Here is a 115343-nt window from a genome sequence, read left to right as displayed (position 1 = left end):
CAGCGCTCGGCGCCTTCGCCGGAGGGGGCGACCATGTCGTAGCCGTCCGAGGTGGCGCCGTAGCCGATGATCTCGCCGTAGATCTTGGCGCCGCGCGCCTTGGCGTGTTCGAGCTCTTCGAGCACCAGCACGCCAGCGCCGCCGGCGATCACGAAGCCGTCGCGCGACACGTCGTAGGGCCGCGACGCGGTCGCCGGGGTGTCGTTGTATTTCGAGCTCATCGCCCCCATCGCGTCGAACAGCACCGACAGCGACCAGTCGAGTTCCTCGCAGCCGCCGGCGAACATCACGTCCTGCTTGCCCCACTGGATCAGCTCGTAGGCGTTGCCGATGCAGTGGTTGGAGGTCGCGCAGGCCGAGGAGATCGAGTAGTTGACGCCCTTGATCTTGAACCAGGTGGCGAGCGTGGCGGACGCCGTCGACGACATCGCCTTCGGCACCGCGAACGGGCCGACCCGCTTCGGACCCTTGGTCCGCGTGATGTCGGCGGCCTCGACGATGGTGCGCGCCGACGGGCCGCCCGAGCCCATCACGATGCCGGTGCGCGGATTGGAGATGTCTCTTTCCTCGAGCCCGGAATCGGCCAGCGCCTGTTCCATCGCGACGTGGTTCCACGCCGCGCCCTCACCCAGGAAGCGCATCGCGCGGCGATCGACCACGTCGGCCGGGTTCAGCGACGGCAGGCCCTGGACCTGCGAGCGGAACCCCAGCTCGGCGTGCTTCTCGGCGCGCGAGATGCCCGACTTGGCGTCGTGCAGACTCGCCAGCACCTCCTGTGTGTTGTTTCCGATCGATGAGACGATCCCCATCCCCGTGACAACAACCCGTCTCATGCTCGCCTCGTTCATTGCTTGTCGTTGGTCGAACCGTGCCGGCTCGAACGGATTTCGATGCTGTCGTCGTTAACTCAGACGGCAGGCTGAACTGCGGCGTCCTGCTTGAACAGACCGACTTTCAGATCCTTGGCGCGATAGAAAATCTCGCCATCGGCCGCCATCGTTCCGTCGGCGATGCCGAGCCAGAGCTTGGACCGCATCACCCGCTTGACGTCGATGTTGTACACGACCTTTTTGATGTTCGGCTGAACCTGGCCGGAAAATTTCAGTTCGCCGAGGCCGAGCGCGCGGCCGGGGCCGAGGCCGCCGGACCAGCCGAGGAAGAAGCCGACAAGCTGCCACATCGCGTCCAGCCCGAGGCAGCCCGGCATCACCGGATCGCCCTTGAAGTGGCAGGCGAAGAACCAAAGGTCCGGGTTCACATCCAGCTCGGCGCGGATCAGCCCCTTGCCGTGCTCGCCGCCGCTGTCGTTGATCTCGGTGATGCGGTCGAACATCAGCATCGGCGGCAACGGCAATTGCGCGTTGCCGGCGCCGAACAGTTCGCCGCGGCCGCAGGCCAGCAGGTCTTCGTAATCGTAGCTGGAACGACGGTCCTGCATGCGGCTCTGCCTCTATCAGTTTCCCGGAATTCGGCCGCGACAGTCCCGGTCGGGCCTTGTCGTTCGAGCGGCCGGCGCACGCCCGTTCCTTGTGCAACGGGAGTGCGCGGCGGTGTCTAACATAGGCATATGACCCGTCAAAGCGGCACCTCCGTATTCCTCCTTAAGTCAAACGTCCGAGGCGTTCCAGTTGCGAGGCGCTTGCACCCTATTGGAATGCTTCCTATAGTCAGAAGATCGGACATAGAGGATTGCGGACGTGGACATCGGTGAGCGTGCGACATATTCGCGAGAGGAACATGTGACCTCGGCCCATGCTGTCGAGCCGCATCTCAATGGCTGCCCCTGGCACGACGTCAACGAGATGTTGCAGTCGGTCGGCCTGCGTCCGACGCGTCAGCGCATGGCGCTCGGCTGGCTGCTGTTCAGCAAGGGCGACCGGCATCTGACCGCCGAAATGCTGTACGAAGAGGCCAGCCAGGCCAAGGTTCCGGTGTCGCTGGCGACGGTCTACAACACCCTCAACCAGCTCACCGATGTCGGTCTGCTGCGCCAGGTCAGCGTCGACGGCACCAAGACCTATTTCGACACCAACGTGTCGGCGCATCAGCACTTCTATCTCGAGAACAATCACGAGCTGATCGACATCCCGGATCAGCACGTCGCGCTGCGCTCGACCCCGGACGTCCCGGACGGCTACGAAATCGCCCGCGTCGACGTCGTGGTCCGGCTGCGCAAGAAGCTCTGAGCGGCCGGTTTCGAGCTATTCCAGAGTGATTGTGACGTCCTAGTGACTTCGTAGGGGTAGGCAATGGCGCATGGCGCCGTGCCTACGCTTTGTGCAGAATCACGCCGACTCCCACCCCCGTCGCGCCCCCACCCCAACCCTCCCCCGCAAGGGCGGGAGAGGGCTGGGGTGAGGGCGACGCGAGTCGCAGCCTCGCGTCCCCGGCAGCCCGTAGGGTGGGCAAAGGCGTGTAGCGCCGTGCCCACGCGGACCATCAGTGCATTTCTTGAATGCTGATGGTGGGCACGCTTCGCTTTGCCCACCCTACGAAGTCGCTACGGCGTCGCCGGCTCACTTCACCTGCTCGTCCGCATAGACGCCCCACAGCCGCTGCTTCTCGATCCAGCCGTCGAAGCCCTGGCCGGTGATGCGGCACCAGCTCGCGTCGCAGCGCTTGGTCTGCGCCACCACGCCGGCCTGCAGCCGCGCCGCCACCGCGCTGTCGGCCGAGGCGCTTTCATACAGCGTCGCCAGCTCGTCCTTGTCCTTCATGGTGATCACCGCGGTGCGGCGGCCGGACAGCAGCGAGTGATACACCCAGCCCTCGGCGCCTTCCGAATCGCGCACCCGCCGCCAGTTCTCGAACTCGGCGGTGATCTCCACCGGCAGCCCGGCGCGGGTGTAGACCCAGGCGACGTCGTTGTCCTTGGTCGGGCCGATCCGGACGTTGACGTGATCCGACTTGAGACTGACGTAGCGCGGCACCGGCAGGCCGCTGGCCGACAGCGGCGAATCCTTCGCAGCGAATGACGGCGCCGCCGCACCTACCATCGCACCTGCGAACAACAATCCCGCGATCGGTTTCGTCAGCTTCATCGACACGCTCTCCACTCGAATGATGTGCGCGGCCGCTTCGGTGAAGCTCCGAAGGTCCCTGTCCCGGGGTCCGTTTCCCGGGGTCCTTGTCTTGGCGCGGTCTTCTGCTAGAGAAGGCCGGAAGGCATCCGGTAACCCCAAGGTGGTGAAGGGACCGATCGGAAGGGACTTGGCCAAAACAGACTTGGCCACCTGCGGTCGCGCTGCAGCGGGAGTGTCGAACAGCTGGGTTAATGCGGACTAAACAGTCTCGCCAGACTCGTCAGAGAGCGGTTGAATGTCGGTGAAGAAAAAGCCTCTGGTCGTCGTCACCCGCAAGCTTCCGGACTCGATCGAAACCCGGATGCGCGAGCTGTTCGACGCGCGGCTCAATCTCGACGACGAGCCGATGTCGGCCGAACAACTCGCCGACGCCGCGCGCACCGCCGACATCCTGGTGCCGACCGTCACCGATTCGATCACCAGCGAGATGCTGAACCAGCCCGACTGCAAACTGCGGCTGATCGCGAATTTCGGCAACGGCATCGACAATATCGACGTCGCCGCGGCGCATGCCCGCGGCATCACCGTCACCAACACGCCGAAGGTGCTCACCGAAGACACCGCCGACATGACGATGGCGCTGATTCTCGCGGTGCCGCGCCGGCTGATCGAGGGCGCAGCATTGTTGACCGACGGCGGCGAATGGCCCGGCTGGTCGCCGACCTGGATGCTCGGCCGCCGTCTCGGCGGCAAGCGCCTCGGCATCATCGGCATGGGCCGGATCGGTCAGGCGGTGGCGCGCCGCGCCCGCGCCTTCGGGCTGCAGATCCATTATCACAACCGCAAGCCGGTGGCGCCGCGGATCGCCGACGAGCTCGGCGCGACCTATTGGGATTCGCTCGACCAGATGCTGGCGCGGATGGACATCATCTCGGTGAATTGTCCGCACACGCCCGCGACCTTCCATCTCTTGTCGGCGCGCCGCCTCAAGCTGGTCCGCAAGGACGCCTTCATCGTCAACACCGCGCGCGGCGAGGTGATCGACGAGGAGACGCTGACGCGGCTGATCGAAGCCGGCGACATCGCCGGCGCCGGCCTCGACGTCTACGAGCACGAGCCCGCGGTCAATCCGAAGCTGGTGCGCCTCGCCAAGCACGGCAAGGTGGTGCTGCTGCCCCACATGGGCTCGGCCACCATCGAGGGCCGCGTCGAGATGGGCGAGAAGGTCATCATCAACATCCGCACCTTCCTCGACAACCACAAGCCGCCGGATCGCGTGCTGCCGGGGATGCTGTAGGTCCTTCGGTAGTAGGTCCTTCGGTAGGGTGGGCAAAGGCGCGCAGCGCCGTGCCCACGCGCCGTCCGTCGTGGGCAGCACCGCACCGCGTGGGCTTCGCTGCGCTCAGCGCCACCCTACGAGCGAACTACGAGCGCACGTGCCCGCCCAGATCCGTCACCGTCGCCATATCCCCGTTCAACGGATTGGCCGGATCGCGCGCATAGCGCAGCGTTTCGAATCGCATCGCGCGCGCATCGATCATCAGCAGCCTTCCGACCAGCCCCTCGCCGAAGCCGACGATCTCGCGGATCGCCTCCAGCGCCATCATCGAGCCGAGCGTGCCGGCGAGTGCGCCCATCACCCCGGCCTCCTCGCAGGCCGGCACCGTGCCGGGCGGCGGCGCTTCCGGAAACAGGCAGCGATAGGTCGGGTTGAACTCACCGGCGGCGTTCTTCTCGTGCGCCCGGATCGTGGTCAGCGAGCCGTCGAACGGCCCCAGCGCCGCGGTGATCAGCGGCTTCTTCGCGATGAAGCAGGCGTCCGACACCAGATAGCGCGTGGCGAAATTGTCCGAGCCGTCGAGCACCAGGTCGCAATCGCCGATCAGCCCCAGCGCGTTCGCGGCGGTGAGACGCGTCGCATGCGGCACGACTTCGACATGCGGATTGAGCGCATGAATTCGCGCCGCCGCGCTGTCGACCTTGCGCGCGCCGATATCCGGCGTCGCATGGATCACCTGGCGCTGCAGGTTCGACAGCGACACCTCGTCGTCGTCGACGATGTGCAGCGTGCCGACGCCCGCCGCGGCCAGATACATCAGCACCGGCGCGCCGAGCCCGCCGGCGCCGACCACCAGCACCCGCGCGCGCCGCAGCGCCGCCTGCCCCGGCCCGCCGACCTCGCGCAGCACGATATGGCGGGCGTAGCGTTCGAGTTCGTCGGCGCTCAACATGATGCGGGTGTGTCCTTTCGACTCGTCATGGCCGGGCTTGTCCCGGGCATCCACGTCCTCCGGCGAGGTCGTGCGCGTGTCCGTGGATGGCCGGGTCAAGCCCGGCCATGACGGCGGTTTGGTCGGCATCCCCGCCATCGAACCCGGCCGGCGTTGTTTCCGACCAAGCATCTATGGTTATCTGCGCCGAGGCTCAACGAGGCGCGACGCAGGCGGGACATGTCATGAGATCGATGCTGGCCGCAACCGTGATGATCGTCGGCGCCAGCGGCCTCGCCGCGGCGCAGACCGCGCCGAACGCCGCTCCCGCCGTCAAGCCGAAGCCGGTCGCGGCCACGCCGGTCCGCCCGGCGCTGCAGACCCCGGCCGAGACCGCGAAGGCGATGACGCCGGCCGAGCGCCAGGCGATCCAGTCCGATCTCGCCTGGACCGGCGACTACAACGGCGTGATCAACGGCGAAGCCTCCGACCGCATGGTCACGGCCATCAAGGCGTTCCAGACGAATCACGGCGGCAAGCCGACCGGCGTGCTCAATCCGCAGGAGCGCGCCCAGCTCGCGAGCGCCGCGCGAAAACTGCAGGGCAATGTCGGCTGGAAGCTGCTCGCCGATCCGGTCACCGGCGCGCGGGTCGGGATTCCGGCCAAGCTGGCGCCGCAGCACAGCAGCGACGCCAATGGCAGCCGTTGGGCGTCGTCGACCGGCACCATCCAGATCGTGCTGGCGCGGCGCAAGGAAGCCGGCGTCACGACCGCCAAGCTCGCCGATCAGGAGAAGAAGGAGCCGGGCCGCAAGGTCAGCTACAGCGCGGTGAAGCCGGATTTCTTCGTGCTGTCGGGCACCCAGGGCCTGAAGAAGTTCTACATCCGCGGCGCCTTCAAGAACGCCGAGGTCCGCATCCTCACCATCCTGTACGATCAGGCCACCGAAGGCACGATGGAGCCGGTGGTGATCGCGATGTCGAGCGCGTTCGATCCGTTCCCGTCCGGCGCGCTCGCGGGGCCGCCGCCGCGCAAAAAGGTCGAGTACTCGACCGGCACCATCGTCAGCGACGACGGCGCGATTCTCGCCGATCGCGAGTCGGTCGAGGCCTGCCAGTCGATCGTGATCGCCGGCGCCGGCAATGCCGATCTCGCCGCCACCGACAAGGCGCACGATCTGGCGCTGCTGCGAATCTACGGCGCGCGCGGCCTGAAGCCGCTGGCGCTCGGCAGTGGCGCGGCGAAAGCGTCCGTCGATCTGACCGGCATCGCCGATCCGCAGAACCAGGGCGGCGGCGCCGCGGTCAGCGTCGGCAAGGCCGGCGTCACCCCGGTCGGCAGCAATGGCGGCCTCGCTTTGTCGCCGGCGCCCGGCCTCGGCTTCTCCGGCGCCCCCGCCCGCGACGCCGACGGAAGATTCGCCGGCATCGCCCTGCTGCGCCCCTCGGTCATCGCCGGCGCAACCAACGGCGCCGCCACGCCGCAAGCCGCGCTGGTGGATGCCGAGACGGTGCGTAAGTTTCTCGTGAGCAATGCCATCAAGCCCGCCACCGACGCGCCCGGCGACGCCAAGGCCAGCGTCGTGCGCGTGATCTGCGTGCGGAAGTAAGCAGCACGGAGTCACTGCCCGCGAGCCCTCACCCCACCCCTCTCCCGCAAGCGGGAGAGGGAGTCCGCCGCGTCGCGGGGTGACTTATGAGGATGATCTCGATCGCTATGCGTGTTTGATGCAGGGCCTCACCCCAGGCACAACGCGCCCCCTCTCCCGCTTGCGGGAGAGGGTTGGGGTGAGGGCTCGCGGGCACGGCGTTAAAGGCCTTCCCCGTAGGGTGTGCTGAGCGGAGCGAAGCGCACGCTGACACGATACGTCCTCATCGTCCCGTCGTGCGTGGGCACGGCGCTTCGCGCCTCTGCCCACCCTACGAACAACGCTTCGCTGAACCTACTTCTGACACTCCGCACACCAGAACGTCGACCGCCCGTTCTGCACCAAGCGCTTCACCGTGCCGCCGCAGCCGTCGGTGCGGCAGCGTTCGTCCTCGCGGTCGTACACCGCAAACGAGTGCTGGAAGTAACCGAGTTCGCCCGAGGTCTGGCGATGGTCGCGCAGCGACGAGCCGCCGGCCTTGATGGCGTCGCCGAGCACGGCGCGGATCGCATCCGCCAGCCGCAGCGCGCGGTCGGTCGGCGCGGCTTTGCGGTCGGCGAGCGTTGTGGCCTTGCGTTTGGGTGACAGATGCGCGCGCCACAGCGCCTCGCAGACATAGATGTTGCCGAGGCCGGCGACGACGCGCTGGTCGAGCAGCGCCGCCTTCAACGAGGTCTGCTTGCCGGCGCAGGCCCGCGCCAGCATTGCGGCGTCGAAAGAATTGCCCAATGGCTCGGGGCCGAGCCCCTTGAGATGCGGCTCGTCGTCGATCGCGGCGCGCGCAAAGATCTTCATGAAACCGAACCGCCGCGGGTCGTTGAAGATCACCCGCGCGCCGCTCGACATCTCGAACACGACGTGGTCGTGGGTGCGGTCCTCGCTGCGCGGATGGTGGAACTCGCCCGGCGTCGCGGCGGCGGCCCCGTTCACCACCCGGAACGAGCCCGACATGCCGAGATGCATCAAGAGCACGTCGCCAGAGGACAGATCGGCCAACAGATATTTCGCCCGCCGCCCCAGCCCGGTGACGGTCTGTCCGGTCAGCCGCGCGACAAAATCGGTCTGAAACGGAAACCGCAGATTGTCGCGGTTCGCCACCGCGCGGTCGATCCGGAATCCCTCCATGGCCGGCTGCAGCCCGAGGCGGACGGTTTCGACTTCGGGCAGTTCAGGCATGCGAGACAAGCCTGCTGCCAGTTGCCGCGGACCTTTCGACGCGGGGAGCGTCCAGGACCTGCACGCCCCTCACGCCGTCATGGCCGGGCTTGACCCGGCCATCCACGGCCGCGGGCACAGCGCGCGCCTCGAGGCGTGGATGCCCGGGCCTTCGCCGCGCCGAAGCGGCTTCGGCCGCGCAGGCGGGACGAGCCCGGGCATGACGTGGAAGTGGCGTGGCCGATGTCGCTGGCGGCATGTCTCGTCGGTCCCATAAGGCATTCAGGTGATAGCGCCTGCCGCCCCGGCGCGCTATATGGTCCGCCGCGGACCGGGTTTTCGCGTTTCGGGCGGCCAACGGCCTGAATGACCCTCCGCACGCAGGAGTGACCTCATGAACGAGCCGGGCCAGACCACGCATTTCGGCTATCGCGACGTGCCGCTGGACGACAAGCAGACCATGGTCAACGACGTGTTCCACAGCGTCGCCAGCCGCTACGACCTGATGAACGATTTGATGTCGGGCGGCATGCACCGGCTGTGGAAGGACGTGATGATCACGACCTTGAACCCGCCGCGCGACGACCAGCCGTTCCGCCTGCTCGACGTCGCCGGCGGCACCGGCGACATCTCCTTTCGCGCGGCGAAAGCGTCCGGCGCGGGCTTCCAGGCCACCGTCTGCGACATCAACACCGACATGCTCGAAGTCGGCCGCCAGCGCGCCGTCGAGCGCCATCTCGACGGCCAGGTCGAGTTCGTCGAGGGCAATGCCGAGGCGCTGCAGTTCCCCGACAAGAGCTTTGATGCCTATACGATCGCGTTCGGCATCCGCAACGTGCCGCGGATCGATCTGGCGCTGAAGGAAGCCTATCGGGTGCTGAAGCCGGGCAGCCGGTTCCTCTGCCTCGAATTCTCCAGCGTCGATGTGCCGGGCCTGAACAAGATCTACGATCTGTTCTCGTTCAAGGTGATCCCGCAGATCGGCCGCGTCGTCACCGGCGACGCCGAGAGCTATCAATATCTGGTCGAATCGATCCGCAAATTTCCGAAGCCCCACGATTTCGGCGAGATGATGCGCGAGGCCGGCTTCGCGCGCGTCAACTGGCAGGTGCTGAGCGGCGGCATCGTCGCGCTGCATTCGGGCTGGCGTTTGTGATCGCATCACTCACTCATGCGGCGCGGCTCGCCCGCGCCGCCTTCGTGTTCGCGCGCGAGGGCGTGTTCGGTGTGGTCGATCCGTCGCTGATTCCGCCCGCCGGCCAGTTGCCGGTGCGCCTCGCGCGGCTGATCGAACGGCCCGGCGCCAAATCCGGCGCGCGGCTGTCGCGGGCGCTGACCCGGCTCGGCCCGGCCTATCTCAAGCTCGGCCAGTTTCTCGCCACCCGGCCCGACGTGGTCGGCGTGGCGATGGCGCGCGATCTCGAAGCGCTGCAGGACCGGCTGCCGCCGTTCGCCCAGGAGGAAGCCGAAGCGGTGATCGCCGCCTCGCTGGAGCGGCCGATCGCCAAGGCCTTCGTCAGCCTGTCGCCGCCTGTCGCCGCCGCCTCGATCGCGCAGGTGCATCGCGGCGTCGTCGAGGTCGGCGGTGTGCAGAAGCAGGTCGCGGTGAAAGTGCTGCGGCCCAACGTGGCGTCGCGGTTCCGGCGCGATCTGTCGGACTTCTTCTTCGTCGCCGAGAAGGCCGAGATGTACTCGTCCGAGGCGCGGCGGCTGCGGCTGATCGAAGTCATCAACACGATGTCGCGCTCGGTCGCGATGGAGATGGATCTGCGGCTGGAAGCCGCCGCCGCCTCCGAGATGGCCGAGAACACCAAGGACGATCCGGACTTCCGCGTCCCCACCGTCGACTGGGATCGCACCACGCACAACGTGCTGACGATGGAGTGGATCGACGGCATCCCGCTGAACGATCACAAGCGCCTCGCCGAGGCGAATGTCGACACCGTCGAGCTCGGCCGCAAGGTGATCCAGAGCTTCCTGCGGCACGCGCTGCGCGACGGCTTCTTCCACGCCGACATGCATCCGGGCAATCTGTTCCTCGACACCGAGGGACGATTAGTTGCGGTCGACTTCGGCATCATGGGTCGGCTGTTGCCGAAGGAGCGGCGCTTCCTCGCCGAGATCCTGCTCGGCTTCATCACCCGCAACTATCGCCGCGTCGCCGAAGTGCATTTCGAGGCCGGCTACGTGCCGCCGCATCATTCGGTCGAGAATTTCGCGCAAGCCATCCGCGCCATCGGCGAGCCGATCCACAACCGCCTCGCCGAAGAAATCTCGATGGCGAAGCTCTTGACGCTGCTGCTCGAAGTCACCGGCCTGTTCGACATGCGGACCCGGCCGGAGTTGATACTTCTGCAGAAGACCATGGTGGTGGTCGAGGGCGTCGCGCGGAGTTTCGATCCGAAGCTCGACATCTGGAAGGTCGCCGACCCGGTGGTGCGCGAATGGATTCAGCGCAACCTCGGACCCGTAGGCAAGGTCGAAGGCGTGCTCGGCGGCGCCGGCGAGCTCGGCCACACGCTGAGCGGCCTGCCGACCATCGTGTCGCGCGCCGTCACCGTGCTGAACCAGCTCGAAGTGATGACCAAGGACGGCCTGGTTCTCGCGCCCGAAACCATTGCGGCGATCGGCCGCAACGAGCGTGGCCGCACCCGCGGCCGGACCATCGCGCTGTGGGTGATCGCCGCGACCTTCATCGGGGTGCTGATCGCGCTGTCGCGGTTCTGACGGCACTGCAGGCATCTGATGCCTGCAGTGAATGCGCATTGCGATGACCGCATCGCGGTCATGCCTTGCGTGCGTTGCGAGCATCCGTTAATCTGCGAGCTATGGCGAACCTGACGATCCGCAAACTCGACGACGCGCTCAAGGCCGAGCTGCGCCAGCGCGCGGCCGGCAACGGCCGGTCGATGGAAGACGAGGTCCGCGTCATCCTGCGCGACGCGGTTCACCAGCGCCACGGGTTTGCCACCAGTTTGCCGCAAGCCGGCAGCGCCGCCGCCGAGCCCGGTCCGGGCGACGTAAGCCCCGAAAATCAAACGGTTTTTGCCTCCGAGGGGCCGTCGATCGCCCGCATCACGCTGATCGTCGGCGGCGGCATCGCGGCCTACAAGGCGATGGATTTGATCCGCCGCCTGAAAGAGCGCGGCGCCGAGGTTCGCGTCGTGCTCACCAAGGCCGCGCAGCACTTCGTCACGCCGCTGACCGCGAGCGCGCTGTCGCATCAGCGCTGCTACACCGATCTGTTCGACCCGCAGAGCGAGTTCGATGCCGGCCATATCAGGCTGGCGCGCGATTGCGACCTGATCGTCGTCGCGCCCGCCACCGCGGACCTGATGGCGAAGATCGCGAACGGCCACGCCGACGATCTCGCCACCGCGATCCTGCTCGCGACTAATCGCCAGGTCCTGCTCGCGCCTGCGATGAATCCGCTGATGTGGAACAACGCCGCGACCCGCCGCAATGTCGATCAGTTGAAGCGCGACGGCGTCGTCCTGGTCGGTCCCAATGCCGGCGAGATGGCCGAGCGCAATGAGGCCGGCACCGGGCGGATGGCCGAGCCGGTTGAAATCGCCGCTGCCGCACAGGCACTTCTGGCGCCGCCGCCACAGCGTCCGCTGCTCGGCCGGCGCGTGCTGATCACCGCCGGTCCGACCCACGAGCCGATCGATCCGGTGCGCTACATCGCCAACCGCTCCTCCGGCAAGCAGGGCTATGCGATCGCCGCCGCCGCGGCGCAAGCCGGCGCCGAGGTGGCGCTGATCTCCGGCCCGGTCGATCTGCGCGCGCCCGACGGCGTGACGCTGACGCGCGTCGAGTCGGCGCGCGACATGCTCGATGCGGTGCAGGCCGCGCTGCCCGCCGACGTCGCGATCTTCGCCGCCGCGGTCGCCGACTGGCGCGTCGCCAGCGAAGGTGTGCAGAAGATCAAGAAGGGCGAAGGCGGCCCGCCGCCGCTGCAGCTCACCGAGAACCCCGACATCCTGGCGACGATCTCGAAATTCGGCGACGACCGCCCGCCGCTGGTGATCGGCTTCGCCGCCGAGACCGAGAATCTGCTCGACAATGCGAGGTCGAAACTCGCCCGCAAGGGCTGCGACTGGATCGTCGCCAACGACGTTTCGCCCGCCGGCGGGGTCATGGGCGGCGACCGCAACACCGTGCATCTGCTGACGAAATCGGCCGACACCGTCGATGTCGAATCGTGGCCTTTGATGACCAAGGACGACGTCGCGAGCGCGCTGGTCGCGCGCATCGCGCGAGAACTGGAAGTACACCAATCATGAGCGCCGCCATCACCGTCGAGATCAAGCAACTGCCGCACGCCGAAGGCCTGCCGCTGCCCGCGTATCAGACCGCCCACGCCGCCGGCCTCGATCTGTGCGCGGCGAACTCGGCGGACGCGCCGCTGTCGCTCGCGCCGGGCTGCCACATGCTGGTTCCCACCGGGCTGTCGGTCGCGCTGCCGCCGAACTACGAGGCGCAGGTGCGGCCGCGCTCCGGCCTCGCCGCCAGGCACGGCGTCACCGTGCTCAACGCGCCCGGCACCATCGACGCCGACTATCGCGGCGAGATCGGCGTGCTGCTGATCAACCACGGCAAAGAGCCCTTCACCATCCGCCGCGGCGAGCGCATCGCCCAGATGGTGATCGCGCCGGTGGTCCGCGCCGAACTGATCAGCGTCGAGTCGCTGTCGGAGACCGCGCGCGGTGTAGGAGGCTTCGGCTCGACAGGCCGCTAGATTTTGTGTCAAGCACGCGCGGATTCGTCAGCTAAAAATATACTTTCTTCATTTCGGTCCGCGCGCCCGTGCCGTTCACGGTCTGGACTCTTACCCGCGGAGTCGCGAACAGGATAATGTCCAGCGATTCGGCGACGACGCTGGCGATCCGTGATCGCGCCGGATGGTTTGGGGCAATCCATGTCGGACGTATTGGGGTCGATGCGTCGGACCTGCTTGTCGTGCACGTCGCTGGTGCGCGGCCTTGCGGGGGCTGGCCTGGTCACGGCATCGTCGCCGGCTTTCGCGGCTGACGATCCGCTCGCCGCACTGACCTCCTGGATCATCGTCGATCTCAACCGCCACGAGCTGGTGACGCTGGCGATGGCGGTGTCGGTGCTCGGCTTCTCGGTGATGTCGGCGATCCTGCTGATGCGCACGCGGCAGCGCGCTGCCGCGCAGGAGGCGCGGTTGCGCGCCGATGTCCACACGCTGCAGGCCGAGTCCGATCGCTTCCGCGCCCTGCTGTTCGCCGAGCCGCAGGTGCTGATCTCGTGGTCCGCCGGCGACGACCGTCCGCAGATCAGCGGCGACGTCGCGCTGCTGCTGCCGACCGATTCGCATGGCGGACAGCCGCAACGCGTGCTCGCCTTCGGCACGTGGTTGCCGCCCGAGCCGGCGCTGCAGATCGATCACGCCGTCGACGCGCTGCTCGACAAGGGCGAAGCCTTCCTGCTGCATCTGACGACGTCGACCGGACGCTCGATCGAAGCGATGGGCCGCGCCGTCGGCGGCCAGGCGATCCTGCGGATTCGCGAACTCTCAGGTGTCCGCCGTGAACTCGCCGAGATGTCGCGGCGCTTCAAGGCGCTGCAGGACGAGACCGAGATGCTGCGCGGCTTCGCCGATGCGGCGCCGTGGCCGATCTGGACCCGGCGCGCCTCGGGCGAACTGAATTTCGCCAACGCCGCCTATGCGCGGGCGGCCGATGCGAGCAGCCCGGCGGATGCGGTCAGCCGCAATCTCGAACTGCTCGACAGTACCGACCGCGGCCAACTCGCGCGCGCGCTCGCCGACGATGCCGAATTCGCCGCGCGGCTGCCGATCGTGGTCGGCGGCGAGCGCCGTTACTTCGACGTCCGCGCGCTGCGGCTCAAGGGCGGCAGCGCCGGCATGGCGGTGGATTCCAGCGAGGCCGCGGCGCTCGGCGCCGCATTGGTGCGGATGGCGGACGCGCATCGTCGCACGCTCGATCAATTGTCGTCCGGCGTCGCGGTGTTCGACGCGCAGCGAAGGCTCGCCTTCTACAACGATTCCTATCGCAAGCTGTGGGATCTCGACCGCGCCTTCCTCGACGGCCATCCGGACGATTCCAGCGTGCTCGACCGTCTGCGCGCCGCGCGCAAGCTGCCCGAGGAACGCGACTTCCGGGAGTGGAAGAACAGGCTGCACGAGGCCTACCGCGCGGTCGAAGCCGACAAGGCGATCTGGTATCTGCCCGACGGCCGCGCTATCAGCATCGTCACCACGCCCAATCAGGAAGGCGGCGTCACCTATCTGTTCGACGACGTCACCGAAAGCCTCGATCTGCAGCGCCGCTACGGCGGGCTGATCGACGTCCAGCGCGAGACCCTCGACAATCTCAGCGAGGCGGTCGCGGTGTTCGGCAGCAACGGCTGCGCGCAACTGTTCAACCCCGCCTTCACGCGGATGTGGAACCTGACGCCGGAAGCGCTCAACGACCGGCCGCATATCGAAACCGTCGAGGCATGGTGCCGGCCGCTGTACGACGACGAAGCGAGCTGGCAGGCGCTGCGCGGCGCCATCACCGGGATCGACGACCGCAAACAGGTGGTGCTGAAGCTCGAGCGCAAGGACGGCACCGTGCTGGCCTGCAAGACGATGCCGCTGCCCGACGGCGCCACGATGCTGACGTTCCAGGACATCAGCGACACCGAGAACGTCGAGCGCGCGCTACGCGAGCGCAACGAGGCGCTGGAGACCGCCGATCGCATCAAGATCGACTTCGTCCATCACGTCTCCTACGAGCTGCGCTCGCCGCTGACCACGATCATCGGCTTCGCGCATCTGCTCGGCGATCCGAGCACCGGCCCGCTCAACGACAAGCAGTCCGAGTACATCGCCTACATCACCTCGTCGACCAACGCGCTGCTGGCGATCATCAACAACATCCTCGATCTCGCCAGCATCGACGCCGGCGCGATGACGCTCAATCTCGGGCCGATCGAGATCCGCCGCACCATCGCGGCGGCCGCGGAAGGCATTCAGGACCGCCTCGCGCGCGACCAGATAACGCTCGACATCGACACCGATCCGGCGATCGGCGAGTTCGTCGGCGACGAGCGCCGCGTCGTGCAGGTGCTGTACAATCTGCTCGCCAACGCGATCGGCTTTTCGCCCAGCGAGGCGACCGTGAAGCTCGTCGTCCGCAAGAAGGGGACCAGCGTGGTCTTCACCGTGACCGATGCGGGTCCGGGCATCGCGCCGGCGCTGAAGGACAAGGTGTTCGATCTGTTCGAGAGCGATTCCCAGGGCTCGCGGCACCGCGGCCCGGGCCTCGGCCTGGCGCTGGTGCGCTCCTTCGTCGAACTGCACGGCGGCAAGGTCGAGGTCGATTCGGTGGTCGGGCACGGCACCTCGGTGATCTGCGAATTCCCGATCGAGCCGACCGCACAGCGCAACGCCGCCGAATGACGGGTCCGGCGACATTCTCGGTCGCGCTCGCCAACGAGACGGCGACGGCGCGGCTGATGGCGGACATTGCGCTGCTGATAGGCCCGGGCGACGTCGTCACGCTGTCGGGCGATCTCGGCGCCGGCAAGACCGCCGCGGCGCGGGCGATGATCCGCTACCTCGCCGGCGACGACGAGCTCGAAGTGCCGAGCCCGACCTTCACGCTGGTGCAGAGCTACGACCTGCCGCCGTTCCCGCTGCTGCACGCCGATCTGTATCGCGTCGACGATCCCTCCGAACTCGACGAGATCGGGCTGTCGCCGCTGCCGGACGGCGTCGTCGCGCTGATCGAATGGCCGGAGCGCGCGCCCGGCGCGATGCCGGCGGACCGCATCGACATCGCGCTCAGCCATCGGCCGGCGCTCGGCTCGATGGCGCGCGCCGCCGAGATCACCGGTCACGGCAGGGCGGCGGCGCAGGTCGAGCGGCTGGCGGCGCTGCGCAGCTTCATCGAGACCTCCGGCTATGCCGAGGCCGAGCGCCGCCACATGCCGGGCGACGCCTCGACGCGATCCTATGCGCGGCTGGTCAGGGCCGACGAATCGCTGATCCTGATGAACGCGCCGCGGCGGCCGGACGGGCCGGCGCTGTATTCCGGCAAGAGTTACAGCGCAGCCGTCCATCTCGCCGAGGACGTTCGTCCGTTCGTCGCGATCGCCGGCGGTCTGCGCGCGCGCGGCTTCTCGGCGCCGACGATCCATCATGCCGATCTCGATTCCGGCTTTCTGATCACCGAGGATTTCGGTACGGCAGGCTTTGTCGAGGGGACGCCGCCCGAGCCGATCGCCGAGCGCTATCAGGCCGCGGTCGACATGCTGGCGGCGCTGCACGGCCAGACGCTGCCCGAGACGCTGCCGCTGCCGCAGGAGGACTACGCGATCCCGGCGTTCGACACCGACGCGATGCTGATCGAGGTCGGGCTGATGCCGGAATGGTACCTGCCCGACCGCGGCGCGCCGGCCTCCGCGGCGCTGCGCGGCGAATTCGTCGCGATGTGGCGACGGCTGCTCGACGGCATCGCCGGCGAGACGCGGACCTGGGTGCTACGCGACTTCCACTCGCCGAATCTGATCTGGCTCGCCGCGCGCAGCGAGATCGCCCGCGTCGGCGTGATCGATTTCCAGGACGCCGTGCGCGGGCCGGCCGCCTACGACGTGGTGTCGCTGCTGCAGGACGCCCGCATCGACGTGCCCGAAGCGCTCGAACTGGCGCTGCTCGGCCGCTACATCAAGGCCCGGCTCGCCGCCGATCCGGGCTTCGATCCGGCCGGTTTCGCGCGGCTCTATGCGGTGATGTCGGCGCAGCGCAACACAAGGCTGCTCGGCACCTTCGCGCGGCTGAACCGGCGTGACGGCAAGCCGCAATATCTGCGCCATCAGCCGCGGATCTGGACCTATCTGGCCCGTTCGCTGGCGCACCCGTCGCTGGCCGGGTTCCGCGACTGGTATCAGGCAAATGTACCGGCGCCGCGCTGATTTGAACGGTCGGCTTTACGTCTTGTTAGCCGGGCTTTCGCTAGGTTGATTGCCTGCGTAATCTTCCCAGGAATGGCCCCTCGTGGTCGCTGTTCGGGGCGAGGAAAAGAGATGGCTGGCGAACGTAACAAGGATGGGCGCGTCGTATTCGAACGCGGAATCCGGGCGCAGATGATGGCGATCGACGGCACCTGGCGCCGTCCCTGCATGCTCGAGGACGTCTCCGAGTCCGGCGCCAAGCTGACCGTCGAGGGGTCGGTCGAAGGGCTGAACCTCAAGGAGTTCTTTCTGCTGCTGTCGTCCACGGGCCTGGCCTATCGCCGCTGCGAGCTGAGCTGGGTCAATGGCGACCAGATCGGCGTCAGCTTCCTGCGCCACGACAAGAAGAAGAAACAGGTCGCGCGCGCGGCGGCCCCCGCCGCCTGACGGCCGTCGCACGCCGGGCATGATTGCGCCGGATCGCCGCGCGACGCTGTTCGCCCGGCGGATGTCGCATCGGCGTCATGGTTCACGATTACCTCAAGACCGCTGAGATGTGACCGCCAGGCTGGCCGCCGATAGACCGGCCGGTGCTGCGTGATACAATCGATTCGCACGAATCCGGTTCGGTCCCAACAACGAGCGACGATGTCCGTTCAACCTTCAAAAGCGATGGTTCTCGCCGCCGGCTTCGGCGTGCGGATGCGCCCGCTGACCGACCACAAACCCAAGCCGCTGGTGCCGGTCGCCGGCAAGCCGCTGCTCGATCATGTGCTCGACCGGCTCGCCGACGCCGGCGTCGCCGAGGCCGTGATCAACGTGCACTATCTGCCGGACCAGATCATCGATCACACCGCCGCGCGCACCAGCCCGCGCGTGATCATCTCGGACGAGCGCGACGTCGTGCTGGGCACCGGCGGCGCGGTGGTCAAGGCGCTGCCGCTGCTCGGCGAAGCGCCGTTCTATCATCTCAACGCCGATACGCTGTGGATCGACGGCGTACGGCCGAATCTGACGCGGCTCGCGGATGCGTTCGATCCGGCGCGGATGGACATTCTGCTGCTGATGGCGCCGACCGCGGGCAGCATCGGCTATGCCGGCAAGGGCGACTTCGCGATGGCCGCCGACGGCACTCTGCGCAAGCGCAAGGAGAACGAGGTGACGCCGTTCGTCTATGCCGGCGTCGCCATCATGCAGCCCGCGATCTTCAAGGATGCGCCGCAAAGCGAGTTCTCGCTGACGCGGATGTTCGACCGCGCCGCCGAGCGGCAGCGGCTGTTCGGGCTGCGGCTCGACGGCGTCTGGATGCATGTCGGAACCCCGGACGCGGTCGCCGCCGCCGAGCGCGCCTATCTGGCCAGCGTCGCGTGAAGCGCCGCCCGGCACCTCCCGTGCCGGTCCGCGCCATGCCATGATCGCCCGATCGGCGAATCAGGATTTTCATGCGCGTTTTCAGTGTCCCGCCCTCCGCGCCGTTTTTGCGCACGACGATCGAAGCTCTGGTCGACGGCCGATTGATCGAGGGCTTCGACGCGCGCGCCAGGCCCGAGAGCCTCGCCGAGGCGACGCTGTATCTGCCGACCCGCCGCGCCGGTCGCCTCGCGCGCGACGTCTTTCTCGACGTGCTCGGAACCGACGCCGTGCTGCTGCCGCGGATCGTCCCGCTCGGCGACGTCGACGAGGACGAACTGGCGTTCGCGCAGGCCGCGACCGGCGCGGCCGATCTCGACATTCCGCCGGCGCTCGACGGCCTGCCGCGTCGCCTGTTGCTGGCGCAACTGATCGCCGCCTGGGCCAAGGGCCTGCGCCCCGGCGATCCGCTGCAATCGCCGCTGGTGGTCGGCGGCCCGGCCTCGACATTGGCGCTGGCGGACGATCTGGCGCGGCTGATCGACGACATGGCGACGCGCGGCGTCGATTGGGCGGCGCTCGACACGCTGGTGCCGGAGGCGTTCGACCGCTACTGGCGGCTGACGCTGGATTTCCTCAAGATCGCCGGGCAGTGGTGGCCGCAGCATCTGCGCGAGAGCGACCGCATCGAGCCGGCGGCGCGGCGCGATCTGTTGATCGAGGCCGAAGCGGCGCGGCTTGCGGCGCATCGCGGCGGGCCGGTGATCGCGGCGGGCTCGACCGGCTCGATGCCGGCGACCGCGCGCCTCCTGCACGCCATCGCCCAACTGCCGCATGGCGCCGTGGTGCTGCCGGGGCTCGACACCGAACTCGACGAGGCGGCGTGGCAGATGATCGGCCCGGTGCACGACAAGCAGGGCAAGCTCGTCTCGCCGCCGTCGCCGAACCATCCGCAATTCGCCATGCACGCCCTGCTGGCGCGCATGGGATTGGAGCGGCGCGACGTTATCCGCCTCGGCGAAGGCAAGCGCCACGGCCGCGAACTGCTCGCTTCCGAGGCGATGCGGCCGTCGGCGGCGACGGCATCGTGGCACGACCGGCTCGCCGACCCCGCTATCGACCAACTGATTGGCGACGGCACCCATGGCCTGACGCTGATCGAGGCGCCGAACTCGGAGATCGAGGCGCTGACGATTGCCGTCGCGCTGCGCGAGGCACGCGAGCGCGGCCAGTCCGCCGCTTTGGTGACGCCGGATCGCGCGCTGGCGCGCCGCGTCGTCGCGGCACTCGGCCGCTGGAATCTTCCGGTCGACGATTCCGGCGGCGACTCGCTGATGGATACGCAGGCCGGCATCTTCGCCCGGCTCGCCGCCGAGACGGCGTTGCACGGCTGCGAGCCGGCGACGCTGCTGGCGCTGCTGAAACACCCGCTGCTGCGGCTCGGCCGCGACGCGCACGGCTGGCGCTCCGCGGTCGAGACGCTGGAATTGGCGCTGCTGCGCGGCACCCGGCCGGCGGCCGGCAATGAAGGTCTGGCCAAGGAGTTTGCGCACTATCGCGCCGAGTTGACGAAGCTGAGGCGCAACGAGGCGAGCGCGCTGCACAAGTCGGAGCCGCGCGCGCGGCTCGGCGACGACGCGCTCGACGGTGCCGAGACGTTGATCGTGGCGTTGCGCGCCGCGCTGGCGCCGCTCGAAAGCGTCGGCGCCGACCCGCTCGATCTGTGCGCGTTCGGGCAGCGTCATCGCGACGTGCTGATCGCGCTGTCGATCGATCACGACGAAAATGCAGTCGCGTTCGAAGGGCCGCAAGGATCGGCGCTGCTGAAAGCGTTCGACGATCTCGCCGCGGTCGCGCCGCTGAGCGGCGTGATGGTGCCGCCGCATGACTACGCGGACGTGTTCGAGACTGCTTTCGGGGATCGCACCGTGCGCCGGCCCGAACTCGCCGATGCGGCGCTGCGGATCTACGGCCCGCTCGAGGCGCGGCTGACGCAGCACGATCGCGTCGTTCTCGGCGGGCTGGTCGAAGGCGTCTGGCCGCCGGCGCCGCGGATCGATCCGTGGCTGTCGCGGCCGATGCGCCACGAACTCGGGCTCGATCTGCCGGAGCGCCGGATCGGCCTGTCGGCGCACGATTTCGCGCAACTGCTCGGCGCGAATGAAGTGATTCTCACCCACGCCAATAAAGTCGGCGGCGCGCCGGCGGTGGCGTCGCGGTTCCTGCACCGGCTCGAAGCGGTGGCGGGCAAGCCGCGCTGGAGCGACATCAAGGACCGCGGGCAGACGTATTTGGACTACGCGCTGGCGCTGGATCGGCCCGAAAAGGTCGTGCCGATCGCCCAGCCGGCGCCGAAGCCACCGCGCGAGGCCCGGCCGCTGAAGCTGTCGGTCACCGCGATCGAGGACTGGCTGCGCGATCCCTACACGATCTACGCCAAGTTCATTCTCGGCCTGTCGGCGATCGACCCGGTCGACATGCCGCTGTCGGCGGCCGATCGCGGCTCGGCGATCCACGAAGCGCTCGGTGACTTCACCCAGCGCTTCCCCGATGCGTTGCCGGACGATCCGGCGCGGGTGCTGCTCGCCATCGGCGAGAAGCACTTCGCGCCGCTGATGGATCATCCCGAGGCCCGCGCGCTGTGGTGGCCGCGCTTCGCCCGCATCGCAGCCTGGTTCGGCAATTGGGAGCAAGCGCGCCGCGCCGACGGCCCGCGCGTGTTCGCCGAGCGCGACGGCAGCCTGTCGATCGCGCTCGACGGCGGCCGCAACTTCGTGCTGACCGCGCGCGCCGACCGGATCGAGCATCGCGCCGACGGCAGCTACGCGATCCTCGACTACAAGACCGGCAACCCGCCGACCGGCAAGCAGGTGCGGATGGGGCTGTCGCCGCAACTGACGCTCGAAGCCGCGATCCTGCGCGAGGGTGGCTTCGACGGCATCGACGCGGGCGCGTCGGTGAGCGAGCTGACCTACGTCAAGCTCAGCGGCAACTCGCCGCCCGGCGACGAGCGCGTGCTGGAACTGAAGATCGAACGCAAGGACGAGCCGCAGTATCCCGACGATGCCGCAGCCGAGGCCCGCGCCAAGCTCGAAGCGCTGGTCCGACGTTTCGACGACGAGGCGCAGCCTTATCACGCGCTGGTGCTGTCGATGTGGGCGCAGCGCTACGGCCGCTACGACGATCTGGCGCGGATCAAGGAATGGTCGGCCGCTGGCGGCGTCGGGGAGGCGCAGCGATGAGCGGCCCGCGCAGCATTCCGGATCAGGCCCGCGAGCGCCAGATCCTCGCCTCCGATCCGTCCGCCTCGGTGTTCGTCTCGGCCAATGCCGGCTCCGGCAAGACGCATGTTCTGGTGCAGCGCGTCATCCGGCTGCTGCTCGATGGCGTGCCGCCGGAGCGCATCCTGTGTATCACCTTCACCAAGGCCGCCGCCGCCAACATGGCCGAGCGCGTCTTCACCACGCTCGGCCGCTGGGTGACGCTCGACGACGACGCGCTGACGGCCGCGATCCGCGCCACCGGCATCAATTCGGTCGCTCCGTCCCTGTTGGCGCAGGCGCGAAAACTGTTCGCCTGCGCGCTGGAGACGCCGGGCGGGCTGAAAGTGCAGACCATCCACGCGCTGTGCACCCGGCTGCTGCAGCAGTTTCCGTTCGAGGCCAATGTGCCGGCGCGGTTCAGCGTGCTGGACGATCGCGATCAGGCCGAATTGATGCAGCGCGCCAGTCTCGCGGTGCTGCTGCAGGCAGCCGCCGCGCCGGACAGCGCCGCCGGACGCGCGCTGGCGCTGGCGATGACCAGCGCGGCGGATATCACCTTCCGCGAGGTGGTGCAGGAAGCCTGCATGAGCCGCGACCGCTTCCTCGGATGGATCGCCCAGGCCGGCGGTGTCGACGGCGCGATGGCGCAACTCTCAGTGACGCTCGGCGTCGCGGCGGAGGACAGTTGCGACAATGTCGAGCGCGACATCGTCGACGGCCCGCATCTGCCGCGGTCGCAATGGCCCACGGCAGCGGCGATGTTCGAACAGGGCAGCGCCAACGATCAGGCGCAGGCCAAGCGGCTGCGGGCGGCGATCGCGCTGTCGGGCACCGCACAGCTCGACAAATATTGCGAGGTGTTCTTCACCAAGGACAACGGCCTGCGAAAAAGCTTCGCGACCAAGAAGATCGCCGATGCCGCGCCCGGTCTGGTCGAGGACCTCAAGCGCGAGGGCGCGCGGCTCGAGGATCTGCTGGAGCGCCGCCGCGCGTTGCTGATGCGCGAGCGCACCCGCGCGCTGCTGGTGATCGCCTTCGACGTCGCCGAGCGCATCCGCCGCGAAAAGCAGGAGCGCGGGCTGCTCGATTATGATGATCTGATCGACCGGACGCTGCAGATGCTCGACAGCGGCGCGTCGAGCTGGGTGCATTTCAAGCTCGATCGCGGCGTCGATCATGTGCTGATCGACGAGGCGCAGGACACCAGCCCGAAGCAATGGGACATCGTCGCGCATCTGATCGCCGAATTCACCGCCGGCGAGGGCGCGCGCGAGGGCGTGCGGCGCACGGTGTTCGCGGTCGGCGACGAGAAGCAGTCGATCTTCTCGTTTCAGGGCGCGGTGCCGAAGGAATTCGCCGAGCGGCGCGATCTGCTGCAGCGGCGCTTCCACGGCGCCGGGCTCGCCTTCGAGAAGGTCAGCTTCAACTACTCGTTCCGCTCCGGCGCCACCATCCTGCAGTCGGTCGATCACGTGTTTCGCGATCGCGACATCTACCGCAGCATTCACGCCGACGACGCCTATCCGCTGCATCAGGCGCTGACCGATGCAGGCCCCAGCCTGATCGATCTGTGGCCGCTCGAAGTGCCCGACGACAAGCAGGACATCGAAGGCTGGCGCGCGCCGTTCGATGCGGTGTCGGAAACCAGCCCCGAAGTGCGGCTGGCGCACAAGGTGCAGGCCGAGATCGCGTCGCTGATCGGCAGCGGCACCATGACGGGGTCGCAAGGCGACCGGCGTCGGCTGCGCTATGGCGACGTGCTGGTGCTGGTGCGTCGCCGCGGCTCGGCGTTCGATGCGGTGATCCAGGCCTTGAAGCGCGGCGGCATTCCGGTCGCCGGCGCCGACCGGCTGAAGCTGACCGAACACATCGCGATCATCGACCTGATGAATCTGGCGGACGCGCTGCTGCTGCCGCAGGACGATCTGGCGCTCGCGGTGGCGCTGAAGAGTCCGCTGTTCGGGCTCGACGACGACGATCTGTTCCGGCTGGCGTGGCGGCGCAAGGGCTCGCTGCGCGCCGCGCTGCGCGAACACGCGGCGGGCGATCCGAAACTATCAGCCGCGCTGCATCGCCTCGACACCTGCGCATCCCGCGCCCAGGCCGAGACGCCGTTCGGCTTCTACGCCTGGCTGCTCGGCGGCGATGGCGGCCGCGCCCGCATGCTGCGCCGGCTCGGGCCGGAAGCCAATGACGCGCTCGACGAGTTTCTCGAACTGGCGCTGAGCTTCGAGCAGAAGCAGCCGCCGTCGCTGCAGGGCTTCGTCGCGTGGCTGCGCGCCGCCGATACCGAGATCAAGCGCGACATGGAAATCTCGCGCGACGAGGTCCGCGTCATGACCGTGCACGGCGCCAAGGGGCTGGAAGCGCCGGTGGTGTTCCTGGTCGATACCACATCGTCGCCGGCCGATAGCCAGCGGCTCAATCTGATCCGGCTGCCCGGCGGCAATGCGCAGCCCGGCGCGCCGTCCGCGATGGTGTGGGCCGGCCGCAAGGCCAACGATCCCCGCGTCGTCGAGCAGGCCCGCGCCGCGATGATCAGGGAGACCGAGGACGAATATCGCCGGCTGCTTTACGTCGCGATGACGCGCGCCGCGGATCGGCTGATCGTCGGCGGCTGCATGCCGGGCAATCGCAACGATGTCCGCGCGCTGTCCTGGTACGATCTGATCAGCAAGGGTCTGGAGAGTTCGGGTTTGGCGATGCGCGCGGTGCCGCCGCCGGATGGCGCGGTGAAGCGTTATTGCCGTCCCGAGGACGAGACCGTCGAAGCCGCCGCGCCCGAAGCACCGCCCGCCGCGTCGCCGCTGATCGTGCCGGATTGGTTGCGCCAGGCCGCGCCGGCGCAACGCGCGTCCGACGACGTGCTGCGGCCATCCGATTCCGACGAGTCCGATGCCCGCCGCCTGCGCCGCGGCGAGTCGGAGGCGCAACGCCAGCGCGCCTTGCAGCGCGGCACGCTGGTGCACCGGCTGCTGCAGTCGCTGCCCGATCTGCCGGCGGATGTTCGCGCCGACGCAGCCGCGCGCTATCTCGCCCGCAATGCGAAGGATTGGAACGACGAGGACCGCGCCGCGCTCGCCGCGCGGGTGCTGCAGGTGATTGCTGACCCCCGCTTCGCCGCTGTCTTCGCGCCCGGCAGCCGGGCCGAGGTGCCGGTCGTCGGCCGGGTGCAGCGCCATGGCCAACCGGTACTGGTGTCCGGCCAGATCGACCGGCTGGTGGTGACCGACGCCGAGGTTCTGATCGTGGATTTCAAGACCAACCAGTCCCCGCCGGCGACGCTGGCCGAAACGCCGCCGGCCTATCTGCGCCAGCTTGCGCTGTACCGGGCCGTGCTGGCGCTGCTGTATCCACAGCGGATCGTCAGGGCCGCCCTGCTGTGGACGGAAACGCCTGAAATCATGGAGATTTCAGCCTCTGCGCTGGACGCGGAGCAGGCCGTGCCGCCGATCGCGTGAGCGCGCTTGACCCCGCCCCGGCGCGTTCATACTTTGAATTCAGCTCCCCGGCGCGATTCCCGCTGCGCCATCATCCGCTTTCACGAGGTATTCCATGGCCGTAGGCAAGGTGTCAGACGCCGATTTCGAAGCTGAAGTTCTCAAGGCGGAGGGGCCGGTCGTGGTGGATTTCTGGGCCGAGTGGTGCGGCCCCTGCCGCATGATCGCGCCGGCGCTGGACGAGATCTCCGGCGCGATGGGCGACACGGTCAAGATCGTGAAGCTCAATGTCGACGAGAGCCCGGTCACCGCGTCGAAATACGGCGTGATGTCGATCCCGACGCTGATGATCTTCAAGGGCGGCGAGATGGCCTCCCGCCAGGTCGGCGCCGCGCCGAAGGCCAAGCTGCAGCAGTGGATCAGCTCGGCGGTCTGAGCCGCGCCACTGAACGTTCTGCAACGGCCGGCATCCGCCGGCCGTTTGCGTTTCAGAGGGCAAGCACACCACGCGAACGCCGCGCCCGCGTCGCCCCCACCCTAGCCCTCCCCCGCAAGCGGGAGAGGGACCGACCGTGCCCGGTGATAGACCTTGTCTCGGATCGCTTCGTCAGCGGACGCGGGGGCACCAGCACTGCCCCTCCCCACGCACGACGCGCCCCCTCTCCCGCACTTGCGGGGGAGGGCTGGGGTGGGGGCGACACGGGCAGAGCGCGGGCGACTCCTGCCCTCGAGCTCGCGCAGAAGCAGTCGATCCGTTCAGGCTGCTGGCCTGACCCATCCGCTCGCCAGCGTGTCGGCATAGGCCGCCATGCCGTTCCGTCGGGCGAGTGCGGCCATCGCGGCGTGGTCGTAGGGGATCAGGCGAAGCGAGACCCGCCATTCGCCGTTGGCGCGATCGAGGATCGCGTAGCTCGCGTCCGGCGTGCCGGTCTGCATCAGATGCGGATACGGCACGCGATCACGATAGCCGGGACAGCCGGCGCTACCGGGATTGACGATCAGCCGGCCGTCGCGCAGGCGCACCGCGCGGGGGATGTGGGTGTGGGCGCACAGGATCAGCGATTGCGCGATGCCGTCGGCATGGGTCTCGATCGCGGCGAGATCCGACATCCGGATCGCGCCGTCCGGGTTGACGGTTTCGAGCCAGTAGGTCTCGTCGTTGCCGGGCGTGGCGTGGCAGAGAAACACCGCGCCGTCGAGCACGTGCGTCGCCGGGATACTGCGCAGCCAGTCGAGATGATGGGCGTCGAGCTGATCGAACGCGATCTTGTCCCACGCGCCCATGTCGTCGCGCGGGCGATCGAGCAGATAGCGGTCGTGATTGCCGAGCACCACCGTGATGTCGAGCGCCATCAGCATGTCCAGCGTCCGCCGCGCGTCGAGCGGGCCGCTCGCCATGTCGCCGAGGCAGACGAGGTGGTCGACGCCCTGCCTGCCGATATCGGCCAGCACCGCCTCCAGCGCCGCGTAGTTGCTGTGCATGTCGGCGATGGCGGCGATCCGCATGGCGGGTCTCGTTCGGTTGGGGTCAGTTCGGCGGCGTGCCGTTGAGGCTCAGCACGTGGCCGGCGAGATACAGCGAGCCGGTGATCAGGATACGCGGCGGCAGCTCGTAGGCAAGGCCGGCGATCCGCCGCAGCGCGGCGTCGACGCCGTCGGCGAGTTCGACCCGCAGGCCGAGCGCACGTCCGGAATCGGCGAGCGCTTCCGGCGCCATCGCGCCGGCGCGGTCGGGGATCGGTACCGCGATGACGTGGCGCGTCAGTCCGGTGAAATTGGTCAGGAACGCGCCGGCGTCCTTGTTGGCCATCATGCCGGTAATGATCACCAGCGGTCGCGACACCCGCTCTTCCAGATCGCCGAGAGCGGCCGCCGCGACACGTCCGCCGTCGGCATTGTGGCCGCCGTCGAGCCAGAGTTCGCAGCCTTGCGGCGCGTCATCGAGTAGTTTCCCCGTCGTCAGCCGCTGCATCCGCGCCGGCCACTCCGCCGCGAGCAGTCCGGTCTGATACGCGTCCTGATCGATGGTGAAGCGCTGCTGCGCCCGCAGCGTCGCGATCGCCAGCCCGGCATTGTCGATCTGATGCCGGCCGAACAGTTTTGGCGCGGTGAGGTCCATGAGGCCGCGGTCGTCCTGATAAGCGAGCCGGCCGTGCTCGACGTCGACATGCCAATGCTGGCCGCGCGCGTGCAGCGGCGCGCGCAGACGCTTCGCCTCGCGTTCGATCACGTCCATCGCGTCGTCGGCTTGCTCGGCGACGATCACCGGCGCGCCGCGGCGCAGGATGCCGGCCTTCTCGGCGGCGATGTCGGCGAGCGTCGGCCCGAGAAATTCAGTGTGGTCGATGCCGATCGGCGTCAGCACGCAGGCGAGCGGATGGTCGATGACGTTGGTGGCGTCGAGTCTTCCGCCGAGGCCGACTTCGAGCAGCACGACGTCGGCGGGATGCTGCGCGAACAGATGCAGCGCCGCCGCGGTCTCGATCTCGAACAGCGTGATCGGCGCGCCGGCGTTGACGCGCTCGCAATGCGAAAGCGCCTCGGCCAGCTCCTCGTCACTCACCAGCACGCCGCCGCCCGGCTTCCCGAGGCGAATCGTCTCGTTGACGCGCACCAGATGCGGCGAGGTGTAGGCGTGGACGCAGAGGCCCGCGGCTTCGAGAATGGCGCGGAGAAAGGCGAGGGTGGAGCCTTTGCCGTTGGTGCCGGCGATGTGGATCACCGGGGGCAACCGGCGTTCGGGGTGACCCAGCGCCGCCAGCAGCCGCTCGATACGGTCGAGCGTCAGGTCGATCTGCGCGGGGTGAAGCTGCGCGAGGCGCGCGCGGAGTTCGCCGACCGTCGCAGGCGGGTTCGGGGCGGAGGTCGCTGCGCTCACGCCTGCGGCGCGGCCGGCGGCGGCGCCGGCTCGGGCGGCGTCGCCACGATTTCGGTCGCGGCCGCGGCTTCCGTGTCCTGGGCTGCGTCGTCGACCGCGACCAGTTCTTCGGCCGCGGGCAGCGGCGTCTTGGTCAGGATCCGGCACAGCCGCGCCAGCGTCGGGCGCAGCTCGTGGCGGTGCACCACCATGTCGACCATGCCGTGGTCGCGCAGATATTCGGCGCGCTGGAAGCCGTCCGGCAGCTTCTCGCGGATGGTCTGTTCGATCACGCGGGCGCCGGCGAAGCCGATCAGCGCGCCGGGCTCGGCGAGCTGGATATCGCCCAGCATCGCGTAGGAGGCGGTGACGCCGCCGGTGGTCGGGTTGGTCAGCACCACGATGTAGGGCAGCCCGGCCTCGCGCAGCATCTGCACCGCGACGGTGGTGCGCGGCATCTGCATCAGCGACAGGATGCCTTCCTGCATCCGCGCGCCGCCGGAGGCCGCGAACATGATGAAGGGCGCGTGTTTCTCGACCGCGAGCTCCAGCCCGCGGATGATCGCCTCGCCGGCCGCCATGCCGAGCGAGCCGCCCATGAAGTCGAAATCCTGCACCGCGGCGACGACGCCGAGGCCTTCGAGCTTGCCGAAGCCGACCTTCACCGCGTCATGGGCGCCGGTCTTGGCGCGGGCGTCCTTGATGCGGTCGACATATTTGCGCTCGTCGCGGAATTTCAGCGGGTCGGCGGTCACTTCCGGCAGCGCGACGTCGTACCAGGTCTCGTTGTCGAACACCGACCGCAGCCGCGCCAGCGCGCCCATGCGCATGTGATAGTTCGAGCCCGGGATCACGAACTGGTTCTGTTCGACGTCCTTGTAGAACACCAATTGCCCGGTATCCGGACATTTGATCCAGAGATTCTCCGGCGTTTCGCGCCGCAGGATGTTGCGGATCTTGGGACGGACGACGTTGGTCAGCCAGTTCATGATGGTCTCCGCGTCGCCCCCGGAAGGGCGTCGCCAGGTTCATTGCACTGTCGGGATATGGCGGCGGAGGTCGGCTCCGTCCAGACCATGCCCCGAATTGATGACTGCCTATTCCGCAGCCTGTTTGGCGCCGCGCACGCCGGCCGCAAGCGCCGCGACCAGGTCCGCCACCGCCCCGACGGTCGCCTTGGTGGCGCGGTTGTCGGCGTCGAGGCTGTTCTGCAGCGCGTCGATCAGCGCCGAGCCGACCACCGCGCCGTCGGCCTGTGCGGCGATCGCGCGCGCGCCCTCGGGGGTGCGGATGCCGAAGCCGACGCAGACCGGCAGGTCGGTGTGGCGCTTGATCCGGGCCACCGCGTCGCCGACCGCGGCCGAATCCGCCGAAGCCGAGCCGGTGATGCCGGTGATCGAGACGTAATAGACGAAGCCCGAGGTGTTGGCGAGCACCGCCGGCAACCGCTTTTCGTCGGTGGTGGGCGTCGCCAGCCGAATGAAATTCAGCCCGGCCTTCATCGCCGGCAGGCACAATTCGGAATCTTCCTCCGGCGGCAGATCGACGATGATCAGCCCGTCGACGCCGGCCTTCCTGGCGTCGGCGAGAAACGCGTCGACGCCGTAGATGTAGATCGGATTGTAGTAGCCCATCAGCACCACGGGCGTGGCGTCGTCGTGCTTGCGGAAGTCGCCGACCAGGTCGAGCGTCTTGTGCAGCGTCGCGCCGGCGTGCAGCGCACGCAGCCCCGCCGCCTGGATCGCCGGCCCGTCGGCCATCGGGTCGGTGAACGGCATGCCGATCTCGATGATGTCGGCGCCGGCGGCCGGCAGCGCCTCGAGGATCTGCAGCGAGGTCGCGAGGTCGGGATCGCCCGCCATCACGAAGGTGACGAAAGCCGGGCGGCCTTCACGCTTAAGCTGGGCGAAGCGGGTGTCGATACGCGTGGTCATCAGAACTGGCCCCCGAGATGCTCGGCGACCGAGGCGAGGTCCTTGTCGCCGCGGCCCGACATGTTGAGCACCATCAGATGATCCTTCGGCAGGATCGGCGCGAGCTCGGCGACCTTGGCCAGGGCGTGCGCCGGCTCCAGCGCCGGGATGATGCCCTCGAGCCGGCAGCACAGCTTGAAAGCGTCGAGCGCCTCGGTGTCGGTGGCGGACAGGAAGTTGACGCGGCCGACGTCGTGCAGCCAGGCGTGCTCGGGGCCGATGCCCGGATAGTCGAGGCCGGCCGAGATCGAATGCGCTTCCTGGATCTGGCCGTCGGTGTCCATCAGCAGATAGGTGCGGTTGCCGTGCAGCACGCCGGGCTTGCCGCCGGCGATCGACGCCGCATGCAGCTTGCCGAGGCCGTGGCCCGCGGCCTCGACGCCGTAGATCGCGACGCCGGCATCGTCGAGGAAGGGGTGGAACAGTCCCATCGCGTTGGAGCCGCCGCCGATGCAGGCGATCAGCGAATCCGGCAGCCGGCCTTCGGCTTCCATGATCTGCCCGCGCACTTCCTGGCCGATCACCGCCTGGAAGTCGCGCACCATCATCGGATAGGGATGCGGGCCGGCGACGGTGCCGATGCAGTAGAAGGTGTCGTGGACGTTGGTGACCCAGTCGCGCAGCGCCTCGTTCATGGCGTCCTTCAGCGTGTTGGCGCCGGAGGTGACGGGGCGGACTTCGGCGCCGAGCGCCTTCATCCGCAGCACGTTGGGCTGCTGGCGTTCGACGTCGACCGCGCCCATGAACACCACGCATTCGAGACCGAATTTGGCGCACATCGTCGCGGTGGCGACGCCGTGCATCCCGGCGCCGGTCTCGGCGATCACCCGCGGCTTGCCCATGCGCTTGGCCAGCATGATCTGGCCGAGCACGTTGTTCACCTTGTGGGCGCCGGTGTGGTTGAGGTCCTCGCGCTTGAAGTAGATCTTGGCGCCGCCGAAATGCTCGGTCAGCCGTTCGGCGAAATACAGCGGCGAGGGCCGGCCGACATAATGCTTGAGATAGCCGTCCATCTCGGCGCGAAACGCCGGATCGTCCTTGGCTTCGGCGTAGGCCTTCTCCAGATCGAGGATCAGCGGCATCAGCGTCTCGGCGACGAAGCGGCCGCCGAAGATGCCGAAATGCCCGCGCTCGTCGGGTCCGGATCGGAACGAGTTCGGCAAAATCTGATTCATGTCAGGCCATCGTCTCTTCGCTGGCGCGCGCGGCGCGGATGAAGCTTCGGATCAATTCGGGGTCCTTGACGCCCGGCGTCGTCTCGACGCCGGACGACACGTCGACGCCGCCGGCGCGGGTCACCCGCAACGCCTCGGCGACATTGCCGGGCGTAATGCCGCCGGACACCATGAACGGCACGGGCAGCGCCAGGCCGCTCAGCAGCGCCCAGTCGAACGGCACGCCGAGACCGCCGGGGCGGAGCGCGTCCTTCGGCGGCCGCGCGTCGAACAGGATGCGGTCGCTTGCTGCGGCGTAAGCGGGCAGCGCCGCGAGATCGTCGGCGGTCGCCACCGCGACGGCCTTCATCACCGGCAGCCCGAAAGTGTGTTTGATCGCGCGGATCCGCTCCGGGCTTTCCTTGCCGTGGAGCTGCAGCAGGTCCGGCGCGAGGGCGTCGACGACGTCGCGGATCAGCGCGTCGCTGGCGTCGACCGTCAGCGCGACCTTGGCGGCGCGGCTGCCGATCTGGTCGCCGAGCTGGCGCGCGAGGTCGAGCCCGACATGACGCGGCGAGGCGGGAAAGAACACGAAGCCGAGCATATCGGCGCCGGCCGCGACCGCCGCTTCGAGCGTGTCGCAGGTCGACAGGCCGCAGATTTTGACGACGACGGACATGGATTCGCGATCGGGTTTCGGCCGGCGGCAGGAAGGCCGGCTACTCGACGGTGTTCTACAGCGCCGCGCCGGCCTTGTCGCGCCTGCCGGTCGCGGAACCCTGTTCCAGCAGCAGCCGCTTCGGTTCGCTCTGCGCCGGGCTGACGATGCTGGCGCGCAAATTCGCCAGCTCCGCCCTGGCCTCGATCGCCTCGGCCTGATGCCGCCGTGCCGCGCGTCGCCAATGCCGCTGCCGGAACCAGGTAGCGATGCCGCCGGCGATCACGCCGAGGATCGCGACGCCGATGATCAGCACGAACAACGGCATCTGCACGGTGCCGATCGGATCGCTGACATCCAGCGGATCGAACGACACCGTGACGAGATGGCGGTTGGCGACCGCGAAGACGATGAAAATCAGTCCGAGCGGAATCAGCACCACGGCTGTCAGAAATTTCTGCATGTCGTTCTCGCTCGCCTTGCCCAGCAAACGGGCGTCGCGTCACGCGCCGGTATCGGTATTTCCGGTCTCGCGGTTCAGCCGTTCGCGCATTTCCTTGCCGGTCTTGAAAAACGGCACGCTCTTCTGGTCGACCGGAACATGCGCGCCGGTGCGCGGATTGCGGCCGGCACGCGCGGGCCGGTGCTTCACCGAAAACGCGCCGAAGCCGCGCAGCTCCACCCGATCGCCACGCGCCAGCGCATCGACGATCTCGTCGAGGATCGCGTTGACGATATTCTCGACGTCCCGCTGGTAGAGGTGCGGGTTATGCTCGGCGATACGCTGAACGAGTTCGGATTTGATCATCGAGGATGTGGTCCGTGCGTGCGGACCGCCATTTCCTTGAAAATACTGTGAACTGTCAAGACGCTAAATCAAATGAGGCAGGCTGGACAATGCCGTCCGACGGTGCTTGCGAGGCGCCTTGCGCGTGGTCGGCCGGACGAAACCGGCGCGACGCGGGCCGGCCATCGCCGTCAGCGGCTGCTACCCGGCACCCACAAGGCGAGCATGCCGTCGAGGCCGAGATGCATCGCGCCGGACTGCTCGATCTGTCGCGCGATCGGGCCGAGGCCGAGCGCATCGAGCGTGACCGACGCCGCGGCCCGCAGGAACGTCAGGTCGCCGAACTGCGGCGCCAGCTTGAAGTCGCGCACCGGCAGGCCGCTCTTGACCTTCTTCTCGGTTTCCAGCCACGCCACCGCGGTCTTCTCGTCGCCGAGCTGATCGATCAGTTTCAGTCCGACCGCCTGCCGGCCGGTGAAGACGCGGCCGTCGGCGACGATGCCGAGCTGATTGTCGTCCATGGCGCGGCGCTGCTTCACCAGATCGCGAAACCACGCGTAGGAATCCCGCACCAGCGATTCCAGCGCGGCGCGCGCCTCGGGGCTGGTCGGCTCGAAGCCGTTCGGTGCCGCCTTCAGCGGTGACGACTTCACCTCCTCGACCTTGACGCCGACCGTCTTCATCAGTTCGGAGACGTTCGGATATTGGAACAGCACGCCGATCGAGCCGACCAGCGAACTCTGCTGCGCGATGATGTGATCGGAGGCGATGGCGGCGATGTAGCCGCCCGATGCGGCCAGGCCCTCGACCACCACCACCATCGGCTTCTTGGCCTTGAGCCGCATCAGCGCGGTGTAGAGTTCTTCCGAGCCGGCGGTGGTGCCGCCCGGCGAATTGATGTGGACGATCACCGCGGCGCTGTTCGATTTCGCCAGCCGCTCCAGCGCCTCGACCCGTTCGGAGTTGCTGCGGATCAGGCCGTCGATCTTGATCCGCGCGATCGAGCCCGAGGTCGTGAGCGCGGTGCCCGCCGGCGACACCATCGCGCCGACCGCGATCACTGCGCCGATCGCGACCAGCACCGCAGCGACCCGCCAGAACGTCAACTTGCGGCGAATGCGGCGGCGATCGACGATCACATCGGAATCAAGCGACATGGAATTTCTCCGGCGGAAGACTATTCACGGTTTTCAAATGGGATCGTTGATTTCCCATGACGGGATTACATCAATTGCGCCCCAATATGAAGAAAACAAGGTGCCGGCGGCGGGACGACGCGGCCGCGGCGCGTGACCTTTCCTTCGTCATGGCCGGGCTTGTCCCGGCCATCTACGTCTTTCTGTTGCGAAGTCCGTCAAGGCGTGGATGCCCGGGACGAGCCCGGGCATGACGGCGGTGGTGTTTCGACAACAAAAAGGGCCCCGGCGATGCCGGGGCCCTGATGTTGGTCGGCGTAAGCCTGAGGCTTACTTGTCGCGCTGCTTGAGCGCGGTGCCGAGAATGTCGCCCAGCGTCGCGCCCGAATCGGACGAGCCGTACTGCGCGATGGCTTCCTTCTCTTCCGCGACTTCCAGCGCCTTGATCGACACCTGGACCTTGCGGGCCTTCTTGTCGAACTGGATCACGCGGGCGTCGACCTTCTCACCGACCGCGAAGCGGTCGCTGCGCTGATCGTTGCGGTCGCGCGCCAGTTCCGAGCGCTTGATGAAGGTGGCGAAGTCGGTGCCGACGATCTGCACGTCGATGCCCGATTCCTTCACTTCCAGCACTTCGCAGGTCACGATCGCGCCCTTCTTGACGTCGCCCGGCTCGGCGAAGGGGTCGCCTTCGAGCTGCTTGACGCCGAGCGAGATGCGCTCCTTCTCGACATCGACGTCGAGGACGATGGCCTTGACCATGTCGCCCTTCTTGAAGTTGTCGATCACCTGCTCGCCCGGCTGCTTCCAGTCGAGGTCGGAGAGATGCACCATGCCGTCGACGTCGCCGTCGAGGCCCAAGAACAACCCGAACTCGGTCTTGTTCTTGACTTCGCCTTCGACGGTCGAGCCGACCGGATACTTCTCGACGAACACTTCCCACGGGTTGCGCATCGTCTGCTTGAGGCCGAGCGAAATCCGGCGCTTGACCGAATCCACCTCGAGCACCTGCACTTCGACTTCCTGCGAAGTCGAAACGATCTTGCCGGGGTGCATGTTCTTTTTGGTCCACGACATCTCGGAGACGTGGATCAGGCCTTCGATACCCGGCTCGAGCTCGACGAACGCGCCGTAGTCGGTGATGTTGGTGACGCGGCCGGTGAAGCGCGCGTTCAGCGGGTACTTCGCCTCGATGCCCTGCCACGGATCGTCCAGCAGTTGCTTCATGCCGAGCGAGATGCGGTGGGTCTCGTGGTTGATCTTGATGATCTTGACCTTGACGGTCTGGCCGATCGTCAGCACTTCGGTCGGGTGGTTGACGCGACGCCATGCGATGTCGGTCACGTGCAGCAGGCCGTCGATGCCGCCGAGGTCCACGAACGCACCGTAATCGGTGATGTTCTTGACCACGCCGTCGATCACCTGGCCCTCTTCGAGGTTCTGCACCAGCTCCTGGCGCTGCTCGGCGCGGGTCTCTTCGAGAACCGTGCGGCGCGACACCACGATGTTGCCGCGGCGGCGGTCCATCTTGAGGATCTGGAACGGCTGCGAGTTGTTCATCAGCGGCGCGACGTCGCGGATCGGGCGGATGTCGACCTGCGAGCGCGGCAGGAACGCCACGGCGCCGTCGAGGTCGACCGTGAAGCCGCCCTTGACCTGGTTGAAGATGACGCCGAACACCTTCTCGTTGCCCTGGAAGGCCTTCTCGAGCTTGCCCCAGCTCTCTTCGCGGCGCGCCTTGTCGCGCGACAGCACGGCTTCGCCGAGGGCGTTCTCGATCCGGTCGAGGAACACTTCGACGGTGTCGCCGACCTTCAATTCGCTTTCACGGCCGGGTCCTGCGAATTCGCGCAGCGCCACGCGGCCTTCGGTCTTCAGGCCGACGTCGATGACGGCCATGTCCTTTTCGATCGCGACGACGATGCCCTTGATGACGGAGCTTTCCTGCAGATTGCCGCCGGCGAAGGACTCGTCGAGCATCGCGGCGAAATCGTCGCGGGTCGGGTTGTAAGTATCGGTCGAAGCCATTTGTTCTCCAGATGCGGATGTCGCCGGCAGTTCGGTTGAGGGACGTCTCTCGCGCGCAGTGTCAGGGGTCCGCGAACCTGACGACCGCCCTGCAAATCATTGCGGAGCGGGCCGGCAGCATGCCTGCACGGTCGAGCCGTTGATCCGATGTGATCGGATCGAATATCGGATCGGATAATGTCATTCCAAGAAAGCATTGGGCGCAGAACGAGAACGACAGGCCCGAACGGAACCTGGGCGTTGTGCGTTCGACCATCTGTACAGAACCGTGGAGCGGGCGCTCCTCCAATGACGGCGTCGGTTTAGTCCTCAGACCCGACGCCGGCCCGCTCGAACGGCCTCGACAATAGCGATGGCGGCCCGGACGCCGCCTTCTATATCCAAATTGGAATTATCGAGCAAGACTGCATCTGGCGCTTGTTTCAAGGGGGCGGCGCTGCGGTTTCGGTCGCGCTCGTCGCGCTTGAGGATGTCGGCGAGAATCACCGCCTCATCGGCGGGCTCCCCGCGGGCCTGCGCCTCGAGCGTCCGGCGGCGGGCGCGCACCTCCGGATCGGCGACGACGAAGATCTTCACGTCGGCGTCCGGGCAGATCACGGTTCCGATGTCGCGGCCGTCGAGCACCGCGCCCGGCGGTTCGGCGGCGAATTGCCGCTGGAAGCCGACCAGCACCTCGCGGACCTTCGCATAGGCGGAAATCACCGAGGCGGCGTCGCCGACGGTCTGGCTCTTCAGCGCCGGGTCGCCGAAGATGCCCGGATCGAGCTCGCGCGCGGCCGCGATGGCCTGGGCCTCGTCGCTCAGGTCGGCGCTGCCGTCGAGCAGCACCTTGGCGACGGCACGGTAGATAACGCCGGTATCAAGGTGCCGGAACCCGTAGTGAGCGGCGAGCCGCTTGCCGAGCGTGCCCTTGCCGGAGGCGGCCGGTCCGTCGATGGCGATGATCATGCGGTCTTCAGCTTTCCAGTCGGTCCCGGCGCGGAGCAGCGCGGCTGCTCTTCAACACGGCGGATAGAGGGATTTCAAGCGGCGTGGTTTGCAGCTTGCCGCCGGCCGATATAAACCCGCGAGCCGCGGAAATCAGCCCTGCGCGCCGCGACCCGATTTGCCCGGACAATCCTCGGTATGGCCACTCCTGCTTTCGTCAAACGCATCCTGAGGAGCGACGCATTCCAATGGGCGGCGGTGATTCCGGCCGCGGCCTATTTGCAGGTCGTGATCTGGACCGGCCGGTTCGACCGTGCGGCGTTTCCGATTGCGGAGCCATATATTCTGGCGATGTGGCATGGCCGGCTGAACACGCTGCCGATGCTGCGCAATGGCGGCAAACCGCTGATCGCGCTGATCAGCGGTCATCGCGACGGCCAGATCATCAGCAAAGCCGGCGCTCTGTACGGGATCCAGACCGCGGTCGGGTCGAGCTCCAAGGGCGGCATGCGGGCCGCGCGCGAGATGCTGCGGCTGGCGCGCGACGGCCACAGCCTGTTCGTGACGCCCGACGGCCCGCGCGGTCCGCGCATGCACATCAACAATGACGGCATTCTCGACCTCGCCCGGCTCACCGGCCTGCCGATCCTGCCGGCCGCCGTCAGCCTGCAGCGCGGCAAGCTGCTGCAGAGCTGGGACCGGCTGCTGCTGCCCGGCCTGTTCTCGAAGGTCGCGATCCGGTTCGGCGAACCAGTGATCGTCGATGCGGCCGCCGATCGCGCCGAGATCCGGGCGCGGCTGTCGGCCTCGCTCACCGCCGCGCAGCAGGAGACCGACCGGCTGGTCGGCCGCGTGCCGGTCGAGCCGGCCTGACGCTTCCCGCAGAAGCGTCGTTCAGCCGAATTCGCCGCCGAGCCGCCGCATCATCGGGACGAAGTCCGGGAAGCTGGTGGCGATGAAGGCGGTGTCGTCGACCTTCACGGCCTTGTCGGCCGCGAGCCCCATCACCAGCGCCGACATCGCGATGCGGTGATCCATGTGGGTCGCCACCAGCCCGCCGCCCGGCACTTGGCCGCGGCCTTCGACGATCAGATCGTCGCCCAAAATCTCGACTTTGACGCCGTTGACCCGCAGCATGTCGGCGGTCGCCTCCAGCCGGTCGCTTTCCTTGACCCGCAGCTCGTGCAGGCCGCGCATGATCGTGGTGCCCTCGGCGAAGGCGGCCGCGACCGCCAGCACCAGATATTCGTCGATCATCGACGGCGCGCGCTCCGGCGGCACCTCGACGCCGCGCAATTGCGAACCGCGAATCCGAAATTGCGCCATCGGCTCGCCGCTGTCGCCGCGGGTCTCGCTCTGCTCGATCGCGCCGCCCATCTCCCGCAGCGTGGTGATCAGCCCGGTGCGCAGTGGATTGGTCATCACCTCGGTCAGCACCACGTCCGAACCCGGCACGATCAGCGCCGCGACCATCGGGAACGCCGCCGAGGACGGGTCGGCCGGCACCACCACCGGGGCGCCGCGCAGCTCGGGCTGGCCGGTCAGCGCAATCTTCCGGCCGTGGGCGCCCTCCGGCTCGGTCACCACCGTGGCGCCGAAATGCTGCAGCATCAGCTCGGTATGGTCGCGGCTGGCCTCGGCCTCGATCACGGTGGTGACGCCCGGCGCCGACAGACCGGCCAGCAGCACCGCAGACTTGATCTGCGCCGACGGCACCGGGGTACGGTAGGTGATCGGCAGCGGATCGCGCGCGCCGGCCAGCGTCAGCGGCAGCCGGCCGCCCTCGGCGCTCTGCGTCACCCGCGCGCCCATCTGCTCCAGCGGATCGACGATCCGGCGCATCGGCCGCGAGCGCAGCGAGGCGTCGCCGTCGAAGGTGGCGGTGATCGGCGAGCCCGCCACCGCGCCCATCGCCAGCCGGCAGCCGGTGCCGGAATTGCCGAAATCGAGCGGCGCGGCGGGCTCCGCGAAGCCGGCGACGCCGACGCCATGGACGCTCCAGGCGCAATCGCCGGTGCGCTCGACCCGCGCTCCCAGCGCCCGCATCGCCTTGGCGGTATTGAGAACGTCCTCGCCTTCCAGCAGGCCGGAAATCCGGGTCTCGCCGACCGCGAGCGCGCCGAGAATCAGCGCGCGGTGGGAAATCGACTTGTCGCCGGGGACGCGGGCGGTCCCGCTCAGCGCCGCGCTTTTGCGCGCCTCGAGCGGCGAGGTGTGGTCGGAATGGCTCAAGATGGGGTCCCCTGCGCGCCGGGCGCCTGATCGAATTGCGGCCGCGCGCGTCGCACGGCCGCCGCTCCGCATAAACCGCTATTGACAGCAGCGTGGCAACTAGCCAAGTGAAGCACCGTTTTTCAAGAAATCCCAAGGTTGCACAAGTGGCGAAATCCGATCTCGGAACCAAACGTATTTGCCCGGTGACAGGCAAAAAGTTCTACGATCTGAACAAGACTCCGGTGATCTCGCCCTATACCGGCGAAGTCGTGCCGATCGCGCCGGTGGTGGCGTCGCGCAGCCGGGCCGATTCCCGCGCTGCCGCAGCTCCCGCCGCCGCCGAGGCGCCCGAGGCGATGGAGGCCGAAGAGCTGGTGTCGCTCGAGGAGGCCGATGCCGAGGAGAAGACCGGCAAGGTCAAGGCCGTCGTTCCGGAGTCCGAGGACGACATCGAGATCGACGAATCGATCGAGGACGACGACGATTCGACCTTCATTGCCGACGAAGAAGAAGGCGATGAAGACGTCACCGACATCATTGGTGACGTTTCCGGCGATGAGGAGACTTGAGATCGTCGCCGATCTGTGATCAACGAATGCCGCGCGCGGTGATTTGTCCGCGCGCACCCAGGCTTCAGGGGCCATAGCTCAGCTGGGAGAGCGCTTGCATGGCATGCAAGAGGTCGGCGGTTCGATCCCGCCTGGCTCCACCACGCTTCGCCAAGTGGCTTCGCGTGGCGCAGCCGCGCTAAGCCACTTGGCGAAGCGTGGTGCCCGGCGAAGCCGTAGGCGAAGACGGGCTGCAACGCAGCACACTGAGGCTTCGCGTGGCGCAGCCGCGCTAAGCCACTTGGCGAAGCGTGGTGCCCGGCGAAGCCGTAGGCGAAGACGGGCTGCAACGCAGCACACTGAGGCTTCGCGTGGCGCAGCCGCGCTAAGCCACTTGGCGAAGCGTGGTGCCCGGCGAAGCCGTAGGCGAAGACGGGCTGCCCGTTCAATTCCCCCGGATTCTGATCTAATCTCCACGTGCCTGTTCTCCACGTGCCTGTCGTGGATCAGCCCCGCTTGGCGTTTGCGGGGGGCTTTCGAAGCGAGCGCCGTGCTCGAAACTTGCGCGATCATCGCGGAGGTGGGGAATGTGGTACGTCTACATCATCCGCAGCCTCAGCCATCGCGATCAGGTTTACACGGGGGCGACAGCCGATCTAAAAATGCGGATCAAGGATCACAATACCGGAAGGTCGCCGCACACCTCGAAGTTCATGCCTTGGGAACTGTGTTGGTACGGCGCCTTCCCGGACAAATTCCAGGCGCTGGAGTTCGAACACTATCTGAAGTCCCATTCCGGCAGAGCATTCGCCAACAAGCGGCTCTGTCCTCCGCCTCCCGCAAAGCTTCAATAAGAAAGCCCTCATGACTTCTCCCCTGATGCCCGGCGCGATTGCCGGTTTGCGTGTGATCGATCTGTCGCGCGTGCTCGGCGGCCCGTATTGCACCCAGATTCTCGCCGATCACGGCGCCGACGTCATCAAGGTCGAGCCGCCCGCCGGCGACGAGACCCGCGACTGGGGCCCTCCCTTCCACGATGACGACGCGGCATATTTCATCGGCACCAACCGCAACAAGCGCTCGATCGGTCTCGACCTCGCCTCCGAGGGCGGCCGCGCCGTGCTGATGAAGATGCTCGAAGACGCCGACGTCATGATCGAGAACTTCAAGCCGGGCACGCTCGACAAATGGGGCATCGGCAACGACGTGCTGCGGGCGAAATTTCCGCAGCTCGTGCATTGCCGGATTTCGGGCTTCGGCGGCGACGGTCCGCATGGCGGCCACCCCGGCTACGACGCGATCATCCAGTCGATGGTCGGGCTGATGGAATCGACCGGCACGCCGGACAGCGGCCCGACCCGCATCGGCGTGGCATTGGTCGACATGGCGACCGGGCTCTATGCCTGCACGGGCATCCTGATGGCGCTGCTGGAGCGGCAGAAATCGGGAATCGGTCAGTTCGTCGAGGCGACCCTGTTCGAGACTGGACTCGCCATCATGCATCCGCACGCGGCGAACTTCTTCATTCACGGCAAGCCGCCGGCGCGCACCGGCAACGAACATCCGAACCTCTATCCGTATTCGGTGTTCGCGGCGCGCGACGGCAACATCTTCATGGGCGTCGGCAATGACGGCACCTTCCGCAAGCTGTGCCGCGAACTCGGCAGGCCGGAACTGGGGACCGATCCGCGTTTCGCCCGCAACCGCGACCGCGTCGAGAACCGCCTGGCGCTGCGCGCGGAGCTGGAGGCGATCCTGACCCAGCACGACGCCGAGCCGCTGTGCCGCAAGCTGCTCGCCGCCGGGCTGCCGGCCGGCCCGGTGCAGGCGATCGACAAGGCGCTGGCCAGCGAGCACGTCAAGGCCCGCGGCGATATCATCGAGAAGGATTGGTACAAGGGCATCGCCTCGCCGATCCGGTTCGACCGCACCAAGGCCAGCCTGCGCCACATACCGCCGACCTTCAGTCAGCACGCCGGCGAGGTGCTGGGCGAATTCGGCTACACGCCGGACGAGGTCTCGAAGCTCGTGGCCGACGGCATCGTCAGCGGGCCGGAACGCAAGCGCTGAGACGAGACGGTTCTGCTGCGGGCGCCACGGCGCCCGCAGTCACCGCGCGCCAGGTACTGTCCGAACCTGGGACCCGATCACGGCCGTGCTGCAACGCCGAATGGAACAGTCAGCAGCCGCTTCCACCGTTTTACAACTAGTCAGGTGATCCGCTTCCCCCCTACGGTCCGGCCGCTGTATACGGTCATGTGTCTGTCATTCAGCGCTGCTAACGCGCGCCACATTTAGATGACGGTCGAACTGGGAGGTTCACGATGGCATTCCGTTTGAAAGCTCTGACCACCGCGCTGGCGACGACGATCGCCACAACGCTCGCGATCGCCGTGCCGGCGCAGGCGGCGACCGAGATCCAGTGGTGGCATGCGATGACCGGCGGCAACAACGAGGTCGTCGTCAAGCTCGCCAACGAATTCAACGCCGCGCAGAGCGACTACAAGGTCGTCCCGACCTACAAGGGCAGCTACGCCGACACCATGAACGCCGGCATCGCGGCGTTCCGCGCCGGCAACGCGCCGCACATCATGCAGGTGTTCGAGGTCGGCACCGCCACCATGATGGCGGCGACCGGCGCGGTGAAGCCGGTCTACAAGCTGATGCAGGAGACCGGCGAGAAATTCGATCCCAACGCCTACCTCCCGGCGATCACCGGCTACTACTCGACCTCCAAGGGCGAGATGCTGTCGTTCCCGTTCAACTCGTCCTCGACGGTGATGTGGGTCAATCTCGACGCCCTCAAGAAGGCCGGCATCGCCGAAGTCCCGAAGACCTGGCCGCAGGTGTTCGAGGATGCCAAGAAGCTGAAGGCTGCCGGCTACGCCACCTGCGGCTTCTCGACTGCCTGGGTCACCTGGGTCAATCTCGAGCAGCTTTCCGCCTGGCACAATGTGCCGCTGGCCAGCAAGGCCAACGGCCTCGACGGTTTCGACACCAAGCTGGAGTTCAACGGCCCGGTGCAGGTCAAGCATCTCCAGACGCTGATCGAGCTGCAGAAGGACAAGACCTACGATTACTCCGGCCGCACCAACACCGGCGAGGGCCGCTTCACCTCCGGCGAATGCCCGATCTTCCTGACCTCGTCGGGCTTCTTCGGCAACGTCAAGTCGCAGGCCAAGTTCGCCTGGACCAACGCGCCGATGCCCTACTACCCGGACGTCGAAGGCGCGCCGCAGAACTCGATCATCGGCGGCGCCTCGCTGTGGGTGATGGGCGGCAAGACGCCGGACGAATACAAGGGCGTCGCCAGGTTCCTCGCCTTCCTGTCCGACACCGACCGTCAGGTCGCGGTGCACAAGGCGTCGGGCTATCTGCCGATCACCAGGGCCGCCTACGAGAAGGCCAAGGCCGACGGCTTCTACAACGACCAGCCCTATCTCGAGACCCCGATCAAGGAACTGACCAACAAGCCGCCGACCGAAAACTCCCGCGGCCTTCGGCTCGGCAACATGGTGCAGCTCCGCGACGTCTGGGCCGAGGAAATCGAGCAGGCGCTGGCCGGCAAGAAGACCGCCAAGGAAGCCCTCGACGCCGCCGTCACCCGCGGCAACACCATGCTGCGGCAGTTCGAAAAGACCGCGGTGAAGTAAGCGCTCCGCAACCTGCACGTACTGTCATGGGTGGGCTCTTCTCCCCTCCCCCCGCTCTTGCGGCGGGGAGGGGGCGGGGGTGGGGGGGTGAGCCGGGGGCAGGCGTCGATGGCGCGCACAGTCGATCAGCGGATCCAGCGAGCGCGGAGTTTCCGTCGAAATCCGACGGACGCCGAGCGGAAGTTGTGGCAGCGTCTGCGTCGACCGGGCTTTGCCGAGGCTCATTTCCGCCGGCAAGCGACGATCGGCCCCTATTACGCGGATTTCGCCTGCCATGCGCTCCGCCTCGTCATCGAAATCGACGGCGGCCAACACGACGGATCGGCCGCCGATGTCGTTCGAACGGACTATCTCGAGGCGGCGGGCTATCGCGTATTGCGTTTATGGAATAACGATGTCCTCCAGAACATCGACGGCGTTATGCAGACCATCGTAGACGCCGTGCGCGCGGCTCCCCCCACCCCCGACCCCTCCCCGCCGCAAGAGCGGGGGGAGGGGAGCTGATCATGCAGAAGCAGTCCGTCTTCCGGTCGAAATTCCTGCCTTATTGGCTGGTGCTGCCGCAGCTCGCGGTGGTGCTGGTGTTCTTCTATTGGCCGGCCCTGCAGGCGGTGATCCAGTCGTTCCTGCTGCAGGATGCGTTCGGGCTGTCGACCACTTTCGTCTGGTTCGAGAACTACCAGGAACTGCTGAGCGACCCGGACTATTTCAGCGCGATCCTGCGGACCTTCCTGTTTTCGATAGCGATCGCGGTGTCGTCGCTGTCGCTGGCACTGCTGCTCGCCGTGATGGCGGACCGGCCGCTGCGCGGCTCGATGTTCTATCGCACGCTGCTGATCTGGCCCTATGCGGTGGCGCCGCCGGTGGTCGGCGTGTTGTGGATCTTCATGCTCAACCCGTCGCTCGGCGTCATCGCCCATGGCCTCCGCGCGCTCGGCGTCGACTGGAATCCGCTGCTCGACGGCAACCAGGCGGCGACGCTGATCATCCTCGCGGCGGCATGGAAGCAGATCTCCTACAATTTCCTGTTCTTCCTCGCCGGGCTGCAGGCGATTCCGGGCAGCGTGATCGAGGCGGCGGCGATCGACGGCGCGCGGCCGATGCGGCGGTTCTGGACCATCATCTTCCCGCTGCTGTCGCCGACGATCTTCTTCCTGATCGTCGTCAACATCGTCTACGCGTTCTTCGAAACCTTCGGCATCATCGACACCATGACCCGCGGCGGCCCCGCCAAGGCCACCGAAACGCTGGTCTACAAGGTCTACAGCGATGGGCTGCTCGGCGGCAATCTCGGCAGCTCGGCGGCGCAGTCGGTGATCCTGATGGGCATCGTGATCGCACTCACCGCGTTCCAGTTCCGCTTCGTCGAGCGCAAGGTCAACTACTGATGGTCGAGCACCGCAGATTCGGAAACCTGCTGCCGCATCTGATCCTGTGGGCCGGCGTGCTGATCGTGGCGTTCCCGGTCTACATCGCCTTCGTCGCCTCGACCCAGGACAACGCCACCATCGCCAACGGCCAGATGTCGCTGCTGCCGGGCGACCGTTTCCTCGAAACCTACTACCAGACGCTGTTCGTCGGCACCTCGGGCACCACCCGCGAGCCGGTCGGCACCATGCTGTTCAACTCCTTCGTGATGGCGATGCTGATCGCGGTCGGCAAGATCGCGATCTCGCTGATTTCGGCCTATGCGATCGTGTATTTCCGGTTTCCGTTCCGGATGACGATCTTCTGGCTGATCTTCATTACATTGATGCTGCCGGTCGAGGTCCGGATCTATCCGACCTACAAGATCGTCGCCGACCTCAATCTGCTGGACAGCTACGCCGGGTTGACGCTGCCGCTGATCGCGTCCGCCACCGCGACGCTGCTGTTCCGGCAGTTCTTCATGACGGTGCCGGACGAATTGCTGGAGGCGTCGCGGATCGACGGCGCCGGGCCGTTCCGGTTCTTCTGGGATACGCTGCTGCCGCTGTCGCGCACCAACATGGCGGCGCTGTTCGTGATCCTGTTCATTCTCGGCTGGAACCAGTATCTGTGGCCGCTGCTGATCACCACGCGCGACGACATGCAGACCATCCAGATCGGCATCCGCAAGATGATCGTGACGTCGGACGCGCTGACCGAGTGGCCGGTGGTGATGGCGACCGCGATCCTGGCGATGCTGCCGCCGGTCGCCGTGGTGGTGCTGATGCAGAAACTGTTCGTGCGCGGACTGGTCGAGACGGAGAAGTAGCATCGTGGCCAACGTCGTTCTGCGCAACGTCCGCAAGACCTATCCGGGCGGCTTCGAGGCCATCAAGGGCGTCGATTTCGAGGTCGGCGACGGCCAGTTCTGCGTGCTGGTCGGCCCCTCCGGTTGCGGCAAGTCCACGCTGCTGCGGATGGTGGCGGGACTGGAGACCATCACCGCCGGCGAGATCGAGATCGGCGGCCGGATCGTCAACCAGATCGAGCCGGCCGACCGCGACATCGCGATGGTGTTCCAGAACTACGCGCTGTATCCGCATATGAGCGTCTACAACAACATGGCCTACGGCCTGCGCAATCGCGGCATGCCGAAGCCCGAGATCGAGGCGCGGGTGCAGGAGGCGGCGCGGATTCTCGAGATCGGCGCGATGCTCGACCGCAAGCCGCGGCAACTCTCCGGCGGCCAGCGCCAGCGCGTCGCGATGGGCCGCGCCATCGTGCGCCAGCCCAAAGTGTTCCTGTTCGACGAGCCGTTGTCCAATCTCGACGCCAAGCTGCGGGTGGCGATGCGGGTCGAGATCCGCAAGCTGCAGCGCCGGCTCAGCACCACCGCGATCTACGTCACCCACGATCAGCTCGAGGCGATGACGCTGGCCGATATTCTGGTGGTGATGAATGCCGGCGAGGTCGAGCAGATCGGCTCGCCGCTCGACATCTATGCGAAGCCCGCGACCACCTTCGTCGCCTCCTTCATCGGCGCGCCGCCGATGAACCTGATGCCGCTCGACGCCGATGGCGTGCGCGCCCGGTTCGGCAACGCGGCGACCGGGGCCGGCATTCTCGGCGTCCGCCCCGAGGACCTGGTGATCTCACGGGAGCCTGCGGCGTCCGACCGGCTCACGCTCGACCTCACGGTCGAGGCGATCGAGCGGGTCGGGCCGGAGACCTTCATCTACGGGACCCGGTCGCGCGGTGGCGACCCGACCGCGATCAGCAGCAAGCCGGGAGAGCTGCCCCCGGACGACATCATCGTCCGGGTTCCGGGCCAGGATGCGCCGGCGGTCGGCGATCGCATGTTTGCCACGGCTTTGCCGCAACATTTGCACCTGTTCAGCGCCGACGGCCGGCGCCGCATCGAGGTTGGGGTCTAACCCATTGGCCGATTGCATTGTTTCGGCCTTCTTGAAGACTTGTGGTGCATTGCCCATATTGGGTTGGACCGGACGGCGCGGTGCCGGACGGTCAGGGGTGCCGTAAAGGACCCCCTCAAAGTCGCTTCGAGAGGACTTTGTGATGTCTCGTGTTCCTTCGTTATCAAGTCCCTTTCTGCTGGGATTCGACGAGATCGAGCGTGCGCTCGACCGCGTCGTGAAAGGTGCCGACGGGTATCCTCCCTACAACATCGAGCGTTGCGAGCGCGGCAACGGCGATCCGGAAAGACTCCGGATCACGCTCGCGGTGGCGGGTTTTACCCGCGATCAACTCGATGTCACGATTGAGGAAAATCAACTCGTCATCAGGGGCCGGCAGCAGGATGACAAGACCCGGCAATACATCCATCGCGGCATCGCCGCGCGACACTTCCAGCGCACCTTCGTGCTGGCGGAAGGGATGCAGGTGCTGGGCGCGGATTTGAAGAACGGGTTGTTGTCCGTCGATCTGGTCCGGCCGGAGCCGGAGCGGGTCATTAAGACAATCGCCATCACGGAACATGAATAATGGAACGAGTAGCGGACTCGACCGCTTAGTCTGACAGAGGAGTCGAGACCATGACTGGAATGGGCACAAATCACGACAATGCCAGCGTCACGCCGGAAGCGCTGGCGCATCTGGGCGAAGGTCACATCGCCTATGTGAAGCAGATTCGTTCGGAGGATGTCCCCGGGCTGTTCCCGCAAGCGCCGCATATCGCGCCGGGCATCAAGCTGTTCGCGCTGCATTCGGCAGACGGCACGCCGATCATGTTGACCGACAGCCGCGAGGCCGCGGTCGCCAATGCCTGGAGCCAGGAGCTGCAGGCCGTCAGCGTCCACTGAGCGCTGACGTTCGAGCTACGCGGCGCGGGGCGTCCGGTGACGGGCCCCGCGTTCGCCGTGACCGCCACCGATGCACGCACGCAGGTCGCGTTCAAACCCAGCACGTTTCAACAGAATTGCGCGTGGTCGTGGACTACGCAGCGGTTGCGGGCGGCAGCGCCAGCACCGAATAGATCGCCTGCGCGTCGCGCGAGGCACGCAGTTTCTTGGCGACATCCTGATCGCGCAACAGTCGGGCGATCCGCGCCAGCGCCTTGAGGTGGTCGGCGCCGGCCCCTTCGGGCGCCAGCAGCAGGAAGACCAGATCGACCGGCTGGCCGTCCATCGCCTCGAAATCGATCGGGCGCTCGAGCCGCGCGAACAGGCCGAACAGCCGCTCCAGCTTCGGCAACTTGCCGTGCGGAATCGCCACGCCATAGCCCACCGCGGTGGTGCCGAGCTTCTCGCGCTGCAGCAAAACCTCGAACACCGCGCGCTCGTTCTGGCCGGTGAGTTCCGCGGCGCGCGCCGAGAGTTCCTGCAGCGCCTGCTTCTTGCTGATGACCTTCAACGCCGGGATAACGGCCTCGGGCGCGACCAGATCGGTAATCGTCATGCGGCGTTCCGAGGATGAGCTGTGCGGTCAGTGTGAAATAGGACAGGGGGAGGCTGCGTCAAGCGGGAATTCCAGAGGTCCGCCGAGCCATTCCGCGGCTTGGGGAAAACATCCCTGAAATCATCAACCTAACTAATCTACCATCCCTGCCGGCGGTCGCAAATTCCGGCCGTTCCGGACCGGCGTCGGAAGGCGGCGGACCATAGGCAGAGGCGTCGACGGGCGTCAATGCCCGATCTCGCCGCAACCGCCGGCCGGTTCCGCCGCCGCTCCGTCAGGCCGCGGCGCCGTTCAGCGCCGGCGGATCGATCCAGCCGATATTGCCGTCGGCGCGACGGTAGATGATGTTGACGCGGCCGGAGCTGCCATGGAGGAACACCAGCACCGGCGCGCCGGTGAGGTCGAGTTCGACCACGGCTTCGCTCACCGACAGCCGCTTCATCGCGGTGGTGGCCTCGGCGATGATCACGGGGTTGTAGGCGTCCTCGTGGTGCTCCTCGTCGCCCGGCGCTTCGATCACGTAGCTCGGCATGTCGACCGGAGCGGTCAGCTCGGCCAGCGCGCTCGCTTCTGCATGCGCCTTGCGCGCCGAGCGATCCTTCAGCCGGCTCTTGTAGCGGCGCAGACGCTTTTCGATCTGCAGCAGCGCCTGATCGGCGCTCGCATAGGCATCGGCCGCATTCGATTCGGCTTCCAGCGTGATACCCGAATCCAGATGCAGCGCGCAGTCGGTGCGAAAGCCGAAGCCGTCTTTGCTCAGCGTGATGTGGCCCGAATAATTGCCGTCGAAATATTTGCGCAGCACTTCTTCGGTGCGCTCGCTGACGCGACCGCGCAGGGCTTCGCCGACGCTGATGCTTTTGCCGGAGACCCGAAAAGTCATGGGATGCCTCGTTTCGTCCTTGGGGGGAATGACAGTAGTCCTGCCTGCGGCGTAATCAAGCCGGAGCGGTGTCGCGGGACCGATCGGCGGGCGCCGTCAGGGCCGCGCCGAGCATGCTTTGCTTGTCGCGCCGCCGCTGCACCGAGGAGGGGATGCGCATCGCCTCGCGATATTTCGCGACGGTGCGGCGCGCGATCTCGATGCCGGCTTCGCGCAGCCGTTCGACGATGGTGTCGTCGGACAGAATAGCGGTCGGCTCCTCGCCGTCGATCAGTTGCCGGATGTGATGCCGCACGGCTTCGGCCGAGTGCGCCTCGCCGCCATCGGCGGATGCGATCGAAGCGGTAAAGAAATACTTGAGTTCGAACGTGCCACGATTGGTCGCCATGTACTTGTTGGCGGTCACACGCGACACCGTCGACTCGTGCATCTGGATCGCGTCGGCCACCGCTTTCAGATTCAGCGGCCGCAGATGCGCGACGCCGTGGGTGAAGAAGCCGTCCTGCTGGCGCACGATCTCGGTCGCCACTTTCAAAATGGTGCGGGCGCGCTGGTCGAGCGCGCGGACCAGCCATGTGGCGTTCTGCAGGCAGTCGGAGAAGTAGGATTTGTCGCCGTCCTTGCGGATCGTCTTCGACAGCTCGGAATAGTAGGACTGGTTGACCAGCACCTTCGGCAGCGTGTCGCTATTGAGCTCCACCAGCCAGCCGCCGTCCGGACCGGGGCGGACGAACACGTCGGGCACCACCGTCTGCACCCGCGACGATCCGAATTTCAGGCCCGGCTTCGGGTCGAGATGGCGGATCTCGCCGATCATGTCGGCGAGATCTTCGTCGTCGACGCCGCAGAGCTTGCGAAGGCTGGTAATATCCCGCTTGGCCAGCAGGTCGAGATTTTCAATCAGCGCCTGCATCGCCGGATCGAACCGGTCGAGCTCGCGCAACTGGATCGCCAGGCATTCGGCCAGCGACCGCGCGCAGATGCCCGGCGGATCGAACGTCTGCAGCACCGCGACGACGGCCTCGACCTCGGCCTGGGTCGTTCCGAGCCGTTCTGCGGCGTCGCCGAGGTCGGCGGGCAGATAGCCGGCGTCGTCGACGAGGTCGATCAGATATTGGCCGATCATGCGCTGCGACGGCGCGGTCAGCGCCACCGCGAGCTGTTCGGCCAGGCGATCGGCGAGCGAGGTCTCGGCGGCGACGAAGGCTTCGAGATTGTAACCCTCGTCGCTGGAGGCGCCGCCGCCCCATTCGGTATAGGACGCTGGCGCAGCGTCCTGCGCGGCGCGGGCCGCGGCTTCGGCCGGCTCTTCCGGGAACACGTTCTCCATCCCGGTATCGAGCGTCTGTTCGATCTCGCTGCGGCTACCGAGGTCGCGGTGCATCCAGTCCTCGGCGCCCGGCTCGAACGAATCGCCGCTGCCGCCGTCGGCGAAGTCCGAACCCTCTCCGCCGCTTTCGCTTCCGCCGAAATCGTCGCCGCCGCTGTCGCCGCGGTCCGTCGTCGCCTCGCCGGCGACCGGCGGTTCGGCGTTGTCACTGGCGCGGTCCAGCAGGGGGTTCTTCTCGAGCTCGTCCTCGACGAAGGTCGCGAGATCCAGATTGGACAACTGCAGCAGTTTGATCGCCTGCATCAACTGCGGCGTCATTACCAGCGACTGCGATTGTCGGAACTCGAGGCGTTGTGTCAGTGCCATGGTGGCAAGAACGATCCAAGTTGGTCCGTTTCTTGCTTACGCCTTTCCGTGGCCGATGTACACGCCTTGACGAATTGGAAATTCGGAGTAGGGGGCCACCAGCGGGAGCATCGGATGCGGGGGCGAGCAAGGCAGCGCAAGCATGCCGCGCCGGCGCCGAAACTGCAATCGATTACAGGCGGAATTCTTCGCCAAGGTAAAGCCGGCGTACATCCGGATTGTTGACGATCTCTTCCGGGCTGCCCTCGGTCAGAATCTCGCCCGCATAGACGATGTAAGCGCGGTCGGTGAGGCCGAGCGTTTCGCGGACGTTGTGGTCTGTGATCAGTACACCGATACCGCGGTTGGTCAGGTGCCGAACCAGATCCTGGATGTCGCCGACGGCGATCGGATCGATGCCGGCGAACGGCTCGTCGAGCAGCATGTAGTTGGGGCGGCTGGCCAGCGCGCGGGCGATTTCGACGCGGCGGCGCTCGCCGCCCGACAGCGCGATCGAGGGCGACTTGCGCAGCCGCTCGATGTTGAATTCGTGCAGCAGATTGTCGAGCTCGGCCTCGCGCTTGCGCTTGTCCGGCTCGACCGCTTCGAGCACGGCGAGGATGTTCTGCTCGACATTGAGTCCGCGGAAGATCGAGGCCTCCTGCGGCAGATAGCCGATGCCGAGGCGCGCGCGCTGATACATAGGCAGCTTGGTGACGTCGTGGCCGTCGAGTTCGATCGCCCCGCGATCGGCCTTGATCAGGCCGGTGATCATGTAGAACACGGTGGTCTTGCCGGCGCCGTTGGGGCCGAGCAGGCCGACCGCCTCGCCGCGGCGGACATAGATACTGACGCCGCGCACGATCTTGCGCGTGCCGAAACTCTTCTCGATGCGATGCACCGCCAGATAGCCACTGTGGCTCTCGCGGTGCTGGCCCGGCGTGGCGGCTGGCCGGCGTGGACGCGGCTGCGCAGGCGTCGGCGGAGCCAGCGGCGCATCATGCCTGGCCGCACGGGCGACCGGCGGCGCGTCGCGCACCGGCGCCGTCAGCAGATCGCCGACGTCGTCGCGCAGCGCTGTGATGTCGCTGCGCGAGCGCCCGAAGCCCGAAGGTTGTTTCGGGGCGCGCCGACGGAATATGCCGAGAAGATCCACCATGCCGCTACCGATCAGGCCCTGCTGTGCGCCGCGTCGTTGTTCGAAGCCGTTGCGCTGTCATTTCTTCTGGCCCGGCGGTCCGATGCCGAGCGGCCCGCCGGAGCCGCTGCCCGACGATTGAAACAGCCCCTGCACCCGGCCGCTGTTGGATTCCACCCGTGACACGCCGGTGGTCATGTCGACCAGCAGCCGGTCGCCGCGCACCACGTTCTTGCCCTGTGTCAGCACGACGTTGCCGAGCATCGTGACCAGATTGGTCTTGGTGTCGAACACCGCGCTGTCGCCGGTCACCACCTGATCCTTCTGGGTGACGACGACATTGCCCTTGGCTTCGAGCCTGCGGATCGACGAGGCGCCGCCCGGACCGGGAGCCGCCGCCGGCATCGTCTTGCGCTTGGCCTGCTGCTTCGCGGCGGCGTCGGACTGATCCTGATCGTAGAACACCACGAGGCTCTTCGACGTCATGGTGGTGTCGCCCTGGATCACCTTGACGCTGCCGGCGAAGGTCGCCTCCTTCTTCTTGTCGCGGACTTCCAGCGTATCGGATTCGATCTGGATCGGCTGCTCGCGGTTTTGCGAAAAGCCCTGCATCGCGTTCGGCACGCCCTGCACCGCGCTCTGCGCGGCGGCGCTGCCGCAGGCGAGCGCGGCGGTGAGAACGCTGGCGCAGGCGATCGCAAGGATGCGGCGCACGCTGGGATGGCCGGCTGCGGTCATGGGCGGTTCACTTCACGTTGGCGTGGTCCGGCCTGCGACGATTTCGGCCTCGCTGCCGGCTCGGCCTTCGGGCTCGGCTGCGCCGGCGTATCGGTCTCTTCCGTGGACCCGGGCAGCCTGGCGTTGTCCAGGTTCATCACCACTCCGCCCTCGAATCGGATCATGTCGCCTTTCTCGGTAATCCGCAGCCGCTGGCCGCGCAACGTTCCGCCGAGCCATTTGACGTCGACCGGCTCGTCGGACGCCACCGTGCCCTTGCCCATGTCGATGTCGGCCTGGGTCATCCAGGCTTCGCTGCCGGTCGAGGTGCGCAAATAGACGTCCTTCTGCAGGTTCAGGAGCTGAGCCTTGGTGTTGAACTTGCCGTCGCGGGCCTCGATCAGCACGGTCGATTGATCGTCGCTCGTCACCTTGGCCCGCAGCGTGTGCAGGTCGACATGATCCTGACTGGTGAGATCCTGCGTCGCCGATCGCGCCCACATCTCATAGGGCCGGCCGTCATTGGTGAAGCCGGCAAGATGCGGCGATTCCATCGTGATCTTGGTCCCCGACACCACCAGATCGCCGACCTCGAGCGGCAGTTTCGCCAGCAGGCGAAACGGATTGAAGAGCGAGATCGCGATGATAGCGGCCATCGACAGCGCCACCACCAGCGGCACCGCGATCCGCAGCGTTCGCACCAGCCGGCTGTGGCGCGCCGCAGCCGCGAAGCGCACCTCCATGCCGGCCTGATAGGATGCCGCCTGAACCGAAGCCACCGCTGCTCCCGCCTGGTGCCGAGCCCGGCCTGGATCGGCCGGCGTCGAGCCCTGCTGTCTTCCTCTCGCGCTCCGGATCGGGGGACCGGCCGGGGAGAAGTCCGGCGCAGGGAGCAACCCCAGATAGTCGCAAACGCCTCGACAGGCGAGGGATGCCGGGCGACCGGTCGATCAAAAGTTCATCAGGACGAGGAGTTTGACCGAAACGGGGCAGAGCTTTCCACCGAATCTGGCCCCAATTCCTCAAGAATGCGCGAAGATATCCTCTTCGCTCCAGCCGCCGAGGTCGAGCCGGGCGCGGTGCGGGAGGAATCCGAAGCAGGCCTGGGCCAACTCGGTGCGGTTCTCCCGCGCCAGCATGACGTCGAGTCTGTCGCGCAGCGCGTGCAGATGCAGCACGTCGGAGGCGGCGTAAGCGAGCTGGGCGTCGCTCAGCGTGTCCGCGCCCCAGTCGCTGGATTGCTGCTGCTTGGAGAGATCGACATTGAGCAGCTCGCGCACCAGATCCTTCAGGCCATGGCGGTCGGTATAGGTGCGGGTCAGCCGCGAGGCGATCTTGGTGCAGTAGACCGGCTGCGGCATCACTCCGAGCGCGTTGTAGAGCGCGGCGAGGTCGAACCTCGCGAAATGGAAGATCTTCACGATCGCCGGGTCGCCGAGCAGCTTCTTCAGATGCGGCGCGTCGGTGTGCCCCTGCGGGATCTGCACGACGTCGGCGCTGCCGTCGCCGTTCGACAATTGCACCACGCACAATCGGTCGCGATGCGGATGCAGCCCCATCGTCTCGGTGTCGATCGCCACCGAAGTCGTATAGCGCGCGAGATCCGGCAGATCGCCGCGATGCAGACGGATCGTCATGGTCAGGCCAATCCTAAGATTTGAATTCGGACGTTGAAGGAGAAGCCGGAACCGGCCTCGAATCGCCTGCTCAACCTATCGCCGCGACCGGCGCGAGGCGAGCGCGGCGCCGATCCTGCGGTGAGAATCGTCGGGCTCGGCATTAGCTTCAGGGCATTGGGCGAGTGGTGCCCAGGAAAGGATTGTCGACCTGAGTATTAACCCCAAGCAAATTCAATAGCTTATCAGTTTTGCCGCGACTCCTTCTGTACCAGAGGATTGTGCTGCTGTCGACCAGGAAGGATCGCTGAGCCAAATGCGGCTCCGCGGTGCAGTCCGCTGTGAAAGAAGCGGTCATGCCGAACAGCTTATCGGCGGACCGAATCATTTCCTCAGGTGCAGTCCGCTGCGAAAGAAGCGGTCATGCCGAACGTTGCAACTCGAACCCCTGTGGAGAAAGGGTGCAGTCCGCTGCGAAAGAAGCGGTCATGCCGAACTAACAACCATTGAACCCACCTTGCTTACAGGGTGCAGTCCGCTGCGAAAGAAGCGGTCATGCCGAACTTACTGAACGTAACGCCATGAGTACACGAGCGCAAACGCCCTCTGTTTCGGAGCCCGATGCAATCTTCGTCGCTGAAGCCACCGTCGAAGCAGGTGCTTTCTCGCCGTTCGACAAAAAAATAGCAAAATCAATCGGTTGGATCCTTCTGAACCCGATTTAACAATGCAAACCCGGAAATCACATCAGCCAATACGCTCCCTGTGGCTCGATCGGTAACCCGCCACGGGTATCGCAGTGGCGTTCGCTGGTCGTGCTGATGGAATAGACTCGCAGGCTGTCGTCCTTTCCGAGATGGGCTTCAACATCCCGCACAAGCCGAGCCAGAGCAGCCCCGGTCATACGTGTTTCGAAAACGGAAAACTGCACGCGTGACGCTCGATCTTCGAGGATCCGCGCAATCTTGCGACGGCGAACGTCGGATGAAACATCATAGCAAATCACGCGGAGCATGGTGTCGCGGGACATGAAATTCACGGCTCCATGAGGTAGGCGACGAACAGGGCCGGCTGCCCGTTGAGCACGGCATGCGCCAAGCTTCGGGCCTGCAGTTGCATCATCGCGCGCCAGGCAAGCTTGCCCGCGCCGTCGGTACGATTGATCCGTTTCGCGACAGCGGCTTCATAGCCGAGAACGATGGCACGTCGCCCCTCCGCCGAGATTTCGACCGGGTGGTTGCTTCCGTTGCAAAACATGTCGAGCCGCAGGCGTCGGGCATTGAACAGATAGATGGCAAGGCCTTCGGTCAGGGGAGCCCGGAGGGCTCCATCAAATCGTAAACCAGACCGTCGTGACGGTCGCGGCTGCCGTGCAGGAAGGCGAAGCCGGAGTGCAGTCCAGCGCACTGGATGGCCGCGCGCATATCCCGTTCCAGGATCGCCGTCATGTAGTTGATGGCGGCGTTCACCGGGTCCCGCGCCGGGCGGCTACGACGGAAAACTGCCTGTTTGTCGCCCTGCAGCAGAAAGCCGAGTGCTGGCCAATACGTCGCCGTCGTCGACCCTTCAATCCCCCGTAGCGCTTCGGCGCTGGCCTGCAAATCGACCTTGCGCAGCGCGCGGCCCATTTCAACGAGCGCTTCGCTCACGGCGTCAATCTCCTGCCCCCGATTCAGACGCATCAACTGTGTCCGCTGGTTGCGAATGCGGGCCGTGACCAGCCGCCGGCAAATTGCGGTGCGGAAGTCCTGGTCGAGCAGCGCTTTCGCCTGCGCTAATTGCAGTGTAGCTCGCTTGCCTTCGTTGGCGATTACGACGCCCTTGGTCTGGCCGTAACCGTCGATAATCGAAAGGTCGATGGCGCAGTCGATTGCGAGATCCACAACACGTCGATCGAATTCTGGGATGGGACCCACTTCGATTCTGCCAATTCGCTGGTTCGGGATCGAGATCAACTCCGAACCATCCTCTCGCGATACCGAGAAACTGCGATTGCGGACCGTCAGCCGATGGGTTGGATCGAGCACGTAGAGTACCCGACGTCCGGGATCGAAGCGCGATCCCTTGTCTTCCAACTGGATGATGCCTTCGTCGGTCACTTCGGACTTCGCTGGCTTGCCACGGGGCGCCAGGGGCTCGTCCTTCTGTTTGAGCGCGAGCGATTTCAGGAAGAGGTAGCCGACAAAGTCAAATCCCTTGTCAAAATTGACGATGCGGGTCGCCTCTTCGTGGAGGCGCAGGTTGTGAGCCGCGATGACCTCGACGCAGCGCGCCAACGCCTTCTCCGCCTTCTTTTCCGACTTGCAGAGTATGACGAAGTCGTCAGCGTATCGAACGATCTTCACACCGTCCCCATCCATCTCCTCGTCCAGCGCGTCGAGATAAATGTTGGCGAGCAGGGGTGACAATGGAGATCCCTGGACAATGCCCTGACCCGGCGTCCCCAGGGCATTGCCCTGTTCCTTTAGCATGCCGGCGATCAGCCCGAGTATTGCCGCCGCGCCGGGGAAATGACTGATGATAGCCTTGATCTTGTCCTGCAGGATTGCCTGGTCGATGTTGTCGAAATAGCTGACGATGTCGGCTTCGATCACGGTCGAGTAGCCGCGCTGTCGCCAGTTCTCAATCTGCCTCACGGCGTGGATCACGCCGCGATCGGCTCGATAGGCGAACGAACCGTTCTCGAAATGAGGCTCGAAAATAGGCGTCAGCACGTTGCCGATGCTGGTGTGAACGACCCGATCGCGCACGCACGGGATCGTCAGGATTCGATATCCCGGCTTCTTCTTCGGGATGCTCACCTTCCGAAAAGGGCCGCTGCGGTAGGTCCCCCCGAGCAGTTCGGCGCGCAACTGCATGATGTTGGCAAAGAGGTCGGTCTTGAAATCCTGCAGCGTTACGCCGTCGCCGCCCGGGCTGCCATCATTGGCTTGAACCTTGTACCAGGCTTCCTGAAGCCTTTCCTGCGAGGTCACGCTCTCCCAGAGATTTGCAGTTTTGTCGCGCATGTTGAGGCGGCTGGAAATGCCTTCGCGGCACCGGGCTGCGCCCAATCTTGCTTGGGCCAAGAGGAGAGGGATGTGCGGACGGATCGCGGGATCGCACAACTAGTTTGATCCGCTGTGAAAGAAGCGGTCATTCCGAACACTGAACTAAATCGAGCCACCGGCTGAGGGGTGCAGTCCGCTGTGAAAGAAGCGGTCATTCCGAACAAGGACCAAAGGGCCCCTATGGCCCTCCTTGAGGGTGCAGTCCGCTGTGAAAGAAGCGGTCATTCAGAACACTAAAGCCCCATCCCCCCACGCTTGGGTGCAGTCCGCTGTGAAAGAAGCGGTCATTCAGAACCGCGCCCATGTAGCACGCTGACTTCCCTGGTACAAATCCAGGCAAATCTGAACCAGACCAAATGCTGGTGGATCGTGCGGTATCTAAATCCATTACGTCCTATCTCTTCGAAAATAACATCATAGTATCATGTGCTTAGTTATTTCTGAGGCAGAATTGGGTATTCTTGTTCCAGGATAGATCGAGGAATCTCGATCTGCTCGCGCACCAGAAGCTGGAAAAGCGCCTCTGGATACCGAAGCTCGCCTCGGTTCTTCGTTTCTCCGTCGCGTTGAAGGGGCGCGCGGTAGCCGCCAGGATCGAAGTCGAATAGGGCCTTCACCATTGAGGTGAAGCGCACGGAAGCTTGCGGCATGCAGAAGCGAGGATCGAAGTCCTCCCGCGGTTTCACCATTGTCAGGTGGCTTTCGAGAGCCGGCACCACGACCGGTCTCTTCAACCGATCCCCGACGAGGTCCCAACTGATCTCCAGCCCTTCCTCCCGGACGATGTCGGCCACAGCTTTGCTCACCGCATTCTTCATTTTCCGATCGTGCCCCATCAGCGAACGGACAGCATTGACCAGATAGGTCAGGTTCGGACGCCGGCCTCCGCTGATGGCGTTGTAGTGAGCAAGGTCATTTCGGATCTGGCGCTTGCCGAGGTGGAAGCCCGGCGCGCCCCGTCTCTGCGGCGGAAGATTGATGCCGTCTGCAACTCGGCGATTCCGCGCTTCGACATCGCGAATGTTCTGGGCATCCGATCTGCCGAAGTATCGTATAAAGAGCTGCTGCTGCGAGTCGTCGAGCAGACAAAGCTCGATCCCATCGCCCTCCAACGTGTAGCCCTGTTGGGGACTCCAGAGCGTCAGGATGCCTTCACGGACTTGGTCTTCGTTGATGGCGCCGCGTCGGTTACCCTTTCGGCCGGACTGCACGTGCTGTTCGAACGCGGTCGCAAGTTTCTCCTTCATCCGCGGCGGTAAGTTCAGAACGATCGCATCACCGGCTGCGACCTTAAGGGCGAAATGATCCGCGCCGATGGTCTGAAACAGCAGACCGAGAAACACGTATTGGCGGTCGCGCTCCCATATCAGGCTGAAATCCGCGAGCCGTCCGAGGATCCGCATCATCAGTTGATGAAGACGTGCATGTTCGGCAAGCCGAGCGCCGGCAATCCGGAAATTGTACAGCGCAAGGCTTGCCACTGTCTCCCGGTATGCTTCGGAGGCAGGTTTCAATTTCCTGACATCAGGCATCTTCTCCTTTGACATCGCCACGATCTGCTTGGCGAGTTCGTTCTTCGACTCCAGCAGCCGGTGAATATCCTCGGTCTTCAACGCTGCAAAGCCGTCGACTTCCTGGGACGTGACCTTGTGCTTTTCGAAGATGCCCTTCAGCGCCTCGTGGTGATCCATGCGCAGGATCTGTCGCAATCCCCGACGCGTGCCGGGCAATGACAGATGGTGTGTCTCGTTCGCTTCAGAGTAGACCGCCTCGAACTGTTCCGGCTTTTCGTAGAACACCTTGCCGACATCAAGTCCTTCAATATGCTCGCGGCCACTGAACCCAGCTGCGTTGACGGACAGGTACAGGCCCATCAAGCGGTCTAGTTCGGCAAGCGTCCGCGGCACCTCGCTGCTCGTCCTGCTCTGAAGCGCCAGCGTGCGCCTGAATTGGTGGCGGAGCAGGGCCACATCGTCGACCGGCACCAGATAGAGCCAAACATAAAACTGCCCATGCCACGGTTTGATCTCGTCCGGCCATGGGGGGCAGGGAAATTCTTCCAGCTTGTCGGCAGTGTCGCGCTCGTCAGGGGGGAGGGCCTCCCCGATTTCCCAGAGCCAGGTTAGGCCCGAGGTCTCGATATAGCGGCCGAATAGTCGGATGAACAGTTCGAGACGAAACTGCTCGACAATCCGCATCCGCTCGCGCTGTCCTCCCGGCCTAGCCTGGTAGGTACGACGAATGGCATGATCGGCCATCGCCTCGGTCTGCAGTCGCCGCAACAGTTCGGAAAGACCCTCAGCCCCTCGTAGCTCGACGTTAAGTAAACTTTCCGCAATCGCGTAGTGTCGTTGATGGCCAGCCTCCTTGGCATAGAAGGCCTCGAAGCGCTGTCGCTTGAAGGCGATCACCTCCTGCACGGATGCACGCAGCATTTCGGTGTCGCCGGCAATGCTGCCTAGCCATGCTGCGAACCCGGATCCATAGAGCTGCCGAAGCACTCCGACCTTGAAGTGATTGGCACCCTCCGTGATTTTGGACAACCCGCTCAGATCGAGCGCGCCAAACGGGCTTAGCCACGCCGGAGCCCCGACATCATCCGAACGACACAGATCGGAGGCGTGCCTCAAGACCGACATGAACTTGGGTGCCGAAATTTCGGCCGAGACGGGTGTCTGGGCGAACTCGGCGTAGAGATCGTCGATCTTGCTCGGAGCGACAAACTCTCTGACCTTCAACCGCTCGAGATCATCGAGAGCGACTCGGCGGCGGAGAGCAATATCAAACGCCAATAGACTGCCGAAGGCGGCAATAGCGTCGGGATGGACTTCTTCGGCCCTTCTGTTGTGGACGCCTTGGTTGTGATCCCGAAGCTCCCTTACCGGCGCCCCTTCAAGCACGGCGAGCAGGCGATCCTTGGTGTTGAAATGGTTGGTCCGATTCCGAATTTCCCCCGCGATGCGTAGGAGCGCCCAAAGAATTTCGCGGTTTGCGGTGCTGTCTTTCTTCGGGTTGCCTGATTGAGAGAAAAGGACATCTCTGCGAGCCTTCGGATATTCGGCTTGGATCACCTTGTCACCGAAAATGAGGCCTGTCAGATTGCGGTAGCGGCTCGCTTCAAAATCATCGACGGCTGCCCGAGCGTAATGCTTGCCGGCAGGGTCTTCATCGAAGTCGGTGGGACGTGGCTTCTTCCTGTCGATGGGTGCGAGAACCTGGAGCGTGCGAAGTGACAGCGCCACGGATGTTCGCCAAACTCGCGTGAACGCCTCGTTTCGCTTGATCTCGCTCTGTCCATCACTCGTCGCCAGATATTCGAGGCGTTCGGTGAACGCAGTTGCCAAGTCGGGTGCGTCGGGCGGGATGTCGCTCGCGTGAGCGATGAGCTTGCCGAGGCGAATCAAGGCGCTGAAATCGGCGTTCTGCGATTTGGCGCGGATTATGTCGAGAAGGTGAGCCTTGTGATGCGGCAGCAGCTCGCCCACCTTCTTCTGATCGGCCTCGCGGATCGCTCGCGTGAATCGCTCCGATCTGCCAATATCCTGGTAGAAGCCGCGCACCGTGTTATGCAGCTGCCAAACAATCTCTCTCTCCTTGCTGCCCGGGTGAGTCTTGGAGAGCACGTGCCCAAAATGGTCGTACAGGAGTTGGCCGATATCGGTCCGCGAAAATTCCGCGTTAAGTTGAACAGAGGCCGTTGCGGCAGTGAAGATACGAGCTGCAACGTCTGCCTCGAAATAGAGCGGAACGGCTGCATCTAAGTCGAGCGTGTCGGTCTCCTCGTCCCTCTCGCGCGGATCGTTGGTGCTGGACACGATATTCCGTCCGCGGCGTTGGATTAGCCCCTCGCGCGGATCAGCCGTACTCCGCGGCCCACCGGAAATCTTCAGCTCGCATTCGAAGAGGTGTGACCAGATTGCCTCGGCGGTTGCCTCGTAGTCTGCCCCGCCGGCGGGATTGGTTCGCCAAAGAGCCTGATGCCACCGTCCACGAAACGAATCGCTGGTCAGCAGCTTGTCTCCATACTTGATGATGATATCGGCGTTCCTGTCTGCCCTGGGATTGGCCGGGCTGTACGCGTGTTCGGCGTATGGATGGATCTTCCAGTGCCAGCGGGCCTTCAACTCGGCCAACGCCTCCTCGTCTTCCTTTGATCCCGAACCTAGGGGACCGACCTTCTTCTCGATCCGCTTCCACAGCTCCAGAGACAACATCGTCCGATCGACATAGGCATCGATCGTGAAATTTCTCAGATTCTGCCTCCTCGGCTTCCGGATCACCTTGTCGAGTGCCGATACGACTTGCCGTATCAAGAGGTCGGGGTCGCCGGCGACGAATTCCTGCATCCCTTCCGGACGAATTTCGGCCCCGGCAAAGTGCAATGGCCCCGCGCGCGAGACGCGAAGCCCCCTGCCGAAGTCCTTCCCGGAGAATGCTGTGAAACTCTGGCCCTTCGAACGAATGATCTTCATCTGAATATCCGATGCTTGTAAGTCTGACGATGCGAGGTGGAGCACGTCATCGGCTGAGTAATTATGACGTCTTGTTCGTTTCCTGGTCCGGCATTCTCCATTGCCGATTCTGAAATCGTGCGAACAAGAAGATTAGAAGGCCCGCTATGAGCGCAATTGCCGTGTATCCAATGAGTACCGAAAGTGCGATCCCGCCGAACTTCCCGTTATCCAAGATGATCAGCCCGCCAAGCACATTCCCCGCAAGCGAAAATGGCAAGCCGACCATCGCGAGATAATTCAACACGGAATTGGCGCGAACCTCGCTGCTCGAAACGACCATGCGTTCGAGCTCGTCAATTTCAGCCATAGCCGCATCGAAGCGCTCCCGAGCGCGCCAGCGCCTCTCGCAAAGGCTCCGAAGACGGTGTACCAATGGATCCGGTTCGAGGTTCTGCGTCTCCCGCCAGATGCGTCGTGCAATTAGCTTTCGCCCGAACAGCGCTTTGAGCGCTTCTCGCTTCGACGATTCCGACCCCGTTCCGATTGCTGCTTCCACCAGCCCTCGGAGTCGTTGTTCGATTTCACGTTCCATATCGATGGCCGATTTCACCTTCCGGGCAACCCGCTTCGCGGCTGCATCAGCCGCCTCCGCCGGGAAGCCGCCGTCCATCGACATCTGCACGAACATCGCGCCGTGATCAGAGATGATTGCTATGCCTCCTCGCTCTTCAACTAGATCGAAGCTGTCAGCAGGAGCGAGGGAATCGATTGAACTTTCGCCAGTCTGGATGAAGCTTGCGCATGCAGCCGTGAGAGTCGGCGTCCAGAGAGCGATGTCGTCAGGAAGCGAATTGACTCGTTCAGCGAGAACGATATGGAGATCCACCCCATCGACCAGCCGAGCTCTGAGATGCTTAGTCTCCTCCGGCGAGTCGGTCAGTCTCAACCCAGGACCGTCACCACGAAGCGGGCGCAATCTGAAACCAAGGGTTGGAGCGTAAACGCGCCAGATTGCCTCCTTGACGTCCGCCCATGTCAGTTGCGTGCCTGGAACGATCTGCCCATTCCACTCGATGCCACGGGGTGCTGCGAGCAGCGAGCGCCTTCCCATTTCTTCATACCACGGCTGATGACAAGGTTCTGCCCTGCTCCATGGTTCGCTGTGGCTGGGAAGAACTCTATTTCCCGCCCCTAACTGTCCGCGAGGTCGAGCAAAGCCATTCGGCCGCGCAGCAAATTCGCGCCAACGCTCTTCCTCGATCCGCTCAAGTTCAATCCAGAGATCACGGAGGTCGAGGCTCGCGAGGGGATCGGTGGAAACGGTGAAGTCATTGCCGGACATTGAAAGGTCCGGCCTGTATGTCGCCTGAAAAGCGAAACCGTGACCGGTGAATGTGCTGGCGTCGGATCGAGCAAAAATCTTGAGGCTGGAGGTGATAATTCGTTCGCTGAATAGGATGGCGTCGACCACCGTTTTCCTGCGACTTCCGGCCAGATGGACCGCCAGCTGCAATCGCGTTGCGGCTGCTCGGAGGCGTCGATAGACGGCTTCTTCATAAGCCAGTCGTGAATGCGCCCGATCATGAAGCTCGGCTACGATGTGTGATGCGGTTTCCAGAGTCCTTGGCAGCCGCGTTGGTGATAGCCGCAGATCGATCAGGCCTTCTGCATATGTAACGCACGAGCTCAATGCGGCCGCGAAGGCCTCGGAGGAAGCGTCCGCCTTGCGGTTTACGCTCTCCTGCAACTCGACATGGCCAAGGGCACTTAGAAGTGCCCCAAACGACTCGTCTGGCCGGCAACCAGAGTCGATGAATCCGCGCTCCCAGCGTGAAGCGTATTCAATCCACCGAGCATCGAGCCGCTTGCCGTTTAGCCGTCTTGCGAGCGCAATCAGCGTCAAGCAGGTGTCAGGCGATGCATCATCGATGACGATCGATAGGCCGGCAAACGGCCTTTCAAAATCTCGGGTGCCGCCGAGCAGGCTCCGCCATTCCTCGATCGTTTCGTCACTCTGTTCTGCGACAAACTCGGTCGCTGATGCGTACTGCCGGCCGAGGCTTTTGTGACTGAGAGACAGCTTCCCCTCTGCGATCCCAGCGGTATCTAAAACACCAACAAGGATTTGCGTCGAACGAGCTCTCGAATCGTTTCGGTCGAGAATGTTGGCTGAGTCAAGAAGCATGATTGAAACCAATTGTCGTTTAAAACATCAGCGACGGGCGCGCTTGAAGGTGCACTACATCAGAAATCTAGTAGTGCTGGCCGCAACGAGTGGATGGTGGACTGCGCCAATTTTGCCTGCCGATCGAATGGGTGGACTAAGCACCTATTGATGCGTGTTTCTTCCGCGATTGCAACATTTATGGCTGGGATTGCTATTGGCAGAGGCGGCCAATGCGGCGGCCGTCCAAACCACGTTTTCGGTCAGGAGGATGCGAAGCTGCTGCGGCCAGATAGCGCGCCTCGAATGGCCCCGATCGCCTCTTTCGTCTATTTGGCTGACATCGCGGCAGAGCGATTGCTTCAATGTTGCGGATAGGCAGGCGTAGCCAGGAGGTTGATCGTCCGAATGAGGTCAGCCCACCGTTAGCGCTTGGGGAGCGACCGTGAAGCTGCGGAAAGGCGGTTGGAATCTGTCATCAACCAAATCGTGGGAGCGGGCGGATCCGACTACCGGCGGACATGTCAACGAGAAGGCCGAAGCGGGCGCTACCGCGGACTAGCGGTATCGCCGCTGCGCAAGCACCGGCTTGACCCGCCGGACATCCCACTGTTCTCGGCTGCGCCCGGGCGGATGATCCCGTTCATCGACGGCCTTCAGCACGGCCATTAAGACGGCCTACGCACCCAAAATGTGCATGAAGGCAAGTCGGGAAGCCGCGCGGCTACTGATTTATGGCGCCTCCCAGATACATCGTCGTAGCGCTACAACATCGACTACTTCGCCGAACGCCACGATGTGCTGGAGATCGATCTGCCGGGCCATGGCAAGCCGGCCTTTGCGGCAAGATTTACAGTGAATTTCCTGGCGCTGATCGGCTCCGCCACCGACAGGCGCCGCGCCGAGGAGATCGTTGCCGAATCGCGGTGCGGCATTCCTCAGATAGCCCTCGCCGATATCCGCAAGTTCGGCGCCTATCGGCTTACGGAAGATTTGGCTGAAGTTCAGCCGTACTGAGGGCCACAACGTCAATCTATCAGGGGAGATGAGCTATCTTTGATGCGGTCCAACCTTACGGTCAACGAGCATGAAACGACAGATCTCCTCGTTGAGCTGAGTGGCTCGACCAGTGCTGAAAACGCTCCACCCCTGGGCCAATTTTGAGATCAGAAACACTATTGCAATTCTTGTTGGCGCGCTAAATAAGCATCCCCCCCCCCCCTTCCTTAGACAGATAGATTGGTAGTCTGCGCTCCGCAGACTACCACCCCTAGCCACCCGCCCCCCTGGCCGATCCCACTACCACTCCCCCTGAGCAATCCTGGCCGACCAATAGCTAATCAAACCTCCTGCCATCTCGCCTCCGCTCTCCATTCCGGAATCGCCGCCTTCTCTAAGCGGCGATTACTGGACAAGGGGCTCTTGCCCAGCTTAGGGCGTCCGATGAAGCGCGCGGGATCCTTGTATGTGTGACAGCGTCTCAGATCGTGTGATCTGCTCGATTGACGTTTTACGTCTTGCACACCTTGTGTTGTCGCCGGCGTCATGAACACCCTCGCTCCGAGTTTCATGAGGGCGGCGGCGATTTCCGGCTTCTGTAAGATCACCCGCACACCATACCAAGATGGTAGTAGAATCTAGGGCGCAGCTACCTCGCAGCCCCATTTATAGCCGATCGCATGCGCCACGATTGGGGCGCTGGCTCCATCGACACTCTCCGGGATTCACTCCAAGGGCACTAGCACGTTAGCAACTCTTCGACGCCAATTCATCGACCACAATTTGAAAGCTCTAACCTTTCATTTTCGTCTGGCGCTTAATCACGAGCGCGACGGTGCGCTGCTTACACATAGGTCTCCGAGCAAGCCAGACAGGCATTCAACGCTCCTCGTGCTGAACGAGTCATCATTTCACTGGCGACGAAACCGGTCACGACTGGCTGATTGTTACTCACTTGGCGTGATTTGCGTCGCCGCCCTCATGAAACTCGGAGCGAGGGTGTTCATGACGCCGGCGACAGTGTGTCAAATGATAGGTATCGCGCTTCTATGACAACTCTAAGCCCAATAGTCGCTATGATCGTCGACACTCAGCGATGACATCAGTTGCAGGCGATCTCGGTCGAGCAATTCATCGCCGCTGTACATTCGATCAAACTCGCCGCGCGACAACATCGACCTGAAGCGGTATCGTTTCTGTGCCGTCCGACCGATTGAATGCGAGACCGCTGAGATCTTGCCCACCGTCAGGGGAAGCTGGTCGCGAAGATGCCACGGATTGACGACGTCCCGCATTTGATAGCTCGACAATCCGAGCGTCCGATGTTTGACGGCGTGGACAGCCGCGGGATCGAGCTGCTTCGTCATGTAGCGAAACCACGACCAATGCCGAGCGACAGCGGCCGCGCTCGCTGGCGCGTCTCGCCTGATGGTGGACCGAAAGGCGCTATAATCGAAGTTCCTGCCGTTGTACCTCGTGAGACAGGATCGAGACCACGCCTCGAACTCCTTCGCCGATGCAGGCGGCACGTTCATCATGATATGACTGTGGAAACCCCGGGCTTCGTCGATCTCGTGCACCCAGGCATAGTGCGCTTCAACGCCGTTGCGCTGCTTTGCCGAGAGTCGCTGCCGCGGACCCAGACCAACTTTCAACCACTTCTTGGCTTCGTTCAAATAGCAGCCAAGCCGCCGCGACGCTTCCTGTTCGCTTATACCCATCATCGACCAGATGATGACGATATGAGCGTTCATCGCGACACCGTAGCGCCACAGCGCAAACGAAAGACCGTCGTAAAGATTGGCGACTTCGTCACCCGTCAACAAGGAACTGCGAATCGCGGGCGACGGAACGGCAGGGCTCCGGAAGGGATTGATTTGCTTCGTGGGGCCGTGCGGCGTGATGTAGGTGATGTCCCACTTCTGTGTTTCGAAGGAAATGACATCCTTCCAATCACCGCGATGACGATGATCAACGGGTTCGATCAGTGAGGCTGGCCGTTGCGGGCAAAGATGATGAGAATTTTTGGTATCAGTCTCAAGATCAATCTCGGTCGCGGAAGAAGCGTGGAACGCAGAAGGCCGCGTGAGCGGGTTCAGATGCCGGAAGCGCTCGAACTTGCGTACCGCTGCTCGGTGCGCTGCCGTCGTCTTCTTTGACGGCGGCGGCATCATGGCGCGGATCCGTTGAGAATGCTCACACTGTCCAGCGGCAGCACGGGCCATCAGTTGAGCGATAGCCGGGTCATCCGGGTCGAAGCAGCATGCTTCGAATAATTCGCGAGCGAGGTCATCGGGGTCGCTGAAATCGCTAAGGTACTCTGTTAGCTCGTTCATTTCCAAATCGCTCCTAGGGGAGGTCGGCCCAGTCCATTTCGCTGAACGGCGCGGCCGTATCTTATTGAGACTAATCAAGATGTCGGCGAGGCGGGCGCTCGCTGTTCTGAAGGGCGTCCGTTGTGCTTCCAAAAAGCTTCGGTGCGCTTCCAGAAAGCAGCGGACGGTGGTGCGACGGGCTGAAGCCCGTCGCACCATGCCGTTTCTCGGGGGGGGGGCGGCCGATTAAGTCTCGGCGGAAGCCGACTGATTCTCGGATTGAGTATCGATGTCGCTCTCGGCCGCGACTTTGCTCAGCTCCGCTTCGAAGTCAGCCAGAACCATGAAGAGGTTGGGCTGGGTGTCAAAGGGAACGCCGGGCTGTTTGCGACGCCACGGCTTCTTGGAGCCACGGCTCACCATCTCGGCAAGCCGAGCTTGAACATTCGTCCCCCAAGGGGCGGCGGCCGGACAATTGACCTTTGCCGCAAGAAAAACGGCCAAGGAACTCGTCGGCGAGAGGCTGGTGCTGAAAAACAGTGCCAGAGCCATGCTCTTTAGATCCGAGATCTGGGCGATCTCTTCCAAGGGCATGTCGTTGCGAAGGGCAGGTGGAGTTGGTGCATTGACGTTACGCATAGAGCGCTCCTATAAGTTGTAGGGAGCGCCGTCAGTCACAACGACCGACCGAAATCACGTTTCCTACCTTATAATATAGAAAGTTCAGGGCTCATTCCTCACGCAGCCCCGCTATGCAATTTTGCGCGTACTAAATGTTGTAGAGTTCGGCTCGTCTGGCTAGATCTGGACGCCCGCACTTACTGGACTAATTGCCTTAGATGCCGTCGGGCCATATCCACAAATACAATCGGAAGTAGAAAATCTCCGGGCAAGACAGGCCCGCAAGCGTCCGCAGCGCCCGCGATGACGAGTCAGCAAGCCCCGCCGATGTGACTCCGCGGCGTCGTTCGACCAAAGCGCTCAGTCGAGTCAATCGCCGCTCGGAATCTTTCTACGTCGGCGGAGAGGTCATCTCCTCAGCCCTAAAGCTGAATCTCCTGGTGGCATATCGCCGTTAGGAGACCTCAATGAACAAAAAAGCTTCACCGGAAGGCGAGGCCCCATCTCGGCTCTCGTTGCCTCGCTGCCCGCTCGTGCCGGATGCCATCCTCAAGGCGCACAACGTCCACTTCGAAATCGACAGCCGTTTCCGTCGCGCCGCGCGCCTTCTGCAGGCTTTCTGGCTCGCAGATCAGAAGATTCCGACCGGGGTGCACGTCCGCCGCGACTCTGAGGTGGTCACCACATCAGATCTCGGATCTCTCCTGGGCCCCGAGGCTGCCCGTTCGGGAAAGAACTTCATTTCTCCCCAGATCCACAAGCTCGTCCAACATGAGCTGGTGATGCGCGAGGAGGGTGCCGCAATCGACGAAGAGCGCCTCTTCGGCAATGCGCTTAGTTCGATGCCTCTGGTTTTCAACCTGTTTGGGCCCATGGCTCTCGACATTGGTCTCGCGACTGCCGTATTTCGTCGGCTCTTCCCGGATTTCGTGGATCGCGTTGAGCGGATTTCGTTCGAGCATTCGCCTGGCCGCAGGGAGTCGCGCTTTCTGGACGACGGAACAGCGTTCGATGTGGCCATTCACGTGATCATGCCTGACGGTGATCCGGGCTCCATCTTCGTCGAGGTCAAGTACAGCGAGGATATGCTCGGGCCAGCCGCGCGCCATCGAGACCGCTATGACGAAGCATCTCGTCAGAGCCGCCTCTACAGAGACCCGGATTGCATGCTGTTGCGCTCCCTGGGGCTCGAACAGTTGTGGCGCGAGCATATGCTGGCGCAGCTCGCCGTGGACCACGGATCAGTAGGCCGCGCCGTGTTCCTCGCGATCGGACCTCGTCTCAACCGTCGGGTCCAGAGCGCCTTTCGGGTCTACGAGTCGTCATTGATCGATGACGGTGACGAAAGTCGCGTCGCATTCAAGTTTATGACCCTCGAGGCCGTTATTGATGCGCTCAGTGAAGCCGGCGCGACCGATATCGCTCGCACTCTCTGGGCGAGGTACGCCGACTTCGAACGTGTCTACAATGCATCATTGATGATCGCTGATGATGCCACCGTCGGTGGACGCCCGCCGTCTTCGACCGCAAACATGCAAGGCACCGTTCGTCAGCAGCTCACGCTGCCTGCTTCTCAGGCCCTCGGGAGGTCCACCAAACCTGCTCAGAAGGCGAAACGCGTCGGTAAGGTGAAGTCATGAGCGCCGATCGGCTACTAACGGTCGCCGACCGGGTTCAGCTGTTGGTCAATGCCCTCGCCGAGGATAAGGATCATTGTCCAGCCGTCAAGCTGTTCACGCCTGATGGTTCAGCGACTTGGCTAATCAGCGAAGTGGATCCCGACGATCCGGATCGCCTATTCGGCCTCTGTGATCTAGGCCTCGGATCCCCGGAGTTGGGTTACGTCAGCCTCGCTGAACTGACTGCTCTCCGGGGGCCTCTGGGACTTCCGGTCGAGCGTGACCGTCATTTCGTTCCGAACAAGTCGCTTACGGCATACGCGAGAGACGCGAGAACGAAAGGCTTCATTTCAACCTGAAAAGAAGGGGCGGCAGCCCGCGCTGCCGCCCCTTCTGCTGGCGCAGCGCTCGATCAGCGAGTTCTAATCTCCCTCCGAACTCGCGAAGCTCCACACGTAAGCCGATGTCAGCGCGAAGCTGCCGCGAGCAACTGCGCACCGGCCTCCTTGAATTCCTGCAAGATCTTACTTCGGGGGCGGCATGCAAAAACATCTTGGCAAGAAACACCTGATCATCCTGGGAGCCCTCGGAGTAATCGTGTTCTTCGGCTACAAGTTCATTATCGGGCAGTCCGGAGATATCCGCGTGGGCCAAATGCCAAGCTGCGATAGCAGTCCCGTTCGGCGGCTTATCGCGAAGGTCATCGAGGAGTCGCCCCGTGCGCAGCTGACTGGTCTTAAGCTGCTCCGAATCGGCGAAATTGAGGACTACGTCGACCCGCCTGGGCAGCCGAGCAGCCCGAAGGCAAGCGACCCCACTCAGGAATCGCGCTTGTGCAAGGCGGTGGTCTTCACGAGCGCAGGGAAGGGCGATCTTCATTTCGGTCTGAGCTGGGCCGATCCTGGAAAGACCGAGCTTTGGCTGCAGGTGACGGTCGTGACGTTCTAGATTCTGAAAGGACGCGGTAGACCTCTCTTCGATAGCACAGCACTCGATCAAGCGAGCATACGCTCAAGTGCAAGCTTTCGCCTTTCCCAATCGGGCATCATCTGGGTCATTAACTCGAAGAAGGCGCGACCATGATTGGGATGGCGAGCATGGGCGAGTTCATGGACGATGACGTAGTCGATACAGGGCAGTGGAGCGCGGATCAGGTCACGATTGAGCGTGATCCGCCCTCTGGCTGAGTGGCTCCCCCACCGTCGCTTCATGGGGCGAATGACGAGACTGAGCCGCTGAGTTGCCACGTGGGGGAACCTCGCCAGCAGAGTCTCGAATCGCATGCTCAGCTTTTCATCTGCGTGGCGTCGATACCACTGCTCCAGCAGAGACCGAACGCACTCAGGGGAGGGTTGGCCGGCCACCACCACTTCAAAGAAGCCGGCTTTAAGGCGAACGCTGCTCCTCTCAGCTACCCTCACTTTTAGCCGAAACTGTCGGCCGAGATAAAGGTGGGTTTCACCTCCAACGTAGCGCCGGGCCGGCGTTCGAGGGAGAAATTGCTCGAAGTAACGTCGCTGCTGAAGGACCCAGCTGGCGCGCCGGATCAGCCGCTTCTCAATGACCTGCTGGCCGATGCCCGCGGGTGCGACGATCTCGACCGCGCCGTCCGGATGAACTGTAATTTCCAGCGTCTTGCGAGAGGAGTGACGCGCCGAATAGTCGATCCGCTGATTCGCATAGGCAACCGACCCCCGCATCCTCATGCCATCCGCGCGCGGGCGATCTTCAGAACGCCATCGACAAGAGCGTCGATCTGCTCAGGCGAGAGATCGACGCTGTGCTGGTCCCTGACAACGTCGAAGAAATAGTCGTCCATGCGGTTCCGCATTGCGTTCTGGACATCAACGTTCTCGGTCCAGTTGACGACCTTCAGCGCTTTGACGATCGACACCAACTCCAGCGCAGCAGCGGCCAGAACAGGTCGAATACTGCTCCCGTGGAGATCTGCAGGGCCGTTCATCGCGTTCTGAAGGGAGTTGAACACAGCCACGGCATGTTCGTCCGACCGAATCTCAGTAGGCACGTCGTCGTGCTTCGGCCGCCGGACCTGCTCGGCCGCCTCCCTGATCTTATTGAGGTACTCGTTGTCGCTGAGGCGCTTCGCTCGATGCTCTGAAATGGCCTCGGCGATAAGATCGGAGATCTTCTTGAAGAAGACCGGATCTTCTTCCATGCGTTCAGTGATGGTGCGCTTGGTCTGGCTGGCGATAAGGTCAGCTTTCGAGGCTGGCGTCGTCTGCTCGTCCACCGCACGGTCGAAGGCGTCGGTATCGAAGATGTTGACCGGCTCCGTGACGACCTCGACGGCGTCGGCGCTGATATGGGTGTCGAGCAACTTGCGGATACGGGCCTCGTACTGCTCGAAGTCGATCGCCTCTCGGTACCGATTTCGAACCGCCGTGCGGAGCTTCTGAAAGCGGCGAAGATCGTCCTTGTACAGCCGGGCATGAGCTTCGTTCTTCGGATCGTTCACCCAGTCGGATGTGGCGAGAGCTGTCGCCAGTAGCCGGGCGAATTCGGCGAGCAGCGCATAGAACTCCTTGCGCACCGCTTCGTCGGCCAGGAACACCTCATAGGCCTCTTCGTCGCGTCGCTTCCCCACACCCTTGAAATGGTTGATCAGATTTGCGTGTGCCTGCGGCAACCGGGCGATCTGCGCGTGCACGTCGATGATCGCATGGCCGACATCGAGATCATCCGGATCGAAGTCGGCCAGCGCCGAATACGTCCGCATGGCCGTATCCAGCTCACCAAGGACGCCGGCATAGTCGACGATGTAGCCGTATTCCTTGTCTTCCTCGACGCGGTTTACGCGAGCAATGGCCTGGAGGAGATTGTGCCCGGTTAGCGCCTTGTCGATGTAGAGCACGGTGTCCACCGGGGCATCAAAGCCGGTGAGGAGCTTCGAGACCACAATCAGAATCTCGGGCTCCTCCCGCTTCTTGAATCCCTCGGTGATCTGGCGGTTGTACTCCTCCTCGCCGCCGTACTTAGCCATCATCGTCTTCCAGAATCGGACAACCGGCTCGGTGACTTCCTCGGCGGGATCGTCACCGGTGGAACGGTCGTCCGGCGCCGACATGATGACCTCAGCCAAGATGGTCCCCATCTCCCTGAAGATTTCGTAGTACTTGACGGCAGCGGCGCGCGAGCGGACAGCGAACTGCGCCTTCCAGCGCGTGCCTTTCCAGAATTTCGTGAAGTGTTCGGCGATATCGTAAGCGATCGCGGCGAGCGTCTGGTCGCCTTGTGCGATTTCACTGTAGCGCGCGAGCTTCCGCTTCAGGTCGGCGCACTGCTGGTCTGACAAGTTGCGTGTCACCCGCCCGAACCAGGTGTCGATGCCGTCCCGATTGACCTCCTGGACGACTTGTCGGCCCTCGTAGATCAGCGGCAGAACGGCCTTGTCCTTTACAGCCTGGTCGATTGTGTAGGCGTCGATGATGCCGCCGAACCGTGCTGCCGTGCTCTTCTCGTTCTTTGTCAGCGGGGTGCCGGTGAAGCCGATATAGCAGGCCCGTGGGAAAACGCGCTTCATGCGCGTGTGCATCGCGCCGTATTGCCCACGGTGGCTCTCGTCGACCAGCAGGAAGACCTCGGTGGACTCGTCCTTGAAGTCGCCTTTGGCGACCGCTGCTTCGAACTTGTTGATGACCGTTGAGACGATCGCCGCTTTATCGCGGGAAATCAGTTCGAGCAGATGCGTTCCGGTCTTTGCCTGGATCACATCAGTGCCGCAGGCATCGAACGTGTCGCGCAGCTGCACGTCGAGATCAATCCGGTCCGTCACCAGCACGACGCGGCGGTTGGTGATGGTGACGTCGAGGCCGAGCGCCTTCGCGAGCATCACCATAGTGAGCGACTTGCCCGACCCTTGCGTGTGCCAGACGACGCCGCCGCGCCGGGCGCCGTTCGCGTCGCGCTCGGTGGTCACCCGCTTCAGGATCTTGCGAACGGCGAAGAACTGCTGATAGCGCGCGATCTTCTTGATGCCGAGATCGAACAGGGTGAACCGGCGGGCGAGATCGAGCAGGCGATCGGGCCGGCAGAGCGCATGGATGACGCGGTCCTGCTCGCAGATCGTGCGCCCCTCCTCGCGCCGGGCCTCGAAGGGCGCCTGCTCCTCGGCAAATCCGTCGCCGAAGGTGCGCCGGGTCTGCGCTTCGTCGAGCGGGGCATTGACGAGCGGCGCCACCGCCGCGTCGTCGAACTCCTTCTCCTTCCACACGGCCCAGAATTTCGCTGCCGAGCCGACGGTCGCATATTTGGCCTCGGACGGCTTGACGGCGAGAACGAGCTGCACGCTACGGAACAAATGCGGGATCTCGTCGGCGCGCTGATAGGTGATGATCTGGGCGACGGCCGCGCCGAGGTCGACATGCGGCGCCTTGCACTCGATCACGGCGAACGGGATGCCGTTGACGAACAGCACGATGTCGGGCCGGCGCGTCTCGTGGCTGCCGGACTTTTCGACCTCCAGCTCGGCGACGGCATGGAAGGCGTTGTTCGCCGGCGTCTCCCAGTCGATGTAGCGCAGCGAGCGCCCGCGGGTCACGCCCTCGATGGTCTGGTCGAGCGACGTGCCGAGCTGCAGTAGATCGGTGGTCTTCTCGTTCAGCGTCATCAGGCCGAGCGGCTCCGGGCTGCGGAGCCGCTCGATCGCGGTGCGGATATTGGCCTCGGAGAACGGGTGCCGGCGGCCGTCCTGCTCGATGCGGTTGAGCGTCGCGAGCTGTACGGCGAGGATGTCCTCCAGCAGCACGCCGCCGAAGCGGCCGCGGCGCTCGCGGTCGACCTCGGCCTGCGTCAGCAGCGTCCAGCCCGGCGTCATCGCCTGGAGCAGATGGAGCGCCGAGAGCTGAGACGTGTGGACCTCGCCGCCGCGGAACGTGCTCACTCGGCCGCCTCCGACTCGGGCATCTTCACGGTCCACTCGCCCGTCAGCAGCTTCTGCATGAGGCCGCGCTTCTGCTTGGCGAGGGCATCGCGTTGACGTTCGATTATGGCAATCTCTCGGAGACCGGTGTCCAGAACTTCGACGATGCGCTGTTGCTCATCGAGCGGAGGCAGGTCCAAAATGAAGTCTGCGAGATCTTCGTAGTAGATCCGAATGCGGACTCCACCGCTACCCGCGCGTTTGACGAAACGGCTCCACGTCGGAGTTCGTCGGAGATGATCGAAGTACGCCGGCAGCAGTAAATCTGGGCGCGTCTCGAATGCCACATAGTCAGGGCTGACGAGCACATCCTGTCCGTGATCATTCTGCGCGAGGGACCCGATATTGAGGCGCATTGGGTTGTATGCGAACGCTCCGGGGCGGACGACCTTGTAGCGCGACAAATCGGCCGACCGGACATGATCCTTCATTGGAATCATGCCGTGCAGCTTGTTCACGCCCATAACGGCGTCGGCGTCGAGTTGACCCGCTTTATTGCGGGCCGTCGCCTCGCGCGTTACGTCGGTCAGGGCGACAGACGGCCAGTTAGAGCGCTGCCGGCCAACACGGCGCCTTCCGGTCAAGAGTGCGTGCGACAAGTGTTCGTATGCAACTGCTTGGGCAGCGACCAGCCGCTCCGTCTTATCGATAGCCGCGTCCCAGGTGCGCAAAACATCGGCGATGCTGCGCTGCAGAGTTGCCGGAGGAAGCGCGACTTTCAGGTTCTCGAAAAAGCCAAGCCCTATGGTTTTAATGGTCGACCCATTCGCGACCTTCTCAAAGACCGGCTTCATGCTCTGAAGCCAGTAGTACAGGTACTCGTTATGCAACGGACCATTGGAAGCACACTGCCACGAGATGAAATGCTGGCTAACGGCCATTGCCCTTCCGAGAATAGCACTCTTTCCAATCGCAGCGTCGCGACAGACAATCACCGTTCCCGCGGGATGGAGAACGGCGGACGAGTGATGGATTCCGAGATCAGAAATATTCTTCGTAGTCTCAAAGATAGTGTGTCGATCAAGCCTGCTGCTGTCAGCGAGTGAGACCCAGAATATTCCGCCATTCCAATACTCCGGATGACTCTGGCTGGGTGTATGCCCACTACCCCGCTTCGCGACGTCGTCAAGCCGCACAATCGGCCAAGTGGCTCGGCCAGTCGGCGGCTCTAGGTTGGAATCACGCATCCGCCCCGAGCTCCCGCAGATACCCCGCCATCCGTTTCTTGACCTCGACCAGTTCGGCTTCGAGCTGATCGATCTCCGCCTGCACGGCCTTCACGTCGATCTCGGCCTCGGCTTCGAACGTGTCGACGTAGCGCGGGATGTTGAGGTTGAAGCCGTTCTCCTCGATCTCGGCGGCGGGCACCACGCGCGCGTACTTGTCGGCGTCCATGCGGGCCTTGAACGTGTCGATGATCTTCGCCGTGTGCGCGGCTTCCAGAATGTTCTGGGTCTTCGCCTGCTTGAAGTCGCGGCTGGCGTCGATGAACAGCACGTCGGTGCTCTTGGCGCGCGAGCCGCCCTTCTCGCGGCGTCGGTCGAACACCAGCACGGCGACCGGGATCGAGGTCGACTGGAACAGGTTCGACGGCAGGCCGATCACCGCATCGAGCAGGTTCTCGCGGATCATCGCCTCGCGGATCTTGCCCTCGGCGCCGCCGCGGAACAGCACGCCGTGCGGCACCACCACGGCGACGCGGCCGAGCTTCGGCTTCGCCGTCTCGACCATGTGGGTGATGAACGCCCAGTCGCCCGTGCTTTTCGGCGGGATACCGCGCGTCCAGCGCTTGAACCGATCGCTCGGCGCGTTCTCGGCGCCCCACTTGTCGAGGCTGAACGGCGGGTTGGCCACCACGACGTCGAACGCCATCAGGTGGTCGTCCTCGATCAGCAGCGGGTTGTTGAGCGTATCGCCCCACTCGATCCGCGCGCCGTCGATGTCGTGCAGGAACATGTTGAGCTTGGCGAGCGCATGGGTGCCGCCGTTCACCTCCTGCCCGAACAGGGCGAAGTCCTTGCCGCCGACTTCGTACGCCGTCTCGATCAGCAGTGAGCCGGAGCCGCAGGCCGGGTCACAGATGCGGTCGCCGGGCAGCGGCGCCACCAGCTTGGCGAGAACCTGGCTGACCTGCAGCGGCGTGTAGAATTCACCAGCCTTCTTGCCGGCCTCCGAGGCGAAGCGCTCGATCAGATAGATGTAGGCCTCGCCGATCGCCTCGTCCTCGACGACATGGCCGGGCCGGAGGTCGAGCTTGGCAAAATCCTCGAGCAGGTTCTTGATCCGGCGGTTGCGATCCTTGGTCTCGCCCAACTTGGTCTGCGAGTTGAAGGAGACATTTCGAAACACGCCGCCGAGCTTGGCCTTGTTGGTGTTCTCGATCGCCTCCAGCGCGATGTCGACGCGCTCGCCGATGTTGTCCGCATCGCGCGCAGCGTAGAGCTCGTCGAAGGTCGAGCCCTCGGGCATCACGAAGCGCTCGCGCTGCATCCGCCGCTGGACGCGAACGTCGTCGCCCTTCAGCTCGCGCATGTTCTCTTCGAGGTGCTGCTTCCAGACGTCCGAAACGAACTTCAGGAACAGCATGATGAGGATGTAGTCCTTGTACTCGGCCGGGTCGATCAGCCCGCGAAATGTGTTGCAGGCTGCCCAGGCGACACGCTTGATGTCGTCCATGGAGGTCTTCTCTGCTTGAGGAATGTTGTTGGTCACACCAATTCTCTTTTCACTTGTCTTGTGGTCCGACATGTCTCGGCGACCGGTCAGGGGCGAGTTCTTCTTCGCCCCTGGCCATGCTCGTGGCCGTTTCGCCTAGCGGTCCCCGCAGGGCGGATTGTACCGCGTCCGCAGTTCGCGCTCGATCCGCATCCGGGCGACTTCGTCGCAGTAGAGTGCAGCATAGGAGAGCGGCAGCCCCCGCCTCGCCCACGCCGGAGCGCGGTCATGCGCCTGGACGCGAGTGCGGATCCAGCCGGATTCGCCGATGTCGACGACCGTCAAGCCGGTCATCGTGGAACCGAGCACGGCGTAGACGCCGGACCGGTCTGCGAGCTGGCTGGGCGACGCGTGAGTGCCGTCGAACATGTAGTTGCCGATGTTGATGGTCATGGATAGATGTATCCTGTCTTAGCAGTCCTAGGACATGGTCCGGAGGCGCGCCAACGCCTGACCAGACCGGTTAAAGGAACCGGGGACGGGTTAACGTCCTCGGTTCCTCTCCGCCCGCTCCTTCATGAGCGCACGAAGCTGAAGGCGGCGAAGCTCCGCTAGGCGAGCTTCGATCCGCAATTGCACGCGCAGGGCGGCCCCTAGCGCGACGAGTTTTTCCTGATCTCCCAGTGACGGAACCGGCACGAGCAGCTGCTCAAGCTCGCTCTTCTTAAGGTTGGCGATGGTGGCGCCGGTAGCTCTGGCGCGCAGTTCCATCTGCGTAGAGGGGGAGTTGAGGAATTGAGCGAGGTAGGCCGGCAGCAATGCGGGGCCCGGAGTCATGATCAGAACGCTGGCCGCTGCTACCATTGATCCGGCGTGTGGGGGCACTACACCAGCCCTGTAGCTTTGCCCGCGTGACTGAAGCAGAACCTCTCCAGGTGTCAGCGAGCGAGCGTCGCCTTGCGTGGGCACGGAACTGATCCGCAGCAGCTCTTCGAGCCTGATGTTGCCTTCCAAGCCAATGTCGCCCGCCTGGACGACCGCGATAGGAGCGCCCTCGACGTGGCGAACGGCTTCTCGGAACGCAACGCCGTTGCGAACCGTAGCTAGGTTCTTGAGAAATTCAATCACGCAGTAGGGCCTTTCGTTGCACAGATGTATGTGCATCGAATCGGCTTTCTCGTCAAGATTGCCGTAGAGGCTTTCCTGCAGAATTTTTTACGGCAACAGTCAGCCTCTGACGTCCAGCGCTGGGATCTTTGATATCTCCCTGTACAGCGCCTCCACTGGAAACTCTCCGTACGAATCGGCGACCGACTTCGCTCCGTGCCCCGTGATCGCGTTCAGGATGTCCTGAGCCAGCCCAAACTTGCGGCCGGAGGTTTTGATACGGTGGCGCCATGAGTGGCTTGGGGAGAGCCTAGGGTCTTTCAAGCCTAGCTGCCGCACGAAGCGACCGACGACTTTTGTGCCGTTTCCGCCACGTTTGCCGAACTTGTCGGGAGCAAGCTCAGCAAACAATGGTCCTGACTTGACCGTCGCAGCGAACTTCAAGAACCCCGCCTCGATGAGGGCAGGATGAACGGGAATGATTCGTTCAGAGCCGCTCGTCTTCAACGAGCCTGCCTCCGGGGCAAAGGCCATGCACCAGATGCCATCGATCTGCTTGATGTCCTCGGATCGCAGTTGGCAAATCTCGGAAATTCTCGCTCCCGAGTAGGCGCCAATCCAAGGCACCCAACGCCGCACAGGGTCTCTTTCCGCCGCCGCAGCCTTGAGGACGAGTTTTGCTTCCTCGTCGGTGAAGCTGCGTTTCTTTTCCCCCTGCTTGCTCTTGGCGTCGAGCGTAACGCCTTCTGCCGGATTGGACTTGAGCAGCTTGTTCTGTACGGCCCACTGTAAGATGGCCCTGATCGGCGCTAGCTTCGCATCCTGAATCGTTTTCGGCCGCAGTCCGTCGGCTACCATCGCCGACTTCCAGCGGATGAGGTCTTCTTCGGTGATCCGCCGAGCGTCGGTTTGATTCAGAAAATCGCCCAACTGACGAACGACGCGCGACCATTCGTAAAGCGTCTTCTCCGCCGGGCGCCTTTCAGCTGCCCAGCGTTGCACGATGTCGGGCAGCGGCAGAGGCTCCTGGGGCGGCGCAGTGCTGAGCCCGGGTGCCACGGATGCCAGATGATACGATGATGAATCGCTCTCGCCGTTCGCCCAGCGCTGCAACGTCAGGCTGGCTCTTTCGACCGCCCTGGCAAGGGCTCTAGCGACCGTTCGGGTGTTCCCCAGCTCGGTCGAGAGGCCTTTCCACCTTAGGATGCTTTGCGCTTCCTGAAGGCACCAATCCTCCATCTCACGAACCTTGAGGGACCCTTCTTCGATCGTGAAATACGATTTGATGTCTGAAGGACTGCGCGGGGGCCGATCTTCCGGATCGACGAAAAGCCTATCGACGAGACCGACCTGCCAAAAAGTCTTGGCGCTTGGATGTTCTCTGTGTTGCTCAAGCCACTCATCGTAGACGAACGCGACGAGTTTATGGGCTTCTCGTTCGGTGATCGGCTTTGGGCCAGCTCGAAGATTTGCCCAACGGCTTTCGAGATCCGCGAGAGCTGCTGCGTGCCTACGCTTCGCTTCGGCTGGATCCCGCGTCTGCAGGCTGCGCTTCTCCTCGCGCTTGCCGACCAACGCGCGCAAATCCTCCGGTACAGCTCTCCGGAGCCAGTAGACGCCGCTGTTTGGATGCTTCCAGGGACGGGACATTGCAAGGGCCATTGTACCAGCCTTTTGTACCAGGCGGGCAGCTTCAAGCCATTGATTTTGCTTAATCCCTCGCAACTCAAGGAGTTAGAGTGCGAGTGGTGCCCAGGAAAGGACTCGAACCTTCACGGCCGTGAAGCCACTGGCACCTGAAGCCAGCGCGTCTACCAATTCCGCCACCTGGGCCCGGGCGGGTTGATAGGGACCCGATACGGAAATGTCAAATTGCTTCGCGGCTCCAATTCCGCTGTACAGCGAAAGGTTGATGCCGTAACGCGAAACCGCCAGAATGAAGGCGTTCCGGCGCTTCGTTTCTCCACAGGATGACCCTGCATGACTTCCAACATCGACACCCTCGTCACGGTTTTCGGCGGTTCGGGCTTCATCGGCCGCCATGTGGTCAGCGCGCTGGCCCGTCGGGACTACCGAATCAGGGTGGCGGTGCGGCGGCCGGAGCTGGCGGGGCATCTGCAGCCGCTCGGGCGGGTCGGCCAGATTCACGCGGTGCAGGCCAATCTGCGCTATCCGGCCTCGGTCGAGGCGGCGATGCGCGGCTCTCACGTGGCGATCAATCTGGTCGGCATCCTCGCCGAGGGCGGGGCGCAGAAATTCGACGCGGTGCAGTCCGAGGGCGCGGGCGCGATCGCCAGGGCCGCCGCGGCGGTCGGCGCGCGGATGGTGCACGTCTCGGCGATCGGCGCCGACGCCAACTCGCCGGCGCGCTACGCCCGTTCCAAGGCGGCCGGCGAGCAGGCGGTGCTGGCCGCGGTGCCGCAGGCCACGATCCTGAGGCCGTCGGTGGTGTTCGGCCCCGAAGACCAGTTCACCAACCGCTTCGCCGCGCTGGCGCGGATGTCGCCGGTGATGCCGCTGGTCGGCGCCGACACCAGGCTGCAGCCGGTCTATGTCGGCGACGTCGCCACCGCGGTGGCCGAAGCCGTCGACGGCAACACCAGGCCGGGCGCGACCTACGAGCTCGGCGGACCGGAACTACTGACGATGCGCGAGATCATCGAGATCATTCTCGAGACGATCGACCGCAAGCGGCTGATGCTGCCGCTGCCGTTCTGGCTCGCCAGCCTGCAGGCGATGCTGCTGCAATTCGCGCCGGGCGGCCTCAAGCTGACGCCGGATCAGGTCGAACTGCTGAAGGTCGACAATATCGTGTCGGACGCCGCCAAGAGCGCCGGCCTGACGCTGCCGGGGCTCGGCATCACGCCGGATTCGATGCAGGCGATCGTGCCGTCCTATCTGTGGCGGTTCCGCAGGACCGGCGAGTTCGCGCGCAAGAACGCGTAGTCATCAACGCGGAATGATGCCGGGGCATCGGCTCCGGCGTCTGTCGGCAAGCGATCAGCGGCCCATCGCCAGTGCGATCAGGCCGAGCGTGCCGACGATGACGCGCCACCACGCGAACAGCTCGAAACCGTGGCGGGTGACGTAGCCGAGGAAGGTCTTCACCACGATGATCGCGGTGATGAACGACACCACGAAGCCGACCGCCACGATGGTCATATGGTCGGTCGTCAGGTCGCCGCGGCTCTTGTAGAGATCGTAAACGAAGGCGCCCACCATGGTCGGGATCGCCAGGAAGAACGAGAACTCGGCCGCCGCGCGCTTGTCGGCGCCGAACAGCATCGCCGCGACGATGCTCGCGCCGGAGCGCGACACGCCCGGGATCATCGCCACGCATTGCGCGCATCCGATGTAGAAATACATCAACAGCGGAAACGTCGTGGCGTCGTGGTGGCGCGGTTTCAGGTCGAGCTGATCGACCCACAGCAGGATCGCGCCGCCGACGATCAGCGAGAAACACACCACCCACGGATTGAACAGAAACAGCTTGATGTAGGATCCGGCCGCAGCGCCGATCACCGCCGCCGGCAGGAATGCGACCAGCACGCCGATGATGAAACGCTGCGCCGCCGGATCGGAGAACATCCCGAGCGCAATTCGCCACAATTTGGCGAAATAAAGCGCCAGGATCGCGAGGATCGCCCCGAGCTGGATCAGGACGTCGAAGGTCTTCCAGAAATCGCCCTCGCCGAGATTGAAGAATCGCCCCACCAGCAGCAGATGGCCGGTCGACGACACCGGCAGGAACTCGGTGACACCCTCGACCACGCCGAGAATGACGGCTCTGATGATATCGGAAAGCATGGGATTGTCCGCTGGGAGGGATCGGTCTCGCAAGAGGCGCGACCTTGTCGCCTATTCGATTGCATGCCGCAACGTCAAAAATGCGCCGATAGCCGGCGTCCCACGCGGCCGCGCATCGCGCGTCCGGCGCCTCCGCGGGCAGGGTCAAATCGTTGTCCCGGCCACCGTTTGTTAAGCCTGCGAAACTATCAAGGTCGCTATGTACACCCTTTTCCATCATCCGTTCTGCCCGCAGTCCCGGTTCGTCCGGCTCGCGCTCGGCGAACACGGTCTCGATCTGCGGCTGGTGGAAGAACGCTCATGGGAGCGGCGCACGGCTTTCCTCGCACTCAATCCGGCCGGGACCACACCTGTGCTGGTGGGCGAAGGCTATCCGCCGATTCCGGGCGCCGACGTCATCGCCGAGTTCCTCGACGAGACCCACGGCGCGGGCTTGCGTGATCGCCGGCTGCTGCCGCATTCGACCGCCGAGCGGATCGAGGTGCGGCGGCTGATGTCGTGGTTCAACGACAAGTTCTTCGAGGAGGCCAGCGGACCGCTGGTGACGGAGCGGATCTACAAGCGATTCATCAGCGAGGGCGATGGCGGCGGGCCGCCGGCGATGGATGTGATCCGCGCCGCGACCGCCAATGTGCGCTATCATCTCGCCTATATCGGCTGGCTGGCGCGGACCCGGAACTTTCTCGCCGGCGACCGCATGAGCTTCGCCGATCTGGCGGCGGCGGCGCATCTGTCGGCGATCGACTATCTGGGCGACGTGCCATGGATCGAGGACGAAGCGGCAAAGGCCTGGTACGCGCGCATCAAGTCGCGGCCGTCGTTCCGTCCGCTGTTGAGCGAGTGGCTGGCGGGGGTGCCGGCGTCGCGAACCTATGTGGATCTGGACTTCTGAGCGCCGCCTCGGGAGCCGGTTCAGACCCCGCGGAGTCTTGCGGCAAACTGGTGACAAAGCTGAGGCAGCAGGCGCAGGCGCTCGGCTTCGACGCGCTCGGGGTCTGCGCGCCGGATTCCACCCCCCGCGCCCTCGAACGGCTACTGGAATACCTCGACGCTGGCCGCCACGGCGAGATGGCCTGGCTCGCCGACCGGCCGGAGCGCCGGGCCGACCCGCGGGTGATGTGGAGCGAGGTGCGCTCGGTGATCATGCTCGGGGTCAATTACGGTCCCGATGCCGATCCGCGCTCGGTTCATGGCGCGAAGGATCGCGGCGCGATCTCGGTCTATGCGCAGGGTGACGATTATCACGATGTGATCAAGAGCCGGCTGAAGCAGCTCGCGCGCGGGCTGGTCGCGACCGCGGGCGGCGAGGTGAAAGTCTTCGTCGATACCGCGGCGGTGATGGAGAAGCCGCTGGCGCAGGCGGCGGGCATCGGCTGGCAGGGCAAGCACAGCAATCTGGTGTCGCGCGAATTCGGCTCGTGGCTGTTTCTCGGCGCGATCTTCACCACGCTGGAGCTGCCGCGCGACGAGCCTGAGCCCGATCGCTGCGGCTCGTGCCGCGCCTGCCTCGACGCCTGCCCGACCGCGGCGTTCCCGGAGCCGTACCAGCTCGATGCGCGGCGCTGCATCTCGTATCTGACGATCGAGCACAAGGGACCGATCCCGCACGAATTCCGCCGGCCGATCGGTCAGCACATCTATGGCTGCGACGATTGTCTGGCGGCGTGCCCCTGGAACAAGTTCGCCGAGGCCGGGCGCGAGGCGAAGCTCGCCGCGCGCGAGGCGTTGCGGGCGCCGTCGCTGGCAGAGCTCGCGCGGCTCGACGATGCGTCGTTCCGGGCGCTGTTCACCAAGTCCCCGGTGAAGCGCATCGGGCGCGACCGCTTCATCCGCAACGTGCTGATCGCGATCGGCAATTCGGGCGATGCGCGGCTTGCGGCCGAGGCCGAAAGGCTGCTTGGCGATGCCAATCCGGTGGTGCGCGGCGCAGCGGTGTGGGCGCTCGGGCAGTTACGTGCGTACGATCAGTTCGCGGCGCTGCGCGAGAGGCATGTCGTCGGTGAAGCGGACGAGAGTGTGCGGGCGGAGTGGACGGACGCACGTCCTTCTCCCCTTGTGGGAGAAGGTGGCACGGACGCAGTCCGTGCCGGATGAGCGGTTAGCCGCGGACACTGTGCTCGGGACACCCCTCACCCGGCAGCCTTCGGCTGCCACCCTCTCCCACAAGGGGAGAGGGTTCTCCAATCCGAGGAACAGCTCACCCCATCTCCTCCACCGCCGCCAGCATCCTTGCGATGTCCTGGGGCCGCGACAGCCGGTGGTCGCCGTCCTGGATCAGGGTCAGCACGACGTCCTCGCAGGGCAGCCGCTCGGTCAACGCGAAGGCGTGGGTCCAGGGCACGTCGGGGTCCTGCTTGCCCTGCAGGATGCGGACCGGGCAGCCGGTGCTGATCGCGCCGCCGAGCAGCAGGTGGTTGCGGCCGTCCTCGATCAGCGCGCGCGTGATCGGATACGGCTCGCCATACTCGGACGGCCGCATCCACACCCCCTCGGTCTCGATCTGCCGGCGGATATCGGGCGAAAACCCCTTCCACATCAGCGCTTCGGTGAAATCCGGCGCCGGCGCGATCAGCACCAGGCCGGCGAGTGTCGCAGGGCTCGCGCCGCCGCGGCGGCTCAGTTCGCGCGCCAGCAGCAGCGCCATCCAGCCGCCCATCGAGGAGCCGATCACCACCTGCGGGCCTTTGCAGAAATGGTCGAACACCGCGACGCTGTCCTCCAGCCAGCGGCTGATGGTGCCCTCGGCGAACGCGCCGGAGGAGGCGCCGTGGCCGGAATAATCGAACCGGACGCAGGCGCGGCCGCGTTCGGCGGCCCATTGGTCGAGCGCCACCGCCTTGGTGCCGGTCATGTCCGAATTGAAGCCGCCGAGCCAGAACAGCCCGGGGCCGTTGCCGGCCCGCGCCTGCACCGCGATCCGGCGCTGCGCCGGGCCGTCGCCGACGGTGATGAAGTCGGAAGCCGGAGCGGAGGAGGTGTTTGTCATGGATCAAGGGCCTCGTTGCGGAGTTGGTTTGCAGTACGCAGCGTCGCGCCGTCAACGCCGGGCGGGCGTCCGGCGTGGCGGAAATGCCGCGAATCGGCTGGTCCTTGCTCCGCTTAGGCGGAAGTCGGCTTGCCGGGTCGGGGTTCTTCCGTCACACTGCGCGGCGATCAGGAAGGGCATGGCCTCGGCATTTGAGCCGGGGCAATCTCGGTTTTGCGTCCGGCTCCGCTCTGACCTATATGGAGCGTGTGATCTGATCGGCACAGCCGTCGATGTTTCTATGACATGCGTTGATCTGATCGTTCGCCACCAACGTTCACAATTTTGGAGAAGCCACCATTCGCCGTCCCAACAGAGCCCCGCCCCCCGTTGCCAAGGATGGGCCGCGCACCAACGATGAAATTCGCAATCACGAGATCCAGCTGATCGACCAGGCCGGTGTGAACCAGGGCAAGGTCGAGACCATCGTCGCGATCAAGATGGCGATGGAAGCCGGCATGGACCTCGTCGAGATCTCGCCGAACGTCAGTCCGCCGGTCTGCAAGATCATGGACTACGGCAAGTTCAAGTACTCGGCGCAGAAGAAGGCCGCCGAGGCGCGCAAGAAGCAGAAGATCGTCGAGATCAAGGAGATCAAGCTCCGCCCGATGATCGACGATCACGACTACGACGTGAAGATGAAGGCGATGCAGCGCTTCTTCGAGGAAGGCGACAAGGTGAAGATCACTTTGCGCTATCGCGGACGCGAAATGGCCCACCAGGAAATCGGCACCAAGCTGCTGGAAAAGGTGAAGGCCGACGTCGCCGAAATCGCCAAGGTGGAGCAGGACGCCCGCTTCGAAGGCCGTCAGGTGGTCATGGTGCTGGCGCCGCGCTGAGGCGCAGCAAGCTGTTTTGAATTTGAGTATGCGTGAGGCCCGTCAGTCGATCTGGCGGGCCTTTTTCTTTCGGCTGCTTCGGCGCCTCATCGACACGCCGTGCCCGCGTCGCCCTCACCCCAACCCTCTCCCGCAGGCGGGAGAGGGGGCCTTCAGCGGTCGGGGTGAGGTCGTGTCTCTCATCACGCATGGCGGGCTCCCTCTCCCGCTCTTGCGGGGGAGGGTTGGGGTGGGGGCTGCCGCGGGCACGATGCCGGCAGCAGGCCGCCGCTCAGTCGCTGATGCCGTAGCGGTGCAAATCGTTGCCGTGGGTGTCGAGCCAGGTCTTGGCGCGCTCCATATGCGGACAGACCTTGCCGACCACGCGCCAGAACCGGGCCGAGTGGTTCATCTCGACCAGATGCGCGACTTCGTGCGCGGCGAGATAGTCGAGCACGTAAGCCGGCGCCAGGATCAGCCGCCACGAGAACGACAGCGACCCCGCCGAGGTGCACGAGCCCCAGCGGCTCGACTGGTCGCGGATCGACAGCCGCGTCACCTTGACGCCGAGCTCGGGCGCGTAGCGGTCGCAGGCCTTCTGCAGGTCGTGGCGCGCCTCGCGCTTGAGAAAGTCGTGGACGCGGCGGTCGATGTGGTCGAGCTCGCCGGCGACGCAGATGATGCGCTCGCCGCTGTCGCGCACTTCGGTCCACACCGTGCCGCGGCCGGCGCGGTGAACGATCTTGTGGTCGTGGCCGCGCAGCGGCACCAGCGTGCCGGGCTGGAACGGCGCCGCCTTCGGCAGACGGCCGAGACGCGCCGCGATCCACGCGCCGTGACGCTGTGCGAAATCCTTGGCGTCGGCGAGCGTGCCGCGCGGCGGCATCGTCAGGATCGCTTCGCGAGCGCTCGGATGAATGCGCAGCGTGTAGCGCGTCGCGCGGCGATGACGCCTGATGCGAACGGCGAAATACTGCGATCCGTGACGGATGGGGATGGTCGACGGCTCGGTGGGCCGCCGGTAGAGAAGTGCGCGGAAGGCCATTTCTGCAGATCCGGACAACAAGAGGTCGCCTGGAGTCTGCCATATCCGCCGCCATTGGAAGCGCCCGGCGCGAAAACAAATCATTTGCCCAATATACAGGGTGATCGCGCGATGATCCCCCCACAAGATGGGCCCCGGAACCCGAAATTTTCGCGAATTTCGATTCAATTATCAGCTTTGAATCGTGACTCAGTGCTCATTCGTTGAAACGGTGCTGAATCGAGATTCCCACGATGCCCCGGAGGCCCGGGGCATCGCGCTTCCCATTTGATTCCACGATGCAAACCGGGCCTGCCGCGCCGACAATCCCCGATCTTCACGCGGCGCGCGATTACTCCGCCGCGTTGGCGCGTGCGCCGTTCGCGGCCGACAGCATGAAGTCGGAAATACGCGGTACGATTTCGGACCGGAACCGCGAGCCGTTGAACACGCCGTAATGACCGACGCCCTTCTGCACGTAGTGCACGCGGCGCTCGTCCGGAATCGAGCTACACAGCGTGTGCGTCGCTTCGGTCTGGCCGATGCCGGAGATGTCGTCGTTCTCGCCTTCGACGGTCATCAGCGCGACGCGCTTGACCTTCGACGGCTCGACCAGCTTGCCGCGATGGGTCATCTCGCCCTTCGGCAGCGCGTGCTTGACGAACACCACATCGACGGTCTGCAGGTAGAACTCCGCGGTGAGGTCCATCACCGCCAGATATTCGTCGTAGAACTCGCGGTGCTTGTCGGCGAGGTCGCCGTCGCCCTGGACCAGATGGTTGAACAGGTTCTTGTGCGCGTCCATGTGGCGGTCGAGATTCATGCTGATGAAGCCGTTGAGCTGCAGGAATCCCGGATAGACGTCGCGCATCACGCCCGGATGCGGGAACGGCACCTTGGTGATGACGTGGCTGCGGAACCAGTCGATGCCCTTTTCGGCGGCGAGGTTGTTCACAGCGGTCGGATTGCGGCGGGTGTCGATCGGGCCGCCCATCAGCGTCATCGACACCGGCACGAACGGGTCGTCATTGGCTTCCATCACCGACACCGCGGCCAGCACCGGAACCGAGGGCTGGCACACCGCGACGACGTGGACGTTGCCGCCCAGCGTCTGCAGCATCTCGATGACGTAGTCGACGTAGTCGTCGAGATCGAACCGGCCGGCGGCGACCGGCACCATCCGGGCGTCGGTCCAGTCGGTGATGTAGACCTCGTGGGTCGGCAGGAAGGCCTCGACGGTGCCGCGCAGCAGCGTCGCGTAGTGACCCGACATCGGCGCAACGATCAGCACCCGGGGCTGCGGATGGCGCAGCGGGTGTTCCAGCTTGCGTTCGAAATACAACAGCCGGCAGAACGGCTTTTCCCACACATTGTGGATTTCGATCGGCACGCGCATGCCGTTGACCTCGGTGGTGTCGAGGCCCCATTCGGGCTTGCCGTAACGGCGCGTGGTGCGTTCGAATACTTCGCAGGCCGCCGCGATCGACTTGCCGAGGTCGGTGTGACTCCACGGGTTCATCGGGTTCTTGAACATCAGCCGCGTCGCGTCCGACACCGCCCGCGCCGGATTGAGCGAGGCGTGAGCGAGTTCGTAGAACCAGTACATCGGCGTGGTCATCGCCGGACTGACTTCGGCCGGCAGCTCCGGCGGACGGCCAAATTCACCAATCACGGGCATAGTATTTGTTTCCCTGGTCTCTTCTCGCACCGCAGCATAGTGGCCGCTGGGTCAGGGTGCGTCAATCCGTAGATCGAATTATGAGCACAGGCGGCGGCGGAAAGCTGTCCGGAAAGGGCCTATTCGCCGCTTTGAATTAACGATCCGTGCCGCCGTGCTCCGTTCAGCATCACCAGGAAGCTCACGAAGGAGGCTGCGAACAGGACTGCATTCAGCGCCAGCGACCACAGCATCAGGTCGGCGCGGAACTGATGCTGCATCAGCAGCGCCCGCATGCCCTCGAACACGTAGGTCGGCGGCAGCGCCCAGGCGATCGGCTGCAGCCAATGCGGCAGCACCGACACCGGGTAGTACACGCAGGCCAGCGGCATGATGCCGAACATCAGCGACCAGACGATGCTCTCGGCGCCGAGCCCGTTGCGCAGCACCAGGCCCGAGACGAAGATGCCGAGCGCCCAACTGGTGAAGATCAGGTTGCAGAAGAACGCGATCAGCGGCAGGCCGAAGCCGAGCAGGTTGAAGTCGAAGAAGATCATCGCCAGCAACGTCATCGGCACGATGCCGATCGCCAGCCGGATCAGGCTCATGATCATCAGCGAGATCAGAAACTCGATCGGCTTAAGCGGACTCATCATCAGGTTGCCGAGATTGCGCGCCCACATCTCTTCCAGAAACGAGATCGAGAAGCCGAGCTGGCCGCGGAACAGGATGTCCCACAGGATCACCGCGCCGATCAGCGTGCCGCCGGCGCGGGCGAAGAACCCGGCATTCTCCGCGATGTAGCTCTGCAGGAAGCCCCAGGTGATGATCTGCAGCGCCGGCCAGTACACCAGTTCCAGCAGTCGCGGCCACGACGACAGCAGCAGGTACCAATAGCGCAGCACCATGGCTTCGATGCGATGCCAGGCGATGCCGTGGCCGAATTCGAGGCTGTCGATCAGCGAGCGCATGATCGTGCCCTCCTTGGGGCTTCTCTCCAATCCAGCGCCAGCGACCCGCAGCGACTTGACGCGCACTGTTCGCGCACCAACGCCGTCATGGCCGGGCCTGTCCCGGCCATCCACGTCTTTCCCGCGGAGGCCGTGGTTCGTGGATGCCCGGCACAAGGCCGGGCATGACGGAGGGTGACGTCACCGGTTGATGTCATCGGGTGTCTTCCCCGCCCCGCGCGCGGCCGCGGGCGACGTCGAGGAACACCTCTTCGAGCGTGGCGCGGTTGTAGCGCGCCAGGATCGCGGCCGGGGCGTCGTCGTCCTCGATCCGCCCGCGCTTCATGATGATGACGCGGTCGCACAAGCGCTCGACCTCGAGCATGTTGTGCGAGGCGAGCAGGATCGAGGCGCGGTGCTGCCGGCAATAGGTCTCGAGATGCGCCCGGATCCAGTCGGCGGTGTCGGGATCGAGCGAGGCGGTCGGCTCGTCGAGCAGCAGCAGCTCGGGCCGGTTGATCAGCGCTTTCGCCAGCGCGACGCGGGTCTTCTGCCCGGCCGAGAGCTTGCCGCTGGGGCGGTCGAGAAATTCGCCGAGGTCGAGATCGGCGGCGAGTTCGGCGATCCGGCCGGGCAGATCCGGCACGTCGTAGAGCTTGCCGAACACCCGCAGATTCTGCCGCACCGTCAGCCGTGACGGCATGTCGACGTAAGGGCTTTCGAAATTGATCCGGCCGAGCACGTCGGCGCGCCGTTCCGGCATGTCGTAGCCGAGCACCCGGATCCGGCCGGCGGTCGGCAGCACCAGCCCCATGATCATCGCGATCGTGGTGGTCTTGCCGGCGCCGTTGCCGCCGAGCAGCCCGGTGATGCTGCCGCGCGCGACGCTGAACGAGATGTCGTCGACCGCCCGCGTCGCCTTGTAGACCTTGACCAGATGCGCGACCTCGATCGCCGCGGCGGGCGCTTCGGCGACGGGCGATGTCTGTTTCGGAGTGGGCTCGGCGGTCATGACAGCGGCCTGTTTGCCGATTGCGGCCGGACTGCGCAAGCGCCGACGCGCGCCCCCGCGACCTCGGCGCGAATTGTGAACGCGCGCGGCGGCGAGTAGTGTCCGCCCATGTCCGACGATCTGATCTCCGCCGATTTCCGCCATCCGCGCCGCCACGTCCGGCTCGACACCATCCTGCGGCTGCGCTGGCTCGCGGCGCTGGGGCAATTGTCGGCGATCTTCATCGTCGCCCAGGGGCTGGAATTCGACTTCGCGGTGCTGCCCTGCCTGGCCATCATCTTCGCCTCGGCGGTGGTCAATCTCAGCCTGCAGATCGCGTTCAATCCGATGCAGCGGATGGAGCCGATCTATGCGGCGCTGCTGCTGGCGCTGAACATCGCCGAACTCGCCGGCCTGTTGTACTTCACCGGCGGGCTGCAGAACCCGTTCGCGTTCCTGTTCCTCGGGCCGGTGCTGATCGCCGCCACGGCGCTGCCGACACGGATGACGATCGCGCTCGGCATCTTCGCCGCCGGCTGCGCCGCGCTGCTCGGCTACACCCACCAGCCGCTGCCCTGGGCCGGCGACGAGGCGGTGCAGCTTCCGGAGATCTATCTGGTCGGCGTCTGGCTTTCGATCCTGCTCGCGATCGGCGTCACCAGCGTCTACACCTTCCAGGTCACCGAGGAGGCGCGCAAGCTCGCCGACGCGCTGTCGGCGACCGAGCTGGTGCTGGAGCGCGAGCAGCATCTCACCCAGATCGACGGGCTCGCCGCCGCCGCCGCGCACGAACTCGGCACGCCGCTGTCGACGATCTTCCTGATCTCGCGCGAACTGGAGAAATCGGCGCCGCCCGAAATGGCCGGCGATCTGAAGACGCTGCGCGAGCAGGCCCAGCGCTGCCGCGAGATCCTCGCCAAGATCTCGCATCTCAACGCCGCCGGGGCGCCGTTCGACAAGATGCCGCTGTCGACGCTGATCGAGGAAGCGGTGGAGCCGCATCGCGATTTCGGCGTCACCATCAAGATCAGGGTGGCGGTTTCCGGCACCGCCGAGCCGGTGGTGATGCGCAACCCGGCGATTCTCTACGGCATCGGCAACATCCTGGAGAACGCCGTCGATTTCGCCCGCGACACCGTCGAGGTCAACGCCTGGTGGAACGCCGACACCGTCCAGATCATGATTTCGGACGACGGGCCGGGCATCAAGCCGGACCTGTTGAAGCGGATCGGCGAGCCGTATCTGTCGCGCCGCCGCCATGCCGACGACGCCCCGAACGATCGCGCCGGCCTCGGGCTCGGCGTGTTCATCGCCCGCACGCTGCTGGAGCGCACCGGCGCCAAGGTCTCGTTCCGCAACAAGCTGTTCCCGGACCACGGCGCCGTGGTCCAGCTCACCTGGCCGCGCAACCGGTTCGAGAATACCGAGATCGCCGCCTCCGAAGAGGCCTGATCGGAGGGCGCGCGGTCCGGTCGCAGGGCGGGGCCCGGCCGGGGCCTTGGCATTGTCGCACCCCGTCGCCATATCTTTTGCGTCGACGCCGTCGATTCTTGTTTTGACGCGTTTTCCTCTCGCGGAGCGGCCCCGCTTCGCCTGAAAACGCCATAGGAGATCCCGCGCCGTGAATGCCATCCCCGAATTGAACGACCATGCCGATCGCTCGCTGCTGATCGTCGAGGACGACAAGCCGTTCCTCGAGCGGCTGTCACGGGCGATGGAAACCCGCGGCTTCGCCGTGACCTCGTGCGACAGCGTCTCCAGCGGCCTCGCCCAGATCGGCAAGTCGGCGCCGGCCTTCGCGGTGGTCGATCTGCGGCTCGGCGACGGCAACGGCCTCGACGTGGTGTCGGCGCTGAAGAAGGAGCGCCCCGACGCGCGCGCCATCGTGCTCACCGGCTACGGCAACATCGCCACCGCGGTGACCGCGGTGAAGATGGGTGCGGTCGACTATCTGTCGAAGCCGGCCGACGCCGACGACGTCGTCGCGGCGCTGCTGGCGAGCGGCAATGAGAAGTCCGAACTGCCGAACAATCCGATGTCGGCCGATCGCGTCCGCTGGGAGCACATCCAGCGGATCTACGAGATGTGCAACCGCAACGTCTCGGAAACCGCCCGCCGCCTCAACATGCACCGCCGCACTTTGCAGCGCATCCTGGCGAAACGCGCGCCGCGCTGAGCGGACGTAAACCCCCGCCTCCCGTCATTCCGGGGCGCCGCGCAGCGGCGAACCCGGAATCCGAGGCGATTGCGGACTCACTGCTCTGAGATCGCGGCCTCATTGCCCGCGTCGCCCTCACCCCAACCCTCTCCCGCAAGCGGGAGAGGGGGCGCGCTGCGGCGTGGGGGGACGCCTTCCCCATACGCTGCGCGTCGTGCTCCATGCCGACATGCCTGCGGCCGTGGGCATGGCGACCGCGCGCCTTTGTCCACTCTACGTTGTGTCAGCCGGTCATTCCGGGGCGCGCGCCTCGCGCGCGAACCCGGAATCTCGAGGTTCAAGGCACAAGGGGATTCGTCGCAGAGCATCTCCGGATTCCGGGTTCGCGCCTGCGGCGCGCCCCGGAATGACGGTGTATGGAGTTGGTAGCTTGCCCCTGGAATGACTGCGTTCCGGGAACGCGCTCAGCTCTGGAACGGCGGCTTGTCGAGGCCCTTGGGCGACAGCGTGAAGATTTCGCAGCCGTCCTTGGTGACGCCGATCGAGTGCTCGAACTGCGCCGACAGCGAGCGGTCGCGGGTCACCGCGGTCCAGCCGTCGGACAGGATCTTCACATAGGGTTTGCCGAGATTGATCATCGGCTCGATGGTGAAGAACATCCCGGGCTTCAGCACCACGCCCTGGCCGGGGCTGCCGACATGGATGATGTTCGGCTCGTCGTGGAACAGCCGGCCGAGGCCGTGGCCGCAGAAATCCCGCACCACGCTCATCTGCTGCGGCTCGACGAAGCTCTGGATCGCATGCCCGATGTCGCCGGTGGTGGCGCCCGGCTTGACCGCCGCGATGCCGCGCAGCAGCGACTCGTAGGTGACGTCGATCAGCCGCTCGGCTTTGCGGGCGATCGGGCCGATCGGATACATCCGGCTGGAATCGCCATACCAGCCGTCGACGATCATCGTCACGTCGACATTGACGATGTCGCCTTCCTTCAGCGGCCGGTCGCCCGGCATGCCGTGGCACACCACGTGATTGATCGAGGTGCAGGTCGAGTAACGATAGCCGCGATACATCAGCGTCGCCGGGAAGGCGCCGTGGCTGAAGGCGAAATCGCGCACGAAATCGTCGATCACCGAGGTCGGCACCCCGGGTTTGACGATGTCGACCAGCTCGTCGAGGCATCGCGCCACGAGCTGTCCGGCCTTGCGCATGCCGGCGAAACCGGCAGCGCCGTGCAATTTGATCTGCCCGGTCTTGCGCAGGGCGGTGTCGGAGGCGTCCACGTAGCTCATCGGGCCGGTCTGGTTCGGGAAAACGGAGGATGTGAGGCCAATCTAGTCATCGCAGCGGTTCGCGCAAGCAAAAGCCCGTCACGCGGCATGGAACGGCGCGACGCGGCTCTCGAACGCGTCTCCGTGCTCGGCGCGCCCTCACCCCAACCCTCTCCCGCAAGCGGGAGAGGGAGCCGCGCCGTGCCTGGATTGAGCGTCCCCCTCTCCCGCCCTTGCGGGTGGGGGATCGCGGGCAGGGCGTGAACCATCCGGCAAACAACGAGCAGCGAACGCGTCAATTTGATCAATCGGCGAGAATGCAGTTGGCGCTGCAGCAACTGCGGCGTTAAGGATGCGACAGCGGTGATTTGCTCGTCTAAACAGAGGCAATGGACTCTCTCGACACGGTCAGCATAGCCATTCTGCTCGGCGCCGTCCTGGTGATGGCGGGCATTCTGTCGAGCCTGCTGGCGCTGCGGTTCGGCGCGCCGTTGCTGCTGGTCTTTCTCGTGCTCGGCATGCTGGCCGGCGAGGCCGGGCCGGGCGGCCTGAAATTCGACGATCTCTCCACCACCTATCTGGTCGGCTCGGTGGCGCTGGCGCTGATCCTGTTCGACGGCGGGCTGCGGACGCGATTCTCGACCATCAAGGCGGTGCTGGCGCCGTCGATGGGGCTGGCGACGGTCGGCGTGCTGCTGACCGCGCTGCTCACCGCGCCGGTGGCCTATTATGCGCTCGACCTGAACTGGACCGAGGCGCTGCTCGCCGGCGCCGTGATCGCCTCGACCGACGCCGCCGCGGTGTTCCTGCTGGTGCATTCGCAGGGGCTGCGGCTGCGGCCGCGCGTCGGCGCGACGCTGGAGGTCGAGTCCGGCACCAACGATCCGTTCGCGGTGTTCCTGACGCTGATGCTGGTCGGGCTGATCACCCGCGGCGAGGCCTCGACCTGGTACGTGGTGCTGGAATTCCTCTGGGAGGCCACGCTCGGCACCGCGATCGGCGTGATCGGCGGCCGCGCCGTGGTGATGGCGCTGAACCGGGTGGCGTTGCCGCAGGGGCTGCACGCGCCGTTCGTCGCCACCGCGGCGCTGGTGGTGTTCGGCGCCGCGCAGATCTCGCACGCCTCGGGCTTTCTCGCCGTCTATCTCGCCGGCATGATCATCGGCAACCAGCCGACCCGCGCGCATAATTCGGTGGTGGCGTTCCTCGACGCCGCGACCTGGCTGGCGCAGATCGTGATGTTCGTGCTGCTCGGCCTCTTGGTGTCGCCGCAGCGGCTGATGTCGAGCATCGGCCCGGCGGTGCTGGTGGCGCTGGCGCTGATGCTGGTGGCGCGGCCGCTCGCCGTGTTCCTGTGCCTCGCGCCGTTCCGGTTCAACTGGCGGGAGCGGTTGTTCATCGCCTGGGTGGGATTGCGCGGCGCGGTCGCGATCTTCCTGGCCTCGATCCCGATGCTGGTCGGGCTGCCGAAGGCCTATCTGTATTTCGACGTCGCCTTCGTGGTGGTGATCATCTCGCTGCTGCTGCAGGGCTGGACGCTGGGGCCGGCTGCGCGCAAGCTGCACGTCGCCCTGCAGCGCACCGATCGCGGCCCGCGCCGGATCGAGCTCGACCTGCCCGGCCAGCTCGAGCAGCAACTGGTCGGCTACGCGGTGCGGCCGAAGAGCCTGTATCTGAAGCGCGGCCTGATCCCGTCCTGGTCGAAGCCGACGCTGGTGATCCGCGACGAGCGCATCCTGACGCCGGAGGAGGCCGATCCGGTCGCGCCCGGCGACTATCTCTATCTGCTGGCGCCGCCCGAAAAGGCCGAGTCGCTCGACCGCTTCTTCGTCGACATGCCGCCCTCGAGCGCGCCCGACCCGCATCTGCTCGGCGACTTCATCGTGCCGGGCGAGACCACGCTCGGCGATCTCGCAGCCGCCTACGGCGTCAACGTGCCGACCGGCGAGGAGGCGCTGACGCTCGCGGATTATTTCGACATCCATCTCGACACCGCGCCGACCCTCAACGCCACCGTGCAGCTCGATACCATCGTGCTGGTGGCGCGCAGCCTCGGCGGCGGCCGGGTCAACGTCGTCGGCCTGCGGCTGCCCGAAGAGGAAGACGACGCCCCGCCGGCGACGCGGCGGCAGAAGGCCAGACGCAAGCTGTCGAAGATCTGGTCGCAATTGTCGGGGGTGTGATCAATCCGGCTTGCGGTCCGGCGCGTTCAGCACGGCGCGGCATTCCGCCGGCAACTCGGCGAGGGTGAGCTGGCGCTTCGGCTTCGGCGGCACTTTCGGCGGCTTCGGGTGCAGCACCGCGTCGGAGAACCAGTAGTCCAGCTCGGCGCCGCAGCCTTCGCCCTGCGGCGTTTCGGGCTGCGCCTCGCAGCCGATGCTGCCGGGCGGGCATTTGATCCGGATGTGGAAGTGATAATCGTGGCCGTACATCGGCCGCACCTTGTTGAGCCAGCTCCGGTCGCCTTTGGCCTCGCGGCACAGCGCCTTCTTGATCGCCGCGTTGACGAAGATCCGCTCGACCGCCGGCTCCTGCGCGGCGGCGCGGATCACTTTCCAATGCGTCGGCGTCCAGGCGGCGGGATCGATGTCGAGCCGGTCGCGGCGCACCATCATCACCGCCGACATCTCCTCGCGCTCGTTGCGCGAGAGCTGCCGGTTCGGCATCGGCGTCAGCCAGATGTCGGCGTCGAGCCCGACCTGATGGCTGGCATGGCCGGTCAGCATCGGCCCGCCGCGCGGCTGCGACATGTCGCCGACCAGAATGCCCGGCCAGCCGGCCTCGCTGTGCGCCCGCTTCGACAGCCGCGCCACCAGATCGACCATCGCCGGATAGGCGTAGAACCGATTGCGCGACAGCCGCATCACCTGCCAGGTCTTGCCGGTGATCGGCAGTGCCTCGCCGCCGGCGAGGCAGCCGCGGGCGTAGAACCCGACCGGCCGTGGCGGCAGCGCCGCGGGGAGGGTGCGGCGGCCGAACAGCTCGCGCGCGGCGAGCTCGGGATCGTCGGGGTTGGCGAGCTTCGGCAGCGGCTTCGGATCGACCGTGCCCTTGTCCTGCGCCCACGCGAATGTCGCCGAGGCGCTGAGCAGCGCGGCGGCCAACAGCCATCGGGCGGGAATCGATCGGCGTCGCATACTCACCTTATATCCGACTCGCGAAGCCGGTGAAATCGGCGGCGCTGCGACCGGGGCATTGCGGGCGCGATGCTGCGGCCGCGGGTCGCGATGTTAACGCCATACTAACCCTCCGCGTAGTTGGCGCAAATTCGAGCCGACGATTCGTCTCCGCACAAGCCTTGTGCAGATCGCGCCGAAACTGCAACGGGATGCCGTATTCTGGTTCCCGGCGTCGTTTATCGCGCGCTCTGCGCGATTCGCGCGTGCCTCATCGACGTGCACTTCGCCGCGATCCTACCTGCCGGCTGCAAATGCCGCTGAAACCGTTACATATTTTTTTCAGACACATCTTGCACAACCAGTTCGCAGATTGGGTGTGGGGCGTGGAAATGCCGCAGTTTCGGCTGAAGACGAGCAAGACATCGAAAAGATGCACGGTCAAACGCAAGCCGAAGCCGAGCCGCTCCGGAGCGACAGGCCGCAAGCCATCGCCGTGTCCGAAGCTGCCGTCGCGCGGGATCGCCGATCGCGAGCGCGCCGTTGCGGACGCGCTGGCCGAGGCGCGCAAGTCGCACGAGCGGCTGCGCGAGGCGATCGACATTCTGCCGCAGGGCATCGTGTTTCTCGACGCCGATGGCCGCTACATCCTCTGGAACAAGCGCTACGCGGAGATCTACAAGGCCAGCGCCGACCTGTTCAAACCCGGCGCGCGGATGCAGGACACCATCCGGGTCGGCGTCGAGCGCGGCGACTATCCCGAAGCGATCGGCCGCGAGGACGAATGGATCGCCGAGCGGATGCGACGGTTGTTTCATCCCGGCCATAGCCACGAGCAGTTTCTCGCCGACGGCCGCTGCATCCGGATCGAGGAACGCACCACCTCGGACGGCGGCGTGATCGGCCTGCGCGTCGACATCACCGAACTGAAGCAGCGCGAAGCGTCGTTCCGGCTGATGTTCGAAAGCAATCCGGTGCCGATGCTGGTGTGCTCGCTCGCCGACGAGCGCATCGTCGCGGTCAACGACGCCGCGGTCGCGCATTACGGCTATTCGCCGTCGGAATTCGCCGCGCTGACGATCCGCCGGCTGCAGGCGTTCGAGACCGATCTGCCATGGGGCGGCGACGCCACCGACGAGGAACGCGCGGCGCGGACCTGGAAACACGTCCGGGCCGACGGCTCGCTGATCGATCTGGCGATCTACGCCCGGCAGCTCAACTATCAGGGCGAGCCGGCGGTGCTGCTGGCGCTGATGGACATCACCGAGCGCAAACGCGCCGAGATGCGGCTGGCCTTCATGGCGCATCACGACGGGCTGACCGGGCTACCGAACCGCAGCCTACTGCGCAAGAGGCTCGACGATATGCTGAGTCAGACCCGGCGCACCGGCGAGAAGATCGCCGTGCTGTTCGTCGGCGTCGATCACTTCAAGGCGGTCAACGACACGCTGGGGCACGCCGTCGGCGACAAGCTGCTGCGCGGAATCGCGCGCCGGCTGCGCTCGACGCTGCGCGAGGAAGACCCGCTGGCGCGGCTCAATTCCGACGAATTCGCCGTGGTCCAGACCGGGATCAAGCGGCCCGAGGACGTCACGCTGCTGGCCAAGCGGCTGCTCGGCGCGATCGCCGAGCCGTTTCTGCTCGAAGGCCATTCGGTGGTGGCGGGCGCCAGCATCGGCATCGCGGTGGCGCCGGTCGACGGCGACGATTCCGAAAAGCTGCTGATGAACGCCGACATGGCGCTGTCGCGCGCCAAGAAGGATTCGCGCGGCAGCTTCAGCTTCTTCGAGCCGGGGATGGACGCCCGCGCCCAGGCGCGGCGCAAGATCGAGACCGAACTGCGCACGGCGCTTCGCCACGAGGTGCTGCGGCCGTACTACCAGCCGCTGATCGCGCTCGCCGACGGCGGCGTCACCGGCTGCGAGGCGCTGGTGCGCTGGCCGCATCCGGAGCGCGGCATGATCTCGCCGGCGGAGTTCATCCCGGTCGCCGAGGACACCGGCCTGATCAACGCGATCGGCGCGCAGGTGCTGCGCCAGGCCTGCCACGACGCCGCGCGCTGGCCCGGCGACATCCGCGTCGCGGTCAATCTGTCGCCGCTGCAGTTCCGCGTCGGCAATCTGATGGCGACGGTGATGGACGCGCTGAAGCAGTCCGGCCTGCCGGCGCGCCGGCTCGAGCTGGAAATCACCGAGACGCTGCTGCTGGAAAAGAGCAGCCAGGTGATCGCCACGCTGCACGCGCTGCGCGCGCTCGGCGTCCGCATCTCGATGGACGATTTCGGCACCGGCTATTCGAGTCTGAGCTATCTGCGCAGCTTTCCGTTCGACAAGATCAAGATCGACCAGTCGTTCGTGCGCGGCGTCAGCGACAATCGCGAGGCCCAGGCGATCGTCCGCGCCATCATCAGCCTCGGCATGGGACTCGGCGTCACCATCACGGCCGAAGGCGTCGAGACCGAAGCCGAACTGAACTGGCTGCGCGACGAAGGCTGCCACGAGGCGCAGGGCTTCCTGTTCAGCGCGGCGCGGCCGAACGACGAGATCAAGGGGCTGCTGGAATTGCAGGGCGACGCCGATGGCGGCGAGGCCTCCTGCTCGGCTCGATGCGCGTAGCGTAGCAGGCTCCGCGACGAAGCAATCCAGGGGCTCAGTGCTCGGCGCGCTGGATTGCTTCGCTGCGCTCGCAATGACGGGGACAGGGCGTTGATTTGGCGGCCTGCATTTCCGGTCAGGCTCTCAGGATGACGCTTTGCCTGCGGCAAGCTGCGCTGAGGATGATGTCAGTGCATATAACCGACGCGCGTCACTTCTGACTCGCGCGGCGCCGTTTCCGTGTCAGCCGTTTCAGGAACGAGCGACGGCGCCGGGTCGGCAGGGTCGTGAAACGTGCTGAACGGGCCCGCCACCTCCGCGAGCGGCTTCTGCTTGTCGGCCCAGTGCAGCGCGGTGTAGTCGAAGCCGTTGACGATGGTCGGCTTCACCACTTCGAAATACGGCGAGATGTCGAAGTCGCGCGGCATGTACAGCGAGGAGTCGCGGATGTGCAGGATCTCGCGGCGCGCGGCGCGGCTGCCGGCCTTGGTGATCTTCGGCAGGATCGGATAGCGCACCGCGTCGAACGCCTGCGCGATCAGCGCCGAGCAGATGATCTTGGTCGGATCGCCGGAGCCGAGCGCGATCATCCGCCGCCGCCAGCGTTGCGGCACCGGCATCGGCACCAGGTAGCGCATCAGGTCGACGATGTTTTTGGTGTCGTAGCCGAAGCCGATCCGGTTGATGGCGTAGCGGCAGACGGTGTGGCGGTCCTCGTGCGACAGGCCGACCGGGCGGCAGATCCGGGTGTGATAGCCCAGATGCCGCGACAGCGGCGACGAGGTCACGCCCTCGCCGATATTCGCCTCGATCAGGACGTGCGGCTCGCCGTCGGGCTCGGCGGCGCCGTCGATCGGGCCGACATAGAGCGCGGCGTGCGACCAGGTCGACTGCGTCAGGTACTTGATGATGCCGGAGATCCGCGCATTGCCCTCGACCAGCAGCACGTCGCCGGGCTGCATGATGTTGCGCAGATGATCCGGCTCGCTCGGCGTGAACGGCTCGTAGCCCGGCTCTTCCTTCTGCAGATAGCCGGCGATGACCTTGCCGATGGCATCGAACACAATGCCCATCCGTTCACTCCCGCGACGTCGTCACGCTGCTGTTGGCCGGCTCATCATTGGGGAGAGCCGTTGCAATTTAGTTCATCGGTTCAGCCGCCCGGACACCGGACGTTGACCATGACCGTTGCCGCAGTGCAGCGATTGAGGCAGGTTGCGAGCCGAAGATGGGCATTCTGCGGCGTCGCGACGCAACCGGGCGCCGCGCGAAAATCGGGCGGAGTCCGAGGTTTTCGACGGCGTTTGGGTTAGACTGACGATGGCGCCCCGGCGCGGGACAATGCCGGGTTGTTCGGCCCTTGTCGCGGCCCGGCGCGGATATTTTCGGAAACCATGACATGACAATCTCCCGACGCCGCTTTCTCGGAGCCACCGCCGGCCTCGCCGTCGCGCCGATGTTCGGGGCGCGCGCGTCCGCGGCGCTGCCGCGCGAGGTCGATATCGTCGTGGTCGGCGCCGGCGCGGCCGGGATCGCGGCGGCGCGGCGGATCGCGGCGGCCGGCCGCAAGGTGATCGTGGTCGAGGCCGCGGCGCAGATCGGCGGCCGCTGCCTCACCGACACCACCAGCTTCGAGGCGCCGTTCGATCGCGGCGCGCGGTTCCTGCACAATCCGGACAGCAATCCGCTGGTCCGGCTGGCGCGCGGCGAAGGCCTCGACATCGCGGCGGCGCCGCCGGGCCAGAAGATCCGGATCGGCCGCCGCAACGCCCGGGCCCGCGAGACCGAGGATTTCCTCGCCACGCTGGTGCGCGCCAGCCGCGCCATCGGCGAGGCGTCGCGCGGCCGGGTCGACGTCTCCTGCGCGGCGGCGCTGCCGAAGGATCTCGGCGACTGGACCGCGACCACCGAATTCGTGATCGGCCCGGTCGCCACCGGCAAGGACGTCAGGGACCTGTCGGCGGTCGACGGTTTTCGCGCCCAGGACCGCATCGCCATCATCGGCGTGCGTCAGGGATTGGGCGTGCTGCTGACCAGGCTCGCGGCGGCGCTGCCGGTGACGCTGTCGACGCCGGTGACGCGCATCGTCTGGAGCGGCCGCGATATCGGCGTGGAGACGGCGTCAGGCAAGATCGCGGCGCGCGCGATCATTCTCACCGCCTCGACCAATGTGCTGAGTTCGGGCGCGATCGCGTTTTCGCCGGACCTGCCGAAGCGCCAGCTCGACGCCGCATCCAGGCTCGGGCTCGGCAGCTACGACCGGATCGCGCTGCAGTTCAAAGGCAATCCGCTCGGCCTGTCGCGCGACGAGATGATGATCGAGCAAAGTAACAGCGCCCGCACCGCGGTGCTGTCCGCCAACGTCAACGGCTCGTCGCTGTGCACGGTCGATGTCGCCGGCAGCTTCGGCCGCGAATTGTCGGCGCAGGGCGAGGCGGCGATGCAGGCCTTCGCGGTCGAGTGGCTGGGCAAGCTGTTCGGCAGCGATATCGCCGCCGCCGTCGAGCGCAAGGCGGCGACGCGGTGGAACGCCGCGCCTTACGTGCAGGGCGCGATGTCGGCGGCGTCGCCCGGCGGCGCGCCGTCGCGCAAGGTGCTGGCCGAGCCGCTCGGCAATCTGTTCATCGCCGGCGAGGCCACCAGCGAGGTGATGTGGGGCACCGTGCTGGGCGCGTGGGAATCCGGCGAGGCCGCCGCCGACGCCGCGCTGAAGCGGATCGGCCCGGCGAAGCCCGCGGCCGCGGCGGAGAAGCCGCAGCGCAAGCCGAAGAAGCGCCGCAGCCGCGAAGCCACCGGCGCGCCTGAGCGCTGGCCGGGCAGCCGGTAGAGACGCGCAAAGCAGCTCCGTGCACTGAGACCGTAAGCGCGACCCGCCCGCGACGAACTACCCGCGCAGCACGCCGCCGGTCTTCTTGGTGACTTCGGCGACGATCTTCTCTCCGACGGCGTCGATTTCCTGGTCGGTCATGGTCTTGTCGCGCGGCTGCAGCGTCACCGCGATCGCGATCGACTTCTTGTCCGGGTCGATGCCCTTGCCCTCATAGACGTCGAACACCCCGACCGAAGTAATCAGCTTCTTGTCGATGCCCTGGGCGGCGCGGACCAGGTCGGCGGCCGCGACCTTGCGGTCGACGATGAAGGCGAAGTCGCGCGACACCGGCTGGAACGCCGACAATTCCAGCGCCGGCTTGGCGCGGGTCGGGCGCTGCTTGGCGTCGGGGATCCGGTCGAGGATCACTTCGAATGCGACCAGCGGGCCGTCGGCGTGGAGCTGTTCGAGCACGCGCGGATGCAGCTCGCCGAAGTAACCCAGCACGTTCTGCGGCCCGATCTGGATCGCGCCGGAGCGGCCGGGATGCAGCCAGGCAGGCAGCTTGTTGGTTGCGATCTGCAGCCCCGCCATCGGCGCGCCGGCGGCGGCCAGCACCGCGAAGGCATCGGCCTTGGCGTCGAGCGCGGTGGCCGGCGCCGAGCCCGACCAGTGCCGGCCGAGGCCCTGCGACGAGGCGACGCCGCGGCGCACGCCGCTCGCCGCGATGAATTGATCCTGCGGCCGGTCGCCCTTGAAGATCTGCCCGACCTCGAACAGCGCCAGATCCGGCGTGCCGCGATCGGCGTTGGCCTGCGCGGCGGCGATCAGGCCCGGCAGCAGGCTCGGCCGCATGTCGGACAGATCCGACGCGATCGGATTGGCCAGCGCCAGCTCCGGCTGGCCGCCGCCGAAGGCTTCGGCGCTGGGTTTTGAGATGAACGACCAGGTCACCGCCTCGGTCAGGCCGCGTGCGGCGAGTGCGCGCTTGGCGCGGCGGGTGCGGGTCTGGATCTGGGTCAGCACCGGCTTGCGCGGGGCGTCGCCGCGTTCGAACGGCGTCATCGGCACCTTGTCGACGCCGACGATGCGGACGATCTCCTCGACGATGTCGGCCTTGCCGTGGACGTCGCTGCGCCACGACGGCACCGCGACCTTCACCACGGCGCCCGAACCCGCCACCATGAAACCGAGATGCGTCAGGATGCGGCGGACTTCGGTGAACGGCACTTCGATGCCGGCGAGCCGCTTCACTTCACTCAGCGGGAAGTCGATGATGCGGTCCTCGCCGAACGCATTGCCGACCACGACGGCTTCCGACGGCGTGCCGCCGCAGAACTGCATCACCAGATGCGTCGCGAGGTCGAGCCCCGGCATCATGAAGGCGGGATCGACGCCGCGCTCGAAGCGATAGCGCGCGTCGGTGTTGATGCCGAGTCTGCGGCCGGACTGCGCGATATTGATCTCGTTCCACAGCGCGGATTCGATCAGCACGTCGGTGGTGTCGTCCGAGCAGCCGGAGGCCTCGCCGCCCATGATGCCGGCGAGCGATTCGACGCCGTGCGCGTCGGCGATGACGCAGACGTTGCTGTCGAGCGTGTAGCTGCGGCCGTCGAGCGCCAGCAGCGTCTCGCCGTCGTTCGCGCGGCGCACGACCAGATCGCCCTCGACCTTCGCGGCGTCGAACACGTGCAGCGGGCGCGAGCGGTCGAAGGTCAGGAAGTTGGTGATGTCGACCAGCGCGTTGATCGGGCGCAGGCCGATCGCGGTGAGCCGCTGCTGCAGCCAGTCCGGCGACGGCCCGTTCTTGACGCCGCGCACCAGCCGCAGCGCGAAGCCGGGGCAGAGCTTGGCGTCTTCGACGCTGACCTTCACTGGGCAGGGGAATTCGCCCTTGATCGGCTTGATCGACGGGTTCTTGAACTTGCCCATGCCGGCGGCGGCGAGATCGCGCGCGATGCCGGAAATGCCGGCGCAGTCCTGCCGGTTCGGCGTCAGATTGATGTCGAGCACCGGATCGCCGAGCCCGGCCCATTCTGCAAAGCCCTGGCCGACCGGCGCGTCCGCCGGCAGCTCGATGATGCCGTCATGATCCTCGGAGAGCTCCAGCTCGGCGGCCGAGCACAGCATGCCGCGGCTCTCGACGCCGCGGATGTTGCCGATGCCCAGCGTGATGTTCTTCGCCGGGATGTAGGTGCCGGGCGGCGCGAACACGGTGACGAGCCCGGCGCGTGCATTCGGCGCGCCGCACACCACCTGCACCGGCGCGCCCGCGCCGGTGTCGACGCTGCAGACCTGCAGCTTGTCGGCGTTGGGATGCTTCTCGGCGGTCAGCACCAAGGCGATGGTGAACGGCGCCAGCGCCTTGGCCTTGTCCTCGATGCCCTCGACCTCGAGCCCGATCATGGTGAGCTTGTCGGCGAGCGCGTCGAGGGGCTCGTCGGTGTCGAGATGGTCTTTCAGCCAGGAGAGGGTGAGTTTCATCGGGTGTGACTTCCGTCTGGCGCTGTGCGTGTATCGTGCTGAATGGCGAGGCTCGGCCGCGCGTCGCCCTCACCCCAACCCTCTCCCGCAAGCGGGAGAGGGGGCGCGTCGTGCCGGATGGAGGGGCTGCGTGTCATGCTGTTAGTCCGCATCGTCCGTTGCAGGACGCTGCTTTGAATTGGTCTGTTCAGGCCGCTGCTTGGCCTCGCGCGCAGCGCGCTCCCTCTCCCGCTTGCGGGAGAGGGTTGGGGTGGGGGCACTTGCGGCAAGCACATCCGCAATGCTCTGCAGCACCCCGGCCCGATTGCTCATCACGTCGGCATTGCTGAAGCGAACAATCCGGAAGCCGCGCGCCTCGATCGCCGCCGTCCGCGACGCATCGGTGCGTTCGCCGTCGTCGGAAAAATGCTGGCCGCCGTCGATCTCGACCACCAGCTTCACCGAGTGGCAGGCGAAGTCGGCGATGAACGGCCCGATCGGCACCTGGCGGCGAAACGAGAATCCATTGAGCTGCTTGTCGCGCAGCGCCGCCCACATCAGCCGCTCGGCGTCGGTGGATGCCTTCCGCGGCTCGCGCGCATTGCGGCGCAGGCTGGGAGAGACCTTCCAGGTCGGCTGCTTCGGATCGTTCATCGCCAGCTCCGTGCCCGTGTCGCCCTCACCCGACCCTCTCCCGCAAGCGGGAGAGGGAGCGCGTCGTGCCGGGATGCGAGGCTTTCAATCATCTCAATGACAAATCATCTTCAACTAACAACGCCCGCGTTCAGCCGATGAGCTCCCGCAGCCGCGGCCTGCCCCCTCTCCCGCTTGCGGGAGAGGGCTGGGGTGAGGGCGACGCTTGTCGCAGCCTTCTCGTCCAGCGCGACACGCACGGCGACAGCGAAACTGCTCACGAACTCAATCCGCCCGCCAGCGTCGGGATGTCCAGCGGCTTGAAGCCGTAGTGATTGAGCCAGCGCGAATCCGCCTCGAACAATTGCCGCAGATCGCTCATGCCGTATTTCAGCATCGCGATGCGGTCGATGCCCATGCCCCAGGCGAAGCCCTGATACACGTCGGGATCGAGGCCGCAGGCGGTCAGCACGTTGGGGTGCACCATGCCGCAGCCGAGAATCTCCAGCCAGTCCTCGCCTTCGCCGAAGCGGATTTCGTCCTTGCCGCGGCGGCACTGGATGTCGACTTCCAGCGACGGCTCGGTGAACGGGAAGAACGACGGCCGGAACCGCATGTTGACGTTGTCGACCTCGAAGAACGCCTTGCAGAATTCGTGCAGGATCCACTTCAGGTGGCCGAGATGGCTGCCCTTGTCGATGACGAGACCCTCGACCTGATGGAACATCGGCGTGTGGGTCTGGTCAGAATCGCTGCGATAGGTGCGGCCGGGACAGATCACACGGATAGGCGGCTTCTGGCTCAGCATGGTGCGGACCTGCACCGGCGAGGTGTGAGTCCGCAGCAGCAGGCGCGAGCCGTCTTCCTTCGGATTGAAGTAGAAGGTGTCGTGCATCTCGCGGGCCGGATGGCCCTCGGGGAAGTTCAGCTTGGTGAAATTGTAGTCGTCGGTCTCGATGTCCGGACCTTCGGCGATCGCAAAGCCCATGTCGGCGAAGATCGCGGTGAGTTCGTCCCAGACCTGGCTGAGCGGATGGATCCGGCCGGCCTCGGCGAGCGGCTCGCGCAGCGGCAGGGTGACGTCGATCGTCTCGGACGCGAGTCTCGCGTCGAGCGCCGCGGCCTTGAGCACGTCGCGACGCGCGGTCAGCGCTTGCGTGACGGCCTCCTTGGCGAGGTTGATCGCCGCGCCCTCGGTCTTGCGCTGCTCGGGGTCCATCTTGCCGAGCGTGGCGAGCAGCGCCGAGATCGAGCCCTTCTTGCCGAGCGCGCCGACGCGCACCGCTTCGAGCGCGGCCTCGTCGGAGGCGGCGGCGATATCGGCGAGGATCTGGGTTTGTAGGTTTTCGAGATTGGACATGAGCCGCCGTTCCCCTCAAGAAGTCATGCCCGGGCTTGACCCGGGCATCCATCGCTTCTCGAAATGATGGATCGCCGGGTCAAGCCCGGCGATGACGGTCAACCTTGTATCAACCTCAGGCTACTCATGCAGCCTTGCAGCCTCAGGCCGCGAGCGCGGCCTTGGCCTTCTCGGCGATCGCCTGGAACGCCGCCGGTTCGGTGATCGCGAGGTCCGACAGCACCTTGCGGTCGACGATCACGCCCGATTTGGCGAGGCCGTTGATGAACACGCTGTAGGTCATGCCGAGCGGGCGCACCGCGGCGTTGATGCGCTGGATCCACAGCGCGCGGAACGTGCGCTTCTTGCGCTTGCGATCGCGGAAGGCGTATTGGCCGGCCTTGTCGACCGCGGCCTTGGCGGCCCGGATGGTGTTCTTGCGGCGGCCGCGGAAACCCTTGGCGGCCTTGTAGACTTTCTTATGCTTGGCGTGAGCCGTCACACCGCGTTTGACGCGAGCCATGACTGATCTCCTTCATCTGAAATTGGTTTGCTTGGCCGCGCGGACGCGGCCCGATGAGGCTGCCGCGCAAAGGCGCGGCGTGAACGGTCAGGCGTTCGGCAAGAAATACTTCTTGATGTTGTCGCCGTCGGTCTTGAAGATCACGCGGGTGCCGCGAAGCTGACGGATCTGCTTCTTGGTGCGCTTGATCATGCCGTGGCGCTTGCCGCGCTGGGCGGACATCACCTTACCGGTGGCGGTGACTTTGAAGCGCTTTTTGGCGCCCGATTTGGTCTTCAGCTTGGGCATTTGGCTCTCCTATGCCACGCGCAAAACGCGCCGGTGAGGCGCTGCGCAGGCTCAAAATGCTCGTTAGAGCGTTGAAGTTGCTCGGTTTGTTCCCTTGCGGGAAAAACCGGCAGGCTCATCGCCACGGCAGCCCTTGATCAGCCGGGCGACGAAGGTTGCGCTTATGGCAGAGCGCGGCCGGATTGGCAACGGATAACGCCGCGCAGCGCGGGCCCGCCGCCGGCCCGGCCCGGCCCCGGCCGAATGACGAACCTTTCGGCGCCCAGCCTCGTCGCATACTCCGTAGACACATTTTCAGTCGATACTTCGCAGCATATGCGCCGAGGCCGACCGTTCGCATCCCCGCCGGTCGCCGCTTCATTGTCGGAGACTCCCATGACGTGCTCTGTCAGCTCACCTTCCGGACGGTTCGGCGGCCTCGCCCGGACCGGCTTCGTCGCCGCCGCCGCTCTGGGGCTGGGGCTGGTCGCGGCCGCCGGCGACGCCGAGGCGGCGAAACGGCGCGCCGTCGGCCATTTCGACGGCGTCTGGAACGTGGTGTTCGCCACCAGGGCCGGCAATTGCAGCCCGACCTACAACGCGCCGTTCGCCGTGCAGGGCCGCCGGGTCTCCTCGGCCGGCGGCGGCAAGGTCACGGGCGGGATCACCGGCGGCGGCAATGTCGCGGTCAAGATCTCGGTCGGCGCCTCGGTCGCCAGGGGCCGCGGCCGGCTGTCGGGCAATTCCGGCACCGGGATCTGGAGCGGCCTGATCCAGGGCGACCGCTGCCGCGGCGTCTGGCAGGCGACGCGGCGCTGAGTCGGGCGGTCGCCGCGAGGATCAACCCTCCCCTGGAGGGGGAGGGTCGCTCGCGCCAGCGAGCGGGGTGGGGTGGCGAAGAGTTCGTCCGCCGTGCCCGCTTCTCACCCCACCCCGTCACGCATCCCGCTCCGCGGGCTGCGTGCCGACCCTCCCCCTCCAGGGGAGGGTGAAGAGAGCGCCGCCGCAATCCTCGATATCAGGGTGAGGGTGGGGGCGACGCGGGCACGGCTCTTGATCGTGAGCGGAGGCTATCGCCCGAACAGCCGGTCCATCAGCCAGCCGTCGAGGCCGCTGTCGGCTTCGGGGCGGACATTGGCGCGGGCGGGTTGCGGGCGGGCGGCGCCGGCGGCCGGGACGTTGACGATCTGGGTCTCGCCGCGCGGTCCGGCCTGCGCGATGGTGCCGCCGGCCGCGGAGCTGCCTGCGACCAGCGGGCCGCCGCTCCAGCCGCCGCCGGGCAGCGGCTGCGGCGCGGTGCCTTTCAGCGCCTCGCGCATGAAGCGGGTCCAGACGTCGACCGGCAGGCCGCCGCCGGTCGCCTTCCGGGTCGGCGAATTATCGTCATTGCCGAGCCAGACGCCGGTGACCAGCGCCCCGGTGTAGCCGATGAACCAGGCGTCGCGGAAATCCTGGCTGGTGCCGGTCTTGCCGGCGGCAGTCCAGCCCGGCAGGTCGGCCTTCTTGGCGGTGCCGGATTGCAGCGTCTCCCGCATCATGGTGTTCATCATCGCCACCGCGCGCGGATCGACGACGCGGTTCGGCGGATCGTTCGGTCGCGCATAGAGCAGCTTGTTGCCGCTCGCGGTGCGGATCCGGTCGACGACATGCGGCGACGCCGCCAGCCCGCCATTGGCGAACGGCGCGTAGGCGCCGACCAGTTCCAGCACCGACACTTCCGAGGTGCCGAGCGCGATCGAGGCGTTGGCCTCGAGCTTGGAGGCGATGCCGAGCCGGTGCGCGGTTCGCACCACGTTCTTCGGCCCGACCTCGAGCCCGAGCCGCACCGCGACGGTGTTCAGCGACATCGACAGCGCCTGGGTCAGCGTCACCGCGCCGAAATATTCGTGGGTGTAGTTCTCCGGCCGCCAGCCCTTGACGTCGACCGGCGCGTCCTGCCGGATCGTCTCCGGCGTCAGCCCGGCCTCGATCGCGGTGAGATACACGAACGGCTTGAACGCCGAGCCCGGCTGCCGCTTGGCGGTGACGGCGCGGTTGAACTGGCTGTCGGCGTAGTTGCGGCCGCCGATCATCGCCCGCACCGCGCCGTCCGGCGTCATCGCCACCAGCGCGCCCTGCGAGACCTTGAATTTCACGCTCTTGGCGGCGAGCTCGTCGATGATCGCGGCTTCGGCTTCGGCCTGCAGTTTCGGATCGATCGAGGTTTCGACCACGATCGACTGGTCGATCTGCCCGACCAGATCGTCGAGCACCTCGCCGATCCAGTCGGCGACGTAGTTGATGGTGCCGGCGCCGGTCGGCTTGACGGTGTAGACCGGATTGGCGATCGCCGCCTGCGCCTGCTTGTCGGTGATGAAATCGGCGTCGGCCATCGCGGCGAGCACCAGCCGGGCGCGCTTCTCGGCGCCCTCCGGGTTGCGGTTCGGCGCCAGCCGCGACGGCGATTTGACGAGGCCCGCGAGCATCGCCGCCTCGACCAGCGTCACCGCCCTGGCCGATTTGCCGAAATATTTCTGCGACGCCGCCTCGATGCCGTAGGCGCCGGAGCCGAAATACACCCGGTTGAGATAGAGCTCGAGAATCTCGGTCTTGGAGTGCTTGCGCTCCAGCCACAGCGCCAGTTCGACCTCCTGCAGCTTGCGCATCAGGGTGCGGTCCTGGGTCAGGAACAGGTTCTTGGCGAGCTGCTGGGTCAGCGTCGAGCCGCCCTGCGACACGCCGCGATGCAGCACGTTGGCGACCGCGGCGCGCGCGATGCCCATCGGGTCGACGCCGAAATGCTGATAGAAGCGACGGTCCTCGATGGCGATGAACGCCTTCGGCAGATAAGGCGGCAATTCCTTCAGCGCCACATTGGTGCCGGCCATCTCGCCGCGCACCGCGAGCTGGCTGCCGTCGGCGCCGACGATGGTGATGGTCGGCGGCCGCTTCGGAATCTCCAGCGACTGGATCGGCGGCAGATGCGCGCCGACCCACACCATCAGTCCGACCACCCCCAGCACCGCCCAGATGCCGGCGACCGCGGTCCAGTACACGGTGCGGGTGACGAGCCGGCGCAATCCGCCCTTGCGGCGCGATTTGCCGCGGGCCTTGCGTCCGCCGCCGCCGGTTTTGGCGGCCTGCGGTTTGGCCTGAGTTTTGGGCTTCTTCGGACGGTCGTCGTCGGCCACGCTGACCCGATCCTGCGGGCTGAGGCGCAGGCCGGACAGCGATTCGGCCAAGCCGAATTTCGGCTCCCGCCGTTCGCCGGCTTTGTTCTTGCCCACCGCCATTCGCAACGCCCACGCCGACCGATGCGGGACCGTAACGAAGCGGGTTTAAGGCCCGGTAAAGCCATGGTTAAGGTCGGGTTCCAGGGTTCCGGCGATTGCGGCGGAAACCCGCGAAGGTCGGCCTTGAGGCATCTCAATCGGCCTTGCCGGCGGCCTGCGATAGATCGTCCGCCAGCGAGCAACGACGAGAGCCATTGATGACCCGGGTGCTGAAGACCGCCGATGAGATCGAAACCCTGCTGCTGCGCGACGTCCGCCAGCAGCGGCATTGCGACAAGGTCGAGGCGATCCGGATTCGCCCGTGCCCGCCCGACGAGGACAGCAACGGCGCCAACTGGAAGGTCGCCTCGGTCGATCCCGGCCAGGCCAGCCGGGAATTCGCCGGCGCCGCCGTGATGATCGCGATGGACCGGCTGCAGCGCGAGGTCAGCGTCGCTCCCGGCGAATGAGCTCAGCGCGGGAACGAGTTCGCGATCGCGCCGCCGTTGCGGGCCTCAGTGGTAATCGCGCCGGGGCGGGGCGATGCCGATCTCGCCCATCAGCCAGCTCTTCATCTTGGCGCGGCTGGCGAAGCGCTTGGCTTCCTGCAGCAGTTCCTCGCGCTCGTCGCCTTCCGGCGTCAGCGCCGCTTCGATGTACTTGGCGACCGCCAGTTCTTCGAGCTGTTCGACGGTGAAATAGCGATTGGATTCTGCTCTCATCGTGATCTCGCCGCACAAGCGGCGCTCCCGAAGTCGTCCGCATCAGCGTGTCTGTTGCGAAGTCATTCGACGACGATTCGAGCAATCCTGTCTGTCACGTTTTGACCGCAGCGTTGCCCGGCCGGTTTCAACCAACGATCAATATTGCCGACTGAGTTACCGGTTAGTTGTGCGTAGTTCTACGCGCCGGTTCGATCGGTATCCGGTGGTTTCCCGCGCGTCGCCCCGGGCGGCGATCCGCATCGCGCCCGGGGCGAGGTTCGCGTCGCGCCGCCTCACATCGCGGCGTCGTCCTCGAGGATCGGGCCGAACAGTTCCCAGCGCTCGCCGTTGAACTTCATCATCCGCAACTGCTTGTTGACGCGGAAGTCGGTCGGCGAGGTGTTGATCGACATGCCCGGCAGCGACAGGTCGAGCGTGACGTTCTTCAGGTTGGCGGCCTGCTTCATGATGTTGTCGCGGGTGAGGTTGTCGCCGCACTGCTTCAGGATCTGGACCAGCAGCTCCGCGGTGGAATAGCCGTAGGAGTTGACCGTGTTCATCTTGTCGCCCTCGGGATAGTACTTGTCCATGAAGGCGAAGTACTTCTTGACGCCCGGGTCGTCGGCCCATTGCGGGTCGGCGGGGTCTTTACCGTAATTGACGCTGATGATGCCCTTGGAGATGTCGAGGCCGGCGGGCTTCAGCGTCGCCGACACCGGGCTGGCGTTGATGTCGAGGATGTGCACCGGGTTCCAGCCGAGATCGGCGACTTTCTTGATCGCCTGCGCGGCGAAGCGCGGCGTCGAGGCGTCGTACAGCAGCGTGGCGCCGGCGGATTTCAGCTTGACGATCTGCGAGTCGACGGTCGGGTCGGTGAGTTCGTAGGACGTCTCCGCCACGATCATCTTGTCGGCCTTGTCGCCGAGGCCGGCCCTGAGCCCGATGACGTAGTCGCGGCCGAGATCGTCGTTCTGGAACAGCACGCCGATCTTGGCGTCGGGGTGGTTCTTCAGGATGTAGCGCGCGTAGATCCGCCCCTCGGTCTGGTAATTCGGGTTGTAGCCCATCGTCCAGGGGAAGTTCTTGGGATCGGTGAACCGCGTCGCGCCGGTGGCCGCGAGCAGTTGCGGCACCTTCTTGGCGTTGAGATATTTCTGCACCGCGGCGTTGGACGGCGTGCCGATGATCTGGAAGGTCAGCAGCACCTCGTCGCTCTCGACCAGCTTGCGGACCTGCTCGACCGCCTTCGGCGGCGAATAGGCGTCGTCGTACTGGATCAGGTTGACCTTGCGGCCGTTGATGCCGCCCTGGTCGTTGATCATCCGCATATAGGCGGCCTGGGTCTTGCCGATGCCCGCATAGGCCGAGGCCGGACCGGAGAACGGCACGGTCTGGCCGATCTTGATCTCGGTATCGGTGGCGCCGGTATCGTATTTCTTCTGGGCCGCAGCCGGGGCGGCAGTGAGCACAATCGCAGCAACAGCCGCCGTGGCGGCCTGAAACAGGCTCTTCATCGGTCGTCGACTCCCTGTGGCTCGTGACCGGCGGTCTTCTGTGAAGCCGCCGTTAGCAGGGAGTGTGGATCAGCACCGCAACTCTGGCAATGGCGCCGTGGCTTGCGAATCGGGGCGGGCCTCGCGCGTGCGGTGCAACTAAGCCTGGGCCAGCCAGGCCAGGATCAGCGCCAGCGCCGCCGGTGCGGCCTGCACATAGAGGATGCGCCGGCTGACGCTCCAGGCGCCGTACAGGCCGGCGACGATCACGCAGCCGAGGAAGAACGTCTGGAGCTGCAGCGCGACGGCGGGATCGGGATGCAGCAGGCTCCAGATCAGGCCGGCGGCGAGAAAGCCGTTGTAGAGGCCCTGATTGGCGGCGAGCACCGCGGAGGCGGCCGCCTTCTCGGGCGTGTTGCGGAAGGTCTTCAGTCCGAGCGGCCGGGTCCAGAGAAACATCTCCAGCACCAGAAAATAGACGTGCAGCGCCGCGACCAGCGCGACCAGCGTAGCGGCGACGGCGTTCACGACAACCCTCCGGATGCAGACAACAGCGTCGGCCGCATGATAGTAGCACAGCCGATACGGGACAAAGCAACGGGGGGAATGAATGACCGGCCATGTCGACCCGACCAAGGAGGTGTTCGCGCAGTTTCGCGAGAACGATCGCGAAGGCCCGATCCACATGCTCAATCTGGTGCGACTGAAGCCGCGCGCGACCTATCCGGACGGCCACGCCGCGACCGGAGCGGAGGCCTATGCGGCCTATGGCCGGGACTCGCTTCCGGTATTTTCGCGGCTCGGCGGCAAGGTGGTCTGGCAGGGCGGGTTCGAACTGATGCTGATCGGTCCGCAGCAGGAGCACTGGGACCACGTCTTCATCGCCGAATATCCGAGCGTGGCGGCGTTCGTCGAGATGATCCGCGACCCGGTCTATCGCGAGGCGGTCAAGCATCGTCAGGCGGCGGTCGATGATTCCCGCCTGATCCGCCTGAAGCCGATGCCGGTCGGCGACGGATTCGGTCAGATTCCGGAGTAATGGCGAAGCGCGGCGGATGCGCGAGGCGCCGCCGCAGGCCGACATCAGAACATCGGTGGCAGCGGTTCGAGTCGGTGGCGCGCGGTGCGCCCCTCGTATAGCGTGCCGGTGCCGGGCGCCGTTCGAACGGCAGGAGAAGTGACGCGTGCGTTTGTCGGTGCGTCTGACGTTGGCGATGACGGCGCTGGTCCTGTGTGCAGTGGCCGCAGTCGGCGTTCTGGCCTACTACAATATCGGTCGCGCCGTCGTGCCGGCCGAGCTGGCGCGTCTCGCCGGTCAGGCGAAGGCGCGGCTGGGCGCGTTCGATTCGATCCTGCGCGTGCTGCACAGCGAGATTCTGGCCGCGCGGACCTTGCCGGCGCATCAGGGCGTCATCCGCGCCGTCCGCAATGGCGGCGTCGATCCGCAGGACAATCTGACCACCGCGTATTGGCTTCTCCATCTCGGCGAAGCCTATGCGGGCCAGATGCGGGTGAAGTCCAGTATCGCCCAATTCAGCCTGGTCGGCATCGCCGATGGTGGCCGCGAATTGCTGCGGGTCGACCGCGCCGGGCCGGCCGGCGCCATCCGCGTCGTGCCCGCCGCGGAGCTGGATCGCATCGGCGATCACGAAGCGTTCGAGCGGACGATCGCGCTGCCGCCCGGCCAGGACGTCCACGTCTCGCCGATCCGGGCGGGGCCGAGCCAGGGCGGCGACGCGCTGCCGGTGCCGATGATTTCGATCTCGACCCTGCTGCGGACGCCGGCGGGCGAACCGTTCGGCATCCTCGTGCTCGATTTCGATCTGCGTCCGACCTTCGAGCGGATCCGCGCCGCGCTCGACAACAGTACGACAGTGTATTTCGTCGATGCCGGCGGGCGCTATCTGCTCGATCTGCTCGAGGGCCGGGTCAGGCCGTCGGGGCAGACCGGCCGCTGGCAGGATGACTACCCCGATCTGGCGAAGGCGCTGGGCGACAAGCCCGGCACCGCCACGGTGCTGACGGCGCCCGATGGCCGTCGGGTTGCTGCGGCGATCGTGACCGCGAAGCTGGTCGGCGGCCTGGGCGTCGGCGTGATCGAGACCGAGAATTTCAGCAAGATCATCGCGCCGGCGACGGCGCTGGAGAATACCAGCATCACGGTCGCGCTGGTCGCCGCGCTGGTGGCGGTACTGCTGTCGGCGCTGCTGTCGCGTTCGCTCGCCAGGCCGGTGGCGCAGATCACCGCCGCGGTCGACGATTTCACCAGGACCGGACGCATCGCGGTGCCCGAGGGGCTGAGCGGGGAGACCAGGACGCTGGCCGCCGCGTTCGCGCACATGACCGCCGAAATCGACGCCACCACCGCGGCATTGCGCGCCAAATCCGAACAGCTCGACAAGATCATCGCCAGCATGGCCGACGCGCTGGCCGTGATCGATGCCGACGGACAACGGGTGTTCGCCAACCCGCCCTGCATCGCGCTGTTCGGCGAGGCGGCCGAGATCGGTTCGGAGAAGTGGAAGCGCAAATACAAGCGGTTCAAGGCCGACGGCGTGACCCCGATGCCCGACGATGAAAGCCCCTCTTCGCGGGCGCGTCGCGGCGAGAGCTTCGACAATGTCGATCTCGGGATCCGCCACGCCGACGACCAGCCGCTGATCCAGCTCGTCGCCAGCTCCCGCCCGATTGACAATCCCGACGGCAGCTTCGGCGGCGCGGTGATCG

98 protein-coding genes and 2 tRNA genes (2 of these 100 only partly in view) are annotated in these 115343 nt (G+C 65.5%); 43 read left to right on the top strand and 57 right to left on the bottom strand.

Annotated elements, in window-relative coordinates:
• Nucleotides 1–833 carry the 5' portion of a beta-ketoacyl-ACP synthase I gene (gene fabB / locus SR870_RS17280; RefSeq protein WP_322514771.1) on the bottom strand. Its footprint begins 394 nt before the window's first position, so the window shows 833 of its 1227 coding nt (coding positions 1–833); it begins with the start codon at nt 831–833; its stop codon lies beyond the left edge, outside the window.
• A 74-nt stretch (nt 834–907) separates the two neighbouring features.
• Nucleotides 908–1438, bottom strand: coding sequence for a 3-hydroxyacyl-[acyl-carrier-protein] dehydratase FabA (gene fabA / locus SR870_RS17275; RefSeq protein WP_322514770.1), 531 nt, complete (start codon nt 1436–1438; stop codon nt 908–910).
• A gap of 301 nt (nt 1439–1739) precedes the next feature.
• Here fabA and irrA point away from each other — a divergent pair, with 301 nt between their 5' ends.
• Complete coding sequence (gene irrA / locus SR870_RS17270) at nt 1740–2186, top strand: iron response transcriptional regulator IrrA (RefSeq protein WP_322514769.1); 447 nt, start codon at nt 1740–1742, stop codon at nt 2184–2186.
• Nucleotides 2187–2516: 330 nt separating this feature from the next.
• Here irrA and SR870_RS17265 read toward each other — a convergent pair whose 3' ends face one another.
• Entirely contained in the window at nt 2517–2996 is a 480-nt protein-coding gene (locus SR870_RS17265) for an SH3 domain-containing protein (RefSeq protein WP_416221171.1), read from the bottom strand.
• Nucleotides 2997–3318: 322 nt separating this feature from the next.
• On the opposite strand from SR870_RS17265, the gene SR870_RS17260 reads away from it, so the two are divergent.
• Nucleotides 3319–4320 (top strand): D-glycerate dehydrogenase, encoded by a 1002-nt coding sequence (locus SR870_RS17260; protein WP_322514767.1) that lies wholly within the window; start codon nt 3319–3321, stop codon nt 4318–4320.
• A gap of 127 nt (nt 4321–4447) precedes the next feature.
• On the opposite strand, the gene SR870_RS17255 is transcribed toward SR870_RS17260, so the two are convergent.
• A complete protein-coding gene (locus tag SR870_RS17255; RefSeq protein ID WP_322514766.1) occupies nt 4448–5254 on the bottom strand; it encodes a molybdopterin-synthase adenylyltransferase MoeB in 807 nt (268 codons plus the stop codon).
• A 224-nt stretch (nt 5255–5478) separates the two neighbouring features.
• On the opposite strand from SR870_RS17255, the gene SR870_RS17250 reads away from it, so the two are divergent.
• Nucleotides 5479–6843 carry a serine protease gene (locus tag SR870_RS17250; RefSeq protein WP_322514765.1) on the top strand — a complete coding sequence of 455 codons (1365 nt, stop codon included), beginning with the start codon at nt 5479–5481 and terminating at the stop codon, nt 6841–6843.
• 333 nt (nt 6844–7176) lie between these two features.
• Here the strand turns inward: SR870_RS17250 and mutM are convergent, their stop codons facing one another.
• Nucleotides 7177–8058 (bottom strand): bifunctional DNA-formamidopyrimidine glycosylase/DNA-(apurinic or apyrimidinic site) lyase, encoded by an 882-nt coding sequence (gene mutM / locus SR870_RS17245; RefSeq protein ID WP_322514764.1) that lies wholly within the window; start codon nt 8056–8058, stop codon nt 7177–7179.
• Nucleotides 8059–8431: 373 nt separating this feature from the next.
• Between mutM and ubiE the strand changes: the two genes are divergently transcribed.
• The 11 genes from ubiE (at nt 8432) to trxA (ending at nt 25454) form a co-directional block, all read left to right on the top strand.
• On the top strand, nt 8432–9193 hold the full coding sequence (gene ubiE, locus SR870_RS17240) for a bifunctional demethylmenaquinone methyltransferase/2-methoxy-6-polyprenyl-1,4-benzoquinol methylase UbiE (RefSeq protein ID WP_322514763.1): 762 nt from the start codon (nt 8432–8434) through the stop codon (nt 9191–9193).
• Nucleotides 9190–10764, top strand: coding sequence for a 2-polyprenylphenol 6-hydroxylase (gene ubiB, locus SR870_RS17235; RefSeq protein ID WP_322514762.1), 1575 nt, complete (start codon nt 9190–9192; stop codon nt 10762–10764). Before ubiE ends, ubiB begins: the two co-directional genes overlap by 4 nt.
• A gap of 101 nt (nt 10765–10865) precedes the next feature.
• The gene (gene coaBC, locus SR870_RS17230; protein ID WP_322514761.1) at nt 10866–12323 is read left to right on the top strand and encodes a bifunctional phosphopantothenoylcysteine decarboxylase/phosphopantothenate--cysteine ligase CoaBC; all 1458 of its coding nucleotides are present in this window, start codon (nt 10866–10868) and stop codon (nt 12321–12323) included.
• Nucleotides 12320–12778 carry a dUTP diphosphatase gene (dut, locus tag SR870_RS17225; protein ID WP_322514760.1) on the top strand — a complete coding sequence of 153 codons (459 nt, stop codon included), beginning with the start codon at nt 12320–12322 and terminating at the stop codon, nt 12776–12778. Before coaBC ends, dut begins: the two co-directional genes overlap by 4 nt.
• A 180-nt stretch (nt 12779–12958) precedes the next feature.
• A complete protein-coding gene (locus SR870_RS17220; protein ID WP_322514759.1) occupies nt 12959–15472 on the top strand; it encodes a sensor histidine kinase in 2514 nt (837 codons plus the stop codon).
• Nucleotides 15469–16986, top strand: coding sequence for a tRNA (adenosine(37)-N6)-threonylcarbamoyltransferase complex ATPase subunit type 1 TsaE (tsaE, locus tag SR870_RS17215; RefSeq protein WP_322514758.1), 1518 nt, complete (start codon nt 15469–15471; stop codon nt 16984–16986). Before SR870_RS17220 ends, tsaE begins: the two co-directional genes overlap by 4 nt.
• Before the next feature lie 111 nt (nt 16987–17097).
• On the top strand, nt 17098–17412 hold the full coding sequence (locus SR870_RS17210) for a PilZ domain-containing protein (protein WP_322514757.1): 315 nt from the start codon (nt 17098–17100) through the stop codon (nt 17410–17412).
• 201 nt (nt 17413–17613) lie between these two features.
• Entirely contained in the window at nt 17614–18336 is a 723-nt protein-coding gene (locus tag SR870_RS17205; protein ID WP_322514756.1) for a nucleotidyltransferase family protein, read from the top strand.
• Between the two features lie 71 nt (nt 18337–18407).
• A complete protein-coding gene (gene addB / locus SR870_RS17200) occupies nt 18408–21557 on the top strand; it encodes a double-strand break repair protein AddB (protein WP_322514755.1) in 3150 nt (1049 codons plus the stop codon).
• Nucleotides 21554–25039, top strand: a complete 3486-nt coding sequence (gene addA / locus SR870_RS17195) for a double-strand break repair helicase AddA (RefSeq protein ID WP_322514754.1) — start codon at nt 21554–21556, stop codon at nt 25037–25039. The genes addB and addA overlap by 4 nt, the downstream gene beginning before the upstream one ends.
• Before the next feature lie 94 nt (nt 25040–25133).
• Complete coding sequence (gene trxA / locus SR870_RS17190) at nt 25134–25454, top strand: thioredoxin (RefSeq protein WP_322514753.1); 321 nt, start codon at nt 25134–25136, stop codon at nt 25452–25454.
• 320 nt (nt 25455–25774) lie between these two features.
• On the opposite strand, the gene SR870_RS17185 is transcribed toward trxA, so the two are convergent.
• The 11 genes from SR870_RS17185 to cmk all read right to left on the bottom strand — a co-directional run bounded on the left by SR870_RS17185 (nt 25775) and on the right by cmk (nt 36559).
• Nucleotides 25775–26524: a metallophosphoesterase family protein gene (locus SR870_RS17185; RefSeq protein ID WP_322514752.1), complete on the bottom strand. Its 750-nt coding sequence runs from the start codon at nt 26522–26524 to the stop codon at nt 25775–25777.
• Between the two features lie 22 nt (nt 26525–26546).
• The gene (locus tag SR870_RS17180) at nt 26547–27896 is read right to left on the bottom strand and encodes a folylpolyglutamate synthase/dihydrofolate synthase family protein (protein ID WP_322514751.1); all 1350 of its coding nucleotides are present in this window, start codon (nt 27894–27896) and stop codon (nt 26547–26549) included.
• Nucleotides 27893–28864, bottom strand: a complete 972-nt coding sequence (gene accD, locus SR870_RS17175) for an acetyl-CoA carboxylase, carboxyltransferase subunit beta (RefSeq protein ID WP_322514750.1) — start codon at nt 28862–28864, stop codon at nt 27893–27895. The genes SR870_RS17180 and accD overlap by 4 nt, the downstream gene beginning before the upstream one ends.
• Nucleotides 28865–28972: 108 nt before the next feature.
• Entirely contained in the window at nt 28973–29809 is an 837-nt protein-coding gene (gene trpA / locus SR870_RS17170; RefSeq protein WP_322514749.1) for a tryptophan synthase subunit alpha, read from the bottom strand.
• Nucleotides 29809–31023, bottom strand: a complete 1215-nt coding sequence (trpB, locus tag SR870_RS17165; protein ID WP_322514748.1) for a tryptophan synthase subunit beta — start codon at nt 31021–31023, stop codon at nt 29809–29811. Before trpB ends, trpA begins: the two co-directional genes overlap by 1 nt.
• A gap of 1 nt (nt 31024) precedes the next feature.
• A complete protein-coding gene (locus SR870_RS17160; protein ID WP_322514747.1) occupies nt 31025–31681 on the bottom strand; it encodes a phosphoribosylanthranilate isomerase in 657 nt (218 codons plus the stop codon).
• Nucleotides 31682–31736: 55 nt separating this feature from the next.
• Complete coding sequence (locus tag SR870_RS17155; protein WP_322514746.1) at nt 31737–32123, bottom strand: LapA family protein; 387 nt, start codon at nt 32121–32123, stop codon at nt 31737–31739.
• Nucleotides 32124–32162: 39 nt separating this feature from the next.
• Nucleotides 32163–32468: an integration host factor subunit beta gene (locus tag SR870_RS17150; RefSeq protein ID WP_322514745.1), complete on the bottom strand. Its 306-nt coding sequence runs from the start codon at nt 32466–32468 to the stop codon at nt 32163–32165.
• Between the two features lie 170 nt (nt 32469–32638).
• Nucleotides 32639–33604, bottom strand: a complete 966-nt coding sequence (gene sppA, locus SR870_RS17145) for a signal peptide peptidase SppA (protein ID WP_322514744.1) — start codon at nt 33602–33604, stop codon at nt 32639–32641.
• Between the two features lie 309 nt (nt 33605–33913).
• Nucleotides 33914–35611, bottom strand: coding sequence for a 30S ribosomal protein S1 (rpsA, locus tag SR870_RS17140; protein ID WP_322514743.1), 1698 nt, complete (start codon nt 35609–35611; stop codon nt 33914–33916).
• Between the two features lie 309 nt (nt 35612–35920).
• Nucleotides 35921–36559: a (d)CMP kinase gene (cmk, locus tag SR870_RS17135; protein WP_322514742.1), complete on the bottom strand. Its 639-nt coding sequence runs from the start codon at nt 36557–36559 to the stop codon at nt 35921–35923.
• 177 nt (nt 36560–36736) lie between these two features.
• On the opposite strand from cmk, the gene SR870_RS17130 reads away from it, so the two are divergent.
• Entirely contained in the window at nt 36737–37411 is a 675-nt protein-coding gene (locus SR870_RS17130) for a lysophospholipid acyltransferase family protein (RefSeq protein ID WP_322514741.1), read from the top strand.
• Nucleotides 37412–37432: 21 nt separating this feature from the next.
• Here the strand turns inward: SR870_RS17130 and aroA are convergent, their stop codons facing one another.
• The gene (gene aroA, locus SR870_RS17125; RefSeq protein ID WP_322514740.1) at nt 37433–38770 is read right to left on the bottom strand and encodes a 3-phosphoshikimate 1-carboxyvinyltransferase; all 1338 of its coding nucleotides are present in this window, start codon (nt 38768–38770) and stop codon (nt 37433–37435) included.
• Nucleotides 38771–38916: 146 nt separating this feature from the next.
• Here aroA and SR870_RS17120 point away from each other — a divergent pair, with 146 nt between their 5' ends.
• The 11 genes from SR870_RS17120 (at nt 38917) to SR870_RS17070 (ending at nt 47179) form a co-directional block, all read left to right on the top strand.
• Nucleotides 38917–39321, top strand: a complete 405-nt coding sequence (locus SR870_RS17120; protein ID WP_322518290.1) for a TIGR02300 family protein — start codon at nt 38917–38919, stop codon at nt 39319–39321.
• A gap of 67 nt (nt 39322–39388) precedes the next feature.
• Nucleotides 39389–39464: transfer RNA gene (locus SR870_RS17115), tRNA-Ala, on the top strand.
• 423 nt (nt 39465–39887) lie between these two features.
• Nucleotides 39888–40154 (top strand): GIY-YIG nuclease family protein, encoded by a 267-nt coding sequence (locus tag SR870_RS17110; protein WP_322514739.1) that lies wholly within the window; start codon nt 39888–39890, stop codon nt 40152–40154.
• Nucleotides 40155–40164: 10 nt separating this feature from the next.
• Complete coding sequence (locus SR870_RS17105) at nt 40165–41370, top strand: CoA transferase (protein ID WP_322514738.1); 1206 nt, start codon at nt 40165–40167, stop codon at nt 41368–41370.
• A 254-nt stretch (nt 41371–41624) separates the two neighbouring features.
• The gene (ugpB, locus tag SR870_RS17100; protein WP_322514737.1) at nt 41625–42953 is read left to right on the top strand and encodes a sn-glycerol-3-phosphate ABC transporter substrate-binding protein UgpB; all 1329 of its coding nucleotides are present in this window, start codon (nt 41625–41627) and stop codon (nt 42951–42953) included.
• A gap of 108 nt (nt 42954–43061) precedes the next feature.
• Complete coding sequence (locus tag SR870_RS17095) at nt 43062–43457, top strand: endonuclease domain-containing protein (RefSeq protein WP_322514736.1); 396 nt, start codon at nt 43062–43064, stop codon at nt 43455–43457.
• 2 nt (nt 43458–43459) lie between these two features.
• Nucleotides 43460–44341 (top strand): sn-glycerol-3-phosphate ABC transporter permease UgpA, encoded by an 882-nt coding sequence (ugpA, locus tag SR870_RS17090; RefSeq protein WP_322514735.1) that lies wholly within the window; start codon nt 43460–43462, stop codon nt 44339–44341.
• Nucleotides 44341–45189 (top strand): sn-glycerol-3-phosphate ABC transporter permease UgpE, encoded by an 849-nt coding sequence (gene ugpE, locus SR870_RS17085; protein ID WP_322514734.1) that lies wholly within the window; start codon nt 44341–44343, stop codon nt 45187–45189. Before ugpA ends, ugpE begins: the two co-directional genes overlap by 1 nt.
• A 4-nt stretch (nt 45190–45193) precedes the next feature.
• Nucleotides 45194–46294, top strand: coding sequence for a sn-glycerol-3-phosphate import ATP-binding protein UgpC (locus SR870_RS17080; protein WP_322514733.1), 1101 nt, complete (start codon nt 45194–45196; stop codon nt 46292–46294).
• Nucleotides 46295–46436: 142 nt separating this feature from the next.
• Entirely contained in the window at nt 46437–46862 is a 426-nt protein-coding gene (locus SR870_RS17075; RefSeq protein WP_322514732.1) for an Hsp20 family protein, read from the top strand.
• A gap of 50 nt (nt 46863–46912) precedes the next feature.
• Complete coding sequence (locus SR870_RS17070) at nt 46913–47179, top strand: DUF1150 domain-containing protein (RefSeq protein WP_322514731.1); 267 nt, start codon at nt 46913–46915, stop codon at nt 47177–47179.
• A gap of 133 nt (nt 47180–47312) precedes the next feature.
• On the opposite strand, the gene ptsN is transcribed toward SR870_RS17070, so the two are convergent.
• The 12 genes from ptsN to SR870_RS17010 all read right to left on the bottom strand — a co-directional run bounded on the left by ptsN (nt 47313) and on the right by SR870_RS17010 (nt 63492).
• A complete protein-coding gene (gene ptsN / locus SR870_RS17065) occupies nt 47313–47774 on the bottom strand; it encodes a PTS IIA-like nitrogen regulatory protein PtsN (protein ID WP_322514730.1) in 462 nt (153 codons plus the stop codon).
• A 274-nt stretch (nt 47775–48048) separates the two neighbouring features.
• The gene (hpf, locus tag SR870_RS17060; protein ID WP_322514729.1) at nt 48049–48657 is read right to left on the bottom strand and encodes a ribosome hibernation-promoting factor, HPF/YfiA family; all 609 of its coding nucleotides are present in this window, start codon (nt 48655–48657) and stop codon (nt 48049–48051) included.
• A gap of 55 nt (nt 48658–48712) precedes the next feature.
• Entirely contained in the window at nt 48713–50353 is a 1641-nt protein-coding gene (gene rpoN, locus SR870_RS17055; RefSeq protein ID WP_322514728.1) for an RNA polymerase factor sigma-54, read from the bottom strand.
• Nucleotides 50354–50525: 172 nt separating this feature from the next.
• Nucleotides 50526–51491, bottom strand: a complete 966-nt coding sequence (gene lptB, locus SR870_RS17050; protein WP_322514727.1) for an LPS export ABC transporter ATP-binding protein — start codon at nt 51489–51491, stop codon at nt 50526–50528.
• A 57-nt stretch (nt 51492–51548) separates the two neighbouring features.
• Nucleotides 51549–52208: an LptA/OstA family protein gene (locus SR870_RS17045; protein WP_322514726.1), complete on the bottom strand. Its 660-nt coding sequence runs from the start codon at nt 52206–52208 to the stop codon at nt 51549–51551.
• Nucleotides 52205–52930 carry an LPS export ABC transporter periplasmic protein LptC gene (lptC, locus tag SR870_RS17040; RefSeq protein WP_416221170.1) on the bottom strand — a complete coding sequence of 242 codons (726 nt, stop codon included), beginning with the start codon at nt 52928–52930 and terminating at the stop codon, nt 52205–52207. The genes SR870_RS17045 and lptC overlap by 4 nt, the downstream gene beginning before the upstream one ends.
• A 279-nt stretch (nt 52931–53209) precedes the next feature.
• Nucleotides 53210–53824, bottom strand: a complete 615-nt coding sequence (locus SR870_RS17035; protein WP_322514724.1) for a ribonuclease D — start codon at nt 53822–53824, stop codon at nt 53210–53212.
• 721 nt (nt 53825–54545) lie between these two features.
• Entirely contained in the window at nt 54546–54833 is a 288-nt protein-coding gene (gene cas2, locus SR870_RS17030; RefSeq protein ID WP_322514723.1) for a CRISPR-associated endonuclease Cas2, read from the bottom strand.
• A 5-nt stretch (nt 54834–54838) separates the two neighbouring features.
• Nucleotides 54839–55060 (bottom strand): hypothetical protein, encoded by a 222-nt coding sequence (locus SR870_RS17025; RefSeq protein ID WP_322514722.1) that lies wholly within the window; start codon nt 55058–55060, stop codon nt 54839–54841.
• 50 nt (nt 55061–55110) lie between these two features.
• Nucleotides 55111–56811: a CRISPR-associated endonuclease Cas1 gene (gene cas1, locus SR870_RS17020; RefSeq protein ID WP_322514721.1), complete on the bottom strand. Its 1701-nt coding sequence runs from the start codon at nt 56809–56811 to the stop codon at nt 55111–55113.
• A gap of 476 nt (nt 56812–57287) precedes the next feature.
• Nucleotides 57288–61325, bottom strand: a complete 4038-nt coding sequence (gene cas13a, locus SR870_RS17015; RefSeq protein WP_322514720.1) for a type VI-A CRISPR-associated RNA-guided ribonuclease Cas13a — start codon at nt 61323–61325, stop codon at nt 57288–57290.
• Nucleotides 61326–61386: 61 nt separating this feature from the next.
• The gene (locus SR870_RS17010) at nt 61387–63492 is read right to left on the bottom strand and encodes a hypothetical protein (RefSeq protein ID WP_322514719.1); all 2106 of its coding nucleotides are present in this window, start codon (nt 63490–63492) and stop codon (nt 61387–61389) included.
• Between the two features lie 777 nt (nt 63493–64269).
• On the opposite strand from SR870_RS17010, the gene SR870_RS17005 reads away from it, so the two are divergent.
• The gene (locus SR870_RS17005) at nt 64270–64488 is read left to right on the top strand and encodes a hypothetical protein (protein WP_322514718.1); all 219 of its coding nucleotides are present in this window, start codon (nt 64270–64272) and stop codon (nt 64486–64488) included.
• Between the two features lie 1040 nt (nt 64489–65528).
• Here the strand turns inward: SR870_RS17005 and SR870_RS17000 are convergent.
• Both SR870_RS17000 and SR870_RS16995 read right to left on the bottom strand, forming a co-directional pair.
• The gene (locus SR870_RS17000) at nt 65529–66806 is read right to left on the bottom strand and encodes a hypothetical protein (RefSeq protein WP_322514717.1); all 1278 of its coding nucleotides are present in this window, start codon (nt 66804–66806) and stop codon (nt 65529–65531) included.
• Between the two features lie 225 nt (nt 66807–67031).
• On the bottom strand, nt 67032–67424 hold the full coding sequence (locus tag SR870_RS16995; RefSeq protein ID WP_322514716.1) for a hypothetical protein: 393 nt from the start codon (nt 67422–67424) through the stop codon (nt 67032–67034).
• A gap of 449 nt (nt 67425–67873) precedes the next feature.
• Between SR870_RS16995 and SR870_RS16990 the strand changes: the two genes are divergently transcribed.
• The 3 genes from SR870_RS16990 to SR870_RS16980 all read left to right on the top strand — a co-directional run bounded on the left by SR870_RS16990 (nt 67874) and on the right by SR870_RS16980 (nt 69973).
• Nucleotides 67874–69046, top strand: coding sequence for a PGN_0703 family putative restriction endonuclease (locus SR870_RS16990; RefSeq protein ID WP_322514715.1), 1173 nt, complete (start codon nt 67874–67876; stop codon nt 69044–69046).
• A complete protein-coding gene (locus SR870_RS16985) occupies nt 69043–69384 on the top strand; it encodes a DUF2958 domain-containing protein (RefSeq protein WP_322514714.1) in 342 nt (113 codons plus the stop codon). The genes SR870_RS16990 and SR870_RS16985 overlap by 4 nt, the downstream gene beginning before the upstream one ends.
• Nucleotides 69385–69565: 181 nt before the next feature.
• The gene (locus SR870_RS16980) at nt 69566–69973 is read left to right on the top strand and encodes a hypothetical protein (protein WP_322514713.1); all 408 of its coding nucleotides are present in this window, start codon (nt 69566–69568) and stop codon (nt 69971–69973) included.
• A gap of 47 nt (nt 69974–70020) precedes the next feature.
• Here SR870_RS16980 and SR870_RS16975 read toward each other — a convergent pair whose 3' ends face one another.
• From SR870_RS16975 to SR870_RS16940, 8 genes are all read right to left on the bottom strand, one after another.
• A complete protein-coding gene (locus tag SR870_RS16975) occupies nt 70021–70725 on the bottom strand; it encodes a SprT family zinc-dependent metalloprotease (protein ID WP_322514712.1) in 705 nt (234 codons plus the stop codon).
• A gap of 2 nt (nt 70726–70727) precedes the next feature.
• Nucleotides 70728–73925 carry an HsdR family type I site-specific deoxyribonuclease gene (locus SR870_RS16970; protein ID WP_322514711.1) on the bottom strand — a complete coding sequence of 1066 codons (3198 nt, stop codon included), beginning with the start codon at nt 73923–73925 and terminating at the stop codon, nt 70728–70730.
• On the bottom strand, nt 73922–75151 hold the full coding sequence (locus SR870_RS16965; RefSeq protein WP_322514710.1) for a restriction endonuclease subunit S: 1230 nt from the start codon (nt 75149–75151) through the stop codon (nt 73922–73924). The genes SR870_RS16970 and SR870_RS16965 overlap by 4 nt, the downstream gene beginning before the upstream one ends.
• Nucleotides 75144–76640, bottom strand: a complete 1497-nt coding sequence (locus SR870_RS16960; RefSeq protein ID WP_322514709.1) for a type I restriction-modification system subunit M — start codon at nt 76638–76640, stop codon at nt 75144–75146. Before SR870_RS16960 ends, SR870_RS16965 begins: the two co-directional genes overlap by 8 nt.
• Before the next feature lie 135 nt (nt 76641–76775).
• Nucleotides 76776–77072: a hypothetical protein gene (locus tag SR870_RS16955; RefSeq protein ID WP_322514708.1), complete on the bottom strand. Its 297-nt coding sequence runs from the start codon at nt 77070–77072 to the stop codon at nt 76776–76778.
• 90 nt (nt 77073–77162) lie between these two features.
• Nucleotides 77163–77783 carry a hypothetical protein gene (locus SR870_RS16950; RefSeq protein WP_322514707.1) on the bottom strand — a complete coding sequence of 207 codons (621 nt, stop codon included), beginning with the start codon at nt 77781–77783 and terminating at the stop codon, nt 77163–77165.
• Nucleotides 77784–77846: 63 nt separating this feature from the next.
• Nucleotides 77847–79376 (bottom strand): DUF6538 domain-containing protein, encoded by a 1530-nt coding sequence (locus SR870_RS16945; RefSeq protein ID WP_322518289.1) that lies wholly within the window; start codon nt 79374–79376, stop codon nt 77847–77849.
• Nucleotides 79377–79472: 96 nt separating this feature from the next.
• Nucleotides 79473–79559, bottom strand: a tRNA-Leu gene (locus tag SR870_RS16940).
• 147 nt (nt 79560–79706) lie between these two features.
• Here SR870_RS16940 and SR870_RS16935 point away from each other — a divergent pair.
• Nucleotides 79707–80672: a complex I NDUFA9 subunit family protein gene (locus tag SR870_RS16935; protein WP_322514706.1), complete on the top strand. Its 966-nt coding sequence runs from the start codon at nt 79707–79709 to the stop codon at nt 80670–80672.
• Nucleotides 80673–80726: 54 nt separating this feature from the next.
• Here the strand turns inward: SR870_RS16935 and SR870_RS16930 are convergent, their stop codons facing one another.
• Nucleotides 80727–81533 (bottom strand): undecaprenyl-diphosphate phosphatase, encoded by an 807-nt coding sequence (locus SR870_RS16930; protein WP_322514705.1) that lies wholly within the window; start codon nt 81531–81533, stop codon nt 80727–80729.
• 199 nt (nt 81534–81732) lie between these two features.
• Between SR870_RS16930 and SR870_RS16925 the strand changes: the two genes are divergently transcribed.
• Together SR870_RS16925 and queG are read left to right on the top strand one after the other, a co-directional pair.
• Nucleotides 81733–82425: a glutathione S-transferase family protein gene (locus SR870_RS16925; protein WP_322514704.1), complete on the top strand. Its 693-nt coding sequence runs from the start codon at nt 81733–81735 to the stop codon at nt 82423–82425.
• Entirely contained in the window at nt 82374–83627 is a 1254-nt protein-coding gene (gene queG / locus SR870_RS16920) for a tRNA epoxyqueuosine(34) reductase QueG (RefSeq protein WP_322514703.1), read from the top strand. Before SR870_RS16925 ends, queG begins: the two co-directional genes overlap by 52 nt.
• Nucleotides 83628–83730: 103 nt before the next feature.
• Here queG and SR870_RS16915 read toward each other — a convergent pair whose 3' ends face one another.
• A complete protein-coding gene (locus SR870_RS16915; protein ID WP_322514702.1) occupies nt 83731–84519 on the bottom strand; it encodes an alpha/beta hydrolase in 789 nt (262 codons plus the stop codon).
• A 338-nt stretch (nt 84520–84857) separates the two neighbouring features.
• Between SR870_RS16915 and infC the strand changes: the two genes are divergently transcribed.
• The gene (gene infC / locus SR870_RS16910; protein ID WP_041797822.1) at nt 84858–85397 is read left to right on the top strand and encodes a translation initiation factor IF-3; all 540 of its coding nucleotides are present in this window, start codon (nt 84858–84860) and stop codon (nt 85395–85397) included.
• 271 nt (nt 85398–85668) lie between these two features.
• On the opposite strand, the gene SR870_RS16905 is transcribed toward infC, so the two are convergent.
• From SR870_RS16905 to SR870_RS16890, 4 genes are all read right to left on the bottom strand, one after another.
• Complete coding sequence (locus SR870_RS16905; RefSeq protein WP_322514701.1) at nt 85669–86505, bottom strand: SprT family zinc-dependent metalloprotease; 837 nt, start codon at nt 86503–86505, stop codon at nt 85669–85671.
• 247 nt (nt 86506–86752) lie between these two features.
• Nucleotides 86753–88078, bottom strand: a complete 1326-nt coding sequence (locus SR870_RS16900; RefSeq protein WP_322514700.1) for a polyhydroxyalkanoate depolymerase — start codon at nt 88076–88078, stop codon at nt 86753–86755.
• A 119-nt stretch (nt 88079–88197) separates the two neighbouring features.
• A complete protein-coding gene (locus SR870_RS16895; protein ID WP_322514699.1) occupies nt 88198–89028 on the bottom strand; it encodes an ABC transporter permease in 831 nt (276 codons plus the stop codon).
• Between the two features lie 193 nt (nt 89029–89221).
• Nucleotides 89222–90019: an ABC transporter ATP-binding protein gene (locus tag SR870_RS16890; RefSeq protein ID WP_322514698.1), complete on the bottom strand. Its 798-nt coding sequence runs from the start codon at nt 90017–90019 to the stop codon at nt 89222–89224.
• Nucleotides 90020–90127: 108 nt separating this feature from the next.
• Here SR870_RS16890 and SR870_RS16885 point away from each other — a divergent pair, with 108 nt between their 5' ends.
• Both SR870_RS16885 and SR870_RS16880 read left to right on the top strand, forming a co-directional pair.
• A complete protein-coding gene (locus SR870_RS16885) occupies nt 90128–91450 on the top strand; it encodes an ActS/PrrB/RegB family redox-sensitive histidine kinase (protein ID WP_322514697.1) in 1323 nt (440 codons plus the stop codon).
• Nucleotides 91451–91619: 169 nt separating this feature from the next.
• Complete coding sequence (locus SR870_RS16880) at nt 91620–92174, top strand: ActR/PrrA/RegA family redox response regulator transcription factor (protein ID WP_322514696.1); 555 nt, start codon at nt 91620–91622, stop codon at nt 92172–92174.
• A gap of 446 nt (nt 92175–92620) precedes the next feature.
• Here SR870_RS16880 and map read toward each other — a convergent pair whose 3' ends face one another.
• Complete coding sequence (gene map / locus SR870_RS16875; protein ID WP_322514695.1) at nt 92621–93445, bottom strand: type I methionyl aminopeptidase; 825 nt, start codon at nt 93443–93445, stop codon at nt 92621–92623.
• A 368-nt stretch (nt 93446–93813) separates the two neighbouring features.
• Between map and SR870_RS16870 the strand changes: the two genes are divergently transcribed.
• The gene (locus tag SR870_RS16870; protein WP_322514694.1) at nt 93814–95607 is read left to right on the top strand and encodes a potassium/proton antiporter; all 1794 of its coding nucleotides are present in this window, start codon (nt 93814–93816) and stop codon (nt 95605–95607) included.
• Here the strand turns inward: SR870_RS16870 and mepA are convergent, their stop codons facing one another.
• Entirely contained in the window at nt 95608–96561 is a 954-nt protein-coding gene (gene mepA, locus SR870_RS16865; protein WP_322518288.1) for a penicillin-insensitive murein endopeptidase, read from the bottom strand.
• A 371-nt stretch (nt 96562–96932) separates the two neighbouring features.
• On the opposite strand from mepA, the gene SR870_RS16860 reads away from it, so the two are divergent.
• The gene (locus SR870_RS16860; protein ID WP_322514693.1) at nt 96933–99155 is read left to right on the top strand and encodes a putative bifunctional diguanylate cyclase/phosphodiesterase; all 2223 of its coding nucleotides are present in this window, start codon (nt 96933–96935) and stop codon (nt 99153–99155) included.
• 167 nt (nt 99156–99322) lie between these two features.
• Here the strand turns inward: SR870_RS16860 and SR870_RS16855 are convergent, their stop codons facing one another.
• Nucleotides 99323–100207, bottom strand: coding sequence for a YiiX/YebB-like N1pC/P60 family cysteine hydrolase (locus tag SR870_RS16855; RefSeq protein ID WP_322514692.1), 885 nt, complete (start codon nt 100205–100207; stop codon nt 99323–99325).
• Nucleotides 100208–100533: 326 nt separating this feature from the next.
• Here SR870_RS16855 and SR870_RS16850 point away from each other — a divergent pair, with 326 nt between their 5' ends.
• Complete coding sequence (locus tag SR870_RS16850; protein WP_322514691.1) at nt 100534–101961, top strand: NAD(P)/FAD-dependent oxidoreductase; 1428 nt, start codon at nt 100534–100536, stop codon at nt 101959–101961.
• A gap of 57 nt (nt 101962–102018) precedes the next feature.
• On the opposite strand, the gene pheT is transcribed toward SR870_RS16850, so the two are convergent.
• From pheT to rpmI, 5 genes are all read right to left on the bottom strand, one after another.
• Nucleotides 102019–104427, bottom strand: coding sequence for a phenylalanine--tRNA ligase subunit beta (pheT, locus tag SR870_RS16845; RefSeq protein ID WP_322514690.1), 2409 nt, complete (start codon nt 104425–104427; stop codon nt 102019–102021).
• A gap of 141 nt (nt 104428–104568) precedes the next feature.
• The gene (locus SR870_RS16840) at nt 104569–105060 is read right to left on the bottom strand and encodes an endonuclease domain-containing protein (protein WP_322514689.1); all 492 of its coding nucleotides are present in this window, start codon (nt 105058–105060) and stop codon (nt 104569–104571) included.
• A gap of 256 nt (nt 105061–105316) precedes the next feature.
• On the bottom strand, nt 105317–106399 hold the full coding sequence (pheS, locus tag SR870_RS16835; protein WP_322514688.1) for a phenylalanine--tRNA ligase subunit alpha: 1083 nt from the start codon (nt 106397–106399) through the stop codon (nt 105317–105319).
• A 142-nt stretch (nt 106400–106541) separates the two neighbouring features.
• Nucleotides 106542–106901: a 50S ribosomal protein L20 gene (gene rplT, locus SR870_RS16830; protein ID WP_322514687.1), complete on the bottom strand. Its 360-nt coding sequence runs from the start codon at nt 106899–106901 to the stop codon at nt 106542–106544.
• A gap of 87 nt (nt 106902–106988) precedes the next feature.
• On the bottom strand, nt 106989–107189 hold the full coding sequence (gene rpmI, locus SR870_RS16825) for a 50S ribosomal protein L35 (RefSeq protein ID WP_011438945.1): 201 nt from the start codon (nt 107187–107189) through the stop codon (nt 106989–106991).
• Nucleotides 107190–107564: 375 nt separating this feature from the next.
• On the opposite strand from rpmI, the gene SR870_RS16820 reads away from it, so the two are divergent.
• Nucleotides 107565–107987 (top strand): hypothetical protein, encoded by a 423-nt coding sequence (locus tag SR870_RS16820; RefSeq protein ID WP_322514686.1) that lies wholly within the window; start codon nt 107565–107567, stop codon nt 107985–107987.
• A 251-nt stretch (nt 107988–108238) separates the two neighbouring features.
• On the opposite strand, the gene SR870_RS16815 is transcribed toward SR870_RS16820, so the two are convergent.
• Nucleotides 108239–110440, bottom strand: coding sequence for a transglycosylase domain-containing protein (locus SR870_RS16815; RefSeq protein WP_322514685.1), 2202 nt, complete (start codon nt 110438–110440; stop codon nt 108239–108241).
• A gap of 197 nt (nt 110441–110637) precedes the next feature.
• Here SR870_RS16815 and SR870_RS16810 point away from each other — a divergent pair, with 197 nt between their 5' ends.
• Nucleotides 110638–110889 carry a hypothetical protein gene (locus tag SR870_RS16810; protein ID WP_322514684.1) on the top strand — a complete coding sequence of 84 codons (252 nt, stop codon included), beginning with the start codon at nt 110638–110640 and terminating at the stop codon, nt 110887–110889.
• A 45-nt stretch (nt 110890–110934) separates the two neighbouring features.
• Here the strand turns inward: SR870_RS16810 and SR870_RS16805 are convergent, their stop codons facing one another.
• From SR870_RS16805 to SR870_RS16795, 3 genes are all read right to left on the bottom strand, one after another.
• Nucleotides 110935–111141 (bottom strand): hypothetical protein, encoded by a 207-nt coding sequence (locus SR870_RS16805; protein ID WP_322514683.1) that lies wholly within the window; start codon nt 111139–111141, stop codon nt 110935–110937.
• 275 nt (nt 111142–111416) lie between these two features.
• Nucleotides 111417–112637, bottom strand: coding sequence for an ABC transporter substrate-binding protein (locus SR870_RS16800; protein WP_322514682.1), 1221 nt, complete (start codon nt 112635–112637; stop codon nt 111417–111419).
• Nucleotides 112638–112775: 138 nt separating this feature from the next.
• Complete coding sequence (locus tag SR870_RS16795) at nt 112776–113144, bottom strand: DUF1304 domain-containing protein (RefSeq protein ID WP_322514681.1); 369 nt, start codon at nt 113142–113144, stop codon at nt 112776–112778.
• Nucleotides 113145–113226: 82 nt separating this feature from the next.
• Here SR870_RS16795 and SR870_RS16790 point away from each other — a divergent pair, with 82 nt between their 5' ends.
• Both SR870_RS16790 and SR870_RS16785 read left to right on the top strand, forming a co-directional pair.
• Nucleotides 113227–113655, top strand: a complete 429-nt coding sequence (locus tag SR870_RS16790; RefSeq protein WP_322514680.1) for a DUF1330 domain-containing protein — start codon at nt 113227–113229, stop codon at nt 113653–113655.
• Between the two features lie 145 nt (nt 113656–113800).
• Nucleotides 113801–115343, top strand: the 5' portion of a protein-coding gene (locus tag SR870_RS16785) for an ATP-binding protein (protein ID WP_322514679.1). It continues 1223 nt past the right edge of the window; 1543 of the gene's 2766 nt are visible here — the first part of the coding sequence; it begins with the start codon at nt 113801–113803; its stop codon lies beyond the right edge, outside the window.

It is taken from the genome of Rhodopseudomonas palustris, from assembly GCF_034479375.1.
Lineage (GTDB): Bacteria > Pseudomonadota > Alphaproteobacteria > Rhizobiales > Xanthobacteraceae > Rhodopseudomonas > Rhodopseudomonas palustris_M.
This window is presented reverse-complemented; position numbering and strand designations above follow the sequence as displayed.

Excerpts from the sequence above, each read along its gene's own strand:
- fabA (WP_322514770.1), bottom strand. The coding sequence starts at position 1,438 with ATGCAGGACCGTCGTTCCAGCTACGATTACGAAGACCTGCTGGCCTGC.
- SR870_RS17265 (WP_416221171.1), bottom strand. The coding sequence starts at position 2,996 with ATGGTAGGTGCGGCGGCGCCGTCATTCGCTGCGAAGGATTCGCCGCTG.
- SR870_RS17260 (WP_322514767.1), top strand. The coding sequence starts at position 3,319 with ATGTCGGTGAAGAAAAAGCCTCTGGTCGTCGTCACCCGCAAGCTTCCG.
- SR870_RS17255 (WP_322514766.1), bottom strand. The coding sequence starts at position 5,254 with ATGTTGAGCGCCGACGAACTCGAACGCTACGCCCGCCATATCGTGCTG.
- SR870_RS17250 (WP_322514765.1), top strand. The coding sequence starts at position 5,479 with ATGAGATCGATGCTGGCCGCAACCGTGATGATCGTCGGCGCCAGCGGC.
- mutM (WP_322514764.1), bottom strand. The coding sequence starts at position 8,058 with ATGCCTGAACTGCCCGAAGTCGAAACCGTCCGCCTCGGGCTGCAGCCG.
- ubiE (WP_322514763.1), top strand. The coding sequence starts at position 8,432 with ATGAACGAGCCGGGCCAGACCACGCATTTCGGCTATCGCGACGTGCCG.
- coaBC (WP_322514761.1), top strand. The coding sequence starts at position 10,866 with ATGGCGAACCTGACGATCCGCAAACTCGACGACGCGCTCAAGGCCGAG.
- dut (WP_322514760.1), top strand. The coding sequence starts at position 12,320 with ATGAGCGCCGCCATCACCGTCGAGATCAAGCAACTGCCGCACGCCGAA.
- SR870_RS17220 (WP_322514759.1), top strand. The coding sequence starts at position 12,959 with ATGTCGGACGTATTGGGGTCGATGCGTCGGACCTGCTTGTCGTGCACG.
- tsaE (WP_322514758.1), top strand. The coding sequence starts at position 15,469 with ATGACGGGTCCGGCGACATTCTCGGTCGCGCTCGCCAACGAGACGGCG.
- SR870_RS17210 (WP_322514757.1), top strand. The coding sequence starts at position 17,098 with ATGGCTGGCGAACGTAACAAGGATGGGCGCGTCGTATTCGAACGCGGA.
- SR870_RS17205 (WP_322514756.1), top strand. The coding sequence starts at position 17,614 with ATGTCCGTTCAACCTTCAAAAGCGATGGTTCTCGCCGCCGGCTTCGGC.
- addB (WP_322514755.1), top strand. The coding sequence starts at position 18,408 with ATGCGCGTTTTCAGTGTCCCGCCCTCCGCGCCGTTTTTGCGCACGACG.
- addA (WP_322514754.1), top strand. The coding sequence starts at position 21,554 with ATGAGCGGCCCGCGCAGCATTCCGGATCAGGCCCGCGAGCGCCAGATC.
- trxA (WP_322514753.1), top strand. The coding sequence starts at position 25,134 with ATGGCCGTAGGCAAGGTGTCAGACGCCGATTTCGAAGCTGAAGTTCTC.
- SR870_RS17185 (WP_322514752.1), bottom strand. The coding sequence starts at position 26,524 with ATGCGGATCGCCGCCATCGCCGACATGCACAGCAACTACGCGGCGCTG.
- accD (WP_322514750.1), bottom strand. The coding sequence starts at position 28,864 with ATGAACTGGCTGACCAACGTCGTCCGTCCCAAGATCCGCAACATCCTG.
- trpA (WP_322514749.1), bottom strand. The coding sequence starts at position 29,809 with ATGACCACGCGTATCGACACCCGCTTCGCCCAGCTTAAGCGTGAAGGC.
- trpB (WP_322514748.1), bottom strand. The coding sequence starts at position 31,023 with ATGAATCAGATTTTGCCGAACTCGTTCCGATCCGGACCCGACGAGCGC.
- SR870_RS17160 (WP_322514747.1), bottom strand. The coding sequence starts at position 31,681 with ATGTCCGTCGTCGTCAAAATCTGCGGCCTGTCGACCTGCGACACGCTC.
- SR870_RS17155 (WP_322514746.1), bottom strand. The coding sequence starts at position 32,123 with ATGCAGAAATTTCTGACAGCCGTGGTGCTGATTCCGCTCGGACTGATT.
- SR870_RS17150 (WP_322514745.1), bottom strand. The coding sequence starts at position 32,468 with ATGATCAAATCCGAACTCGTTCAGCGTATCGCCGAGCATAACCCGCAC.
- sppA (WP_322514744.1), bottom strand. The coding sequence starts at position 33,604 with ATGTCGCTTGATTCCGATGTGATCGTCGATCGCCGCCGCATTCGCCGC.
- rpsA (WP_322514743.1), bottom strand. The coding sequence starts at position 35,611 with ATGGCTTCGACCGATACTTACAACCCGACCCGCGACGATTTCGCCGCG.
- cmk (WP_322514742.1), bottom strand. The coding sequence starts at position 36,559 with ATGATCATCGCCATCGACGGACCGGCCGCCTCCGGCAAGGGCACGCTC.
- SR870_RS17130 (WP_322514741.1), top strand. The coding sequence starts at position 36,737 with ATGGCCACTCCTGCTTTCGTCAAACGCATCCTGAGGAGCGACGCATTC.
- SR870_RS17110 (WP_322514739.1), top strand. The coding sequence starts at position 39,888 with ATGTGGTACGTCTACATCATCCGCAGCCTCAGCCATCGCGATCAGGTT.
- SR870_RS17105 (WP_322514738.1), top strand. The coding sequence starts at position 40,165 with ATGACTTCTCCCCTGATGCCCGGCGCGATTGCCGGTTTGCGTGTGATC.
- ugpB (WP_322514737.1), top strand. The coding sequence starts at position 41,625 with ATGGCATTCCGTTTGAAAGCTCTGACCACCGCGCTGGCGACGACGATC.
- SR870_RS17095 (WP_322514736.1), top strand. The coding sequence starts at position 43,062 with ATGGCGCGCACAGTCGATCAGCGGATCCAGCGAGCGCGGAGTTTCCGT.
- ugpA (WP_322514735.1), top strand. The coding sequence starts at position 43,460 with ATGCAGAAGCAGTCCGTCTTCCGGTCGAAATTCCTGCCTTATTGGCTG.
- ugpE (WP_322514734.1), top strand. The coding sequence starts at position 44,341 with ATGGTCGAGCACCGCAGATTCGGAAACCTGCTGCCGCATCTGATCCTG.
- SR870_RS17075 (WP_322514732.1), top strand. The coding sequence starts at position 46,437 with ATGTCTCGTGTTCCTTCGTTATCAAGTCCCTTTCTGCTGGGATTCGAC.
- SR870_RS17070 (WP_322514731.1), top strand. The coding sequence starts at position 46,913 with ATGACTGGAATGGGCACAAATCACGACAATGCCAGCGTCACGCCGGAA.
- ptsN (WP_322514730.1), bottom strand. The coding sequence starts at position 47,774 with ATGACGATTACCGATCTGGTCGCGCCCGAGGCCGTTATCCCGGCGTTG.
- hpf (WP_322514729.1), bottom strand. The coding sequence starts at position 48,657 with ATGACTTTTCGGGTCTCCGGCAAAAGCATCAGCGTCGGCGAAGCCCTG.
- rpoN (WP_322514728.1), bottom strand. The coding sequence starts at position 50,353 with ATGGCACTGACACAACGCCTCGAGTTCCGACAATCGCAGTCGCTGGTA.
- lptB (WP_322514727.1), bottom strand. The coding sequence starts at position 51,491 with ATGGTGGATCTTCTCGGCATATTCCGTCGGCGCGCCCCGAAACAACCT.
- SR870_RS17045 (WP_322514726.1), bottom strand. The coding sequence starts at position 52,208 with ATGACCGCAGCCGGCCATCCCAGCGTGCGCCGCATCCTTGCGATCGCC.
- lptC (WP_416221170.1), bottom strand. The coding sequence starts at position 52,930 with ATGGAGGTGCGCTTCGCGGCTGCGGCGCGCCACAGCCGGCTGGTGCGA.
- SR870_RS17035 (WP_322514724.1), bottom strand. The coding sequence starts at position 53,824 with ATGACGATCCGTCTGCATCGCGGCGATCTGCCGGATCTCGCGCGCTAT.
- cas2 (WP_322514723.1), bottom strand. The coding sequence starts at position 54,833 with ATGTCCCGCGACACCATGCTCCGCGTGATTTGCTATGATGTTTCATCC.
- SR870_RS17025 (WP_322514722.1), bottom strand. The coding sequence starts at position 55,060 with ATGTTTTGCAACGGAAGCAACCACCCGGTCGAAATCTCGGCGGAGGGG.
- cas1 (WP_322514721.1), bottom strand. The coding sequence starts at position 56,811 with ATGCGCGACAAAACTGCAAATCTCTGGGAGAGCGTGACCTCGCAGGAA.
- cas13a (WP_322514720.1), bottom strand. The coding sequence starts at position 61,325 with ATGAAGATCATTCGTTCGAAGGGCCAGAGTTTCACAGCATTCTCCGGG.
- SR870_RS17010 (WP_322514719.1), bottom strand. The coding sequence starts at position 63,492 with ATGCTTCTTGACTCAGCCAACATTCTCGACCGAAACGATTCGAGAGCT.
- SR870_RS17000 (WP_322514717.1), bottom strand. The coding sequence starts at position 66,806 with ATGAACGAGCTAACAGAGTACCTTAGCGATTTCAGCGACCCCGATGAC.
- SR870_RS16995 (WP_322514716.1), bottom strand. The coding sequence starts at position 67,424 with ATGCGTAACGTCAATGCACCAACTCCACCTGCCCTTCGCAACGACATG.
- SR870_RS16990 (WP_322514715.1), top strand. The coding sequence starts at position 67,874 with ATGAACAAAAAAGCTTCACCGGAAGGCGAGGCCCCATCTCGGCTCTCG.
- SR870_RS16985 (WP_322514714.1), top strand. The coding sequence starts at position 69,043 with ATGAGCGCCGATCGGCTACTAACGGTCGCCGACCGGGTTCAGCTGTTG.
- SR870_RS16980 (WP_322514713.1), top strand. The coding sequence starts at position 69,566 with ATGCAAAAACATCTTGGCAAGAAACACCTGATCATCCTGGGAGCCCTC.
- SR870_RS16975 (WP_322514712.1), bottom strand. The coding sequence starts at position 70,725 with ATGCGGGGGTCGGTTGCCTATGCGAATCAGCGGATCGACTATTCGGCG.
- SR870_RS16965 (WP_322514710.1), bottom strand. The coding sequence starts at position 75,151 with ATGCGTGATTCCAACCTAGAGCCGCCGACTGGCCGAGCCACTTGGCCG.
- SR870_RS16960 (WP_322514709.1), bottom strand. The coding sequence starts at position 76,640 with ATGGACGACATCAAGCGTGTCGCCTGGGCAGCCTGCAACACATTTCGC.
- SR870_RS16955 (WP_322514708.1), bottom strand. The coding sequence starts at position 77,072 with ATGACCATCAACATCGGCAACTACATGTTCGACGGCACTCACGCGTCG.
- SR870_RS16950 (WP_322514707.1), bottom strand. The coding sequence starts at position 77,783 with ATGCACATACATCTGTGCAACGAAAGGCCCTACTGCGTGATTGAATTT.
- SR870_RS16945 (WP_322518289.1), bottom strand. The coding sequence starts at position 79,376 with ATGTCCCGTCCCTGGAAGCATCCAAACAGCGGCGTCTACTGGCTCCGG.
- SR870_RS16935 (WP_322514706.1), top strand. The coding sequence starts at position 79,707 with ATGACTTCCAACATCGACACCCTCGTCACGGTTTTCGGCGGTTCGGGC.
- SR870_RS16930 (WP_322514705.1), bottom strand. The coding sequence starts at position 81,533 with ATGCTTTCCGATATCATCAGAGCCGTCATTCTCGGCGTGGTCGAGGGT.
- SR870_RS16925 (WP_322514704.1), top strand. The coding sequence starts at position 81,733 with ATGTACACCCTTTTCCATCATCCGTTCTGCCCGCAGTCCCGGTTCGTC.
- SR870_RS16915 (WP_322514702.1), bottom strand. The coding sequence starts at position 84,519 with ATGACAAACACCTCCTCCGCTCCGGCTTCCGACTTCATCACCGTCGGC.
- SR870_RS16905 (WP_322514701.1), bottom strand. The coding sequence starts at position 86,505 with ATGATTTGTTTTCGCGCCGGGCGCTTCCAATGGCGGCGGATATGGCAG.
- SR870_RS16900 (WP_322514700.1), bottom strand. The coding sequence starts at position 88,078 with ATGCCCGTGATTGGTGAATTTGGCCGTCCGCCGGAGCTGCCGGCCGAA.
- SR870_RS16895 (WP_322514699.1), bottom strand. The coding sequence starts at position 89,028 with ATGCGCTCGCTGATCGACAGCCTCGAATTCGGCCACGGCATCGCCTGG.
- SR870_RS16890 (WP_322514698.1), bottom strand. The coding sequence starts at position 90,019 with ATGACCGCCGAGCCCACTCCGAAACAGACATCGCCCGTCGCCGAAGCG.
- SR870_RS16885 (WP_322514697.1), top strand. The coding sequence starts at position 90,128 with ATGTCCGACGATCTGATCTCCGCCGATTTCCGCCATCCGCGCCGCCAC.
- map (WP_322514695.1), bottom strand. The coding sequence starts at position 93,445 with ATGAGCTACGTGGACGCCTCCGACACCGCCCTGCGCAAGACCGGGCAG.
- SR870_RS16870 (WP_322514694.1), top strand. The coding sequence starts at position 93,814 with ATGGACTCTCTCGACACGGTCAGCATAGCCATTCTGCTCGGCGCCGTC.
- mepA (WP_322518288.1), bottom strand. The coding sequence starts at position 96,561 with ATGCGACGCCGATCGATTCCCGCCCGATGGCTGTTGGCCGCCGCGCTG.
- SR870_RS16860 (WP_322514693.1), top strand. The coding sequence starts at position 96,933 with ATGCCGCAGTTTCGGCTGAAGACGAGCAAGACATCGAAAAGATGCACG.
- SR870_RS16855 (WP_322514692.1), bottom strand. The coding sequence starts at position 100,207 with ATGGGCATTGTGTTCGATGCCATCGGCAAGGTCATCGCCGGCTATCTG.
- SR870_RS16850 (WP_322514691.1), top strand. The coding sequence starts at position 100,534 with ATGACAATCTCCCGACGCCGCTTTCTCGGAGCCACCGCCGGCCTCGCC.
- pheT (WP_322514690.1), bottom strand. The coding sequence starts at position 104,427 with ATGAAACTCACCCTCTCCTGGCTGAAAGACCATCTCGACACCGACGAG.
- SR870_RS16840 (WP_322514689.1), bottom strand. The coding sequence starts at position 105,060 with ATGAACGATCCGAAGCAGCCGACCTGGAAGGTCTCTCCCAGCCTGCGC.
- pheS (WP_322514688.1), bottom strand. The coding sequence starts at position 106,399 with ATGTCCAATCTCGAAAACCTACAAACCCAGATCCTCGCCGATATCGCC.
- rplT (WP_322514687.1), bottom strand. The coding sequence starts at position 106,901 with ATGGCTCGCGTCAAACGCGGTGTGACGGCTCACGCCAAGCATAAGAAA.
- rpmI (WP_011438945.1), bottom strand. The coding sequence starts at position 107,189 with ATGCCCAAGCTGAAGACCAAATCGGGCGCCAAAAAGCGCTTCAAAGTC.
- SR870_RS16820 (WP_322514686.1), top strand. The coding sequence starts at position 107,565 with ATGACGTGCTCTGTCAGCTCACCTTCCGGACGGTTCGGCGGCCTCGCC.
- SR870_RS16815 (WP_322514685.1), bottom strand. The coding sequence starts at position 110,440 with ATGGCGGTGGGCAAGAACAAAGCCGGCGAACGGCGGGAGCCGAAATTC.
- SR870_RS16810 (WP_322514684.1), top strand. The coding sequence starts at position 110,638 with ATGACCCGGGTGCTGAAGACCGCCGATGAGATCGAAACCCTGCTGCTG.
- SR870_RS16805 (WP_322514683.1), bottom strand. The coding sequence starts at position 111,141 with ATGAGAGCAGAATCCAATCGCTATTTCACCGTCGAACAGCTCGAAGAA.
- SR870_RS16800 (WP_322514682.1), bottom strand. The coding sequence starts at position 112,637 with ATGAAGAGCCTGTTTCAGGCCGCCACGGCGGCTGTTGCTGCGATTGTG.
- SR870_RS16790 (WP_322514680.1), top strand. The coding sequence starts at position 113,227 with ATGACCGGCCATGTCGACCCGACCAAGGAGGTGTTCGCGCAGTTTCGC.